The organism is Vibrio rarus (genome assembly GCF_024347075.1).
Classification (GTDB): Bacteria; Pseudomonadota; Gammaproteobacteria; order Enterobacterales; family Vibrionaceae; genus Vibrio; species Vibrio rarus.
On sequence record NZ_AP024900.1, the window covers coordinates 1,095,515 to 1,210,857 of the forward strand.

Annotated in this window: 108 protein-coding genes, 8 tRNA genes and 2 pseudogenes (2 of these 118 running past the window's edge); 71 read left to right on the forward strand and 47 right to left on the reverse strand. The window is 43.1% G+C overall.

Annotated features, from left to right (window positions below):
* Positions 1 to 780 carry the beginning of an ABC transporter substrate-binding protein gene (locus OCU56_RS05175; protein ID WP_261874775.1) on the reverse strand. Its footprint begins 858 nt before the window's first position, so the window shows 780 of its 1,638 coding nt (coding positions 1-780); its start codon is at positions 778 to 780; the stop codon falls past the left edge of the window.
* A 71-nt stretch (positions 781 to 851) separates the two neighbouring features.
* Positions 852 to 1,841 carry a phage shock protein operon transcriptional activator gene (gene pspF, locus OCU56_RS05180; protein WP_261874466.1) on the reverse strand — a complete coding sequence of 330 codons (990 nt, stop codon included), beginning with the start codon at positions 1,839 to 1,841 and terminating at the stop codon, positions 852 to 854.
* 327 nt (positions 1,842 to 2,168) lie between these two features.
* Here pspF and pspA point away from each other — a divergent pair, with 327 nt between their 5' ends.
* The 3 genes from pspA to pspC are packed head-to-tail and all read left to right on the forward strand — an operon-like array spanning position 2,169 to position 3,454.
* Positions 2,169 to 2,831, forward strand: a complete 663-nt coding sequence (gene pspA / locus OCU56_RS05185; RefSeq protein ID WP_261874467.1) for a phage shock protein PspA — start codon at positions 2,169 to 2,171, stop codon at positions 2,829 to 2,831.
* 12 nt (positions 2,832 to 2,843) lie between these two features.
* On the forward strand, positions 2,844 to 3,071 hold the full coding sequence (gene pspB, locus OCU56_RS05190) for an envelope stress response membrane protein PspB (RefSeq protein WP_261874468.1): 228 nt from the start codon (positions 2,844 to 2,846) through the stop codon (positions 3,069 to 3,071).
* Positions 3,071 to 3,454: an envelope stress response membrane protein PspC gene (gene pspC, locus OCU56_RS05195; protein ID WP_261874469.1), complete on the forward strand. Its 384-nt coding sequence runs from the start codon at positions 3,071 to 3,073 to the stop codon at positions 3,452 to 3,454. Before pspB ends, pspC begins: the two co-directional genes overlap by 1 nt.
* Before the next feature lie 100 nt (positions 3,455 to 3,554).
* Here pspC and OCU56_RS05200 read toward each other — a convergent pair whose 3' ends face one another.
* Complete coding sequence (locus OCU56_RS05200) at positions 3,555 to 4,223, reverse strand: hypothetical protein (protein WP_261874470.1); 669 nt, start codon at positions 4,221 to 4,223, stop codon at positions 3,555 to 3,557.
* Between the two features lie 300 nt (positions 4,224 to 4,523).
* On the opposite strand from OCU56_RS05200, the gene OCU56_RS05205 reads away from it, so the two are divergent.
* From OCU56_RS05205 to OCU56_RS05225, 5 genes are all read left to right on the forward strand, one after another.
* Positions 4,524 to 5,225, forward strand: coding sequence for a VC0807 family protein (locus OCU56_RS05205; RefSeq protein ID WP_261874471.1), 702 nt, complete (start codon positions 4,524 to 4,526; stop codon positions 5,223 to 5,225).
* A gap of 225 nt (positions 5,226 to 5,450) precedes the next feature.
* Positions 5,451 to 6,479 (forward strand): efflux RND transporter periplasmic adaptor subunit, encoded by a 1,029-nt coding sequence (locus OCU56_RS05210; RefSeq protein ID WP_261874472.1) that lies wholly within the window; start codon positions 5,451 to 5,453, stop codon positions 6,477 to 6,479.
* Entirely contained in the window at positions 6,476 to 7,570 is a 1,095-nt protein-coding gene (locus OCU56_RS05215) for an efflux RND transporter periplasmic adaptor subunit (protein ID WP_261874473.1), read from the forward strand. The genes OCU56_RS05210 and OCU56_RS05215 overlap by 4 nt, the downstream gene beginning before the upstream one ends.
* On the forward strand, positions 7,567 to 10,665 hold the full coding sequence (locus OCU56_RS05220) for an efflux RND transporter permease subunit (RefSeq protein ID WP_261874474.1): 3,099 nt from the start codon (positions 7,567 to 7,569) through the stop codon (positions 10,663 to 10,665). Before OCU56_RS05215 ends, OCU56_RS05220 begins: the two co-directional genes overlap by 4 nt.
* A 109-nt stretch (positions 10,666 to 10,774) precedes the next feature.
* Positions 10,775 to 11,335, forward strand: a complete 561-nt coding sequence (locus tag OCU56_RS05225) for a DNA-3-methyladenine glycosylase I (RefSeq protein WP_261874475.1) — start codon at positions 10,775 to 10,777, stop codon at positions 11,333 to 11,335.
* Between the two features lie 55 nt (positions 11,336 to 11,390).
* On the opposite strand, the gene norR is transcribed toward OCU56_RS05225, so the two are convergent.
* Complete coding sequence (gene norR, locus OCU56_RS05230; protein WP_261874476.1) at positions 11,391 to 12,938, reverse strand: nitric oxide reductase transcriptional regulator NorR; 1,548 nt, start codon at positions 12,936 to 12,938, stop codon at positions 11,391 to 11,393.
* Positions 12,939 to 13,141: 203 nt separating this feature from the next.
* Between norR and OCU56_RS05235 the strand changes: the two genes are divergently transcribed.
* From OCU56_RS05235 to OCU56_RS05250, 4 genes are all read left to right on the forward strand, one after another.
* Complete coding sequence (locus tag OCU56_RS05235; RefSeq protein ID WP_261874477.1) at positions 13,142 to 13,927, forward strand: ferredoxin--NADP reductase; 786 nt, start codon at positions 13,142 to 13,144, stop codon at positions 13,925 to 13,927.
* 315 nt (positions 13,928 to 14,242) lie between these two features.
* Positions 14,243 to 15,772 (forward strand): anaerobic nitric oxide reductase flavorubredoxin, encoded by a 1,530-nt coding sequence (norV, locus tag OCU56_RS05240; protein ID WP_261874478.1) that lies wholly within the window; start codon positions 14,243 to 14,245, stop codon positions 15,770 to 15,772.
* Positions 15,772 to 16,914: an NADH:flavorubredoxin reductase NorW gene (gene norW, locus OCU56_RS05245; protein WP_261874479.1), complete on the forward strand. Its 1,143-nt coding sequence runs from the start codon at positions 15,772 to 15,774 to the stop codon at positions 16,912 to 16,914. The genes norV and norW overlap by 1 nt, the downstream gene beginning before the upstream one ends.
* 338 nt (positions 16,915 to 17,252) lie before the next feature.
* Positions 17,253 to 17,858, forward strand: a complete 606-nt coding sequence (locus OCU56_RS05250; RefSeq protein WP_261874480.1) for a hypothetical protein — start codon at positions 17,253 to 17,255, stop codon at positions 17,856 to 17,858.
* Between the two features lie 66 nt (positions 17,859 to 17,924).
* Here OCU56_RS05250 and OCU56_RS05255 read toward each other — a convergent pair whose 3' ends face one another.
* On the reverse strand, positions 17,925 to 18,164 hold the full coding sequence (locus OCU56_RS05255; RefSeq protein WP_261874481.1) for an RNA recognition motif domain-containing protein: 240 nt from the start codon (positions 18,162 to 18,164) through the stop codon (positions 17,925 to 17,927).
* 271 nt (positions 18,165 to 18,435) lie between these two features.
* Here OCU56_RS05255 and OCU56_RS05260 point away from each other — a divergent pair, with 271 nt between their 5' ends.
* Together OCU56_RS05260 and OCU56_RS05265 are read left to right on the forward strand one after the other, a co-directional pair.
* On the forward strand, positions 18,436 to 18,651 hold the full coding sequence (locus tag OCU56_RS05260; RefSeq protein WP_261874482.1) for a VF530 family protein: 216 nt from the start codon (positions 18,436 to 18,438) through the stop codon (positions 18,649 to 18,651).
* Positions 18,652 to 18,666: 15 nt separating this feature from the next.
* Positions 18,667 to 19,077: a ribosome recycling factor family protein gene (locus OCU56_RS05265; protein WP_261874483.1), complete on the forward strand. Its 411-nt coding sequence runs from the start codon at positions 18,667 to 18,669 to the stop codon at positions 19,075 to 19,077.
* A 116-nt stretch (positions 19,078 to 19,193) separates the two neighbouring features.
* Here the strand turns inward: OCU56_RS05265 and OCU56_RS05270 are convergent, their stop codons facing one another.
* The 5 genes from OCU56_RS05270 to cls all read right to left on the reverse strand — a co-directional run bounded on the left by OCU56_RS05270 (position 19,194) and on the right by cls (position 24,399).
* Positions 19,194 to 19,484 carry a putative quinol monooxygenase gene (locus tag OCU56_RS05270; protein WP_261874484.1) on the reverse strand — a complete coding sequence of 97 codons (291 nt, stop codon included), beginning with the start codon at positions 19,482 to 19,484 and terminating at the stop codon, positions 19,194 to 19,196.
* A gap of 264 nt (positions 19,485 to 19,748) precedes the next feature.
* Positions 19,749 to 20,891: a ribosomal protein uL16 3-hydroxylase gene (locus OCU56_RS05275; RefSeq protein ID WP_261874485.1), complete on the reverse strand. Its 1,143-nt coding sequence runs from the start codon at positions 20,889 to 20,891 to the stop codon at positions 19,749 to 19,751.
* A gap of 81 nt (positions 20,892 to 20,972) precedes the next feature.
* Positions 20,973 to 21,497: an RNA methyltransferase gene (locus OCU56_RS05280; RefSeq protein WP_261874486.1), complete on the reverse strand. Its 525-nt coding sequence runs from the start codon at positions 21,495 to 21,497 to the stop codon at positions 20,973 to 20,975.
* Positions 21,498 to 21,653: 156 nt separating this feature from the next.
* Positions 21,654 to 22,862, reverse strand: coding sequence for a cystathionine beta-lyase (locus OCU56_RS05285; protein ID WP_261874487.1), 1,209 nt, complete (start codon positions 22,860 to 22,862; stop codon positions 21,654 to 21,656).
* Between the two features lie 82 nt (positions 22,863 to 22,944).
* On the reverse strand, positions 22,945 to 24,399 hold the full coding sequence (gene cls, locus OCU56_RS05290) for a cardiolipin synthase (protein WP_261874488.1): 1,455 nt from the start codon (positions 24,397 to 24,399) through the stop codon (positions 22,945 to 22,947).
* A 245-nt stretch (positions 24,400 to 24,644) separates the two neighbouring features.
* Between cls and OCU56_RS05295 the strand changes: the two genes are divergently transcribed.
* On the forward strand, positions 24,645 to 25,334 hold the full coding sequence (locus tag OCU56_RS05295; protein WP_261874489.1) for a TIGR01621 family pseudouridine synthase: 690 nt from the start codon (positions 24,645 to 24,647) through the stop codon (positions 25,332 to 25,334).
* Positions 25,335 to 25,351: 17 nt separating this feature from the next.
* A complete protein-coding gene (locus tag OCU56_RS05300) occupies positions 25,352 to 26,281 on the forward strand; it encodes a class I SAM-dependent methyltransferase (protein ID WP_261874776.1) in 930 nt (309 codons plus the stop codon).
* Between the two features lie 96 nt (positions 26,282 to 26,377).
* Here OCU56_RS05300 and OCU56_RS05305 read toward each other — a convergent pair whose 3' ends face one another.
* From OCU56_RS05305 to OCU56_RS05320, 4 genes are read right to left on the reverse strand one after another with little or no spacing between them, the layout of a single operon-like run.
* The gene (locus OCU56_RS05305; protein ID WP_261874490.1) at positions 26,378 to 26,791 is read right to left on the reverse strand and encodes a GspS/AspS pilotin family protein; all 414 of its coding nucleotides are present in this window, start codon (positions 26,789 to 26,791) and stop codon (positions 26,378 to 26,380) included.
* 2 nt (positions 26,792 to 26,793) lie between these two features.
* The gene (locus OCU56_RS05310; protein WP_261874491.1) at positions 26,794 to 27,090 is read right to left on the reverse strand and encodes a YciI family protein; all 297 of its coding nucleotides are present in this window, start codon (positions 27,088 to 27,090) and stop codon (positions 26,794 to 26,796) included.
* 10 nt (positions 27,091 to 27,100) lie between these two features.
* The gene (gene yciA, locus OCU56_RS05315) at positions 27,101 to 27,511 is read right to left on the reverse strand and encodes an acyl-CoA thioester hydrolase YciA (protein WP_390904856.1); all 411 of its coding nucleotides are present in this window, start codon (positions 27,509 to 27,511) and stop codon (positions 27,101 to 27,103) included.
* Complete coding sequence (locus tag OCU56_RS05320) at positions 27,508 to 28,050, reverse strand: septation protein A (RefSeq protein WP_261874492.1); 543 nt, start codon at positions 28,048 to 28,050, stop codon at positions 27,508 to 27,510. The genes yciA and OCU56_RS05320 overlap by 4 nt, the downstream gene beginning before the upstream one ends.
* 286 nt (positions 28,051 to 28,336) lie before the next feature.
* Here OCU56_RS05320 and OCU56_RS05325 point away from each other — a divergent pair, with 286 nt between their 5' ends.
* On the forward strand, positions 28,337 to 28,963 hold the full coding sequence (locus tag OCU56_RS05325) for a DsbA family protein (RefSeq protein ID WP_261874493.1): 627 nt from the start codon (positions 28,337 to 28,339) through the stop codon (positions 28,961 to 28,963).
* A gap of 186 nt (positions 28,964 to 29,149) precedes the next feature.
* Entirely contained in the window at positions 29,150 to 29,386 is a 237-nt protein-coding gene (locus OCU56_RS05330; protein WP_261874494.1) for a YdcH family protein, read from the forward strand.
* A 162-nt stretch (positions 29,387 to 29,548) separates the two neighbouring features.
* On the opposite strand, the gene OCU56_RS05335 is transcribed toward OCU56_RS05330, so the two are convergent.
* On the reverse strand, positions 29,549 to 30,793 hold the full coding sequence (locus OCU56_RS05335) for a dicarboxylate/amino acid:cation symporter (protein WP_261874495.1): 1,245 nt from the start codon (positions 30,791 to 30,793) through the stop codon (positions 29,549 to 29,551).
* A 693-nt stretch (positions 30,794 to 31,486) separates the two neighbouring features.
* Here OCU56_RS05335 and OCU56_RS05340 point away from each other — a divergent pair.
* The gene (locus OCU56_RS05340) at positions 31,487 to 31,696 is read left to right on the forward strand and encodes a hypothetical protein (protein ID WP_261874496.1); all 210 of its coding nucleotides are present in this window, start codon (positions 31,487 to 31,489) and stop codon (positions 31,694 to 31,696) included.
* Between the two features lie 256 nt (positions 31,697 to 31,952).
* On the opposite strand, the gene OCU56_RS05345 is transcribed toward OCU56_RS05340, so the two are convergent.
* Complete coding sequence (locus OCU56_RS05345) at positions 31,953 to 32,405, reverse strand: exoribonuclease R (protein WP_261874497.1); 453 nt, start codon at positions 32,403 to 32,405, stop codon at positions 31,953 to 31,955.
* 140 nt (positions 32,406 to 32,545) lie between these two features.
* Between OCU56_RS05345 and OCU56_RS05350 the strand changes: the two genes are divergently transcribed.
* On the forward strand, positions 32,546 to 32,902 hold the full coding sequence (locus OCU56_RS05350; RefSeq protein WP_261874498.1) for a MerR family transcriptional regulator: 357 nt from the start codon (positions 32,546 to 32,548) through the stop codon (positions 32,900 to 32,902).
* Between the two features lie 58 nt (positions 32,903 to 32,960).
* A complete protein-coding gene (locus OCU56_RS05355; protein WP_261874499.1) occupies positions 32,961 to 33,338 on the forward strand; it encodes a carboxymuconolactone decarboxylase family protein in 378 nt (125 codons plus the stop codon).
* Between the two features lie 369 nt (positions 33,339 to 33,707).
* Here the strand turns inward: OCU56_RS05355 and trpA are convergent, their stop codons facing one another.
* The 6 genes from trpA to OCU56_RS05385 are packed head-to-tail and all read right to left on the reverse strand — an operon-like array spanning position 33,708 to position 40,368.
* Complete coding sequence (gene trpA / locus OCU56_RS05360; protein ID WP_261874500.1) at positions 33,708 to 34,514, reverse strand: tryptophan synthase subunit alpha; 807 nt, start codon at positions 34,512 to 34,514, stop codon at positions 33,708 to 33,710.
* Positions 34,514 to 35,704 (reverse strand): tryptophan synthase subunit beta, encoded by a 1,191-nt coding sequence (trpB, locus tag OCU56_RS05365; protein WP_261874501.1) that lies wholly within the window; start codon positions 35,702 to 35,704, stop codon positions 34,514 to 34,516. The genes trpA and trpB overlap by 1 nt, the downstream gene beginning before the upstream one ends.
* A gap of 53 nt (positions 35,705 to 35,757) precedes the next feature.
* The gene (gene trpCF / locus OCU56_RS05370; protein WP_261874502.1) at positions 35,758 to 37,149 is read right to left on the reverse strand and encodes a bifunctional indole-3-glycerol-phosphate synthase TrpC/phosphoribosylanthranilate isomerase TrpF; all 1,392 of its coding nucleotides are present in this window, start codon (positions 37,147 to 37,149) and stop codon (positions 35,758 to 35,760) included.
* A 2-nt stretch (positions 37,150 to 37,151) separates the two neighbouring features.
* Positions 37,152 to 38,150 (reverse strand): anthranilate phosphoribosyltransferase, encoded by a 999-nt coding sequence (trpD, locus tag OCU56_RS05375; RefSeq protein ID WP_261874503.1) that lies wholly within the window; start codon positions 38,148 to 38,150, stop codon positions 37,152 to 37,154.
* Between the two features lie 12 nt (positions 38,151 to 38,162).
* Positions 38,163 to 38,765 carry an aminodeoxychorismate/anthranilate synthase component II gene (locus OCU56_RS05380; protein ID WP_261874504.1) on the reverse strand — a complete coding sequence of 201 codons (603 nt, stop codon included), beginning with the start codon at positions 38,763 to 38,765 and terminating at the stop codon, positions 38,163 to 38,165.
* Positions 38,758 to 40,368 (reverse strand): anthranilate synthase component 1, encoded by a 1,611-nt coding sequence (locus OCU56_RS05385; protein WP_261874505.1) that lies wholly within the window; start codon positions 40,366 to 40,368, stop codon positions 38,758 to 38,760. The genes OCU56_RS05380 and OCU56_RS05385 overlap by 8 nt, the downstream gene beginning before the upstream one ends.
* 352 nt (positions 40,369 to 40,720) lie before the next feature.
* Between OCU56_RS05385 and rnm the strand changes: the two genes are divergently transcribed.
* The 17 genes from rnm to OCU56_RS05470 all read left to right on the forward strand — a co-directional run bounded on the left by rnm (position 40,721) and on the right by OCU56_RS05470 (position 56,763).
* Positions 40,721 to 41,581 (forward strand): RNase RNM, encoded by an 861-nt coding sequence (gene rnm / locus OCU56_RS05390; protein WP_261874506.1) that lies wholly within the window; start codon positions 40,721 to 40,723, stop codon positions 41,579 to 41,581.
* Positions 41,582 to 41,605: 24 nt separating this feature from the next.
* On the forward strand, positions 41,606 to 42,226 hold the full coding sequence (locus OCU56_RS05395; protein ID WP_261874778.1) for an L-threonylcarbamoyladenylate synthase: 621 nt from the start codon (positions 41,606 to 41,608) through the stop codon (positions 42,224 to 42,226).
* A gap of 156 nt (positions 42,227 to 42,382) precedes the next feature.
* Positions 42,383 to 43,273, forward strand: a complete 891-nt coding sequence (gene rluB / locus OCU56_RS05400; protein WP_261874507.1) for a 23S rRNA pseudouridine(2605) synthase RluB — start codon at positions 42,383 to 42,385, stop codon at positions 43,271 to 43,273.
* 267 nt (positions 43,274 to 43,540) lie between these two features.
* Positions 43,541 to 43,885 carry a thioredoxin family protein gene (locus OCU56_RS05405; protein WP_261874508.1) on the forward strand — a complete coding sequence of 115 codons (345 nt, stop codon included), beginning with the start codon at positions 43,541 to 43,543 and terminating at the stop codon, positions 43,883 to 43,885.
* An 11-nt stretch (positions 43,886 to 43,896) separates the two neighbouring features.
* On the forward strand, positions 43,897 to 45,060 hold the full coding sequence (locus tag OCU56_RS05410) for a glycerate kinase (RefSeq protein ID WP_261874509.1): 1,164 nt from the start codon (positions 43,897 to 43,899) through the stop codon (positions 45,058 to 45,060).
* 443 nt (positions 45,061 to 45,503) lie between these two features.
* Entirely contained in the window at positions 45,504 to 46,154 is a 651-nt protein-coding gene (locus OCU56_RS05415) for a CoA transferase subunit A (protein WP_261874510.1), read from the forward strand.
* 5 nt (positions 46,155 to 46,159) lie between these two features.
* Entirely contained in the window at positions 46,160 to 46,822 is a 663-nt protein-coding gene (locus tag OCU56_RS05420; protein ID WP_261874511.1) for a 3-oxoacid CoA-transferase subunit B, read from the forward strand.
* Positions 46,823 to 46,824: 2 nt separating this feature from the next.
* Positions 46,825 to 47,178, forward strand: a complete 354-nt coding sequence (locus tag OCU56_RS05425) for a cupin domain-containing protein (RefSeq protein ID WP_261874512.1) — start codon at positions 46,825 to 46,827, stop codon at positions 47,176 to 47,178.
* A gap of 56 nt (positions 47,179 to 47,234) precedes the next feature.
* Positions 47,235 to 48,050, forward strand: a complete 816-nt coding sequence (locus OCU56_RS05430; protein ID WP_261874513.1) for an SDR family NAD(P)-dependent oxidoreductase — start codon at positions 47,235 to 47,237, stop codon at positions 48,048 to 48,050.
* A gap of 9 nt (positions 48,051 to 48,059) precedes the next feature.
* On the forward strand, positions 48,060 to 49,019 hold the full coding sequence (locus OCU56_RS05435) for a 3-hydroxyacyl-CoA dehydrogenase family protein (RefSeq protein WP_261874514.1): 960 nt from the start codon (positions 48,060 to 48,062) through the stop codon (positions 49,017 to 49,019).
* Positions 49,020 to 49,114: 95 nt separating this feature from the next.
* Positions 49,115 to 50,077 carry a cyclase family protein gene (locus OCU56_RS05440; protein WP_261874515.1) on the forward strand — a complete coding sequence of 321 codons (963 nt, stop codon included), beginning with the start codon at positions 49,115 to 49,117 and terminating at the stop codon, positions 50,075 to 50,077.
* 195 nt (positions 50,078 to 50,272) lie between these two features.
* Complete coding sequence (locus OCU56_RS05445; protein WP_261874516.1) at positions 50,273 to 51,457, forward strand: acetyl-CoA C-acetyltransferase; 1,185 nt, start codon at positions 50,273 to 50,275, stop codon at positions 51,455 to 51,457.
* Between the two features lie 127 nt (positions 51,458 to 51,584).
* Complete coding sequence (locus OCU56_RS05450; protein WP_261874517.1) at positions 51,585 to 52,505, forward strand: BKACE family enzyme; 921 nt, start codon at positions 51,585 to 51,587, stop codon at positions 52,503 to 52,505.
* Positions 52,506 to 52,894: 389 nt separating this feature from the next.
* The gene (locus OCU56_RS05455; protein WP_261874518.1) at positions 52,895 to 53,860 is read left to right on the forward strand and encodes a LysR family transcriptional regulator; all 966 of its coding nucleotides are present in this window, start codon (positions 52,895 to 52,897) and stop codon (positions 53,858 to 53,860) included.
* A 195-nt stretch (positions 53,861 to 54,055) separates the two neighbouring features.
* Positions 54,056 to 55,540, forward strand: coding sequence for a sodium:solute symporter family protein (locus OCU56_RS05460; RefSeq protein ID WP_261874519.1), 1,485 nt, complete (start codon positions 54,056 to 54,058; stop codon positions 55,538 to 55,540).
* A gap of 109 nt (positions 55,541 to 55,649) precedes the next feature.
* Positions 55,650 to 55,778, forward strand: coding sequence for a hypothetical protein (locus tag OCU56_RS05465; protein ID WP_261874520.1), 129 nt, complete (start codon positions 55,650 to 55,652; stop codon positions 55,776 to 55,778).
* A 235-nt stretch (positions 55,779 to 56,013) separates the two neighbouring features.
* Positions 56,014 to 56,763: a sulfite exporter TauE/SafE family protein gene (locus tag OCU56_RS05470; protein WP_261874521.1), complete on the forward strand. Its 750-nt coding sequence runs from the start codon at positions 56,014 to 56,016 to the stop codon at positions 56,761 to 56,763.
* A 525-nt stretch (positions 56,764 to 57,288) separates the two neighbouring features.
* On the opposite strand, the gene OCU56_RS05475 is transcribed toward OCU56_RS05470, so the two are convergent.
* Entirely contained in the window at positions 57,289 to 58,131 is an 843-nt protein-coding gene (locus tag OCU56_RS05475) for a 4Fe-4S dicluster domain-containing protein (protein WP_261874522.1), read from the reverse strand.
* Between the two features lies 1 nt (position 58,132).
* Positions 58,133 to 61,102 carry a molybdopterin-dependent oxidoreductase gene (locus OCU56_RS05480; protein WP_261874523.1) on the reverse strand — a complete coding sequence of 990 codons (2,970 nt, stop codon included), beginning with the start codon at positions 61,100 to 61,102 and terminating at the stop codon, positions 58,133 to 58,135.
* 397 nt (positions 61,103 to 61,499) lie between these two features.
* On the opposite strand from OCU56_RS05480, the gene OCU56_RS05485 reads away from it, so the two are divergent.
* Positions 61,500 to 63,071, forward strand: a complete 1,572-nt coding sequence (locus OCU56_RS05485; RefSeq protein ID WP_261874524.1) for a sigma-54 interaction domain-containing protein — start codon at positions 61,500 to 61,502, stop codon at positions 63,069 to 63,071.
* A gap of 129 nt (positions 63,072 to 63,200) precedes the next feature.
* Here OCU56_RS05485 and gltS read toward each other — a convergent pair whose 3' ends face one another.
* The 3 genes from gltS to OCU56_RS05500 form a co-directional block, all read right to left on the reverse strand.
* The gene (gltS, locus tag OCU56_RS05490) at positions 63,201 to 64,400 is read right to left on the reverse strand and encodes a sodium/glutamate symporter (protein WP_261874525.1); all 1,200 of its coding nucleotides are present in this window, start codon (positions 64,398 to 64,400) and stop codon (positions 63,201 to 63,203) included.
* Positions 64,401 to 64,610: 210 nt separating this feature from the next.
* Positions 64,611 to 64,916: a DUF1330 domain-containing protein gene (locus tag OCU56_RS05495; RefSeq protein ID WP_261874526.1), complete on the reverse strand. Its 306-nt coding sequence runs from the start codon at positions 64,914 to 64,916 to the stop codon at positions 64,611 to 64,613.
* Positions 64,917 to 64,965: 49 nt separating this feature from the next.
* Entirely contained in the window at positions 64,966 to 65,586 is a 621-nt protein-coding gene (locus OCU56_RS05500) for a putative quinol monooxygenase (RefSeq protein WP_261874527.1), read from the reverse strand.
* 206 nt (positions 65,587 to 65,792) lie between these two features.
* Here OCU56_RS05500 and OCU56_RS05505 point away from each other — a divergent pair, with 206 nt between their 5' ends.
* Entirely contained in the window at positions 65,793 to 66,731 is a 939-nt protein-coding gene (locus OCU56_RS05505) for a LysR family transcriptional regulator (protein WP_261874528.1), read from the forward strand.
* A 16-nt stretch (positions 66,732 to 66,747) separates the two neighbouring features.
* Here the strand turns inward: OCU56_RS05505 and OCU56_RS05510 are convergent, their stop codons facing one another.
* Complete coding sequence (locus OCU56_RS05510; RefSeq protein WP_261874529.1) at positions 66,748 to 67,281, reverse strand: cytochrome b; 534 nt, start codon at positions 67,279 to 67,281, stop codon at positions 66,748 to 66,750.
* A 207-nt stretch (positions 67,282 to 67,488) separates the two neighbouring features.
* On the opposite strand from OCU56_RS05510, the gene OCU56_RS05515 reads away from it, so the two are divergent.
* Entirely contained in the window at positions 67,489 to 68,460 is a 972-nt protein-coding gene (locus OCU56_RS05515) for a transposase (protein WP_261874530.1), read from the forward strand.
* A 282-nt stretch (positions 68,461 to 68,742) separates the two neighbouring features.
* Here the strand turns inward: OCU56_RS05515 and OCU56_RS05520 are convergent, their stop codons facing one another.
* Positions 68,743 to 69,912 carry a MerR family transcriptional regulator gene (locus OCU56_RS05520; RefSeq protein WP_261874531.1) on the reverse strand — a complete coding sequence of 390 codons (1,170 nt, stop codon included), beginning with the start codon at positions 69,910 to 69,912 and terminating at the stop codon, positions 68,743 to 68,745.
* A gap of 358 nt (positions 69,913 to 70,270) precedes the next feature.
* Here OCU56_RS05520 and OCU56_RS05525 point away from each other — a divergent pair, with 358 nt between their 5' ends.
* Together OCU56_RS05525 and OCU56_RS05530 are read left to right on the forward strand one after the other, a co-directional pair.
* Positions 70,271 to 73,288 carry a flavocytochrome c gene (locus tag OCU56_RS05525; protein ID WP_261874532.1) on the forward strand — a complete coding sequence of 1,006 codons (3,018 nt, stop codon included), beginning with the start codon at positions 70,271 to 70,273 and terminating at the stop codon, positions 73,286 to 73,288.
* A 54-nt stretch (positions 73,289 to 73,342) separates the two neighbouring features.
* Positions 73,343 to 74,299, forward strand: coding sequence for an FAD:protein FMN transferase (locus OCU56_RS05530; protein ID WP_261874533.1), 957 nt, complete (start codon positions 73,343 to 73,345; stop codon positions 74,297 to 74,299).
* Positions 74,300 to 74,359: 60 nt separating this feature from the next.
* On the opposite strand, the gene OCU56_RS05535 is transcribed toward OCU56_RS05530, so the two are convergent.
* From OCU56_RS05535 to OCU56_RS05545, 3 genes are all read right to left on the reverse strand, one after another.
* Positions 74,360 to 75,190, reverse strand: a complete 831-nt coding sequence (locus tag OCU56_RS05535; protein ID WP_261874534.1) for a 5'-nucleotidase, lipoprotein e(P4) family — start codon at positions 75,188 to 75,190, stop codon at positions 74,360 to 74,362.
* Between the two features lie 535 nt (positions 75,191 to 75,725).
* A complete protein-coding gene (locus OCU56_RS05540) occupies positions 75,726 to 76,115 on the reverse strand; it encodes an MAPEG family protein (protein ID WP_261874535.1) in 390 nt (129 codons plus the stop codon).
* A 44-nt stretch (positions 76,116 to 76,159) separates the two neighbouring features.
* Entirely contained in the window at positions 76,160 to 77,764 is a 1,605-nt protein-coding gene (locus OCU56_RS05545) for an ABC-F family ATPase (RefSeq protein ID WP_261874536.1), read from the reverse strand.
* A gap of 256 nt (positions 77,765 to 78,020) precedes the next feature.
* On the opposite strand from OCU56_RS05545, the gene OCU56_RS05550 reads away from it, so the two are divergent.
* Positions 78,021 to 78,605 (forward strand): DUF1294 domain-containing protein, encoded by a 585-nt coding sequence (locus OCU56_RS05550; protein WP_261874537.1) that lies wholly within the window; start codon positions 78,021 to 78,023, stop codon positions 78,603 to 78,605.
* A gap of 42 nt (positions 78,606 to 78,647) precedes the next feature.
* On the opposite strand, the gene OCU56_RS05555 is transcribed toward OCU56_RS05550, so the two are convergent.
* On the reverse strand, positions 78,648 to 79,139 hold the full coding sequence (locus OCU56_RS05555) for a MarR family winged helix-turn-helix transcriptional regulator (RefSeq protein WP_261874538.1): 492 nt from the start codon (positions 79,137 to 79,139) through the stop codon (positions 78,648 to 78,650).
* A 97-nt stretch (positions 79,140 to 79,236) separates the two neighbouring features.
* Between OCU56_RS05555 and OCU56_RS05560 the strand changes: the two genes are divergently transcribed.
* Positions 79,237 to 80,394 carry a multidrug effflux MFS transporter gene (locus tag OCU56_RS05560; RefSeq protein WP_261874539.1) on the forward strand — a complete coding sequence of 386 codons (1,158 nt, stop codon included), beginning with the start codon at positions 79,237 to 79,239 and terminating at the stop codon, positions 80,392 to 80,394.
* Positions 80,395 to 80,445: 51 nt separating this feature from the next.
* On the opposite strand, the gene OCU56_RS05565 is transcribed toward OCU56_RS05560, so the two are convergent.
* Positions 80,446 to 80,766: an HI1450 family dsDNA-mimic protein gene (locus OCU56_RS05565; protein WP_261874540.1), complete on the reverse strand. Its 321-nt coding sequence runs from the start codon at positions 80,764 to 80,766 to the stop codon at positions 80,446 to 80,448.
* Between the two features lie 59 nt (positions 80,767 to 80,825).
* Entirely contained in the window at positions 80,826 to 83,228 is a 2,403-nt protein-coding gene (locus tag OCU56_RS05570; protein WP_261874541.1) for a DNA polymerase II, read from the reverse strand.
* Positions 83,229 to 83,561: 333 nt separating this feature from the next.
* Between OCU56_RS05570 and uvrY the strand changes: the two genes are divergently transcribed.
* The 15 genes from uvrY to OCU56_RS05645 all read left to right on the forward strand — a co-directional run bounded on the left by uvrY (position 83,562) and on the right by OCU56_RS05645 (position 94,547).
* Positions 83,562 to 84,206, forward strand: coding sequence for a UvrY/SirA/GacA family response regulator transcription factor (uvrY, locus tag OCU56_RS05575; protein ID WP_261874542.1), 645 nt, complete (start codon positions 83,562 to 83,564; stop codon positions 84,204 to 84,206).
* Entirely contained in the window at positions 84,206 to 86,038 is a 1,833-nt protein-coding gene (gene uvrC / locus OCU56_RS05580) for an excinuclease ABC subunit UvrC (RefSeq protein ID WP_261874543.1), read from the forward strand. Before uvrY ends, uvrC begins: the two co-directional genes overlap by 1 nt.
* A gap of 76 nt (positions 86,039 to 86,114) precedes the next feature.
* On the forward strand, positions 86,115 to 86,666 hold the full coding sequence (gene pgsA, locus OCU56_RS05585; RefSeq protein WP_261874544.1) for a CDP-diacylglycerol--glycerol-3-phosphate 3-phosphatidyltransferase: 552 nt from the start codon (positions 86,115 to 86,117) through the stop codon (positions 86,664 to 86,666).
* 308 nt (positions 86,667 to 86,974) lie between these two features.
* Positions 86,975 to 87,048: transfer RNA gene (locus OCU56_RS05590), tRNA-Cys, on the forward strand.
* An 18-nt stretch (positions 87,049 to 87,066) separates the two neighbouring features.
* A tRNA-Gly gene (locus tag OCU56_RS05595) sits at positions 87,067 to 87,142 on the forward strand.
* A 277-nt stretch (positions 87,143 to 87,419) separates the two neighbouring features.
* Positions 87,420 to 87,506 (forward strand) — tRNA-Leu (locus OCU56_RS05600).
* Between the two features lie 29 nt (positions 87,507 to 87,535).
* Positions 87,536 to 87,611: transfer RNA gene (locus OCU56_RS05605), tRNA-Gly, on the forward strand.
* Positions 87,612 to 87,787: 176 nt separating this feature from the next.
* Positions 87,788 to 87,874: transfer RNA gene (locus tag OCU56_RS05610), tRNA-Leu, on the forward strand.
* Positions 87,875 to 87,905: 31 nt separating this feature from the next.
* A tRNA-Gly gene (locus OCU56_RS05615) sits at positions 87,906 to 87,981 on the forward strand.
* 22 nt (positions 87,982 to 88,003) lie between these two features.
* A tRNA-Cys gene (locus OCU56_RS05620) sits at positions 88,004 to 88,077 on the forward strand.
* Positions 88,078 to 88,093: 16 nt separating this feature from the next.
* A tRNA-Gly gene (locus tag OCU56_RS05625) sits at positions 88,094 to 88,169 on the forward strand.
* A gap of 499 nt (positions 88,170 to 88,668) precedes the next feature.
* A complete protein-coding gene (locus OCU56_RS05630; protein ID WP_261874545.1) occupies positions 88,669 to 91,560 on the forward strand; it encodes a pyridoxal phosphate-dependent class III aminotransferase in 2,892 nt (963 codons plus the stop codon).
* A gap of 12 nt (positions 91,561 to 91,572) precedes the next feature.
* A complete protein-coding gene (locus OCU56_RS05635) occupies positions 91,573 to 92,820 on the forward strand; it encodes a carboxynorspermidine synthase (RefSeq protein ID WP_261874546.1) in 1,248 nt (415 codons plus the stop codon).
* A gap of 72 nt (positions 92,821 to 92,892) precedes the next feature.
* On the forward strand, positions 92,893 to 94,023 hold the full coding sequence (nspC, locus tag OCU56_RS05640) for a carboxynorspermidine decarboxylase (protein WP_261874547.1): 1,131 nt from the start codon (positions 92,893 to 92,895) through the stop codon (positions 94,021 to 94,023).
* Positions 94,024 to 94,247: 224 nt separating this feature from the next.
* A complete protein-coding gene (locus OCU56_RS05645) occupies positions 94,248 to 94,547 on the forward strand; it encodes a hypothetical protein (RefSeq protein ID WP_261874548.1) in 300 nt (99 codons plus the stop codon).
* Positions 94,548 to 94,749: 202 nt separating this feature from the next.
* Here OCU56_RS05645 and OCU56_RS05650 read toward each other — a convergent pair whose 3' ends face one another.
* The 3 genes and pseudogenes from OCU56_RS05650 to OCU56_RS05655 form a co-directional block, all read right to left on the reverse strand.
* On the reverse strand, positions 94,750 to 95,118 hold the full coding sequence (locus OCU56_RS05650) for a hypothetical protein (protein ID WP_261874549.1): 369 nt from the start codon (positions 95,116 to 95,118) through the stop codon (positions 94,750 to 94,752).
* Positions 95,119 to 95,124: 6 nt separating this feature from the next.
* Positions 95,125 to 95,481: pseudogene (locus OCU56_RS17505) on the reverse strand (DUF3307 domain-containing protein); the annotation flags it as partial.
* Complete coding sequence (locus tag OCU56_RS05655; protein WP_261874550.1) at positions 95,478 to 96,134, reverse strand: helix-turn-helix domain-containing protein; 657 nt, start codon at positions 96,132 to 96,134, stop codon at positions 95,478 to 95,480. The gene OCU56_RS05655 and the pseudogene OCU56_RS17505, both read right to left, overlap by 4 nt.
* Before the next feature lie 557 nt (positions 96,135 to 96,691).
* On the opposite strand from OCU56_RS05655, the pseudogene OCU56_RS05660 reads away from it, so the two are divergent.
* The 7 genes and pseudogenes from OCU56_RS05660 to OCU56_RS05690 form a co-directional block, all read left to right on the forward strand.
* A pseudogene (locus OCU56_RS05660) lies at positions 96,692 to 96,949 on the forward strand (GNAT family N-acetyltransferase); the annotation flags it as partial.
* A 213-nt stretch (positions 96,950 to 97,162) separates the two neighbouring features.
* Positions 97,163 to 97,438 (forward strand): hypothetical protein, encoded by a 276-nt coding sequence (locus OCU56_RS05665; RefSeq protein ID WP_261874551.1) that lies wholly within the window; start codon positions 97,163 to 97,165, stop codon positions 97,436 to 97,438.
* Between the two features lie 229 nt (positions 97,439 to 97,667).
* Positions 97,668 to 97,931: a hypothetical protein gene (locus tag OCU56_RS05670; protein WP_261874552.1), complete on the forward strand. Its 264-nt coding sequence runs from the start codon at positions 97,668 to 97,670 to the stop codon at positions 97,929 to 97,931.
* A 151-nt stretch (positions 97,932 to 98,082) separates the two neighbouring features.
* Positions 98,083 to 98,493 (forward strand): LexA family protein, encoded by a 411-nt coding sequence (locus tag OCU56_RS05675; protein WP_261874553.1) that lies wholly within the window; start codon positions 98,083 to 98,085, stop codon positions 98,491 to 98,493.
* Positions 98,493 to 99,746 (forward strand): Y-family DNA polymerase, encoded by a 1,254-nt coding sequence (locus OCU56_RS05680; RefSeq protein ID WP_261874554.1) that lies wholly within the window; start codon positions 98,493 to 98,495, stop codon positions 99,744 to 99,746. Before OCU56_RS05675 ends, OCU56_RS05680 begins: the two co-directional genes overlap by 1 nt.
* Positions 99,747 to 100,013: 267 nt before the next feature.
* Positions 100,014 to 101,969 (forward strand): alkyl/aryl-sulfatase, encoded by a 1,956-nt coding sequence (locus tag OCU56_RS05685; RefSeq protein WP_261874555.1) that lies wholly within the window; start codon positions 100,014 to 100,016, stop codon positions 101,967 to 101,969.
* Between the two features lie 9 nt (positions 101,970 to 101,978).
* Positions 101,979 to 102,443, forward strand: coding sequence for a hypothetical protein (locus OCU56_RS05690; protein ID WP_261874556.1), 465 nt, complete (start codon positions 101,979 to 101,981; stop codon positions 102,441 to 102,443).
* 209 nt (positions 102,444 to 102,652) lie between these two features.
* Here OCU56_RS05690 and OCU56_RS05695 read toward each other — a convergent pair whose 3' ends face one another.
* Positions 102,653 to 103,471 carry a hypothetical protein gene (locus OCU56_RS05695; RefSeq protein ID WP_261874557.1) on the reverse strand — a complete coding sequence of 273 codons (819 nt, stop codon included), beginning with the start codon at positions 103,469 to 103,471 and terminating at the stop codon, positions 102,653 to 102,655.
* 269 nt (positions 103,472 to 103,740) lie between these two features.
* On the opposite strand from OCU56_RS05695, the gene OCU56_RS05700 reads away from it, so the two are divergent.
* The 4 genes from OCU56_RS05700 (at position 103,741) to OCU56_RS05715 (ending at position 108,492) form a co-directional block, all read left to right on the forward strand.
* Positions 103,741 to 104,400 carry a winged helix-turn-helix domain-containing protein gene (locus OCU56_RS05700; protein ID WP_261874558.1) on the forward strand — a complete coding sequence of 220 codons (660 nt, stop codon included), beginning with the start codon at positions 103,741 to 103,743 and terminating at the stop codon, positions 104,398 to 104,400.
* Entirely contained in the window at positions 104,385 to 104,873 is a 489-nt protein-coding gene (locus tag OCU56_RS05705) for a hypothetical protein (protein WP_261874559.1), read from the forward strand. The genes OCU56_RS05700 and OCU56_RS05705 overlap by 16 nt, the downstream gene beginning before the upstream one ends.
* A gap of 228 nt (positions 104,874 to 105,101) precedes the next feature.
* Positions 105,102 to 106,724: an MFS transporter gene (locus OCU56_RS05710; RefSeq protein ID WP_261874560.1), complete on the forward strand. Its 1,623-nt coding sequence runs from the start codon at positions 105,102 to 105,104 to the stop codon at positions 106,722 to 106,724.
* A 148-nt stretch (positions 106,725 to 106,872) separates the two neighbouring features.
* The gene (locus tag OCU56_RS05715) at positions 106,873 to 108,492 is read left to right on the forward strand and encodes an MFS transporter (protein ID WP_261874561.1); all 1,620 of its coding nucleotides are present in this window, start codon (positions 106,873 to 106,875) and stop codon (positions 108,490 to 108,492) included.
* Positions 108,493 to 108,634: 142 nt separating this feature from the next.
* Here the strand turns inward: OCU56_RS05715 and OCU56_RS05720 are convergent, their stop codons facing one another.
* From OCU56_RS05720 to OCU56_RS05755, 8 genes are all read right to left on the reverse strand, one after another.
* Positions 108,635 to 109,081 (reverse strand): hypothetical protein, encoded by a 447-nt coding sequence (locus OCU56_RS05720; protein WP_261874562.1) that lies wholly within the window; start codon positions 109,079 to 109,081, stop codon positions 108,635 to 108,637.
* A 71-nt stretch (positions 109,082 to 109,152) separates the two neighbouring features.
* On the reverse strand, positions 109,153 to 110,895 hold the full coding sequence (locus OCU56_RS05725) for an amidohydrolase (RefSeq protein ID WP_261874563.1): 1,743 nt from the start codon (positions 110,893 to 110,895) through the stop codon (positions 109,153 to 109,155).
* A gap of 191 nt (positions 110,896 to 111,086) precedes the next feature.
* Positions 111,087 to 111,263 (reverse strand): hypothetical protein, encoded by a 177-nt coding sequence (locus OCU56_RS05730; RefSeq protein ID WP_261874564.1) that lies wholly within the window; start codon positions 111,261 to 111,263, stop codon positions 111,087 to 111,089.
* Between the two features lie 173 nt (positions 111,264 to 111,436).
* The gene (locus OCU56_RS05735) at positions 111,437 to 112,234 is read right to left on the reverse strand and encodes an ABC transporter substrate-binding protein (protein ID WP_261874565.1); all 798 of its coding nucleotides are present in this window, start codon (positions 112,232 to 112,234) and stop codon (positions 111,437 to 111,439) included.
* A complete protein-coding gene (locus OCU56_RS05740; protein ID WP_261874566.1) occupies positions 112,185 to 112,922 on the reverse strand; it encodes an ABC transporter ATP-binding protein in 738 nt (245 codons plus the stop codon). The genes OCU56_RS05735 and OCU56_RS05740 overlap by 50 nt, the downstream gene beginning before the upstream one ends.
* A complete protein-coding gene (locus tag OCU56_RS05745; protein WP_261874567.1) occupies positions 112,915 to 113,865 on the reverse strand; it encodes a FecCD family ABC transporter permease in 951 nt (316 codons plus the stop codon). The genes OCU56_RS05740 and OCU56_RS05745 overlap by 8 nt, the downstream gene beginning before the upstream one ends.
* A complete protein-coding gene (locus OCU56_RS05750; RefSeq protein ID WP_261874568.1) occupies positions 113,862 to 114,599 on the reverse strand; it encodes an ABC transporter permease in 738 nt (245 codons plus the stop codon). Before OCU56_RS05750 ends, OCU56_RS05745 begins: the two co-directional genes overlap by 4 nt.
* Positions 114,592 to 115,343, reverse strand: partial view of an ABC transporter ATP-binding protein gene (locus OCU56_RS05755; RefSeq protein WP_261874569.1) — the 3' portion only. The gene runs 136 nt beyond the window's last position; 752 of the gene's 888 nt are visible here — the last part of the coding sequence; its start codon lies beyond the right edge, outside the window; it ends in the stop codon at positions 114,592 to 114,594. The genes OCU56_RS05750 and OCU56_RS05755 overlap by 8 nt, the downstream gene beginning before the upstream one ends.

Genomic DNA, 115,343 nt, shown 5'->3' on the forward strand with positions numbered 1-115,343 from the left:
AGTACCACGGGAAGAGATATCTAACACCATTTGCTTCATTTTAGCCGGTGTGCCCCAGTAGTGTTCGTTCCTGCGTAGGCGAATAAAATCATTGATACTGAATTTATCCAGATAAAAGGGGCCGGTACCCACAGGGTATTGATCAATACGCTGCTTTTGGTCGATGGCTTGCAGTTGCGCCGCGTATTCTGCTGAATGGATACTAGAATAAGTGGTTGAAAGGTTTGATAAAAAAGTATTGTCAGGCTGATAGAGTTCAAACAGCACCGTATGCTCATCCAATGCTTTGACATCTTTTAGTGTATGCGAGAAACCAATGGCATCAAACCAAGGGTAGTTGCCTCCTCCCACATAATGGAAGGGGTGTGTGCTATCAATAATACGCTTAAAGGTAAACACCACGTCTTGTGCATTTAAAGGACGTGTTGGAGTAAACCAGTGAGTGGTTTGAAAAGAAACATTTTGGCGTAAGGTTAATTGATAACGAGTTCCCGTTTTGTCCACACTCCAGTGGGTGGCGAGCATAGGCTCTAACTCCAGACTTTGGCTGGATAGGTGAACAAGCGTGTTGAATATTTGCGGACTTACTGCATCGGTGGCCAGATCATTGTCCACCAATTGTGGGTTAAAAGAACTGGGAGCCCCTTGACCACAAAAAATGAATCCGTCTTGTTTGATTTGATTGGATACCGCCACTTCGCCACAACCAGAGACAATTAAGGCGCAAAGACCTAATAATCCAAATTGTAACGTTTGCCAAATATTCGCCTTCCTATACATCAGGCACCATTGATTGCTCTTGAGAATGATCTGCATAATCTAACACTTATCTCGTATAAGCTCCATTAGGACTAAACCATTTTATATTTTCTAAGCATGCCTCTGAACTGGTGATAACTTAAACCCAGTAGCCCTGCGGCTTTCTTCTGGTTGTGCTGGGCGTGGTTTAATGCTTGATTCAGAAGAATAATGTCTTGTTCGTGCACCCATTTTTTATAATCCAGAGGTACAGATAACCTTTGTTTTTCAATATCTTTGTTCTTATTTTCGTTACTCTGTGACCCATGTTCAAGGAAGGAGGGTTGAAACGGGTTAAAAATAAGCGCTTTAATGGGGGCGTTGGGATCGGGATTGAGATAAATAGCGCGTTCTACCACATTCTTTAATTCTCTGACATTGCCTGGCCAAGGGTAGTTAAGGAGTAACTCCTGGCACTGTGCACTAAAGCCGGCAAACAAGGGTAAACCTAACTCTTGACACATTTTAAGGGCGAAATGCTCGGCCAGAAGAGGGATATCTTCTACGCGTTGTTGCAAATTGGGTAACAAGATCACATCAAAGGCTAAGCGGTCGAGGAGATCGGAACGAAATGTGCCTTGTGCCGCCAATTGGGGGAGATCGGCATTAGTAGCGCAGATGAGCCTGACATCAGAGCGAAGAATGCGTTGCCCACCTACGCGCTCATATTCACCATACTCAATGACGCGTAATAGTTTTTCTTGAACCGACAGTGGCGTGGTTGCCAATTCATCTAAAAAAAGTGTACCACTTTCAGCGCGCTCAAAACGACCTTGATGCTTTTTTGTTGCTCCAGAAAACGAGCCAATTTCATGACCAAACAACTCCGAATCCACCACCCCTTCACTTAATGCCGCACAATTGAGACTAATGAGCGGTTTATCCCATCGTTTTGATAAATAGTGCAGGCGCTGAGCAATTAACTCTTTACCTGTTCCTCGATCACCCACGATAAGTACCGGGCGATTGATAGGGGCAAGCTTGGATACTTTATCCAAAACAGCCACAAAACCACTAGATTGTCCGATCAGAGTTTGGCGCATAGTACCCCTGTTGGTATTTTTAACCTATTAGTGGTTAATTAATTACTATTCTGTGGGCTTGTCAAACTCGGCAAGGGAAAAACGGGGGGCTTATGGCGCAAGCTAGCTCAAAAAGTGCAGGTACATCAGGTTATAACTATTTGTTTTTATTGTAGTTATTATTTTTTGTTAGTAAAGTTGCCCTAAGGTTAAAATTAATGAGTTTCTTGGCATGTAAATTGGATTGATATTTGAAGATATCGCATTTGATGACATCACCGCGTAGGGGAGATCCGCGGTGGTTTGATCTCAAACAGCCCCGTTGTCATACCGTTAAGGAGCCAATTTATGGGAATATTTTCTCGTTTTGCCGACATAGTCAATTCAAACATCAATTCATTACTGGATAAAGCCGAAGATCCGGAAAAAATGATTCGTTTGATCATTCAAGAAATGGAAGACACCTTAGTAGAGGTGCGAACCAACTTTGCCAAAGCCTTAGCCCAACGAAAAGAGTTGCAGCGCAGCGTCTTAGAAGTAGAACAGCTGGTCACTGAGTGGCAGCAAAAAGTGTCGTTGGCATTACGTCGTGACAAAGAAGACCTTGCTCGCGCCGCCCTTATTGAAAAACAACGAGTACAAAAAATATTAAGCTCATTACATACCGAGCAAAATTTAGTGGAACAAAGCATTGGCAAACTTGCTGACGAAGTGAGTAAGTTAGAGGGGAAAATTAATGAAACTCGAGCGCGTCAATCCGCATTGGTGATGCGAAAAACCACCGCCAAAAGTCGTAAAGATATTCAGCAACAACTGCATACCGGACGCACTCAAGAGACTCTGGCTAAATTTGAACAGTATCAACAAAAAATTGATCGATTAGAGGCTGAAGCCGATAGCTATAAGGTTAACAGTGAGGCCGAATTAGAACAGCAGTTTGCTGAGCTCCAATCTGACGATGAAATAGAGAAAGAGCTGCAAACGATGAAACAATCTATAAATAAAGAATAATTAGGAGGCTGAATGTCCACAGCACTTATCGCAATACCTCTCAGTGTGTTTCTTATTTTTGTTGCGCCACTGTGGTTAATTTTGCACTACAAAAGTAAGCGTAAATTGGAACAGGGGCTGTCTGGTAGCGAGAAAGAGAAGCTGCAACAATTGTCAGCTAAGGCATTGCAAATGAAGCAGCGCATTGAAACCTTAGAAAAGATTTTAGATGCAGAATCGGCTAATTGGAGGTCTCGTTAGTGAAGGGGTTATATCGCGACACTCATAAAGGTAAATTGTCGGGCGTATGTGCCGGCATTGCTGCACGATTTGGCATAGAAATTTGGGTTGTGCGTATTTTATTTGTTTCGGCAACCTTATTAGGTGGGGGAGCCATGATAGTGTTGGCGTATTTTGCCGCCAGTTTAATGCTTGAGAAACAAACCCCGCAAATATTTCAAACACGTCAACAACAAAGGGATCATCATATGAAGCAAAAGCCTTGGCAGTCGGGGCGCTCCGCAAAAGAGCTATTGACAGTGATGGACCAAGAGTTTGCTGAGATGGAGACAAATTTAAATGCAATGGAGGCTTACGTCACCTCTACAACTCGAAATACCCATAGTGCTTTTCGGGATTTATAATCGTGTGCAGATGTATGGCTTGGCTGAAATGAAAAATGCCAACCTTGTTAAGCAAGGTTGGCATTGTCTATTAGGCATTAATTACACAGCGATGAGGTAATTATTTTTTAGCTAGTGAGAACTGGTCAACACGTACTTCTGTTTGTTTACCGATATTAGCGTCCATGTTAAGAGCTGATTTATCAGTTACTTTCAGTTTAGCGAAGATAGTCGCTGTGGTGTTGCTACCAGAGTTAAACTCTACAGATACTTTGTGGAATGATTTTCTTTCAGCGTGAGGTGCGTCAGCTAAATCACTTACGTGGAATGTTTTTGCTGTGAGTTCTGAACCGCTTGCATCGTTAACACCTGCGATAAGAGCTGTTGGTGAAGCGTCACCTTTCTTATCTTCAAAGTATACAGAGTAAACGTAATCTGTATTTGGTGTTAAACCGTTTACTTGTTGGCTTAGGCCAGGAGTGGCTGAGAAATCGTCATCGGCACTGATAAAGCGAAGACGAGCTGAACCTTCGTCACTTTTGAAAGCAGAAACTTTAGAACTACCTACATCACCTAGACCGTTTTTCTTGTCTGCATCTTTATGCCAAACGTCACTACGGCCACTGTTTGCTCTGAAATCACTGATTTGAGCATCAGCAATTAGGTTATCACCAGATACGGCAGTTGTATTTGCAGCAGGGGCAACGGCTGCAGTTGAAGCGTTGTCACTTGGAGTTGCACAACCGGCAAGTAGGCCAGCGATAGCTAGAGCTAGATACATCTTTTTCATAGTTTCAATCTCTCTTTTTTTAATAGGAGCCTTATTAAGACTGAAGAAAGATTACAATAGTATTGTATTACTTTATGTGACTGAGCAGACAGTTTTGTAAGTAGAAGTGAATGAAAACTGGGGATTTTTATGAAACGTGAGGTAGTAATTATGCACTTTGTGATATAAGTCATTAAAGCAAATAGAAAGGTAAATATGAATCTAACTGCTTAATCTTTTCTGTGGGACTTTACATTTTGCGCCTAGCAAGGAACAATCCTCCTAATTTAAAAAAAACACTGTGCATAGAACAGGAACCCTATGAGTACCACCACAAAAAAGAAATCTAATCCGTTATTTGAAATACTATTTAATGTCATTATTCCCTCGCTTATTTTAATGAAGTTGAGTGGCGATGAACATCTTGGCTCTGTGATGTCTTTGATCGTTGCATTAGCATTTCCTGTTGTTTATGGAGGCTATGAGCTGATTAATAATAAAAAATTCAATTTTATTGCCGCTTTAGGCTTTATCAGTGTGTTGTTGACAGGTGGAATCGGTTTATTGCAGTTAGATACTCGTTGGTTAGCCATGAAAGAAGCGCTGATCCCTGGGTTGATTGGTATTGCGGTATTAGTGTCCACGTATACGCGTCACCCATTGATGCAAAAATTGATTTTTAATAAATCCATTTTAAATTTGTCATTAATTGAGCAACGTCTACAGGAAAGAGGCAATGAGCAAGCCTTTGCCCGTTGTTTAATGAACTCGAACTACTTTTTCGCCAGTACTTTCGCTTTTTCATCAGTGATGAATTATGTGTTGGCTACTTGTATCGTTACCAGTCCCGCGGGCACTCCTGCTTTCAATGAGCAACTAGGCCAATTGACCTTATACAGTTATCCGGTCATTGCCATACCGAGCATGTTGATGATGTTTGGTATTTTTTACTATGTATGGCGTCAAATCCGTAATATGACATCACTTAAAACAGAACAAATTTTCGTCACTTCAGAGTCATAACTCAATCTTATTATCCTCTAAGTGCAAGGATGCACTTAGAGTGAACTCAATGAATCTCTTCCTTATTCCAAGATAAAACACCGCATTATCTCTGCAAAGGCCACCCTAAGGCATCCTTTAAATAATTCGCAACAAAATCAACACTTAAAAATACAGCCATTAACCTAGATATAACATCCTGAAACACTTATGATTAGTTTAAGTGCTGGGGAATAAGGATAGAGTATGCGTGCTAAAGGAGTTGTAGCGCTTTTTATGGTGTTGTGGTTAAGCGGATGTGATAACACGCCCGTTGCTGTGACCGAACCTGAATCGCGTCCCGCAAAACTCATGGTGGTCTCCGTTGGGGAAAAAAGCTATGAGCGAATATTTCCGGCAAGTTCACTGGCAGGGGATAGAGCGGTGTTAGCTTTTCGTGTGCCAGGTGAACTTATTGAGCTCTCTGTCACTGCCGGTAAGGTGGTGAAAAAAGGCGAAGTACTGGCCACGTTAGATGATCAAGAATATAAGTTGCTACGTTCTCAAGCGAAAGCCAACTATGATCTCGCAGCCGTGCAATACAATCGCAGCAAAAAGTTAATTGCAGATAAAGTGGTATCAGAACAGGACTTTGATCAAGCGAGAGCCAAGCTTAAGTCGGCGCGAGCAAATTACGACCAAGCCCTTGCTAACTATAGTTACACAAAGTTAGTGGCCCCCTTTGATGGCACTATCTCTCTTATTAATATAGATAACTTTGAATATGTCGCTGCCAAACAAGGGGTGATGAATATTCAATCAAATGAGCTACTCAAGATCATTTTCCCACTGCCTGACTCTATGCTTAATCGTTATCGTGACGGCATTGAATCCTACATGGTGTTTGATTCCTTCCCCGAACACAAATTCCCCCTGACTTTTCAAGAAATTGATACAGAATCCAATAGTTCCACCGGCAGCTATAAAGTGACCATGATAATGGAGCGCCCGGCAGATTTAGGGATACTTCCGGGCATGTCAGGCAACATTCACGCCACTATGCCTAAATCAAGTCCCACTCAATTGCCAAGTACCGCTCTGTTTACTTGTGGTACGCAAACGTGTGTCTGGCGAGTAACAAAGGACTCTACTGTAGAACAAGTGCCTGTCACCTTAAGTGAACAAGGCGAGGTGTTAACAGGGCTGAGTGATGGACAGAAAATTGTTGCCTCAGGAGTGACAGAACTGGCGCAAGGGATGCAAGTACGAGAGTGGATCAAGGAGAGAGGCTTATGATCTTTAATATCAGACGTCTAGGCCAAGTGTCGTTACTTTTTGCTTGTGGCGCTTTGCTTATCGGTTGTGACAAAGCCAAAGTGGAACCCATTGAGCATGTGGCGAAAGTGGCCGTTCTTCGGCTGGGCAAACCTGAGGCTATTGACCGTATTTATTTTCCTGCGGTTGCTCAAGCGGCACTGCGATCTCATTTAAGTTTTAGAGTCTCAGGGGAGATCACCCAATTGGTGGTAAAGGAAGGGGATCGGGTTAAAAAAGGTGATTTGATCGCTCAACTAGATACTCGCGACTTTCGCATTACGTTGGATAATAGACGAGCCAGTTATGCAGCCATTAATAGCCAATACAAGCGCTCACAACCGTTAGTGAAAAAGGGCTTACTGGCTCAATCGCAATTTGATGAGCTGGCGGCACAAAGAAATATCGCCTTGGTAGATTTGAGATTAGCGGAGCTGTATTTAAAGTTTACCACGCTCAGAGCGCCAACGGATGGCATCATCTCACGGGTTAATGTGGATCGTTTTGAAAATGTGCAAGTAGGGCAACAGGTGGTCAACATTCATAGCACCAATGAAGTGGAAGTGTTGATACAAGTGGCCGACCGTGTATTTGTACATCAGCCCACACAACGGGATCTGAGAAAGGTAACTGCAAAAGTGAAAGTGGCCAGTGGCAATGTCTATGACGCCAAAATTAAAGAGTTCACTACAGAGCCAGATCCTGCCACAGGAACCTATAACCTGACACTCATCATGCCTATGCCAGAAGACGACATTATTTTGGATGGAATGGCACTTGAGGTGACCGCAAAAAGTAGCGAGGCCGGTTTAAATGTCAGCTTTGGTTCGGATATCCCGTTAAATGCCGTTGTGAATATGGATGGCGATAAACTGGATCGTAGGCAGACCTTTGTCTGGGTGCTAGAAGGGGATACCGTTCGCAAACAAAAAGTGGAATTGGGCAAGATGAAAAATACCACAGTGCAAGTGGTATCGGGCCTTAAGGGAACGGAACAAATAGTGGTTAAAGGCATATCGCAACTGCGAGAGGGAGCTAAAGTGGCAGTGATTAAGCAGGAGATGGTGCTATGAGTCAAGATAATCTCCAACAAAAACCCGAGGCTGAACCAACAGGCATTGCGGCTTACTTTATAAAAAATAGAGTAATTAGCTGGATGATTTCGTTAATCTTTTTTATCGGTGGCACTTTTTCATTTTTCGAATTAGGGCGACTGGAAGATCCCGCCTTTACGATTAAAGATGCCATGGTGGTGACCAGTTATCCCGGTGCGACGCCGCAACAGGTGGAAGAAGAAGTGACCTATCCACTGGAAAAAGCCATTCAACAATTAACCTATGTGGATGAGGTCAACTCCATTTCCAGTCGTGGCTTATCGCAAATCACTGTGACCATGAAAAACAACTATGGTCCCGATGATCTGCCACAAATTTGGGATGAGTTACGTCGTAAAGTGACCGATTTAAATGGCTCTTTGCCGCCAGGGGTCAATACGCCCGCTGTGATTGATGATTTTGGCGATGTGTATGGCGTGTTATTGGCCATTACTGGAGAAGGGTACTCCTATAAAGAGTTATTGGATTATGTGGATTATTTGCGCCGGGAGTTAGAACTCATCGATGGCGTCAGTAAAGTGGCGGTGTCTGGTGAGCAGCAAGAGCAAGTATTTATCGAAATGTCCATGAAGCGTTTAAATACTTTAGGCATCGCCCCTTCTACCGTCGCCAACCTATTAAACACACAAAATACCATTTCTCCTGCAGGGGCGATTCGAATTGGTGATGAGTACATTCGCATTCATCCTACCGGTGAGTTTCAAGATGTGGAGCAACTCGGTGACTTAATCATTACCGACTCGAGTAAACAAAACTCAGGTTTGATTTATTTACGAGATGTGGCGCAAGTGAAGCGCGGTTATATTGATGTTCCCACTAACTTAATTAATTTCAATGGTAACTTTGCCCTAAATATGGGGATCTCGTTTAATGCGGGAGTGAATGTTGTTGATATTGGTCATAAATTGGATCAGCGCTTAGCGGAGCTTAAGTTTCAGCAACCTATCGGCATTGATATATCAGAAATTTATAGCCAGCCGAAGGAAGTAGATAAGTCCGTCAGCGGTTTTGTGGTCAGTTTAGGGCAGGCCGTGGCCATTGTTATCATCGTGCTGCTGTTTTTTATGGGGTTACGTTCAGGGTTACTGATTGGCTTGATTTTGTTGGTCACAGTGCTCGGTACCTTTGTCTTTATGAAGTATTTTGCCATTGATCTGCAGCGTATCTCATTAGGAGCCTTGGTCATCGCCTTAGGGATGCTGGTGGATAACGCCATTGTGGTGGTTGAAGGCATATTGGTTGGCACACAAAAAGGACGGACTAGGATTCAAGCCGCCACTGATATTGTCACGCAAACCAAATGGCCTTTATTGGGGGCGACGGTTATCGCTGTTACCGCCTTTGCACCAATAGGTTTGTCTGAAGACTCCACTGGGGAATATTGCCGCACGTTATTTAGTGTGTTGTTAATTTCGCTGATGTTGTCTTGGTTTACGGCTATTTCATTAACGCCTTTCTTTGCTGACTTATTTTTTAAAGGACAGAAGTTTAAAGGGGAAGCGGGGGATGATCCCTACAATGGCGTGTTATTTGTGGTGTATAAAAAATTCTTGCAGTTTTGTATGCGCAACTCATGGGTGACCGTCGGGACGCTAGTGCTGGCCCTTGGGGTGAGTATTTTTGGTTTTGGCTTTATTAAACAAGCCTTCTTTCCGTCCTCCACCACCCCCATGTTTCTATCGGATGTTTGGCTACCGGAAGGAAGCGATATTCGGGTGACCAATACCAAGCTTAAAGCCATTGAAACATGGCTGTTGCAACAAGAAGGGGTGGAAGCGGTGACGACCACAGCAGGCAAAGGCTTGTCCCGATTTATGTTGACCTATACCCCAGAAAAAAGTTATGCCGCATACGGTGAAGTGATCACTCGAGTGGAGAGCTATGAAGTGCTGCATGAGATCATGGGTAAATATAGAACCTATGTCACTGACCATTTCCCCGAAATAGACTATAAGCTCAAACAAATTGAATTAGGGCCCAGTGGCGGCGCGAAAATTGAGGCGAGGATTATCGGCTCCGATCCCACGGTATTACGTGGTATAGCCGCCCAAGTTGTCGATATTTTAAATGCCGATCCGGGGGCAACGGGAGTGCGACACGATTGGCGTGAGCGAAGCAAAATAATCGAGCCACAATTTAATGAAAGTCAGGCGCGACGTTATGGCATCAGTAAAAGTGATATGGATGATTTTTTACAGATGTCCTTCTCTGGTTTAAACGTTGGTGTCTATCGAGACGGCACCACGCTGATGCCTATTGTGACTCGATTAACGGAAAAAGAGCGCATCGACTTTAGAAATATTGAAGGGATGAATATTTGGAGTCCAGTCCTTGGTGACTACATTCCTTTACAACAAATTACCTTAGGCAATGAGATTCGTTGGGAAGATCCGCTGATTGTGCGTAAGAACCGAAAACGCATGTTAACTGTCTTTGCAGACCCTAATATTTTAGGGGACGAAACAGCCGCTACCTTGCAAGGACGGATTCAAAAACAGATTGAAGCGATAGAAATGCCCGCCGGATATAGCCTTGAGTGGGGAGGAGAATATGAATCCTCTAATGATGCGAAAGCGTCATTGTTCTCAAGCATGCCTATGGGGTATCTGTTTATGTTTTTGATTACGGTATTTTTGTTTAACTCGGTAAAAGAGTCTTTGATTGTTTGGCTGACGGTACCGCTGGCGTTAATTGGTGTGACCAGTGGTTTATTAATTCTTAACACCCCATTTGGCTTTATGGCCCTGCTAGGCTTTTTAAGTTTATCGGGCATGCTATTGAAAAATGGCATTGTATTGATAGACCAGATAGAGGTAGAAATGCAGTCAGGTAAAGAACCTTATCATGCGGTAGTGGAAGCGGCGTTGAGTCGTGTTAGACCGGTATGTATGGCCGCAATTACCACCATACTTGGCATGATCCCATTGTTACCGGATATCTTTTTTAAGCCGATGGCAGTAACCATTATGTTTGGTCTGGGCTTTGCAACGGTATTAACCTTAATTGTGGTTCCTGTGCTGTATCGTATGTTCCATAAAATCGAGGTCTGTTAGTGATTAACGGTTCGCGATGAGTGATGAGCAATAAGCCACAGGTCCATTGCGTGAAGTGGATGAGGCTTTTACACTAAAGGCTACGCATACATTTTTTAAGGACATAACAATGAGTCGTTGCCACTGGTTAGATACCACCAAAGCGGATTATGTTGAGTATCATGATAAAGAGTGGGGCGTTGCGGTTTTTGATGATCGGGTATTTTTTGAATTTCTGGTTTTGGAGTCAGCACAAGCGGGGTTAAGTTGGTACACCATCTTAAAAAGAAGAGCGGGGTATCGACAGGCCTTCGCGAAGTTTGATCCGGTGAAAGTGGCGCAATTTGATCAGCAGAAAGTGGAAGAGTTAGTACAAAATAGCGCCATTATTCGCAATCGTGCCAAAATTGAAGCTGCGATTAACAATGCCCAGAAGTTTTTACAGATACAGTCTGAGTATGGCAGTTTTAGCAATTTTATTTGGGCTTATGTTGATAACCAACCGCTAGATAATAGGCAGCAGCAGAGCTCTCCGGTTGCCACGACGCCGTTATCTGATCAAGTGGCAAAAGATCTTAAAAAAAGAGGCTTTAAGTTTCTTGGTAGCACCACATTATATGCATTTTTGCAGGCGACAGGCGTGGTGAACGACCATGATCTGGACTGCATCTGTCGTAGCAAGATGTCTTAGTTGTCTTTTTACGCGACTAGTGCCGAACTCAGCTTGCCATTAATGCGCAAGTTGCTCACTTCAACCCCAAACGCTTCATTAAACGATGTAAGTTACCGGGGTTGAGCCCCAATTGCTTGGCGGTAGCACTGAGTTTTTTATTATTTTTGATAAAAGTAGTTTGGATGAGTTGTGTTTGAAACTGCTCTGTTGCCTCTTTAAGTGGCAGGTGTTGCCATTGCTCATTCGTCGCCAGTGTATTTTCTATTGCGGTGGGGGCGGGAGCCTCAGCATTGTCCGGGTTATGGGTAAATTGAAAATGGTGCGGTGTTAAGATTAAATGCGCTGCATTACTTTCCGCTTTGGCAATCACACTGGCTCGATTAATCGCATGTTCTAACTCCCTCACATTTCCTTGCCATGGGTTGTTTTGCAGTAAGTTCAGTACATTGGCATCTAAGGTAATGCTGGCAAGATTCAATTTATGCTGGCATTGCTCTGCAAAAAAGCCAGCCAATAAGATGACATCTTTATCTCGCTGTCGCAATGGCGGAACAAACAGAGGAAAAACACTTAAGCGGTGATAGAGATCAGAGCGAAAGTTGCCGTTTTTCACCTCTTCATGCATGGTGCGATTGGTGGCGGCGATGATGCGTACATCCACTTTAATATTACGGTCCTCACCGACTCTTTGAATATCTCCGTATTGCAATGCTCTTAATAATTTTGCTTGTAGAGCAAGAGACAATTCACCGATTTCATCTAAAAAAAGCGTGCCTTTATTAGCTAACTCAAATTTCCCTTTGCGATCGCTAATTGCGCCAGTGAACGCCCCTTTAATATGGCCAAACAGTTCACTTTCCGCTACAGATTCAGGCAGTGCAGCGCAGTTAAGATAGACGAAAGCGGCATCTTTCCGTTGGGATTGCGCGTAAATAGCATGGGCAACCAGTTCTTTACCCACCCCCGTTTCTCCCATAATGAGTACCGAAAGATCGGTATTGGCGACCGCATTGATATGAGATTTTAGTTCAATAATGCTTTTTGATTGGCCAATAAAATCAACTTGGTCGTACTTAGCCCGTTGTCGGTTGCTGACATTGGTGACTGCCATGCTTTCTTCAAGCTTAGCCACCAACAAGGCGCTATGTAGGCTATTGGCCGCTAAGGCGCTAATTAGGCGGAAATGGTCATCGGGAAAATCATCAAATTGAGTAGGGTCAAAGGCATCTATGGTCACCGCGCCAATCAAACGGTCTTCTTGGAAAAGAGGCAAGCCAATGCAAGAGTGAACTTCTAGCTTTTGTGCATGGTTTGGGATCAGTGCATCATAAGGGTCCGCAAGATCACTGTCTGATGGAAAACGCACAATATCCCCAGCGCGAGCAATGGCCTCCATTCTCGGGTGCTGTTCAATATTAAAACGTCGCCCTAACACATCCTCACTAAGGCCATTGATAGCCAGAGGAATAAAGTGTTGCTGTTTAAAGAGCAATAATGCGGCGGCGTCGCACTGTAACATATTGCGGATGGTGGCAAGAAGGCGTTCAAAGCGCTCTTGTTCAGAGATCCCCGATGTAATGTCTCTAGCGACTTGTATCCATTGGCTTTGGTATGTGGTCATTGCATTGATTACCTTATTGGCTCTTTTGTCAGTATAACAAGGCATTGTCATTTAGATAGGTAAACTAACTTTGTCATATTGACACAGTTTAAGTGCTGGGGAGATGTAATGAGTTGATTTATAATTAAAAACAATTATTGGCACATCCTTTGCCTATTATTGAACTAAATTAACAGTAGTCACAAAAGTAGAGGTGAAGTGCTATGACTCCACATGTTGGGTTTATTGAAGGCGAGGTCGTATCTCGAGTGGATTGGACTGAGCGATTGTTTTCACTACGAATACGAGTTGATGGTCTGTCATTTATTGCCGGTCAATTTACGAAACTTGGGTTATATTCGATCTCAGAAAATAGCGGTGATGAGGTCTTTTTGCGTAAAGCGTACTCTATCGTCAACGCGCCGCAAGATTATCAACAAACGGGAGAGTTAGAGTTTTTAATCATCGCTGATCCCGATGGAGCCCTGTCACCCAATTTACATACCCTCTATCCTGGTGATCAAGTGATGGTAGGGGATCAATGTGCCGGATTTATGACCCTTGATGAAGTGCCCGATACCGCCAGTCAGTTATGGTTGATTGGCACAGGCACAGGTATCGGCCCTTATTTATCTATGTTACAAACCGACACATTAAGCGAGCAGTACAGCGACATCGTTTTAGTGCATGCGGTACGTTATGAACAAGATCTTGTCTATTCGGCATTAATCGAGCAGTTGCAACAAAAATTTGCTGACCAATTTCATTATGTGCCGATTGTCTCAAGAGAAGAAAAACCAGGGCGCTTATCGGGACGAGTTCCCAGTTTTCTTGAGAAGCGCACCTTAGAATTGCATCTTGATATGAAATTGGACATGGAAAAATCGTTTGTATTTTTGTGTGGTAACCCTGCAATGGTTCGCGAGAGTGGCTTAGTACTGACTCAGCGCGGTTACCATAAACATTTAAGACGTCGACCCGGACATTATTGCTCTGAGAATTATTGGTAAGCTTTTTTGAGCAACACCCGCCACAAATACACGCAGTACCTTATTAAGGTGCTGCGTTTTTTTATGCGTCTAATATCAGTCGTAGTAATTAACTGATCATTCTAGCTTGTTAAAACACTTAATATCTGTGATTGAACAGTAGAGTGTCAAAAACACAATATTATCAAATAAACAATGAATTCTGCTTGTCTATTTAACAATATTAAAATTTTAAATAATTAAAGTCCTTTAAATTCAGGCAATTAAAAACTTGGCACACTTGATGCTATGTAAGGGGAACGAAACATAAATACCAAAACAGATTAAGGCGACAAAATGACTATTCATGTAAAAAATAACGTCCATTGGGTGGGTCAACGTGATTGGGAAGTACAAGACTTCCACGGTACAGAATTTAAAATGACGAAAGGTACCAGTTATAATAGTTACCTTATTCGAGAGGAAAAAACCGTTCTTATTGATACTGTTGACCATAGGTTCAGTCATCAGTTTTTACAAAACTTAGAGATGGAAATAGATCTTAACAGCATTGACTATATTGTTATTAACCATGCTGAAGAAGATCACTCAGGGGCATTATCGGCATTATTAGAGCGCATTCCCAATACACCAATTTATTGCACTGAAGCTGCCATTGATTCGATTGTGGGTCACCACCACCATCCGGAGTGGAATTTTAAAACAGTAAAAACAGGTGACAGTCTCGATATTGGTAATGGCAAGCAATTGGTGTTTGTAGAAGCGCCAATGTTGCACTGGCCAGATAGCATGATGACTTACCTTACTGGTGATGCCATATTATTTAGTAATGATGCTTTTGGGCAGCATTATTGTGACGAACACTTATTTAATGACGAAGTGGATCAAACGGAATTAATGGATCAGTGCCTGCGTTATTACTCGAATATACTGACACCGTTTAGCGCTTTAGTCACCGCTAAAATTAAAGAAGTATTGAGCTTTAATTTACCCGTAGACATGATTGCGACCTCTCACGGCATAGTTTGGCGTGATAACCCAGCGCAAATTATTGAGAAATACTTGCAATGGGCAGGAGACTATCAAGAAGACCGTATTACTATTTTCTACGACTCTATGTCGAATAATACTCGCATGATGGCTGACGCTATTGCACAGGGAATACATGATGTTGATCCTGCTGTGGCAGTCAAAGTGTTTAATGTGGCGCGACAAGATAAAAATGAAATATTAGCCAACGTCTTTCGTTCAAAAGGCATCTTAGTAGGTTCGTCCACGATGAATAATGTCATGATGCCGAAAGTGGCAGGCATGCTAGAAGAAATCACCGGCTTGCGCTTCAAACAGAAAAAAGCGGGTGCCTTTGGCAGTTATGGTTGGAATGGTGGCGCAGTGGATCGAATTCATTCTCGTCTCACCGATGCGGGATTTGAAACCGTAGCAGGGCTAAAAAGTAAGTGGCGTCCTGATGGCAAAGCGATGCGAGCATGCCGAGCCCATGGTCAACACATTGCCAAACAGTGGGCATTACATGACCTTAATATACAACCAATGCAATTGCCAAATGAACAGCCAGCCGTGCTGGAACAAGCTGTGCCGACACAACAGCCAAAAGCCGTGGCGCTGCAGGCTAAGTCTGTCAATGTAGAGCCTGTCAATGTAGGAGAAGAGCAACAACATGGCAGTGATTGTGACTGTATGATTTGTACCGTGTGTAATTGGGTTTATGATCCAAAACTTGGGGAGCCCAATCAAGGTGTTGAGCCGGGTACACTTTGGCCAGATGTGCCGGATTACTTTTTATGTCCGGAGTGTCATTTAGGTAAAGATGTGTTTGCCGTGCATGTGCGTAGTGAGGTGGCCTAATGAATCCAATTACCATTATCGGTAGTGGCTTTGCTGCCTATCAACTGGTGAAATCATTGCGTCGCAGTAATGCCGAAGTACCCATTCGAATTATTACTTCAGATAAAGGGCATGACTATAATAAACCAGATTTAAGTCATGTGATGTCAAAAAAACAGATAGCATCGGATCTGATTAGCATTGAGGCCAATGAATTTGCCACAACCTATAACGTTGAGTTGTGTTCCGGTATGACAGTGAGTGATATTCAGCCTCAGCAAAAACAGCTGTTGGCTAATGGTCAGTTATTTCAGTATTCGAGCTTAGTGATAGCCACGGGCGCTAACCCTTTTATTCCACCTATTACCGGTTTAAAAGAGATGAACCCTATAACGCTTAACAGTCTGCAAGAATTTGCAAACTATAAAAATCGATTAACGAATGCGCAATCTATCATGGTGATAGGTGGTGGGCTAATTGGTGTGGAACTGGGTATGGATCTAGCGCTTACCCATAAAACGGTGACGTTAGTGGAAAGCGGATCGCGTCTAATGGGGCGTCAATTACCGGAACTGGTGAGTATAAAACTGTCTCAATCTTTGATGGAATTAGGGGTAGATGTAAGATCTGGGCAAACCGTTGCACAGATCTTAAAAACAGACTCTGGTTATCAAGTATTGATGGAAAATGGCGATAGCTTAGAAGTGGATGACGTACTAGTGTGCAGCGGACTCGCCCCTAATGTGGCATTAGCCAGCAGTGCGGGCATCACTACACAAGCGGGTATCTGTGTGGATGAGGCCATGCAAAGTTCAGTGGCAGGTGTTTATGCGTTAGGGGATTGTGCAGAGCACAGTGGCCAAGTAAGAGCGTTTTTACAACCCACAGTGATAAGTGCTGCCGCCCTTTCGAAAACATTGCTCGGTGAGCGCACCCCTGTGATCTTCCCAAGCATGATGGTCAAAGTGAAAACCCCTTGTTTTCCGATTCAAATGGGAGGCGTTACTCATCAAACTGACGTGTCTCGTTGGAACTTGGATGTACAAGATGATGGGATTGTAGCGAAAGCCTTTGATAGCGATAACGTTATGATAGGCTTTGTTACAACGCAAAGTGGAACAGCACAAAGCTTCCCTCTATTTAGAATGATCGGCAGCCAATAAGCGGAATTTTTACTCTATTCAGGCAGTTATTGACTAATAATACTGCCTGATTAATGGGTAGTAATAGCGTATTAGGCCGATATTGCCTTTCCGAACTGCAATATATAAGTCGCTGTTATTAATAGTGTAAATAGATAAGATTGCGTTTATTTGTGTGTGTGATTGCTTATAGAGAGAGCAATGTGACCCCACTCTAAAGTTAATAAAAAGTTACCATTAACATGATGGTAACTATTGCATTTGAAACTAATAAGTGGTTATTAAAATACAGATATAGATCACGTATATTTTTATTGTCTAACAGTACAATGTCCTCGCCGTAAAAAAAGGACTTTCTCATGACTAATTCTACTTTACATCATCAGTATTCTGAGACTAAAAATCCCCAAGAGCTCGATTTGACTTCAGATGCTCCTGTGCAAATTACAATAGGTTTAGCCGCATCTGTTTTAGGCTTTTTTGCCATGGCATACCCATTAATGCCTCATGAATATTTTGCCCAGTTGCTCTCTATTGGTGTGGCGAGTTTTACAGTGATATTAATTGCGGTCTGTTTTATCAATGGCGGTTCAATACAGAATGTGATTAATGCGCATGGATTTAAGCGCTATTTCTCATTGAGTGTATTTTCATTATTGGCTTCATACCTAATTACGCCTTATTCAGAACAGGTATTATATATTGCTGCCGCAGTGATTATTCTGGCGTTTCTTGTGAGTGAATCCCTCACCGTAATCTCATTGTTACGTGAAGGAAATATGCAAGATTGGTTATTGCCAGTGATTGATATTATGGTGACTTTAGTATGCATGGGAATGTTATTTACGGGGTTATCTATTGACGGTGCATTTGTAGTGAGTGCGGTATTAGGTTTAAAAGTAGTGCTGTTTGGTAGCACGGTATTATTGTCACGTTTTGAACCTGGATTGAATGCCTTTTATTAAGGCTATTTCGTAAATAAATCAATTAATTAAAAAAGCCAGCGATATAACGCTGGCTTTTTTACAGGTCTAATTTTTAGCGAGCTTAACGCGGATTTTACTTTTTTGAATGCTCGAATGATCCAGTGCAGTCATGGCCGCTTTTGCTTCTTCGCTATTAGGCATTTCAACGAAAGCAAACCCTTTAGACAATCCTGTTTCTTGATCTAAAACTAGATTGCATACAGTCACATCACCGTGCTCAGTAAATAGGACACGAATTTCGTGTTCAGTCATTTGACGTGACAGGTTACGAACTAAAAGTTTCATTTTTGACCTTAATAAATAGATTTGATGGGGATTGTCTCAGGTTACTCAATGAATACCAAGGGAAATCCTTCGCCACAAGCCTTGCGCAGTTCTAAGTTAACGGTTTTTTTGTAGTAGACAGGAGATAAGGTGACCGTTCTCGTTCTTTGTTACGAGTAAATGCGGGTGACCTTTAACAAAACACAAAATAATCAGCAAATGTGATTGCATCATGGCGAGTTTGCCGTCACATTTAGCATCCTTTACTCAATTCATCAGTAGGTAGACTTTTATGCAGCAACAACCTAATAACCCTTTGCACGGACTCTCGTTAGAAAAAATATTAACTCGTCTTGTAGAGCATTATGGATGGAGTGGTTTGTATGCAGAGATACGAGTGAATTGCTTTAACAATGATCCTTCTATTAAATCGTCTTTAAAATTTTTAAGGAAAACCCAGTGGGCAAGAGATAAAGTGGAAGCTTTATACATTAGTAGTTTCAGCTAATGGATAGTGCTGAACATGGCGTATTCTAAGGTTAGTGTGCTTGATGCCAATATAACCGTTGCTCTGCCTTCTCTGTTACATCGAATGCCAAAAACAAGGGTTGCTATCGCTAAGGAACTGGCTCAACAGCATACTTGTCAGTTAAAGCGTGTGCGTCGTAGTCGCCATTGGCAGTTGACGGGGCAAGCTTTAGATATTCAAAATGTGTACCATCAGCTTATTTTAGCTCCTGAGGGGCTGGAGTTTCTGATTAAAAAAATACAAGCTTGTTTACTGCTACATCAGGACAAGCTGCACACCCCGCAACAACGCCTGAAACAAATGTTACTGGCCGAGCCGAATATGACCTTGAGCCAGCTAATGGAAATGACGCAATGCTCATTAGTGGAAGCGAGAAGGGCACGCTTTGATGCAGATGAACTATAGCCGTTGGTTCTGCGAGGCTCCCCTACATTTTCTGCGCATTTGATGATGGAATAATACATAAAAAAATCCCAGTGCCTGAATAGACACTGGGATTAGAATCATAACTTTATGGCGGATTACGCAATAATTGTCATTTCATTAAGAAGGAATTGATCCACTGCACCTTCAGTTGCTGCTACGTAGTCAGCAAGAGGTTTCGCTTGCATGTGGATTTGCCAAAGTTCGCGAGATGTCCAGTTTTCGTAAAACATAAAGTGAGCTGGATTTTCATTGTCTTGATGAAGGTCATAATTGATGCAACCTTCTTCTGCACGAGTAACGTCAATAAGCTTTAAAAGCTCAGCTTTTACCAATTCGATTTTATCTTCTTTAGCAATGATGTTTGCAACGATAGTTAGCTTTGTCATGAGGTTTACCTTACTGTTAGATTGCGTTGACAGGGAGAATATTAGTCTTAATTTTCTATATGATAAATAGGGTTATAATTGAATTATTCTCAATCTTAGTTTGAAAATAATATTGCTATGCAATAAGTAACGTCTCTTTAACAGTAGCTAGTATAGAGGGAAAATCAGCAACAATTGAAAGTGTGAGCACACTTTCTTTTGGGTTTGTTATCCCAAAGAGGCCATGTGCTACAGGTCTTATTGAAGGGGAAGATGGGCGGTGAGTTAGGCGTCGATAAACCAATACCCTTTATTCACTAGTTCACATAGGAGTGAAATGACTGCGATAGGAGTGTCATCTAAGAAGTCATCGCCACTGATATGCTCTTGACCACACAGGCGCTCAATAACAAAGGCGTGTTCGGCAGAAACTTTAATGACCTCACCATTAATGTAGGCCATAGTAGGGTCTTGCTGGTGATACAGCGCGCGTAATCCTGAAACTTTCTCTAATGTACCGCCTCCATTGAGGTGATGAGCCACCTCTTCATTGCTCCACAAGGGGTCAGGGGTGATGATATTGAGTTGATGGCGAGACTGGCTCAGCATACAACCCATAAAGTCATTTATGCGCTGCGGATCATTGAGTGAATTTTTCAGCATAGTTGTTAAAGAGTGCAAATCACTGCTACTGATTTGACCAAAGTTAGGCTGCGTGGTGAGCTCAGGCTTAAGCATATGAGTGTCACCAATATCATTGGCAAGAACATAATCGGCAAAATTACTGATTAACTCTTGTTCTTTAGGGGAACGAAAACCAATAGAGTAACTCATAGAAGGCTCAATAGCGTAGCCATCGTGTGGGAACCCTGCTGGAATGTAGAGTATGTCCCCAGCTTCCAGTACTTCATCTATGATGGCGTCAAAAGATTCAATTTGGCGCAGTGCACTGTGGCGGCAAGTTTCAACGTATTGGCCCTTATCCAGATCGCCTACTCGCCAATGACGCTGACCACTCCCTTGAATGATGAAAACATCATATTGGTCAATGTGTGGACCCACACCGCCATCTTTAACAGAATAGCTGATCATCAGATCATCAAATAGCCATTGCGGCATCTTCTTAAAAGGCTCGACTAACTGGGCCGCTTGTGGATGCCAGTGATTGGCCGCTTGCACAATAATAGACCAATTAGTCTGTGTGAGGCTGGCGTACTTTTGTTCATTAAAAGGGCCGTGCTCGGCAATCCACTGCCCATCTAGATTAGAGACATAACGAGAGTCGACTTCTTCTTCCATCGTTAATCCCGCGAGTTCCTCAGGGGAGATTGGATCTTGGAAGTGAGCAAACCCTCCTTTAATAACCGTGGGCTGTTTTTGCCAATATTGGCTAAGGAATTGCTCTAATGAAACGGAAAGTTGATACATTTGTCGCCTTATTGTATTTAATACCAATCACACTAAGTAAGTGATCAGCCTAACGGGCTTTAACACCTTGTGAACAGGTATTTATTGTGATTTATCACAGCTGACCTTGAGGCGATTGTTCACATCACGGCTTTGTACCACGCGCGTTGCATGGTCTATTTCTTGATTAGACTTGGCCAGTTTGTCATACAGCAACACATTGACGGTGGCCGCAAGGTTCATGCAACCAATGGTGGGTATATAAACTACTTCATCCGCTTGATCGACAATCGGTTGCGGGATGGAACTGTCTTCGGGACCAAAGATATAAATGGCTTTTTCTGGGTGCTGAAATTGTGGCAGTGGAGTGGCTCCTTCAGCCAGTTCCACACAGACAATTTTGACATCAGAATCGAGATTATCTGTAAGAGAGACCATTTGATTTAGGGCAATTTTACGGGTCATATCTTTAGTATCGGTATGATATTTGGCCGCTTTAGCAAAACGTTCACCGTTAAAGCGAACTTCATCAGCTTGATAACAACCTGCAGCGCGCATGACAGCGCCTACATTTGTTGGACTCTTAGGGTTGCATAAACCGATAATAGTGAGAGTATTTTTAGACATATTGATACCTGCATATTTTATGTTGGCAGTATATAGGTCTAGAGAAAAAAGAGAAGAGGGGGCGTTAATTTGAGGTTTTAAAAAGGCTGATTGAAGGTTCAAAAAGCCTTTATATACCGTTTATATACCGTGGTAGCGAAAGAGTCGCTCGCTTAATTACTGCCCATTAACGATGGCATTATAACGGGCAAAGCCCTGTTCGAGATCTTGAATCAGATCATCGACATTCTCAAGACCAATATGCACTCGGAACAAAGTACCAGTAAAGTTAGGGTTCGCTACGGTACGCAGGCTGTTAAAGCTGCGAGGCTCATTGGCGAGAATAAGACTTTCGTACCCGCCCCATGAATAGCCCATACCAAACAGTGTCATACCATCAAGGAAAGCGGTGGTTGCCTTACTGTCTTGGGATTTCATCACAAAAGAGAATAGGCCATTGCCACCGGTAAAGTCCCGTTTGAAGTATTCATGCCCAGGACACGTGTCCAACTCTGGATGACGAACGTGATCAACTTCAGGGCGATTAGCCAACCATTGAGCCACTTTCAGACTGCTTTGTTGATGCTGCTTAAGACGTAAATCCAAGGTGCGGATACCACGCAGGCCAAGATACGCATCATCCGGTGATACGCATTGTCCCATTAGATAACTGTTTTCACGCAGTTGATCCCAGTATTTTTCATTTGCAATGGCAGTGCCAAGCATCACATCAGAGTGACCCACAATGTATTTGGTTGCCGCTTGAATAGAGATATCTACGCCAAAGTCAAATGGAGAAAAATGCAAACCCGCAGACCAAGTATTATCTAACATCACAATCATGTCATTGCGGTGGGCAATTTCCGCTAATAAAGGCACGTTTTGTACCTCCATTGTGACTGAGCCTGGAGATTCTAAAAATAACAGTTTGGTATTTGGTTTGATAAGATCTTGCAGTTCGTCACCAATCGTTGGGGTGTAATAGGTGGTTTCTACCCCTAGACGTTTTAGCATGACGTTACAAAAATCACGAGTCGGCTCGTAACAAGTATCCACCATTAGAATATGGTCGCCCGCTTCCACAAACGATAAAATAGCGTTCGAAATTGCCGCCGTGCCACATGGGTAGAGTGCGCAACCCGCTCCCCCTTCAAGTTCCAGCATAGCATCTTGAAATGCAAAGTGGGTTTGAGTACCGCGACGTCCATAAAAGAGCGCTTTGTTAGCACGATTAATGGTGGCTTGGGTTTTCTCAGCTACTGTATCAAATAACACAGTAGAGGCGCGCTGAACTGGAGGATTGACTACGCCATGAGTGTATTTTTTATCTCTACCTGCACTAATAAGTTGTGTGGGTTTAGATACGGGTAATTTGCTTTTGGACATCTGCCTTCCCTGATGTGGTTTCTATATAGTATTTAAACCATGAGCAGGGCAGGCAGTGCAAGGAAAAAATCTGAAAGTTAGATTACAGAATAGGGCTAAACAGATAGAAGACGCGTTCTAAAAAACGATGTAACAAGCTACGTTGTTGCCATTGCTGTTCATTGACGGTTAAAGATTGCTCAATATAGGTGTTTTGCAGCCAATATAATTGTTGAGTAAATTCCGCGTCATCCACCACTAATGTCACTTCAAAATTAAGCCATAAGCTACGAACATCTAAGTTTACGGTACCGATTAAACAATACTTTTGGTCAATCACAACTGACTTGGTATGTAACAGACCACCGGCAAATTCATGAATAATGACCCCCGCTGAGAGCAGTTCCGCATAGAAGGCTTTTGAGGCCCATCCCACCATGATTGAATCATTGTTTTTAGGCAAAATTAACTCAACTTTTACGCCTCTTTGCGCAGTCGTGCGCAACGTTTGCAATAACTCCTCACTAGGCACGAAATAGGGGGTGGTGATAGTGACCGAGTGGGATGCACGGCTAATGGAAATATTGAGTACTTGTTGGATTAAATTTTCAGGCATGCCGGGGCCGGACGGCACCACCTGTATTGGGTGCAGTAGATTGTCTTGCTCAATGTGGCATTCTGGTGCTTGTGGGAAGGAACGCTCACCGGTTTCTACTTCCCAATCCCAGCAATGTATTGCCGACAGCACATTGACCGTAGGCCCTGTAATACGAACCATCACATCTATCCACATGCCCACCCCCGCATTTTGTTTGAAAAATTCGGGGTCAACTAAATTCATTGAGCCGGTATAGGCAATGGCATCATCAATCACAATGATTTTTCGGTGTTGCCTTAAATCGAGGCGACGCAGAAACATACGTGCAGGATTTACTTTTAACGCCTGTACTATTTTAATGCCCGCATCTTGCATCATTTTGCACCAAGACGAGGAGAAAAAGACGCGACTGCCTGCGGAGTCGAGTAATACTTGGCACCGTACTCCACGTTGTGAGGCGCGAATTAAGGCAGAAGCCACGCCATTGGCTTGTCCACCTTCATTCCAAATATAAAACTCCATACGAATAAAATCACGAGCCTGCTCAATATCTTGAATGATGGAACTGAGGATTTTTTGTGGTGTATCCTGTAAAGATAAAGTGTTACCACAAAGGGCCGGTATGCCCATGCGATTGGTACAGAGTTCATCAATATGGGTAATGTGAGTGGGTGTTTTTTCAGGTAAGTGAGCATTACAGTCGAGCAGTTTTAAAAACCAAGCTTCATAGGGGTCAAACATAGCTTTAGCGCGTTCGGCTCTCTTTTTACCAAGATTGAGTTCACCAAATAAGAAATAAAAGATGACCCCAAAAATCGGCAGAATATAGATGATCATGAGCCACGCTAAAGAGACGCTTACTGAGCGTCGCTTAATAACGACACGGATAGTGACACCCGCGACTAAAATCCAATAGAGCATGAACCCTATAAGAGTTAGGGCTTGATAAAATTCTTGCATGTGACTCAGTTAATAATCAATCATTTATTGTTGTAGTGTATACGGAAAGCAAGGGCTTGTGCGCTTTTTACTCATTACACTCTAAAAAACCATACATAATAAGGGGTGAATCGCCAATAAAGGTGAGGAAAAAGTAAAAATTATCTTTGTATAGAGTAAATTAATCGCAAAATCTGGGTTTCCGCTTCGGCTCATTATATACTGCTGACCTTTTTACTGTTACTCACATGCCTCAAAGGTGGCCTATGTTTGATATCGTCGATGATCAACCACAGTTTGTACTGATCAATAAACATCCCGGTGTGAGTGTGCACAGAGATGAGCAAGATACGGGACTGGTACAAGAGGTGCAGCAGGCTTTAGGTTGTGGAGCATTATATTTGATTCATCGATTGGATAAAATGACCTCAGGCTTACTGTTGTTGGCAAAGACTCAACAAGCCGCCAGTGAATTGTCACAACAGTTTGCACAAAGAAAGGTGCAAAAGTTTTATCTGGCTATCGCCGATAAAAAGCCGAAGAAAAAACAGGGATTGATAAAAGGGGATATGGCGAAAAGTCGTCGTTCTACCTGGAAGTTAATGCCCAGTAATAACAACCCAGCAATAACGCAGTTTTTTTCTGCCGCAGTCAGTGAGGGGCGACTATTTTTATGCAAGCCCCGTACTGGGAAAACCCATCAAATTCGTGTGGCGTTGAAGTCCATAGGCAGTCCTATAATTGGTGATCCGATTTACTCGCCGTCGAGTAAAAGTGACCGGGGTTATTTGCATGCCTTCTCTCTTAGTTTTGATTTTGATGGAAAGAGTTACCACTATCAACTAAACCCTAGTCATGATATTACTTTGGGTCAGTTATGGCAGAGTGAATCCATCCAACAACAAATTGTTGCTTGGCAACAACCACAATTATTAAATTGGCCAAAAATAAAATGAACGATATTCCCCAACCTATGAATGAAGGCGCTTTACCTCTATTTTTTTCAACCGTGCGCCAAGGTTTAGCGTTAGCGCCCACAGAGGTAAGACGGTTATTTCATGGTAGAGGTCGCACCTTTACAGGGCTTGAGCAAATCACTTGTGACTGGATTGGACAGCATTTAGTTGTGCAACTTTTCAGACCGGTTTCAGAGCCGTTTATGGCCGCGTTAAGCCAGGGGCTACAGCAAGTGGCTAACGAGCAGCAATACTCAATTCGTTCTATTTCTATTCAGCATCGCTATGAGATGGGGGCACCGACGCAATTTTTGTTAGGGGAGCAACCCGATAAAGTTGCAGTGGTAGAGGGAGGGTTAAAATATTGGATGAATATTACCTCTAATCAAAATTCAGGTCTGTTTTTGGATATGCGCTTGGGTCGCGAGTGGGTTCGAGCTAATGCCGAAGGGAAAAATGTCTTAAATTTATTTGCTTATACCTGCGGTTTTTCCGTAGCGGCTATAGATGGCGGGGCGAAGCAAGTGGTCAATATTGATATGGCCCGATCTTCTTTAAGTCGCGGACGAGACAATCATAACTTGAATCAACAGGATGTCAGTAAAGTGAAGTTCCTTGCCCATGATATTTTTAAATCTTGGGGCAAAATTAAACGTATGGGCCCTTATGATCTGATTATCTCCGATCCACCGTCATTTCAAAAAGGTAGCTTTGCCTTGACGAAAGATTATCAAAAAATATTGCGTCGTTTACCGGATTTGTTAGCTGAGGGAGGGCAGGTATTGGCTTGTGCCAATTCCCCTTCTGTTACATCAAGCTTTGTCATTGATGGCATGGCAGAGCATGCGCCGAATTTACACTATGTACAGCGATTAGATAATCCGCAAGAGTTTGCTGATGTGGATGCAGAAGCGAGTTTGAAAGTGCAATTGTTCGGTATGAAGTAAAAGGAGATACGCCCTGAGCTGGGCGTGTACCCCATAGACTTACGGCCTGCTTCACAGTGATTACATGTGAAGTAAGGCCATAATCAAACTTAAATGTTACTTAGTCGCCTTTTTCTCTCCAGCTGCACAAGATGCGGCGTTAATGCCTTGCTGAATGACCATTTGACCGCGGTTGTTGCGAACTTTAATAAAGTAATTGATCCCTTTATCCATCGACGCTCTTATTTCTTCAGAGCTACAGTAGTAATCGCTGGCACTTTGCACCAATTTGTCAGCCGGTTTACTGCCGGATTGGTTATACAGCATTTCAATGATAACCGTCGTGTCTTTAGCGGTGGCTCTAGTGATGGTGAGCGGTCCGTATTCAATAGGTAAGCTTGACGCTAAAATCCCTGCTCTGCGGTCGGCCATCAGTTTTAGTTCTCGTTGATCATCACTGCTAGATGCACAGCCTGCAAGAATGAGAGTTGCTAGTATTGCTACCAATAGGGTTTTATATTTTGAGTACATAATTAGAATACTTTTTTGTAAGGTTTAACAATAACGTCTTGGTAGACGCCAGCTTCGATGTATGGGTCAGCATCTGCCCATGCTTGAGCATCTTGTAGAGATTCAAATTGAGCGATAACTGTTGAACCTGTAAATCCAGCTTCAGCAGGGTTGTCACTGTCAATCGCGGGCATTGGTCCTGCGGTTAATAAGCGACCTTGATTTTGCAAGGCTTGCAGGCGTTCGAGGTGTTGCTCACGCACACTCATACGTTTTTGCAGAGAGTCTTGTACATCTTGAGAGTAGATAACATACCACATAATAGGTCCTTTATTTTTCTATTTTACGAGGTCGACCGTTACTATCAATAGCAACATAGTGAAAAGTTGCTTCACACACCAATTCACGTTCTCCAGCGCGCTCACCGAGCACTTTTTTGTTCCAAACTTCCAATTCAATAGACATTGAAGAGTTACCAATACGACTGCACTCGCCGTGACAGCACACAATATCGCCAACAGAAACAGGGCGTTTAAAGGTAATGCTGGAAACAGATACAGTGGCAATACGCCCTTTGGAGATTTCTTTAGCAAGAATACCGCCAGCAAGGTCGAGTTGAGACATAATCCAGCCACCAAATATATCACCGTTGGCATTTGTGTCAGCAGGCATAGCCAGTGTTCTAAGTAGCATTTCTCCGCGAGGGGGAGCATGCTGAGCTTGTGCTATTGGGCTCGTCATTCTATTTTTTTACTCTCTTTTTGTGTACATATGTAGATATAAAGACCGGTGAGTAGGGTGAACACTAAGGTGGCGGCTAATAAGCCGAACACTTTGAAGTCTACCCATACATCAAGAGGAAGGCGGAAAGCCACATAGATGTTAAGCAAAGCGCAGCATGTGAAAAAAAGAGTCCAGGCCCAGTTGATAATCTTCCACTGGGAGTCTGGTAGAGAAATTTCCTTATGCAACATTCCCTTGATAAATGGCTTACCGGTTAACTGTGTCATGGTTAAGCCTAACGCAAACAAACTGTAGATAATGGTTACTTTCCATTTGATGAAGTTTTCATCATGCAAAAGTAGTGTTAGTCCACCAAAAATCGTCACCACAATAAACGTGATGACTTGTACCTTTTCCACCTTCTTCAGTATTAAGAAAGTAAGAATAAGTTGAATCGACGTGGCCACGACCAGAGCCCCAGTCGCCATGTAAATATCATACATTTTGTACAATATAAAAAAGATGATAAGAGGGACAAAGTCAAATAATGGTTTCATGATTCATAGTGATGTTTGCGTTTACGCTAGTCTACCTAATTGACACCATGAAATATAGCGTTGGCACTAGAGATCCACTCATTGTTCATCACTAAATGGGCTTACGAATCTATGTTTCCGGATCTGGTGTGAAAATATGAAAAAATGAGAGCCCTGGAATGCTGGTTTTGGCAAAAAGGCTATGGCGCTTTATCTATGTGTTGTATCTTGGCAATAACATATTAAACAGATTGATATAAAATCTGTGGTAGCAACATAATGAAAAATAAAATGGAGATAACTAACAATGAGCAAGGTAAGTGCCCGCCTTTATTATGTGTATGACCCTATGTGTGCATGGTGCTGGGGTTATAAGCCTGCTTGGCAGACGATTGAGAGCAAATTGCAAGATACGCTGTCGGTGACTTATGTTGTTGGAGGCCTAGCACCCGATTCAGATGTACCTATGCCCATGGAAATGCGCCAACAAATTGCCTCTTATTGGCAGAAAATTGAGGCGTTGCTAGGGACGCAGTTTAACCATGAGTTTTGGCAAACCAATACTCCGAGACGTTCTACTTATCCATCGTGCCGTGCGATGTTGGCCGCCCGTCTACAAGGCAAAGAGAAATCGTTACTCACCGCAGTTCAACATGCCTATTACCTGCAAGCACGAAACCCAAGCAATGTAAGCACATTGGAGGCGTTAGCTGAAGAGACGGGGTTAGATGTGGCCGCGTTTCGACAAGCCATGTCCTCAGATGAAATAGAGCAACAACTGCAGTCTGAACTGGCTTTTGCTCGCTCTATTGGTGGCAATAGCTTCCCATCATTGTTTGTAGAAAAAGACAGTACAGTGATAGAAGTTCCCGTGGATTATAGAGATCCTATGCTCACCATAAAACAGATAGAAAAAGTGCTAGAGTCGCTGTAAAGCAAGGCTAAGTTTGTGCTCCTTGTGGGGGGACAGGTTTCAGCATACGTTATGGAATAATTTTTGCGATGCAATTTGCGTAACCGTTCATACTAGGCTCGATATAATCGAACTCAAAAGCTCAAAATACATGCTACCTTTAATAAGGGTTTCGTGTGATTGTACAATAGAATGAAAGGGATGATTATGTTAGGTGAAAAGCACTCTTTAAATAACGACTTTCCTGAGTTGGAACAAGAAATTAATCAAATGATGAGCAATGATTCAAATTTTGCTAGGGACAACAAGGCTTATATTGCCCTAGATAAAGAGATACGAGTGTTGGAGCTAAACGGTGATCCGATAACCGATAAAGAGATGAATCGGCTAAAGCACGATAGGGCAGTGTTAAAAGACTCCCTCTATCAACGTTTACTTAAGTAATGCCAAACGAACTCAATAACGGGTCATTCTAGCTTGTTAAAATACTCGCTATTTCTGAACATTTACTTAGTGTGATTGGTGTCATTAAGGTGAATCAAGTTGTAAAAAAGGCCTTATCGCTAAGCGATAAGGCCTTAATATTTTTATGTAACAGTAAAAGGATTAACCTTGTTGCTCGACGGCAGAAACGTCATCTTCTAGTAAAGAATCTACAATCACAGCACATGCGGCATCACCTGTGATGTTTAACGCAGTACGAATCATATCGAAGATACGGTCAAGGGCAAATAGCAATGGTAGACCTTCAATTGGGATACCCGCAGCAAGCAATACCGCTACGACTAAGAATGATGGTCCTGGAACGCCCGCTTGACCAACAGCACCTAGAGTAGAGGTGGCGATGATTGCAATATAAGCGCCTAAGCTTAGGTCAATGTGGAACATTTGAGCAAAGAAGATAGCCACTAAGCCGTAGTAAATAGCATTACCAGACATGTTGATTGTTGCACCTAAAGGTAAAACAAATGAAGCGGTTGATGTTCTTACACCGAGTTCATTTTCAACGGTATCCATGTTCACAGGCAGCGTTGCCATGGAAGAGGCCGTCGATAGAGCAACAGCTTGTGGCTTTTTCATAGCCACTAAGAACTTTTTAGCGGATGTTTTGGTTAAGACATGCACCATCGCAGGGTATACGATGAAGCCGAAAATCAAAATAGCCACCACATAAACAATAAAGAGCTTAATAACAACGGTGAGTGCACTAAAGCCAAATGAACCTACCGCATCAGCCATTAGACCGAATACACCTAGAGGTGCTAGTAGCATTACTTTATTGATCATCCAAACCATTGCATCAACGATAGCATTCACACCGTTGACCAGAGGATCACGACGTTGTTTTTCTAAACTTGAAACAGCGATACCGAAGAAAAGACAGAATACTAAGATTTGCAGTATGTTCGCATCATTCAAAGATTGGAAAACGTTCGTTGGGATCATGCCAGTGACGGTATCCCAAAAACCTGGGATAGTACCTTGAGAGGCGTATTCACTTGAGAACATGCTCTCAACAGATGCCATATCAATACCAGTGCCTGGTTCAAATATGTGGCCCATTACCAATGCTAGCGCTACAGCTAACGCTGAAGTAACAGCAAAAAAGGCAAGAGTAGTAATACCAACTTTACCTGCAGATGAGCTATCACCAAGACCAGCTGAACCAGAAATTAAGGCAACAGCAACCAGTGGCACAACAAGCATTTTAATCAAATTAATGAAGATAGTGCCAAGAGGTGCAAAAACGGTCGCGCCTTCGCCCATAACGGCACCAACAAGTGTCCCGAGGACCATAGCAATGACAACTTGCACGCCTATGTTGCCAAGTAATTTTTTATTTTTTAACACTTCCTTTACCTTTTGTGCTGAGAGTAAATAGTACTGCTTAAATAAGCATTGTGGTGGGGGAATTTCCCCCAAATTTGGGTATGCCTCTTTTTACTGCCATATCAGGGAATGTGTCAGAAGAGAAAAGCACGCATGTGACCTATGTCACGCAAATATTATGCGAGATAAAAATAGATGTCTACAAATACCACGATGTTTACCCTTATGAAGGGAAAAGCATGGATGCAATCGGTTACGTAGCTCGATTCTATGAAATCAGATGACTATGTGTTGCGTGTGTATTTGTAAGTGCTTTGTTACAAATTCAACAAAGGCTAACATGAGGTGACAAAGTGAAAAAATGGGAGTGAGCTTCTTCGATAAATATTCAAATAAAGAACCGCAGGAGTCAGTGATAAATTGTGCGTGACCGATGGCATTGGTGACGACTAACTGGCAGGTTCTGACTGCATATGTGAATAAATATTTAACATGGCTGGCAATAATAATTAACTTGGGTGTCCAGATTAATTTCTGAGGTGAACATCCAATATTCGGGGCTGATTAAGTTGAGCAAGTGTATTGAGGATAGTGTGCTCATTGCCTGTTACATTCAGATAATGGCATCATCAGTTTAGTTGTGCCATCTAGCAGTGGTTATCACTGCCTCCTTAGCGTAACATCAACCGTATGGGCTAAACGGATAATAGATAAATGCATTATATGAATTTGCAACTCGATAGTGACGCGCAAGCGATGGTAGGTGAGTTGCTTGATGAGTTAGAAAATGATGAAGGTTGCTTTAGAATGACCACGCGCTTAGCCGCTGTGATTGATAGCAAGCTCAATGAAAGTGACTATATTGGTAGCGTTACTTGGTTTAGTGAAGAAGACTATATAGAGCATGAAATTCAATACACTTAAGTGATACCAATCGTACTCAATAACTGATCATTCTAGCTTGTTAAAATACTCGATAACTGCGTTAGAATTTTTGATTGTAGAATAACTACTTATCAAAAAATTCTGCCTTGTTTTCGAGAATTTTTCCTGCGCTATTTCTGATCACTTACTTAGTGTGATTGGTATGACAGGTTTAATTTTATGCTTGGTATTGTGTTAATGAGTGCGAGGGACGGGGTATACTCGCACTTTGTATTTAAATGTGTGTATTAGGGACTTAGCCGTTTTGTTCAGCATTAATACGAGCGTAGGTGTGCAGTAATTCGGTAAGGGTAGTCACCCAACCTAATGCGTCTTGAGGGGTATTGCGTAATATTTTTTCAACTTGTTCGCAGTGTATTTCAAGAGAAATCGCTTCTTCTAAGTTAAATGAGATAGCGTAGAAATGCCATAGAACCAAACGGGTCATTCTCACACTGTTTTGCTTGGCGTGTTCTGAATCATCAAAGGCTTGTTGTATTTCACTTAGAGCAATGCCTGTCATACGTAATTTGGCATCAAGTTGCGCAGACACCATACGTTGTTCGCTGTCCACCTCTTCGTGTTCAAAAGTGAACAATTCACTCATTACATCTTCCGGTACCATTTTGCTGATCATTCTTGCGCCGAACTCTTCCAGTTCATGGCGGGGCATAGTTACAAGACAATCAAAGGTGTAATCACGAAGCATAAGGTCACTCAAGTTAGCTATAGACGTTAGCGTCGCATTTTAATCCCTATGCTAGAATTTGCCAGTGTTTTTCCTACGCGATTGATGCTCATTTACTGCTGTAATTGCTATAAGAATAGAATTTACTATTAGAGGTCAACATGAATATAAAAGAATTTTCGGTCTTGGTTGAGTTGTCATCTCATACTCTTCGATATTATGAAAAAATAGGCTTGCTGAAAAATGTGCAGCGAAATAGCAGTGGTCACCGAGTGTATAGTTCTCAAGATCTAAGGTGGGTAGGTTTTATAAAACGCCTTAAGGAAACGGCAATGCCTCTTGATGAGATTCTACAATACGCAAAATTAAGAGACAGAGGTGAAGATTCAGTTGTTGAGCGTCAAGCATTGTTAGAGCGACATAGAGAAAACTTAAAACAACACATTGCTCAACAAACCCTGCATCTCAGTGCATTAGAAGACAAAATCACATTATATAAAAGTGGAAAAGTGAGTTGACTTAGAGCTAACTCTAACTTGTAAGCTACTCCTGTATTAATTAAACAGGAATAGACAAATGAATGATTCACGTTTTGAGATGGGCCTACAGTTACTGTCAACAATTGACGGTGAAGCAGGGCAGCATGTTATTGATAGCCTACAAGATATTTGCCCCGATTTAGCCAAATATACCATTGAATTTCCGTTTGGAGATATCTATGCCCGCTCAGGGTTGGACTTGAAGTCTCGAGAAATTGCTACCGTTGCCGCACTCACGGCTTTAGGTAATTGTACCCCTCAACTTAAGGTACATTTAAATGCTGCGCTCAATGTAGGTTGCAGTGAGGAAGAGCTGAAGGAAATCATATTGCAAATGACGGTATATGCAGGCTTTCCTGCCGCTTTAAATGCTATGTTTGCATTTAAAGAAATACTTGAGCAAAGAGATAACTAAATAATGAGTAACAAGTAAGAGTACTCTATTAGGGCGAGCGCATGAGTGAACGCTTTTTGACCAATCATGTGCGTCATCTCCACAAGACGCCGTGAAATCATCCTTGATTGCTTCATTGTGACACCCATGCCACAAAGACTTGTTACGATTGAATGCAATTATTAATGGGAGGATTACCGTCCAAATAATCTTCGTGATCTAACGGGTTATCAAGTGTTTTATCTGCGCTATTTCTGATCACTTAATTACTGTGATGGGTATTAAAAAGTAGGCAAGTATTCGGCTTAATTAAAATAAAAAAACACACTTAAAGGCAATCACCTTTTAGTGTGTTTTTTCTATTAAGTAAAGAATCTCAAAAGGAGATGTCTACTTATTAGTTGCCGCTTTCATGTTAGTGACAAAGCTTGAAAGTTGCTCAAGCATTTTGTCATCATCACCAAGATTGCTCTCGATAATTTTCACTACAGCAGAACCTGAAATAGCCCCCGCAGCCCCTGCATTAATTGCTGAAGCCACTTGTTCTGGTTGAGAAATACCAAAACCAAGTAATGCTGGTGGCGCGTCAAATTTAGCGAGGCGCTCAAGCATGTGATCAACAGGCATGTTTGCTTTTGTTTCCGCGCCAGTGACACCTGCGCGAGACAGTAGGTAGGTGTAACCACCACCTAATTCAGACACTTCTTTTAGTGTTTCATCTGTTGCCGTTGGCGGCGCGATGAAAATAGCGTGAACACCCGCTTTTTTCGCTGCAGTGTTAAACTCTTTACTTTCGCCTGTAGGGACGTCAGCAATCAACACTGAGTCCACCCCAGCGTTAGCACAAGCTTGATAAAAGTTATCAATGCCATTGGCAAACACAAGGTTTGCGTACACTAATAAACCGATTGGCAGATCAGGGTATTGCGCACGGATTTTAGCAATTAATTCAAAGCAAATGCTCGGCGTGGTTTTGCTATCTAAGGCGCGAATGTTGGCACCTTGAATCGTTGGACCATCGGCAAGAGGGTCAGAGAATGGGATACCTAGCTCAAGTGCATCGGCACCAGCATCCGCTAAGGTTTGCATAATGCGAAGAGATTGTTGTGGGTTAGGATCGCCTATGGTCACAAATGGAACAAATGCACCTTGGCTTTTCGCTTCTAAACGTTCAAATAACGCAGCGTAACGGTCCATTATATCTCTCCTCTTTCTTTCAAAATGTCGTACACAGTAAAAATATCTTTATCGCCACGACCTGAAAGGTTAACCACTAATAGTTGTTCTTTTTCTGGTTCATCGTGTGCCAGTTTTAAGGCATAAGCGAGGGCGTGAGCCGACTCAAGGGCAGGGATAATGCCTTCTTTCCTAGCCAGTATTTGGAAAGCTTCTAGGGCTTCATCATCGGTAGCAGCGCCGTATTCAGCACGGCCAATGGCATTGAGGTGCGCATGTTGCGGGCCTACTGATGGGAAATCCAGACCAGCAGAAATAGAATAGGACTCTTCAATTTGACCATCAGAGTCTTGCATTAGCGGTGATTTCATACCAAAGAAAATGCCCAGTTTACCGTGTTTCAGCGGTGCGCCGTGCATTGTGGTATCTAAGCCTTTACCTGCAGGTTCAACACCAATAAGGCGAACATCAGATTCTTCAATGAAGTCAGCAAACATGCCGATAGCATTAGAGCCGCCGCCCACACATGCGATAACGGCATCAGGCAGTCTGCCTTCGCGAGCTAAAATTTGATGTTTGGTTTCCTCACCAATCATACGCTGGAATTCACGCACTATAGTTGGGAATGGGTGAGGGCCGGCAGCTGTACCTAGTAGGTAGTGAGCTGTTTCATAGCTAGCAGACCAGTCACGCAGTGCTTCATTACACGCATCTTTTAGTGTTGCAGAGCCAGAGTGAACAGGGATAACCGTCGCGCCCATTAAGCGCATACGGAACACGTTCGGGCTTTGACGTTCAACGTCTTTTGCGCCCATGTAGATACGACACTTAAGACCGAGCAGAGCACAAGCTAATGCTGAAGCAACGCCGTGTTGACCCGCGCCTGTTTCGGCAATGATTTCAGTTTTACCCATGCGTTTAGCCAGCAGTGCTTGGCCTAATACTTGGTTTGTCTTGTGAGCACCGCCATGCAGCAAGTCTTCACGTTTAAGGTACAGTTTGGTTTTAGTACCTTTGGTTAAATTTTGTGTAAGAGTAAGCGCAGTAGGGCGACCTGCGTACTCTTGTAATAGGTGCATGAACTCAGCACGAAAGTCAGCGTCATCTTGCGCATCAATGAAAGCTTGTTCCAGTTGATCAAGTGCAGGTACGAGGATTTGCGGAACGTATTGTCCGCCAAACTCTCCAAAGTAGGCATCAAGTTTTGCCATGATTTTTTCCTTAAAATTTTTGTCACGCCGGCTCTATAAAGCAGGCGATGGAATCAATAGTGTCTGATCGCAGCAAAAGCTTGCTCGAGCTTTTCACGAGATTTCTTGCCTGGCGCCGTTTCCACGCCAGAATTGAGGTCAAGCCCCAAGCAACCCAATTGTGATGCTTGGGCAATGTTGTCGGCATTGAGTCCACCGGCAAGCATGACATTCAGATCGTTTATTTTAGACCAATCAAATGCTTGTCCAGTACCACCACTTTGCGCGCCCACTTTCGAATCTAAAAGATGACGGTCAACATTGCTGATAAAGGATGGCATGTCATCCATTACCCCATAGGCTTTCCAAATTTCTGTACTGCTATCGAGTTGCTGGCGAAGATCATTAACGAACGCCTCATCTTCATCGCCATGCAGTTGTACTGCGGTAAGCGCTAATGATTGTGCCGTTTTACTAATAAACTCACAGCTTTGATTTTGGAAGACGCCCACATAACGCAGTGGGGCACCACTCATGGTTAAACGAGCAGTTTCTTCATCTACTTTTCGCTTTGACTGCTCAGCAAAGATCAGTCCGCCATAAATAGCGCCTGCATTATATGCCTTTGTAGCATCATCAGCATGGGTAAGACCGCAAACCTTGTTTTCACCAAGCAATACCTTACGTACAGCAAGTTCAAGATTCTCTTCAGACATCAATGAGCTACCGATTAAAAAACCGTTAGCGTAGTTGGCTAAATCGCGCACTTGCTGGTGGTTATATATACCCGACTCTGAAATTACCGTAGTGCCTTGTGGCAGTTTCGGTGCTAAAGCTTTAGTACGGTCTAAATTGATGGTGAGATCGCGTAAATTGCGATTATTAATACCAACAACTTGCGCTTTAAGATCAATGGCACGTTGTAATTCATCTTCGTTACTGACTTCGGTGAGTATGCCCATATTTAATGAGTGAGCAATGGTCGCCAGCGTTTGATATTGTTCGTCGTTAAGCACCGACAGCATCAATAAAATCGCATCCGCTTGATAGTGGCGCGCTAGATACACCTGATAAGGGGTGATCATAAAGTCTTTGCATAAAATAGGCTGCTTGGTTTGTTTCTTGATACGCGGAAGAAAATCAAAACTGCCTTGGAAGTATTTCTCATCGGTTAATACCGAGATCGCACTGGCATGGTTATTATATACAGAGGCGATGTAATCAAGATCAAAGTCATCACGGATGAGACCTTTCGACGGTGAGGCTTTTTTACATTCAAGAATAAAAGCCGTTTCTTCACCTGATAGGGCGTTGTAAAAGCTGCGATCAGAATCGGTTAGCGAGGCTTTAAAGCTCTCCAGAGGTTGAACTTTTTCTCTCTCTGCAACCCAAATGGCTTTGTCAGCAACGATTTTAGCCAGTACTTGCGCCATGTCTTTGTTATGTTGTGAAATGTGCTCTGACATAATTAACCTCTTGCTGCCAGTTGTTCGACAAGTTGGAACGCCTTACCACTGCGCATGGCTTCGATAGCTTGCTTAGCGTTAGCTTTTAGATCTTCGTGACCAAATAGCTTCATGAGTAATGCCACATTGGCCGCCACAGCAGACTCTTGTGCTGGAGTTCCTTTACCGGATAACAGGTTTGTCACTAGAGTGCGGTTCTCTTCAGGTGTGCCACCTTTTAACGCTTCGAGCGGATAGGTTTGCAAACCAAAATCTTCAGCGGTCAATGTGTAATATTCAATATTGCCTTCTTTGATTTCTGCCACTGTGGTTGTACCGTGAATGGCCACTTCATCAAGGCCACTGCCATGTACTACAGCAGCACGCTTCATGTCCATTTGCTGCATAGTTTGTGCAATGGGTGCCACTAAGCTTTCGTCATACACGCCCATCAGTTCAATGTTGGGTCTTGCTGGGTTAATCAAAGGGCCAAGAATATTGAAAATAGTGCGCGTTTTTAACGCTTGACGCACAGGCATGGCGTGACGCACACCTTGGTGGTATTGAGGAGCAAACAAAAATGCCACGCCAAGATCGTCCACCGCTTGGCGAGTATCTTGCGCGCTCATGGCCAAATTAATGCCAAAGGAATCTAATAAATCTGAAGAGCCTGATTTGCTAGAAACACCGCGGTTACCATGTTTAGCGACTTTCAGTCCAACAGCGGCGGCAACAAAAGCGGCCGTGGTTGAAATGTTAAAGGTGTTTGAACCATCTCCACCAGTGCCCACAATGTCAGCAAAATCATAGTCAGGGCGAGGGAAGGGTTTAGCATTTGCCAGTAGCGCTTTTGCCGCACCAGCAATTTCTGCTGGGGTTTCCCCTTTTATTTTTAAAGCAGTAAGAACAGAGCTCAATACAATAGGTTCCACTTCACCTTTGATTATCTGATCAAACAGTGTTTGGCTCTGCTGTTGGCTTAGCGCTTGCTGACGATAAAGTTGTTCTAGAATGTCTTGCATTATTCTTCCTTGTTACTGCTGTTGGCTAAGGTCATCAGACGCAAGAGCCCACTCAATAGAGTTAGCTAAAAGTGTCGCACCATAGGTGGTCATTATCGATTCTGGGTGGAATTGAAATCCACAGATTTTGTCTTGTTCGTGCACTACAGACATCACTAGTCCATCCACCTGGGCTGTAATCGTTAAATCATCGGTGACATTGGTGGCTACTAATGAATGATAACGAGCAATGGCAAAAGGAGAGGGCAAACCCATATAAGTGGCGTGGTTATTATGTTCCATCATCGACACTTTGCCATGAATGATTTCCCCAGCACCTGCCACAGTGCCACCATAAGCTTCCACAATAGCTTGATGACCAAGACAAATACCGATCATAGGTACTTTGCCTTTAAATTGTTGAATGATTTTAGGCATATTGCCCGCTTCACTGGGTGCCCCAGGGCCCGGAGAAAGTACGATAACCGGGTTATCTAACGTCTGTAAGGTATCTTCCAACACAGTAAGATCCGTGTGGTTACGATACACAGTCACTTGATGACCAAGGGTACGAAATTGATCAACTAGGTTATAAGTAAACGAATCGAAATTATCAATAAATAGAATATTAGCCATGCTTCACCTCTGTGTGAGCCGCTTGAATTGCGCTGATGACAGCTTGTGCTTTAGTGCGAGTTTCATCCGCTTCCGATTGTGGATCTGAATCAAACACGACACCTGCCCCCGCTTGTACTTTGGCAATGCCGTTTTCTACATAAGCAGAGCGAATCACAATACAGGTATCTAAGTCGCCTCGGCCTGTCATATAGCCGACCGCACCACCATAAGTGCCACGACGTTGCTGTTCCACATCACGGATAAGTTGCATAGCGCGTATTTTTGGCGCGCCGGTTAAGGTGCCCATGTTCATGGAAGCTTGATAGGCGTGCAGCGAGTCAAGATCTTGGCGAAGTTGACCTACCACGCGAGACACTAAATGCATCACATGGCTGTAACGATCTACTTTGAGCAAGTCGGCCACATGACGAGTACCCGCTTGAGAAATACGCGCTACGTCGTTACGCGCCAAATCCACCAGCATCATGTGTTCGGCATTTTCTTTGCGATCTGAACGTAGCTCTAATTCGATTCGGCTATCGAGGTCAAAGTTAATGCTACCGTCTGAATTTTTACCGCGATGGCGAGTACCCGCAATAGGGTAAATTTCGATTTGGTTACTCTCTTTTTCATATTTCAGCGCACTTTCTGGAGAGGCGCCAAACAGAGTAAACAACTCATCTTGCATGTAGAACATGTAAGGGCTTGGGTTGCTTTTTTTCAGGTGCTTATACGCCACTAGTGGCGATGGGCACTCAAGAGAGAAATATCGAGAAGGGACAACTTGGAAAATATCCCCTTTAATCACAAACTGTTTGAGATCTTGTACCGTGCGGCAAAATTCTTCATCACTGACACTAACAGTCACATCACACTGCGGCAATTTTACTGATTCAGGTGTTGGTTGAATGACCTGCATTTCAGTTTCAATAGAACGAAGCTTTTTCTCTAACGAGGCGCGAGTGCTGTCATTGGCATCAAATAGGGTACCAATGAGGTGCGCTTGCTGCTGTTGGTGGTCAATAACAATGAGGCTTTCCGCCACATAGAACACATAATCAGGACACTGGCTGTTTTGCGCCGCGTCACCTAATGGTTCAAAATTTGCCACCAAGTCATAAGCAAATAAGCCACCTATGTATAAGGCTAGTGGATCATGCTCATCGCAATTGAAGCTCTGTTTTACAATGCGCAACATATCAAATGAGGATGGCTGACGAAGGCGACTGTCTTCATCTAAATTATCATTAGGGGCTTCAAAGTGAACAGTAAGTTTGCTTGGCGTGGTGCTGACAATGAAATGCGGGTTGAGATTAGACACCACACGCGCCAGCAAAGCTTGGCCGTTGTCAGAGTTAGCGGTGAGTACCACTTGGTGGCCACGACATTCAATGCGCATAGCAGCATCAACGAGTAACAAACTTTTTAAGTCTTCTTTTGATTCCACTTCGGCAGATTCAAGAAGAAGAGTGTCATCTTTATTGTCACATAAATGATGAAAGAGTTCCGTTGGATCTTGTGTATAGAGGACGTCACGTTGCACAACATCTAGTTGCCCTTGCGTGGTCAGATTTATGGTCTTATTCACAAGACCTCCTTGTAAGCTTCTGGTTCTTTGCATCACATACTCTCATATTCTGTTGTTCCACCCAAAAATGATTATGCAAAAGTCGTTTGAAATTTAAGCAATCAATTTAATGCTAAACGTATTCATTATGTAAAGTGGCATAAAAAAAGCCCGCATATTAATGCGAGCTTTTGAGTTTTTATTAGGCACACTCAAGATTTAGCTCGCTTTACTATCGAACCACCAACGCCACTGCCCTGAAAACGCACGCACACAAACTGCGCTGAATGTGCGACAGTTTAGGCTAGGCTGAGGTATCATGTGTGTATTCATAGCGAATTGCTAAACCTTTAAATAATTTATGCGTACTAGTTAACTAGTACAGCAATGGAAAGTCAAGCCTTTTATGATATTTGATCTGCATTCTCACACCACAGCGTCTGATGGTCGCTTCAGTCCACAAGCGCTTATAGATAGGGCCATTGAACATCGTGTGGCGGTTCTTGCTATCACGGATCATGATACTGTGGATGGTATTCAACCGGCATTGGAGTATATTCAAACCACCAAGGCCGATATTCAGTTAATTACCGGTATCGAAATCTCTACGGTATGGTCAAATAAAGATATCCATATAGTAGGGCTCAACATTGATGTGCATAACCCTTCTCTGCAACAGTTGATTGCCGCTCAGCAAGCACGGCGAATTGAGCGCTCGGAGCTCATCGCTTACCGTTTGTCCAAGCATCTAAAAGTGGACCCCTTGCCAGAGGTGAAAGCGTTGGCTGATGGTGCGCCAGTTACCAGAGCGCATTTTGCTAAGTGGTTGGTCGATAAGGGGTATGCAAAAAATATGCAGCAAGTATTTAAGCGTTTCTTAACCCGAGACAAACCCGGATATGTGCCACCTATTTGGTGCTCAATGACAGAAGCCGTTACGGCGATCCATCTTGCTGGGGGCACTGCCGTTCTTGCCCATCCAGGACGATATGACTTAACCGCCAAATGGCAAAAGCGATTATTGAGTGCCTTCGTCGAAGCAAAAGGGGACGCCATGGAGGTTTCGCAACCGCAACAAAGTCAACAAGAGCGAAGAAACTTGGCTGATTATGCTATACAATACAATCTATTAGCATCTCAAGGTTCCGACTTCCATTACCCTTCACCGTGGATGGAGCTGGGTCGAAATTTATGGCTACCTGCTGGCGTCACTGCGGTTTGGAGTCGTTGGCCACAATTTGCTGATTCGAAAGCATCAGAGAGTTAAGATGCGTACTCATGAGGAGATATGATGAGTCAATATTTTTATGTACATCCCGATAACCCACAAGCTCGACTTATCACACAAGCGGCCAGCATCATTCATAATGGTGGCGTGGTTATCTATCCCACCGATTCTGGATATGCCTTAGGTTGCCAGTTAGAAAATAAATCGGCGATGGAACGAGTATGTCGCATTCGTAAAATCTGCGATAAGCATAACTTTACCTTATTATGTCGCGATCTATCGGAACTTTCCCTGTATGCGCGAGTGGATAACAGTGCCTTTCGTTTATTGAAAAATAATACGCCGGGTGCCTATACCTTTATTTTTAAAGGCACTAAAGAAGTCCCTCGTCGTTTAATGAATGCCAAAAGAAAAACCATTGGTATTCGTGTCCCGGATAATAAAATTGCCCTTGATCTGCTTGAAGCGTTAGGGGAGCCAATGATGTCCACGACATTGATTCTTCCTGGAAGCGATGTGACAGAGTCTGATCCTGAAGAGATCCGAGATAAATTGGAGCATGCCGTAGATTTGATTATTAACGGTGGTTATTTAGGGGAGCAACCCACTACAGTGATCGATTTTAGTGAGGGCGAACCTGTAATATCTCGTCGCGGTGCCGGCGATCCTGCCCCATTTGAATAAAATGGGTGATTGAAGTGTGACATCGATGAACCATGAGTTTGAACATAATATAAATAGTGAGTGATTTCCGAGTGATAGTTTGAGATACTACGCGCCCGAAAATTCGGCGAACCACTACTTCATCGACGTCTGAGAAGACGACACAAAGGTAAATAAATGAGCGAAAAATTACAGAAAATCTTAGCACGTGCAGGTCATGGATCTCGCCGCGAACTTGAAAGTTTAATTAAATCAGGTCGCGTAAGCGTTAACGGTCAGGTAGCAACGCTAGGAGAACGCTTAGAAGATGATCTCGCCGTTGTGCGTATTGATGGTCATCAAGTTTCCATTAAAGCATCAGAAGAAGTAGTGTGTCGTGTTCTTGCTTATTACAAGCCTGAAGGCGAGTTGTGTACCCGTCATGATCCAGAAGGACGTCGCACAGTTTTCGATCGTTTACCAAAAATTAGTGGTGCACGTTGGATCTCTGTAGGTCGTTTGGATGCGAACACATCAGGTTTATTACTGTTTACAACCGATGGTGAGCTAGCCAATAGACTGATGCACCCGAGTCGCCAAGTAGAGCGTGAGTATTTAGTGCGCGTGTTTGGTGAAGTTAACGAGCAGAAAGTTCGTAACTTAACCCGTGGTGTCCAACTTGAAGATGGCATGGCCCGTTTTGAAGACATCGTTTACGCTGGCGGTGAAGGCATGAATCATACTTTCTACGTGGTGATTAACGAAGGCCGTAACCGTGAAGTGCGTCGCTTATGGGAGTCTCAAGATACGACCGTGAGCCGTTTGAAACGTGTCCGTTACGGCGATATTTTCCTTGAGAAAAAATTACCCCGTGGCGGTTGGATGGAAATGGATCTTAAACAAGTGAACTACTTACGTGAACTTGTTGAATTAGCGCCAGAAAAATCAACAGTGATAGATGTACGCAATACATCTCGTAACCGCGAACGTTCTCGTTCACAAAAAATTCGTCGTGCTGTTCGTCGTCACGAAGAACGCATCACCACCACAGGTCCAAGCAAGCGTAAGCCTAAAAAATTACGTAAATAAGCCTGTGTTACACATAGAATTTATTGAAAAGCGACTCGAAAGAGTCGCTTTTTTTATGGCGTTTTTATACTGTAGTGGTATCAATCACACTAAGTAAGTGATCAGACATAGCACTGGAAAAACGCTCGAAAACAAGGGAGAATTTTTCGATAAGTCGTTATTCTACAATCAAAAATTCTAACGCAGTTATCGAGTATTTTAACAAGCTAGAATGACCCGTTATTTAGTACGATTGGTAGGAATACCCACTGTAGTTAGGAATCCGTTATGAATGAATATCCATTGGCATACAACAGCGAATACTCAGAACTCTCACCAACGATAGAAGACATTGCAGGGATTGCATCTTTTGCCATTGTTGAGTTTGGCGCGCCTTGGTGCCCCCATTGCCAGGCCGGTGAACTTGTTTTAAAGGAAGGTTTAAAAGGGTATACCACTCTTCCGCATATTAAGTTATTTGATGGCAAGGGGAAAAAGCCAGGTCGGCACTATAAGGTGAAGTTATGGCCAACGATAGTGCTATTAAAAGATGGGGTTGAAGTGGCTAGGGTGGTGCGTCCGACCACTCTCTCTGATCTCGCCCCGTTATTAAATAAATTAAACGAGCAATAGGTGCGTAGCATATGAAAATTGTCATTGCGCCGGATTCTTTTAAAGGATCACTTAATGCTGGTGCGGTTGCCCATTGTATTGAACAAGGGTTTCGGCAAGTTTATCCGCAGGCCGAGTACGTGACACTGCCATTAGCCGATGGCGGTGAGGGCACCGTAGATGTGTTACTCAGTGCGTTAAATGGCTTTAAAAATGAGATAGAGACAACCGACGCATTAGGACATTCTTGTCAGGCCTATTGGGGGCAATTTAGCCAGCATAAAAAAGGAGTGACAAGAGAGTGTGCCTTAATCGAACTGGCGCAAGCCTCAGGGTTGGCTCGACTCAGCGCCGCACAAAGGGCGCCGTTGTTAACCTCCTCTTTTGGCACGGGCTTATTAATAAAAGCGGCGTTAGATGCCGGTGTTGAGAAGATAGTTCTGGGTTTAGGTGGCAGTGCGACCAATGATGCTGGCGCTGGGATACTGCAGGCTCTAGGAGGTAAACTATTCAATGTAGAGGGGGACGAAATATCGGCAGGTGGCGCGCAGTTAATGACCCTAAGCCATATGGACTTAACCCAGCTTCATCCTAGATGTAAAGAGGTGGAGTTTATCGTCGCCTGTGATGTCAGTAATCCTTTATGTGGCCCACAAGGGGCTGCTGCCATATTTGGTCCTCAAAAAGGGGCAACAGCGCAACAGATCCACATACTTGATGCCGCTCTGGGTCACTTTGCGGATATTGCCGCTCAACATAGTGGTATGAATCATAGACACTCCACAAGCTATGGCGCTGCAGGGGGGGCACCGTTAGGGTTAAGTTTGGCCTTTGATATGCAGTTAAAAGTGGGCATTGATATGGTATTAGATACACTTAATGCCGACCAAATATTAAAAGATGCCCATTTACTCATCACAGGTGAGGGGCAAATGGATAATCAAACCTTGCAAGGCAAAGCACCTTTTGGCATCGCTAAGCGTGCGCAGCAATTGGCAGTGCCATGTATCGCTATCGCGGGCAGTTTAGGAGAAGATGTGGATCTGTTATATAGCGTCATGCACAGTGTGTTTGGCAGCGTGCGTTCCCCTCAAGAGTTAGAGCAAGTACTGAGTGAGGCGGAACGTAATTTGGTCAATACGGCACGTAACGTCGCCGCGACACTGCGCCTTGGCCAGTGTCTATTGAAAGAGTAACGCCCCTTATTTTGCCAGCTCATGGCCATATGCCCGATTTAAGTCTATGAGTGTGGGGGTTCTTTGGCGTCAAATCAGTGTGATTATCGTCACTATTGTCGAGTGTAAATGCTGCAAAATTCGTTGAATGGCATTTTTCATCATCAAAAACCATCATTTAGTCCATTACAGTCATTGCAAATGCATTGATCTACTTCACAGCTTCTACGGCCGAATTTCAAATATCTCTCACCTGTGCAATGTGCCATCCTATATCTGCAAAATTAGTGCTGTAAACTGTGATTTGATCCTCGAATCTGTCGAGTTTTTGACCTTGGTCAGTTTTTCTTTCCCTTGGTTGTAACGGTCCTTCCCATTCATGCGGTTCTCGCGAAATAACGACAAGCGTAATATCTCTAGCAACGAAAGACACAGCGTCCATAGAGACGAAAGCGAGAGGTATCATGCTAATAAAAACAGTTTTATTCCCAGAAGATGCTGCAGCCAAAGTAAAAGATGGTATGACGGTAATGGTTGGTGGTTTTATGACAGTAGGGTCACCAGAGAAAATTATTGATGCCATTGTTGCAAGCCCAGTCACTGATTTAACGATAATCTGTAACGATGCAGGCCTGCCAGGTCGTGGCGTCGGTAAGCTTATTGAGGCAGGTAAAGTCAGCAAACTGATAGCGTCTCACATTGGTTTAAATCGCAGTGCAGGCGACAAAATGAATGCAGGGGAGATGGATGTTGAATTGGTACCTCAAGGCACTTTAGTTGAGCAAATTCGCGCTGCAGGTTCCGGTCTTGGTGGCGTACTGACACAAACAGGTGTCGGCACACTGGTTCAAGAAGGTAAGCGCATTATTGAAATTAACGACCAAGAATTCTTACTGGAATTACCTCGTCACGCAGATGTGTCATTACTTAAAGCCTCTACGTGTGATGTTTACGGCAATACGCTCTACAACAAAACCACGCAAAATTTTAATCCCGTAATGGCAACCGCCGCAGATTTGGTATTGGTCGAACCAGACGAAATAGTCGAAGCGGGAGTCTACCTCGAAGAGTCCTTCACCACCCCATCCGTATTAATTGACTACATAGTGGAGTAATCGACATGGATAAAAAGCAAATGAGAAACCTTGTCGCGCAACGTGTGGCTCAAGAATTACATACAGGTGATTTGGTCAACCTTGGTATCGGTATGCCCACTCTAGTTGCAGGGTTTGTTGACCCGGATAAACATGTCATTTTCCAGTCAGAAAATGGAATGGTAGGCATTGCAGGTTCGCCAAATGAAGGTGAAGAAGATTGGCAGTTAACGGATGCGGGAGGCTCTCCAAAAACAGCCATTGAAGGAGCGTCGTACTTTGACTCTAGCCTCTCTTTTACACTGATTCGTGGTGGCCATGTGGACGCAACTGTACTTGGCGCCATGGAAGTAGATAGACATGGAAACCTAGCTAACTACATGATCCCTAATAAATTAGTAGCTGGAATGGGTGGCGCAATGGATCTAGTTAGTGGTGCGAAGCGCGTCATTATCATGATGGATCATTGCAATAAACATGGTGAAAGCAAGTTATTAAATGAATGTACCTTACCTCTGACTGCAAAGGGACAGGTGAACCTCATCATTACTGATTTGGCAGTGATAGAAGTGGTGAAAGAGGGCTTGCTACTTAAAGAAGTTGCCCCTCACAGCAGTATTGAAGAAGTCATTAGTAAAACAGCAACAGAATTAATTATTTCAGAAAACGTTGTAACGTTCGGAGCATAACAATGAAGCAAATTAGTCTGACTGATGTCAATCCATACAACCCACCGGCACACCACGGCATGGTCGCGTTAAAGCTGCAAGGTGCAGAAAGTGGTATCACTAAATTTTGGCAGGGATTGTCACATTTCCTACCTAATGGTGGCGCCGAAATGCAGTACGAAGCGGGCACATTTGGCGCTCAATTTGAAAAAACCTACTTTGTAGTAAGCGGTGAAATCACCGTTATTGATGCCAACGATCAAGAGTTCACTTTAGGTGAAGGGGACTCCATTGCCATTTTGCCTAATGAAGGTCGCAAGGTGCTTAACAAGACCAACGTTACCTCAACAGTACTAGTGACGGTTTCAACCTCGTAACGGTTGATGGCAAACGAAATATCAAATTTAACTAAAAGATATAAAGGAAAGCGCACATGGCGATGACCAAAACCTGGAGCAATGAATTTGCTCAAAATATTTTCGATTTAAAAGGCAAAGTAGCCGTCATTACCGGTGGTAATGGCACCCTTGGCGCAGCGTACGCACAAGCCTTTGCACTGCACGGTGCAAAAGTAGTGGTAACGGCTCGTAATATGCAAACCCTTGAAGAAACCGTGGCTTCTGTACGTGAAGTGGGTGGTGAATGTGTGGCAATCACTTCCGATGTTACCGACCCGCAACGTGTTCAAGAGTTGGTAGATGAAGTGGATTTCCGCTTTGGACGTATTGATATTTTAGTTAACAACGCAGGCATGGCTTTCCGTGCTCCAGCAGAAGAAATGCCAACGGACAAGTTCAATCAAGTCATGAACGTGAACGTAACTGGCACGCTCGTTCCTTGCCAAATTTTTGGTCAGTACTTCATGAAGCAAGGACACGGCAAAATTGTCAACACTTCTTCAGTACGTGGATTCTGTGGTCACCCTGATGGTTACAGTGCATACGCAGCATCAAAAGCGGCCGTGGATAGCCTAACCAAGCAGTTGTCTACTGAGTGGTCATTAAAAGGGGCGAAAAATAATTTCACCATTAACGTGAATGCGATTGCACCGACATTGGTTAAATCGCCATTGACCCAAGAAATCTGTGAAGACCCTGCGCGTATTGCGCCTTTCTTAGCGCGTCTTCCTATGGGGCGCGTGGCAGAAACAAGTGACATGATTGGTTTGGTTCTTTTCTTGTCAGCACCCGCTTCAAATTTCATTAATGGCCAAATCATCTATGTGGATGGCGGCTGCACTGCAGGGTAGGAAATGACTATGAATCATCAAGATATTAAGAATATTACCATTGTTGGTGGCTCAGGAATGATGGGCGTGGGTATTGCGCAAATCTTTGCTGCGGGTGGCCGTAATGTGACGATTAAAACGCGCAACGTGGCCAAATGTACCGCTGTTGAAGATATGAGCGGTCAATTAGACATGTTCATTAAAGAAGGCCTGTTACAAGAGAGCCAAAAACCACAAATTTTAGACAGAATCAACATCACAGCTGACGCTATAGAGGCCTATGAAAATGCCGATCTCATTTTTGAGTCTGTGCCTGAAGTGATGGAAGTAAAACACGCCACTTTCATAGAAATGGAGAAATACGCACGTCCAGATTGTATTTTTGCCTCGGGCACATCAGTCAAGTCTATTACTGAAATTGCCCAAGTTGTGGAGAAAAAAGAGCGTGTAGTGGGTATGCACTTTTGGAATCCAGCGGTCCTTATCCCTCTTGTGGAAGTGATTCGTACAGAAGATACGGACGAGTCGATATTCCAAGCTTGTTTCGACATGCTAGAAGACTGTGGTAAGGCCCCGGCTAAGTGTATGAAAGATGTTCCTGGCTTCTTAGCCAACCGTCTACAACATGCATTATGGCGTGAAGCGTTCTACATGCTTGACGAAGGCATTGCGGACCCGAAAACCATTGATGACTGCATTAAAAACTCATTTGGTTTCCGAGTACCACAACTGGCACCGTTTGAAAATGCTGACATGGTGTCCACTGAGTTGAGTTTGAACATTCATAAATACATGTTTGAACATCTTTACTCAGGTACAGAGCCAAGCAAAAAGCTGACTGAGTTAGTGGAGTCTGGGAAAAGTGGCTTTGCAACAGGGCAGGGCTTCCAGGCTTGGACTCCTGAGCAAGCCGCGCAGTCGAAGACCAACTTATTTAAGTACCTTATCGACCAAACTAAATACCGCCGCGAGAAAGAGCTAGAAGCTTAATCCTTGGCATACACAACACCAACGGCTTGCCAAAATCATATTTGGTTGATTTGTAAGAGCAAGCCGACTCTGACGACAATTTGAAGGTAACTATCATGACATCTATTTTTGAAGGCAAAGTACTTATCGATCTATCTCACCCAATCGGCTCTCAGTCTCCACAGTGGCCGTATTTCCCTCAACCTGAGATCACTCGTGCTCATGGTCTAGCTAAATCTGGCGTATTGACTCAATTCTTTAAGATGCCAATGCACTGTGGTACTCATGCGGATTCTCCTCGTCACGTAATTGAAACTGAATTTGACGGCCGCCGTGCTCGTTACACTCATGAAATGGAACTGGAATCTTACTGTGGTAAAGCGGTTTGTCTTGATCTGTCTCATCTTCCTCAGTGGTCGTTAATTAAGGCCGAAGACATGGATGCAGCGGTAGAAGCTGTTGAAGGTCTTGAGTTTGCAGATCTAAAAGACATGATCGTCATTATTTACACTGGTATGTGCAAATTGTGGGATGACAGCAAGCAATATTACCACTACGCCACTGGTGTCGGCGCTTCTGTTGGTCACTGGTGTATGAAGCATGACATCAAAGCACTCGGTGTTGATCAACAAGCACTAGACCACCCTCTGCATACTTCAATTGGTGAAAAATCAGCGGGAAGACTGTCTATGAACCTTGAAGGTTACTCAGGTTACCCACTGAAAAAAGAGTACATCGAAAAATTTGGTGAGGCTGAATATGCACACTTTGACCGTGATATGTACAAGGAGATCCACGGTGAAGCGGCATACCGCGACCTTTACGGCATGGTTGAAGAGAAAGGTTTGTCCAACGGTACTTGGGAACCTTGCCATAAGCTGCTGTTAGGTAACGGTAAAGTGGGTTGGGAAAACGTTGGCGGTCAAGTTGAGAAAGTTAAAGGACGCCGTTTTGATATCGTTGGTGCGCCATTAAACCTTTACTGTGGTGATGGCTCAATGACGCGCTTAATGGCTGTGATTGATGCTGACCAAGTGGTTGAGTGTGAAGATCGTATCTACCCATACGGTGATCACTAATCCTCTGATTTAAATAAAAAATAGGCTGGCGGATCCCACCGCTAGCCTACACAAAGTAAATAGGATTCATAGATATTTATATCCATAAATAGAATCAATATCTATGACGCTTTAAAAAACGTCGGCAGTTAAAAAAATAATAATACGTACTGTGAATACAGCAGCAATAAACAAAATTGAAGCAAAGGTAATCATATGAAAGATGTAGTAATTGTAAGTGCAAAACGCACAGCCATTGGCTCTTACTTGGGAGCGTTCACAAACGTTTCTCCTATCGATCTTGGTGTGACGGCAGTAAAAGCGGCTCTGCAGTCGGCGAAGGTAAAACCACAACAAGTGGATAACGTTATTTTTGGTAACGTGTTATCGGCAGGACTGGGACAAAACCCTGCTCGTCAAGTGGCCAAAAATGCGGGTATCCCTGATGAAGCCACAGCCAATGTTGTGTCAATGGTCTGTGGTTCGGGCCTGAAAGCTGTCATGGATGCCGTGCTGCAAATTCAAACAGGTGAAGCAGAAGTCGTAGTGGCGGGGGGTACTGAGTCAATGTCTAACACAGTGCATATCCTTGATTCACACCGCACGGGGACCAAAATGGGTCACTCTCAGCTTACCGATATCATGCTTAATGATGGCCTAGTGGATGCGTTTGGTGATTTCCATATGGGCATTACTGCCGAAAACTTAGCCAGCAAGTACCATATTTCTCGTGAAGAGCAAGATGCTTATGCCGTTCAATCGCAAAATCGTGCAGAGGCGGCCATCACCGCTGGCCGATTTAAAGATGAAATTGCGCCGCACACGATCACTTCTCGCCGTGGCGACACTGTGGTTGATACCGATGAGTTTCCACGTTTTGGCGCCACTATTGAAACGATCAGCAAGCCTCGTCCAGCCTTTAAAAAAGGTGGCACAGTAACGGCGGCGAATGCGTCTGGTCTTAATGATGGCGCGGCAGCCGTCGTGCTAATGAGCAAAGAAAAAGCCACCCAATTGGGTTTAACGCCAATGGTGACCATTCGCTCTCAAGGAGCCGCAGGGGTTGATCCTGAAGTGATGGGCTATGCACCTGTACCTGCTTCTGAAAAAGCATTGCGTAAAGCCGGCATCGAAGTCAGAGACCTTAACCTGGTTGAAGCCAATGAGGCTTTTGCTTCTCAAGCGTTATCTGTTGTAAAAGGCTTGGATCTTGACCCTGCCATTACCAACGTCAATGGCGGCGCAATTGCTATCGGTCATCCTATCGGTGCAAGTGGCGCGCGTATTCTAGTTACGCTAGTGCATGAACTCACCAAACGTAATGAGCGTTTTGGTCTGGCAACACTGTGTATTGGTGGTGGTCAAGGTGTGGCATTAGTAGTGGAAAACGAAAACGCCTAATCGGTTTTTGACCACATACGACGCGAATAAATAACCAAATATTCAAATGCCCTGTCCATAGTGGCAGGGCTATTAAAGCAAATTACGGGAAGTATCCCTACCTAAACAATAATAAAGAGGTTTCATTATGTCTCTAGCAAATAAACGTATCCTAACTGTCGCTTGTACTGGTGCTTTTCCTAAAAAAGAGCAATCTGAATATGTACCGCTAACACCACGTGAGCAAGCAGATGAAATCATCGCCTGTCATGCCGCTGGTGCATCAATTGCCCACATCCATGTTCGTGATGATGAAACAAACTCTTCAATGGATATCGCTAAGTTCCGTGAAGTTGTTGGTCTGGTCCGTGAAGCAAAATGTGACATCGTTTTGAACCTAACCACTTCAGGTGATCTTACCGCAACAGATGAAGTTCGTATGCTGCCATTCCAAGAGTTGCGCCCTGAAATCGCCACTTGTGATGCGGGTACTATGAACTGGATGCATTCGGTTATCTTTGAAAATAGCCCACGCTTCCTAAGTAAACTATTGGTGGAAATGCCAAAACATAACGTGACTCCAGAAATAGAAATTTTTGATATCGGTATGATCCACAACGTAAAATTCTACCGTGACCAAATTAACAAAGCTAACGCTAAGCGCGAAGAAGGCACTGAAGAAATTGCTAACCCATTCACCGCTCCTCACTTCCAGTTTGTACTAGGTGCAGCTGGTGGGTCACCTGCAGAAGTGCATATTTTACTGCAAATGCTAGATGAAGTTCGTCGCTTCTGGGGTACGAGCTTTACATGGGGCGCACTTGGTATTGGTCGTAATCACCTACCAATGATTAATGCGGTTATTGCCCTTGGCGGTCATCTACGTGTTGGTATGGAAGACAATGTACTCTTCCGTCGTGGTCAATTAGCTAAATCAAACGTTGAGTTTGTTGAGCGCACTAAAGAGATGCTAAGACTGAATGACTTAGAAATAGCAACGCCAGATGAAACTCGTCAAATTTTAAATCTGAATAAAGCGAACTTCCCTTCTTGGAAAGAGTATAAATAATAGGTGTAAATGAATTTAAATAAAATAAAAATATAGTTCCATCATATTTGAGGCTCATTATTGAGCCTCTTTTTTTGTTATTAATATCAACGTAGATAGTCTTAATTTAGTTAACTAATGCTTACATTAAAAAGCTAAATTTTTAATATACAAATTAGGTATATGAATCGAGTTAATGACAGCATGCGTCACACTTTTTTAGGTAGTAAAACATAGGTAGCAGTTAGTGAAATGAGTGGTTAAGCCAATGATTAAAGTCAACTTGTTAAGTTCGTCTTATATTACATGTTCAATATGAAAGTATCATCACAGAATTCTGTAATATTGTTGTAATGTGAATGTTTTAAGTCTAAATTCGAAGGCATAAATTTTCGATATGTAAGCATAAAATGACTGAAGCAACCAATATCTTACCGGCCTCTTACGAACCAGTTGAACCACAATTGGTTGCGCAAATGATGTTTTTTACTGTGTTAGTCGAAGCGTGCTCGATGACTAAAGCATCTGAAGTCATGAACATTTCAACCTCCACAGGTTCTCGATGGCTCTCCGATCTAGAGTCTGAACTCAATGTATCCTTATATCGACGTAATGATAAAGTGAACCGTATAACGGAAGCCGGTGAGCATTTATACAATACATTTAAGCACATTAGTTCTGATATGCAGATATTGAAAAATGAATTGACGCAGTTCACACAAGAGAAGCGCGGTACCGTTCGAATCTGTAGTAGTCCGGTGTACGCTGAAAATGTAATTTTACCATTAATCTCTGAATTTGTTAGAGAAAATCCAATGGTAAATATTCAAATGACTATCTCTCCAAGGGGTTTAGAGCAGCATAAAGATAATGACTTTATTATTTCAGCCATTGCTGGTTCGGCCATTGCTAAAGAAGAAGCACTAAACCTGGTGCGTCGAAACTTGTTGTCGGAGCGATTTGTCGTAGTGGCTTCACCTGAGTTTATCCGCTACAACAGTGAACCTTTGGTCCCAGAAGATTTGACGGAGCTGCGTTGTTTATACTCCAAGTCACTCAGTGGTAAGAATCACTGGGTGTTCAAAAAAGGCAATGAAGCTCAAATAATCACGGTCAATAAAACTATTGAACTGTCCGATGCCAAAATGATCACCACTGGAGTGTTAAATGGGGCAGGGGTCGCATATTTACCTGAGTTCCTAGTGAAGAAATACATTCGTAGTGGTCAATTAATTGAGTTATTAACTGAATATGAGACGGACGATTGGTTCTTAAATTTGTACTATCCACCGCAACGTTTTATGACGAGTACGGTAAGTGCATTTAAAGAACATTTATTGTCAAATCATAGAGAAAAACTGAAAGTATTTGAGTAATTTGTGTAACTAAATTACGTTCTTCATCTGTGGGAAAGCTGTTCCTTTTTATGCAATTTAATAATAAATTTGTAGTGAGCGACTTCAATTTTTTAATTTAATATCCAACGTATTATTTACTCAAATAACAATAAATCTAAACTATTGATAATGATTTTTTAGACTATATATCCCTACAAATTATTAGAGGTAAATATGAGTAATATACTGCTTGTTGTACTGTTATATAATGCAATCGTAATCGGTGGCATTGGCATTTATTTGAAGTGGAAAGAGAAACAAACGAACCAAGTCACTGATATGGCTCTTGGTGGACGCGATACTGGTATAGCCATGTTTTCAGTTACCCTTGCAATTACCTATTTAGGTTCAGCTCACGTATATGGCCTAATGGAAATGTCATTTGTACTTGGGGCTGTAGCACTGTGGTTCTGTTTTGCTCATACCATTTTAATTTGTGTCATTTGTGTGGGGACGGGTCGTTGGATTCGCCGAATTGGCTGTGCAACCATACCAGAACTTATAGGCAAACTTTATAACAAGCAATTACGAACTTATACCGCCTGTGTGGGTGCTATGGTTGTGTTTGGTCTAGTCACCTTAGAGACTCAAGCGCTAGGTATAGGTATCTCTGCAATGTCAGGATGGTCTCTAGGTTGGTCGGCTGTTTTAGGTGCTGCACTTGGTACCGCTTATGTAACAATGGGCGGCATTAAGCAAACCATGTGGGTTAACTTAGTGAATGCGGTTGTGATGTACGGCTCTATTATTATAGCGGGCATCTATCTTGCGTTCGTACTGCCTGGTGGTTGGGAAGGTGTTAGTCAGCATTATGTTGATAGTGGAGAAGAGTTCAAACTTTCAATTTTAGCAACACCCGATCTTTTAGTTGGCTTCGCTCTAGTGGCTATCTTCTCTGTGGTTTTCTCTCAATCGGTGAACCAACAGGGTATGCAGTCTGCAATGTCGGCGAAGAATGAAAAAATCATTAAACGTTCATTATGGATTGCGGCACCGATTAACGGTTTGTTCGGTGTATTCCCAGTATTGGTTGGCTTAGCTGCTGCAACGATTCCTGAGTTTGCAGAACTTGGACCTAAATTGGCTGGTGCAACATTAATTGTAGAATTATTACCAACTTGGCTTGTGATATTACTGCAAGCAGGTTTCTTAGGCGCAATCCTATCAACCTTTGCTATGTCAGCATTGGCGCCAGCAACGATATTTGCCAAAGATATCATCGGTGCAAATGTGAAAGGTGGTTTAACTGCAAAACAAGAACAAAATCTGATTCGTAAAGTTATTATCATCATCGGTTTGATTGCAGCGAGCATGACATTGTTCCTACAACCAAATGTGATTCTAGGTATCACTTGGTTATTCGCTTGGTTAGTACCTTTCTTCTTCATTATTGTTGCCGGTCTATTCTGGAAGCGCAATTTAATGGTCGCAAACATGGTAGTGATGTCCTCTTGGGCTGTGAACTTGGCATGGTCTTTCACCGACATCAAACACTCACTTGGTTTATCGGTATTAGAAAATGCTCACATTGTTGCAATTGTTGCACTACTGACAACCGTCATAGGTAATTTGCTAGTGAAACACTCTAGACCTGCTTTCTTTAAAGAGCAGAAACAAAAAGAATCTATCAATCTTAAACCTCAACAGGGGAATGTATAATGAATCTAGCTTTAGAGTTATTCCTGACCGCATTTGGAACCATCATGGGGATTGTAGTTTTATTTACCCTAATCTCTAAAATTATCGCTAAAAAAGAAGAGGCTAAATAATGGACTTAGATGCTTTTACCAAAATATGGATGGCCGGCGTTATTGGATTTGGTGTTGTGTTCTATATGTTTGCAATGCGTTATGCTAAACATTGTGAAGTGGACAACGAAGAAAATAAAAACGACTAACAATAATGCTATTGATTCCCTATTCTCACGATATATATGATGAATAGGGAAACCATTTAAATGATGTGTGATTTATTTACCAAGTAAAGATGGAGTGTGTTAACACTTCATCTTTATTCATTAAGTAACTCAAAAATTAAGATTTAAACCCCTTCAAAATATCCGCAAAAGAATGCATCATTCTTGACTTTTAGTAAAATCAACAAGTAAATAAATATTGTATAGGTGTGTCATCATGGAGAATATAGTGGGTGTTTATATGATAACTGATGTGTATTTTTATATGGTGGCCATTCCTGCAGTATTAATTTATGGTATTGCCAAGGGAGGCTTTGGTGGCGCTTTAGGGGTAATTTCAGTGCCAATTATGTGTTTTGTTGTATCACCTCAAACAGCCGCTTCTATATTACTTCCTATTTTGTGTGTTATGGATTTATTCGCCGTGAGTGAGCATAGACGAAATGTTTTGATGAGCGAAATTAAATTTATGTTGCCACCTGCCGTGCTAGGTATTGTTCTCGCATCGTTATTTATGGGGATGCTTGATGAATCCTTTATTGCGATTTTCATTGGTCTGTTATCATTGGCTTTTTCAATAAATTACTTTTTAACTCATAAGGTTAAGTGTCTTTCAAATACGATGGCGAGAGTCATGTGCGTTTTATCAGGGGTCGCGAGCACAGCTATACATTCTGGTGGTGCACCAATCAGTATCTACATCTATCCAAAAGGTTTTCCGAAAAGACAACTAATGGGGACATTGGCGCTGTTTTTCTGCTTAATGAACTTAATTAAGTTGGTTCCTTACTCTTTATTAGGGGGCTTTAATACGCAAAATCTGCTGACCTCTTTAGTTCTTATGCCTTTAGCGCCTATTGGTGTGAAGATGGGGGTGTACCTATTAGATAAGATTGATCAAAAAGTCATGTATAACTTATGTTATGGCATACTATTTTTATCTGGAATTAAGCTAATTTTAACCTAAATAAGCCTTGTTTCAGCATTAACTCCCCCTTAGTTAGCCACCTCTATTTAATGTTTTCCTGACCTATTGCCGCTATCTCTATGTGCCATTTTTTATGACTGACGAGATGGCTGGTAGGATCGTTTAAGCCAAAGCCAAAAGACCTTATTTTCCTCATCAAACGGTCTGTTGCTATTAAGGCTGTGGGTTAAATGGTCACTGCTTTGCGTTCGTGGTGGTCCTTATTCTTGCGATCCTCGCCCTGTCTATGATGAAAGATGAACAGCAAGGGTAAGGGGAGCATTATAGCGCTGTTAGCGTCATACCTTTCTTGCGCTATTTCTGATCACTTACTTAGTGTGATTAGTATAATAATGAAAAAATTCCAGTATGAGCTTAAGTAGAGCGTCTTATTTTTACAAAGAGAGGGTAATAAAGGCGTGAGAGGCAAGGCCATCATTGGGATGGGAAAGTCAGGGTAGATAATAGACGGTGCAATAAAAAAGACCACAGTAGTCGCATACTGTGGTCTTTAGAAGAGGGAGGTTAGGCGTTGACCAGTAACGCCCCTAAGTTGATGCTCTGCGTTAATTCAAGGGTATGCTTGTAAGCATGCTCATTGAATGTAATTTCTAGCTGGTAACTGCCGGAGTTGGCGGCCAGTTCATCAAACTTAAAATCACCAAAGAAGTCAGTCGTTTGCTCTGCCACTTTAGTACCATCACAATATAACGTCACCGTGGCCCCTTCTGCACAATCCACAATGCCATTGGTATTGACGACCACTGATCCTGCAATATGTTCGCTATTAAAGCGGTAAAGGTTCTTATACCAAATACGTGGTTTAGTATTATGTTCAGGCTCTAACACTTCTAAGTTTTCTTGTTTCGCTTTATCTGCCATTTTGTCATCATCAATTTTGATTGAAGTTAATGCACCTGTAGCGCAAGATTGTACGCAACGTGGTTCTTTCCAGCCACTATCAAGTAGGTGGGCATCAAAGAACCATTTTTGCGGCAGTTCTAACTCTTCATTCCACCAAATATGTCCATAAGGACATGATTTAACAAGTCGTTTCGCTCCTTTTGCTTTAATTGGGTCGATAATAACGATACCGTCTTCACGTTGGTAAATTTCTCCATTTTGCGCCATCTTCACACAAGTGGGATCTTGGCATTGATTACACATAGTCGGCATGTAGGCCACATCAATAAGAGAGCCACTACCGCGTTCACGGCGCTTAATATCAATCCAGCGATGACCGTGACGAGGTTGCTCTGCTGTATAACCTGGGAAGTCGTTACCACAGTATTCATCTTTATCGGCTAGAAAACAGTTATTGCAATTTTCACAACGCTCTACATCGACAATTAGATTCCATTTAGACATATTATTCGCCCTCCCAAACACGGATATTTACAAGGCATGAGTTACATGCCGTAGAGTGAGATTTTTTAATGATTGGTCGACTTGGTGTCAGCACATTGACTGAGCCACCTCTATCGGGTGATTTTCCTGGTTCACCAATCGGCTCGTACAAGGCCGATGACTCATAAGAGTGGACGGTACCTTTAGGTACTCGCTGAGTTAAATGGGCGGCGCAAAGAACCGAACCACGGTCATTAAAGACTTCGACTATTTGATTGTGACTAATACCACGAGACTGAGCATCTTGCTCATTGATGCGGATGATCCAGTAGTAATACCCATCAATTTCTACACGGTGATCGAGGATGTCGTTAATATGTGAATCTTTACCATCCATCATGGTATGGAAGCTATAACGGCTGTGTGGAGAGATCATTTGTAGTGGGTATTTTTCATACAGCTCACCAGAATGAGGACCTTCCCAAGAAGGGATATACTTAGTCATTATTGGACGCTCAGGATCATTGGCGTCAAAACGTTTCAGGCTATTACACACAAACTCAATTTTACCACTTTGTGTTTGCAGCCCTTTTTTGAAGTCCTCTTTATAGCCAGAAGGCAATGGGTTCATCTCAGGCACATCTTTTTTACGCCCTTCGTAATACCAATTCCATGACACAGGATCGCGGTCTTCTTCTTTTGGTGGTGGAACGATGTAATAGCCTTTTTTGAGGAAGTTTTTCCACGACACTTTTTTCGGAAGATCCGTGCCATAGAACAGGCGCTTAGCCCACTCAAGCTCAGATGAGGCTTCAGAGTAGTACGCGCCGAGCCCGATTTTAGTGGCAATTATTTTGAATATTTCATAATCAGACTTAGATTCACCTAAAGGTTCAATACACTTGTGCTGAATGGTAATCACGCGGTGATTAGTTTGGGTGTAGCAATGGTGAATATAACCGCCACAGTTGGCAAATTCACCAATATCCCAACGTTCAAAGTTAGTACAAGCGGGCAGAATAATATCGGCAAAATGTGCTTCACCTTCCATCCAAATTGATTGGTTTACAACGACATCGAGATTTTCACTGCGATACATATGCGCATAACGGTTACTGTCACTCATAGTACCAAAGTGGGAACCACCATATTTGTAGTACATCTTGATAGGAGCATAACCGGGAGCGGGGTACTTAAACTCAGAAAATTGCCCTTCAATGGACTTTGTATCGGTGAAATAGCCAGACGTTTTTCCGTCAATAATGGCCTCAGGGATACGTAGACGTGGCACCTTTTGCGCTACTGTATTCATGGTGAGCACTTGTGGCATACGTTGATACATGTTGACACCAAGCCCTGTTCCTTCATAGTCTCCCGATAAACCGCCTTCAGAATAACCGGGGAAGAAGAAGCGAGTATCTACCGGTGTGCCTTGTTGCAAGCAACCCATATTCACACCCGGTTTACCTATGCCTTGCATAGCCATTAAGCACACCATAGAACGAGCCCACTCAGCACCCGTTGCGCTTCGACAAGCTGAGCCAAACCCTTGGATACCACCTGCTGCAAGATAGGTGCGTTTGCTACCCCAACGCCGCGCAAGGGCGCGTACATCATGAGCCGGTACTCCCGTTTCGCTTTCTTGCCATTCTGGAGTTTTAGGGACGCCATCTTCATTACCTAAAACGTACTCTTTCCATTGTGCAAACCCTTCGGTTTTGTCTTCGACAAAATCTTTGTCGTATAAGCCTTCTTCCATCCACACATAAGCGATGGCTAACGCCATGGCGTTACTGGTGCCAGGATTACTGCCTATCCATTTACCACCTAATAAAGCGGCGGTATGGTTAAAAAATGGGTCAACGTGAACAAATTCAATACCCAATTGTTTCGCCCAAAGACGGCGCTGAGTGCCTTCCATCGCGCCGTATACGCCACTGGTAGACTCAGGGTCACTAGACCAAAAAACGATCATTTCACAGTTTTTCAGGGCATCTTCTACCGTGGAATAGGTATCAGGAGCACCTAGACGAATTGAGTTCCCCCAATGGTGCATCGCCCCCCAGTAAAATCCTTCCCAGCTGTCAGGGTTATGCACAACATAAGAGGTGCCAATGGCATTAAAAAAGCGAGGTCTTGCCGATAGCCAGTAACCTAAATTGCCCCAAGTATGGTGTGAACCCGAGCCATTCATAATTGCCCCTGGACCATACTCGGTTTTCACTCGTGAAATTTCATTGGCTACGATATCCGTGGCTTCTTCCCAACTGATGCGTTCATAACCAGAAATACCACGATTTTGCGGGTTTCTTTCTCCATAAGGGTCGAAGTCCACACGCTTCATTGGGTAAAGAATGCGATCTTTGGAATAGATGGTGGACTTAATACCTTGGGTGTGAGGGCTAACGGTGACTTTTCTACCTGGGGTAAATTCTTGTCCACGAGCGCGAATCGTCCAAGGATCAGGATCTTCATCAGCCAGTTCAATAGGGGTGATGCGAATGATTTTGTCATCTTTCACATACACAAAAACAGGGCCACCATTAGTGTTATTCACATAACGCATGGTGCCGTCGGGCATTTTCGTGCCATATTTCACTTGGTTATCGACGATGCTGCCAAGAATTTTGGTTAAATGAACCACTAACTCTTCGTCACCTGTTGCATCCATCTTAAACAGTTTCATGATATCGACGACTTCTTGGTAATCTCGCCAAGGGACCATGACTTTCATCGCGTCGTCAGTGGTATCAAAAACCATAACCACATCAGCGGAAAGATCCTTTTTGCCAACAGAACTCACTTTGCCGTTATGTAAAGTGAAAGTTCGGCCGATATCTTCGGTTCTGATACAGATAGAAGCGGAAAAATTCTTTTCTTCTAGTAGTGACTTAAATTTTCGGTCTTTTAGGGCGAGTAACTTAAGAGTCTGCGCTAGACCAAACAACATAATTTTAAATTGTTTATCGGTAGCGATACTTGTTATTTTCATTATTGGCGTACTCCACGTATATATTACTTATATATGAGCAACTTCCATGCCAACATTTAAGCATAATATATGCGATATGAGTCGCTGTGATAAATAACACAAACTTGATTAAAATCAATTCAGATATAGGCACTCAATATCACACTGTGATATATCCAACTTGGTGGATATTTAGTGCTGATATATCCTATACCACAGTTATACTTTAGGGATTAAGGCGGAGAAATAAGCGTATTCAAACGTTTCAATCTTAGGTTTGTATTTGCAACTTTCATTGTCTGAAATATTGAGACTTACATCATATTTAAGTAGAGATATTGCCTGATTAAATAAAGAACACCCGTTTGGTGCTTATATTCGGGAATAATTACAATAAACATAAGAAAAACCGAACCCTATGGATAAAAATTATTTTTACAGACATGCAATAGAAGCCCTCACAGGCTCCCTTAATATAGAAGAAGGGTTAGCACAATGCGCTTCTTTTTTAAAAACTGTCATGCCATGCGATGTGATCTCTGTTCATTTATGGGATGAATCTCTATGCTCGTTGAGAATTTACGCCACTGCCGATGCCAATAGCGGGCAATTTTGCAATATATTAATCCCTATACCAGAAGATGAGCGCTACATTACCCGTTGGGAACACGCGCAAAGTACCAAGATAATCAATGACGCTGAAAGCGACCCTGTTAGTGCATTAGTAGAGCAGCATTTACAACCTATATATGGTGCACAGACATACTCACATATGATCACTCGAGTAACAGTGAGTGAGCAGCGCATCTGTGATATTGCTTTATTGTCCCGAGGTCGTGGTCGCTTTATCGCAAAGAATGCACAATGGTTTGCTGCGTTAAATTCGCCATTTGGTATTGCGGTGTCCAATAGCATCAAACATAAAACCCTACTTTTGATGCACGATAAACTGCTTAACGAAAACCGTCAGCTTAAGCATCAAGTCATAGATAACCACGCTATTAAGGTGATTGGTGAGCACGGCGGACTGAAGTTCGTGATGTCTCGCGTTGAAGAGGTGTCTGAAACCTCCGCCCCAGTATTAATTTTAGGAGAAACAGGGGTAGGTAAAGATGTGATAGCCAGCCTAATTCAACAGCGCTCGCAACGTAGTGATCAGCCTTTTATTAAAGTGAATTGCGGTGCCATCCCTGAGGAGTTGCTAGATAGCGAACTGTTCGGCCATGAAAAAGGGTCGTTTACTGGGGCGATAAAGCAAAGTGCTGGACGTTTTGAGCGAGCTCATAATGGCACCATCTTTTTAGATGAAGTAGGGGAATTATCAAAAGGGGCACAAGTTCGGTTATTAAGAGTGTTACAAAATGGCGAATTGGAACGAGTAGGGGGGAGTGAAACTATCCAGGTTAACGTGAGGGTGATTGCGGCCACCAATGAATCGTTAGAAGAAATGGTGGAAGATGGCCGTTTTAGACGGGACTTGTATTATCGATTGTGTGTATTCCCCATCCTTATTCCACCATTACGTGACCGCCTTGATGACATTCCTCTGTTTGTGGATTTTTTTGTGTATCAAAACTGCCGTAAATTAAATTTGCCACCCATGACATTAGCGGTGGGTGAGATAGAGCGCTTACAACAACATCGCTGGGCAGGAAATATTCGTGAACTCTCTAATGTGGTAGAGCGGTCGGTGATCCGTTGTCGAGGTAGTGAGCTTCGATTCCACTTACCGGAGAAGACGCGAAAAGAGCAACAAGCATTGACCCCTATTTCGAGGCAGGTGTTACCAGTGGAGACCACTTTAGCGACTTTAGAGGAAGTGAACCGCCAGCATATTATCAAAGTACTGGAGCTGTGCAATGGCAGGATACAAGGCGCTAATGGTGCAGCAGAGGCGCTTGATATTAATCCGCATACACTAAGAAGCCGAATGAAAAAGCTAGGGATTGTGATTTCAAGTAGTACCAATATTACGGTGAACTCAGGGTAACTCAGCACAAAAAAGCAGGAGTATCATAATTGCCTCTTGCAACAAGAGAGGGTCCCTATATGGTATTAAATCTTCCCTTTGCATAATAGAGGGCCAGAGTTCAAGGTAGAACTGTGGCCCTTTCCGTGTTTATAGAGAGATAAAAAAGTTGATAGCAATGGCGTTTAAAATATCCACAAAAAAGCCGCACACTAGTGGCACAACGATAAAGGCTTGGTGAGCAGCACCATGCTGTTTGGTGACCGCTGACATATTGGCAATTGCGGTAGCTGTTGAGCCTAAAGTGATGCCACCAAAGCCGGAACATATTACGGCAGACTCATAATTTTTACCCATTAATCGATACACAATAAATACCGCAAACAGCACAGAAACGACAATTTGTAAGCTCATCACAACCGATAAGTAGCCCATTAAGCCACTTAGCTCCCAGATTTTTAAATCCATAAGCGCCATCACAATAAACAAGCCAAGGCATATATCCGAAATGATAGATAAACCGCGATCGCTTCCTTCTACTTTTTGTTTAGGAACAATGGTATAGAGTCGGTTACCTAATAGGATACCCGCCATCAAGCAAGAGACGAAAAGCGGTAACTCAATGCCAACATGCTCTAAGCCTAAGTTAATGCCGTATCCTAACATCAATGCCCAGTTTAAACGTAACCATGCAAATAACAGGCTATAACTGTCGACCATTTCCGAGGGTTGAGAGTAGCTCTGTCCAATATCTAATGTTTGTTCGTTGTTACCAGAAAGGGAATGTTTTTTCATTAAATGTTGGGCGATAGGGCCACCCACCACACAGGCGAAGATCAAGCCTATGGTGTTGCTAGCAATACCTAACTCCATAGCATTGTTTATACCAAGGGTATCAACAAACGTAGGCGCCCAAGCTAATGTGGTGCCAATGCCACCAATCAACGACACTGAACCTGACATTAATCCTGCTTTGGGATCCATACCAAAGGCGGCCGCCACCGACATACCAATGCTGTTTTGCAGCATGATATAAAAAGCGGCAAGACACACCAAAATGAGCAAAGGCTTACCGCCATTTAACAGTGATTTTATATCGGCGTTTAATCCCATAGCGGCAAAGAAATACAGCAATAAAATGTCTCTGACTTTGACATCAAAGGTGATTTTTATGTCAAAAACAAAATAGAGAGTCGCAACGGTCATAGCGCACAGAAAACCACCGATAACGGGCTCAGGAATACTGTACTGTCTTAATACGTTCACCCTTGCTAAAGCGCCCTTACCGGCAAAAAGAAGCAGTATGGCTAATGTAAACGAGAAAAAAGCACCCGCTGTTATATCGTTCATTGTCATAACCTTTTGAAAATAGGTAAAAATCCAATGGTTATCTTATATGCAATGGTATCAATATGGCAATTGATAAGCCGTGACAATATGCAAATGAAGTGGGTGATATGTAACGAATGTGTCAGGTGCGTCTATGGCAGGTGTCATTTTGGCTCATCACGGTCCCATTAAAAGAGACATATGTATGAGCCAAAGTATGTGGCGACAATATTATTTTAGCTCATCAATGGCCTTTACCAGACTATGATGGCTAATAGAACCTTGGGTTCGAGATTGAAGGTAAGGTTGATAAGCGGGATCCGCCATAAAGTTCAGAGCCGCTTGTTTTGAGGGCCACTGCATAATAATGCGCAATAGTGGTGATTCTAAATCCCCCTCAAGGGTTTGATGTTGCTGGGTACGTGCAAGGTATATTCCACCATGCTTAGCCACTAAATCATTAGCAACAGCCATATAGGCCGCAATCCAATCTTGTGTTGTGGGGGTCACTTGTAAAATAGAATAGTATTTAGACATTGCGTTTTCCTCATAATGAATGTGCTATTTGAGCGGTTATTTATGACCCTTAAGCAATTTGAGTGACAAAATTCATGTATTGATTCATATCGCCTATGACATATTTCTCCATCAATTGCCCCGTGGTTACGGCATAAGGTTGGTGAAAATGAATGTCCCATACATCCGATTCTTTGCGCCAGTGTTCATACACAACTAAAGTTTGTTCGTCCCCTTGCACTGTATATAAGTCAAATAACAGACACCCATCTTCATCTCTGGTGTGTTTAATATGTTGTGCAAACTGTGCCAGCAACTCATCTTTAGATCCTGGCTGGATTTTGAAAATGAAGAAAATATCAAATGTAGGGTCCGATTCTGCAGCGTCTAAAGGTTGCATTGGCGCAGGCGTCGTATCATTTAGTGTGTATGTTTGGCTGGATATAGCATTAGGCATTAATGCTTGTAGGGCACTGACCTGTGATGATGGAAGACTTTGATTGTAGGCGGCTTTATCTAGCCAACGCTCATATCGGAAAAAGAGATTCGGTTGTTTTTTATCCACATAGTAACGCGATGCGATATGCGTTTTATTTTGTTCAAACGCAGATTTGTCAGCCAATAGCGCAGCATTAAACGCTTCGCTATGTTCAGATTGCACAGTAAATTTTACGATTTGTGTATATGCCATAACAGTACCCTATATTGCAAAAGTGATGATATTTTAGACTTAGCCAATAGCTTGCTAAGTGGATGAGAGCACTATAAAGGGCTTTTTACCTGCTATCATCTGACAAAATAAGGAAATATAATCCTTGTAGGCGGGATAATAGAGTCCGTGATAGTGGCAAAAGTGCGGGTGAGTGTTGAGCGTCAACATGAAAAGGAGTAGGCATAATGAGCTTTGATATAAAGAATTTGATGTTATTTGTACGTATTGCTGAGTCTGGACGCATTGGCAAGGCAGGGGAGTCGCTTGGGCTTTCAACAACCAATGCCAGCCAACGAATTCAACAGTTGGAATCCTCGCTCAATGTTAAGTTATTGCACCGTTCAACGCGAGTCGTCAGTTTAACCCACGAAGGGGAAGTGTTTTTAGAGCATGCGAGGCGTATATTAAATGATATAGAGCAAGCGAAAAATGCATTTCGTCACGATAATGAGCAAGTTCAGGGGAAAATAAAACTAACGGTTTCAGCCTCTTATGGGCGCATTTATATTGTCCCATTTTTACCTGAATTTTTGCAACGTCACCCTAACTTACAAGTGGAAATCGACTTTACAGACAGAAATGTTGATATTGTTGAAAAAGGCTATGACTTGGCTTTTCGGATGGGAAGTTTGCCGTCAAACAGCTTATTAGCGAGAAGAATTGCCGACAACCCTAGTGTCATTGTTGCCTCACCTCAATATTTAAATACCCATGGCATACCTAAAACCCCGGAAGATCTTATTGACCATGCTTGTATCCCATTTGCAGACCAAGATCATTGGCAGTTTCGCCATACTTCTGGTAATCGCTACTCTATACCGGTTAAAGGCGCGCTGACATTAAACTGGGGGGATGCCATTAGCGATATGGTTGAGGCGAATATGGGCATAGGTTTAGCGTCTCTTTGGCACGTTGCTCCTAGCATCAAGATGGGCAAAGCCGTGCCTATTTTACAAGAATATGAAGTGTACCCTCGCACCAATATCTGGGCGGTTCGTCCCGGTGGACGAGTGACACCGGGCAGAGTAAAAGTCTTTCTTGATTACATTGAGCAGGTCATCACTAAAACCAATGTAGAGCGATACTCTGACATGATACCGTCCGACCACAGTAGGCCGGACTGATTGGAGGGGGGAATGATTAACGGCCCAACATACGGGTAATGGTGCGGTCTTTATCGATAACGTGATGTTTAATCGCACCGATAATATGCAACACTAAAACTGCAATAAGAATGTTCACTGCGCTGTGATGAACCGTACTGCCTAGCTCTTGCAACCATTCAATTTTGTCACCTTTACTAATGATCTCCCAGCCGAAAATATCTACAGCTCGGCCACCACCCGCACTCATGGCGATTCCTGAAATAGGCATAGCTAAGGTTGCTAGCATTAAAATACCGTGCACCGCGTGTGCCATTTTTTCTTGCCAAGGAGCACTAGTACCTAGGCTAGGCAATGTGCCTTCTTTTAATCGCCAGATAATACGTAACAGAGCAATGGCAAGGATAATAGCGCCAATAGATTTGTGGTAACCCATCAGAAAAGACTTATCTGGACCGCGTTCCATCTCTGCCATGATCAACCCAACAATAAACACCCCCATAAAGGACAGTCCAGTGAGCCAATGCATTACAATGGTAGTACGAGAGAGTTTGTTCGGGTCAGCCTGCATGCTAAGTGATCCTTTATTTAAAATTGTGTTAAAAAATAAGTGGTTAGGAAGTAGTTATTATCCATAAACGCCCCCCACTTGAACATGATTGTTATTGTAAAGTAACGTAAAGGTTCACACTTATGAAAAACCATGCCACCCATTGTTAGTGGCACACAAATACACCTTCTACTAGGCTTTGTTTGAGCCTTAAACAAGGAGGTTACCATGCCACGCCCTCGTAGAACGCAAATTAGTCTTGAAGACACTCCCTATTACCATTGTTGTAGTCGCGTGGTTCGTCGCGCTTTCTTGTGTGGTGATGATCAATACACAGGTAACAATTATGACCACAGACGGGGTTGGGTTGAATCACTGATTCTTCAACTGACGGATGCGTTTGCCATTGATGTGGCCGCTTATGCGGTGATGTCTAATCATCTGCATGTGGTGTTACACATTGATATTGAGACCGTAAACTGCTGGAGTGATCTTGATGTGGTTATACAATGGCATAAGTTGTTTAAAGGTGATGGATTAACTCATAAGTTTGCCAAAGGTCAGTTGATTGAACCTCATGAAGTTGCAAGGTTAAAGCACACCATCGCAATCTACAGAAGTCGGCTATGTGATATCTCCTGGTTTATGCGTTGTTTAAATGAGCCTATTGCTAGACGAGCTAATCAAGAAGATAACTGCTCAGGCCGTTTCTGGGAGGGGAGGTTTAAATCTCAGGCATTACTCGATGAAGCCGCAGTACTCGCCTGTATGGCGTATGTGGATCTGAACCCCGTACGCGCCAGTATGGCAGCCACGCCAGAGCAATCAGACTACACCAGTATTCAGCAACGGATAAAAGCCGCCATCAAAGGTGAGCAGCCTAAAGCTCTACTGCCATTTATTGGTAATGAACGCGCTAACCAACCCAAAGGCATCGCATTTTCACTAAAAGAGTATCTTGAGCTAGTTGACGATACAGGGCGGATTATTCGTGATGATAAACGCGGTGCTGTCAGAGCTGGTAGCATGAAAATACTGAACAGATTAAACATCAATCAAGCTAACTGGCTAGAACTGACGACGGAATTTGGTCAGTTATTCCATGGTCCAGTAGGATCATTACAAGAACTGACACAATATTGTGAGCATTTACAAAAGCGACGACGGCATTTCGCTACAAGTTGCCAATATTTCCAGTAAGCTAGCATGTCAAAAAGCTGCAACTGAATCGATACCAACAAATTAAACACTAAATAGCCATCACTCTAGCATGGTTGCCAAAATACGGTTGAAAAATGGGCAATTAAGCCGGAAACACTCCAAAACCACCATAATTCACCTTGTAAACTCATCAGCAAACGCTACAGAAAGCTTAATCATACCTACTCGTATGTATAGAGCTTAAAAGGCTGTTAGGTTATTGATTTATAATGGCTGGCAGGTTTAGGAACTTAAGAGCTCACCTATTATTTCTTTTTTCAACTAACTCTTTCGCACAATAAACATTTGGTAGCCAAATTCCCCTAAGTATTGCTCATAAATAGCGATCTCTTTAGTGAGATCTTGTAGAGCATTGGAGTGAGGCATGCTGGGTAATAATTCAGCTGTGCGTTGCTTCACCGGTTGATAGTAGTTTTCCCATGCTTGGCCACTTAATGAAAAGTGCTCAATAACCTCATATCCGTACTGCTTAAACTGTTGCAATCGACTATCAATATTTTGCATATCGGGATATTCACCTTTAAAAAACGTCTGCGCCTCTTTCGTCGGTGTTGCGGTGAGCCATACCATGTCACTGAGCATTAAAATACCGTCCAGTTCAAGTAAAGGTCGCCACTGTTTCAGTGCATGGGTTACGCCCATAATATATGCACTTCCTTCCGCCCAAATTAGGTCAAAACTGTGTTCTTTAAAGGGCAATGCCGTCATGCTCGCGCAAACAGGCGTCAATCGGTGGGCTAAGCCATCATCGTTAAATCGTTGGCTAAGGCGAGTGAGCGCCGATTGCTCATTATCCACAACGGTTATGTGCGCGTCGGTATTATTGGCCAGTACAGTGGTCGCCAACCCTTTACCTGAGCCAATCTCCAGTAAGTTTTTACTGTTATGTGTCACATAGCTGAGAGCTTTTTTAGTTTCAGATGCACATCCTGGCCCCCAACGGTCAAGCGTGTCGAAGACTTTCATAAAGTCGGCCATATAATCTTGATGTTGATTCATATCTTTTGATAACCATTTTAATCTAAGTGCTTCTTTTTCGTTGAAGCCTTGTTTAATAAGCCAGTCTAAGTGCGCATCAGGTGCCAATTGACTGACATTCTCGTGCCAAGCTTTATGATCGCCTTCCCCAAGTAGCGCCGTTAACAGCGTTCTTGAGTGTTGCTTTTGTGCAATTTCTTGATCAAGTGCCTGTAATCGGTTGAGCAATAAAGCGCGTTCAATCTTAGCTTCCAAACAAGCTTTGCACTCTTTAAGGGTTAAGCCACCCGCTTGCAAAGTTTGAATTAATAACACTCGCTGCACATCTCGCTCTTTATAAACGCGATAGCCATTATCGAGTCGAACTCCCCTAATTAATCCCAATTTTTCGTAATAAAGTAGGGCGGTGCGCGACAAGCCAACCTTGTTGGCAAGTTCAGATATTCGATACATGCAGTCTGTCCTTGTTTGGAGAACTTGAAGCTAAACTATAAAGCAATAGACAGGTCAATGGTTAAGAAGAGAATAATTGCATGATGGTGCGCACTATCATGAATCTCAACATGGGTAATCTCCATAACTCATTGTATGCATGAATAAAAATAAATTCATGTGCCTAGTGCATATAAGTGATGCAAACATGTCATTTATCCACGCAAAACATCCGTAGTATTTTTAAAGCCGATCACTGTTTGGCTCACCATTTTAATCTTGTTGTTATATGAAAAATCCATTGATGGCGCTGCATCAGATGCACAGGCTAAAGGATGAAAGTTTCATATAAGAATTAAACAATATAGGAATTGAACTCATGACAAAGCTTGCGAAAGCGATAGCACTAGGCTCAACGCACACCAAACTGAAAAGTCGAATTGTAATGGCACCTATGACCATTCAATCGGCTTTTTTTGATGGTGGCGTCACCCAAGAGATGATTGATTATTATGCGGCTCGCTCCGGTGAGGCGGGAGCGGTGATCGTTGAAAGTGCGTTCGTTGAAAATTACGGTCGCGCTTTTCCCGGAGCCTTAGGTATCAATAGCGACAAGCATATTGCCGGATTAACCAAACTGGCTACGGCGATTAAAGAGAAAGGGTCGAAAGCCATTTTGCAGATCTACCATGCAGGTCGCATGGCCAATGGCGAATTTAATGGTGGTCATCAACCTATTTCAGCCAGCGCCGTTGCAGCACTTCGTGATAACGCCGAAACGCCATTAGCGATGAGTGAAGAGCAAATTGAAGCCATGATCGATAACTTTGCACAGGCGGTGAATCGCGCCATTGTTGCGGGGTTTGACGGTGTGGAAATTCATGGAGCGAATACCTACCTAATCCAACAATTTTTCTCTCCTCATTCCAATCGCCGTACGGATAAATGGGGGGGAGATAGAGAAAAACGCAGCGCGTTTCCCCTTGCTGTATTAGAGCAAGCCAAAGCAGTGGTTGCTTCACATCAGTTATCGGACTTTATTATTGGTTATCGCTTTTCACCAGAGGAAATTGAACAGCCGGGCATTCGTTTCGAAGACAGCATGTTCCTGCTGGATAAACTGGCCAAATGTGGGCTGGATTATTTTCACTTTTCTATGGGTAATTACATGCGTAATTCCATTGTAAACCCTGAAGATACAACGCCACTGATCCACCAGTACCATGCTTTAAAATCGGAAAACGTAGCGAAAATTCCTGTTATTGGTGTGGGAGGTATAGCTCAACATAGCGATGCTCTCGATGCGCTGACACAAGGCTATGATATGGTCAGTGTCGGTAAAGGCTTTTTAGTTGACCCGCAATGGGCGCAAAAAGCCTTAGCAGCAGAGACGTGTGCGGAAGTGGCCGATCTTGGCCAGCAGCAACAGTTGGTGATCCCGGCACCTTTGTGGGACATCATGGATTATATGATTGTGGACGGTGCCGCTGAAGCCTTAAAACAGCAACGAATTAAAGAGCTACAAAATTTCGAAATAACCTTCGAACCCGGTGAATACACGGCCTATGGTTATGGACACAATGGCCAACTGCCTGTCACAGTGACTTTCTCCAACGATGAAATTTTACAAGTGCAAGTGGACTCATCAAAAGAGTCGGATGGAATAGCCAACCCAGCATTTGAGCGTATTCCTCAACAAATACTAGAAAATCAAACTCTTAATATTGATGTCATTTCTGGTGCCACAGTAAGTAGCCAAGCGGTGATTGATGGTGTGTCTAACGCGGTTGATTTAGCGGGCGGTAATTCGGAAGCATTGCGCAATAAAGCACGCAAAGAAGTGCAACGCTCAACGCAAACCATTCAAGAAAACGTCGATGTGGTAGTGGTTGGCGGTGGCGGTGCGGGTTTAAGTGCCGCTCTTACTGCTTTAGATAACGGTAAATCTGTGGTGATTTTAGAAAAATTCCCTGCAATTGGTGGTAATACGGTACGCACAGGTGGTTGGGTTAATGCCGCTGAAGCGAATTGGCAAAAAGCGTTTCCTGCCATTGCTGGAGAGGTGGACTACTTGAAAGCCATTGCCGCAACGCCTGAGTCAGACATAGCCCCAGAATACCTGTCAGATTTTCGTGTTCTAAAAGATCAATTAGAAAATTATTTTCTGGATGTGGACAGTGGTAAAAACTATTTGTTTGATTCAACAGAGCTACACTTGATCCAAACCTATCTTGGCGGTAAACGCACTAACCGAGATGGCACGCCTATTTTTGGTCAATATGACTTGGTAAACACCTTAACGAGTCGTGCAATGGAATCTATTGATTGGTTGACGCAAAAAGGCATCGACTTTAATCGTAATATGGTGGACATTGCGGTAGGCGCACTATGGCGTCGAGCACACAAACCTAATCGCCCTAAAGGTGTGGAGTTTGTAGAGAAACTGCAAAAACAGATTATTGCTCAAGGCGGTCGCATTATCACCGATACTCGCGCAGAAGAACTCATCGTAGAGAAGGGGAAAGTGACGGGGGTTAAGGCCACTCACGCCAATGGTACAAAATACCAACTGACCACCAATAACGGTGTGGTTCTTGCTTCAGGCGGTTTTGGGGCCAATACCAAGATGCTACAAAAATACAATAATTACTGGACTGAGATTGCTGACGATATCAAAACCACCAACTCACCGGCATTGATCGGTGATGGCATTGACATTGGTGAGAAAGCCGGTGCCAACTTAGTGGGTATGGAATACATCCAATTGATGCCAATAGGCGATCCAAAATCTGGCGCACTACTTACCGGTTTAATTGTGCCACCCGAGAACTTTGTGTTTGTTAACCAGCAAGGTAAACGTTTTGTTGATGAATGTCAGAGCCGAGACGTACTGTCGAACGCCTTTTTCGACAATGGCGGTGTAGTGTATATGATTGCGGATGAAGCCATTCGTAACACGGCAGCGAATACCACCCCAGAAACCATCGAGCGCGAAATTGCAGAAGGCATTATCATTAAAGCCGATACTATTGCGCAGTTAGCGAAGAAGATTAATGTCCCAGTTGCGGAATTAAGCCAAACAATTGAACGTTATAATTCTTATGTAGATGAAGGTCGCGACCCTGAATTTCATAAAGGGGCATTAGGCTTGAAAGTGGAACAAGGGCCTTTTTATGCCACTCCACGCAAACCGTCGGTTCACCATACAATGGGTGGCTTGCAAATCAATACCAAAGCATGCGTATTGAATAAGGATGGCGTACAAATTCCGGGTCTGTATGCGGCAGGAGAGGTAACCGGTGGCATTCACGCAGGTAACCGTTTAGGTGGTAACGCGTTAATCGACATATTTACCTATGGCCGAATCGCAGGTGATAGCGTTTCTACTAACGCTTAATTAAACTAAAGGGAAGCCGAGCTTCCCTTTTTTATTAAAATAATGAGTTGCCCTATGCCAAGTTATCGTGCTCGCTTTACCATGATGGGAACGGTTATTGATTTAGTGGTTCATCATCATGACGGACAACGCTTAATAAAAGATTGCTATTTGCAACTGCAGGATTTTGAGCAACGTTTTACGGTAAATCAAACAAACTCGGAGTTGATGCGAGTTAATCATAATGCAGGCATTCGCCCTGTTCGAGTGAAATCCGATTTATATGAGTTGATTAAAAAAGCCAAAACGGTAAGCCAAGACCGCGTAAACCCGTTTAATGTGGCCATAGGTCCGTTAGTTAAGAGTTGGCGAATTGGATTTAAGGACGCTAAGTTCCCTTCATCTACACAAATTTCAGCCCAACTTAAACGAGTCGACCCGCGCAATATGATACTCGATGATCTTTATCAGACCGTATATCTAGCACAAATAGGGATGGAGATTGACCTTGGCGCAATTGCCAAAGGGTATTTTGCCGATCGCCTAAAAGAATACTTACTTAGCCAAGGGGTTGAACAAGGCATCATTAATTTAGGTGGCAATGTGCTTACTATAGGAAGCTCAAACCTAAATAGAGCCTGGAATGTGGGTATTCAAAACCCGCTATCAACAAGAGGGGAGGTGAGTCGAGTGGTGGCTCTTAGCGATGCATCAATGGTGACCTCTGGCGTGAATGAACGCTACTTTGAACTCAATGGTAAACGCTACCACCATCTACTCGATGGACAATCGGGCTATCCCATTACGACAGATATTGCCAGTGTGACGATTATTTCTAAACATTCGGTGGAGGGAGAAATTTGGAGTACGGCCGGATTTTTAGCGTCAATGGATAACGCCTTAGGGTATTTGAATCAACAGCAGGGCATTGAAGCGGTGTTGATCTCACAACACGGTGAGGTGTATGTGACAGAGGGGCTTAGTGATGATGGCCGGAATATTACGCAATTAAAGCCATTCGGTGGGGGTTAGTTGAGGGTGTTCGGTATACTCGCAAACTATAACGAATAGTTTGCGAGTATAATCTAACGATTATTTACCGTTCCAAGCGCTTTTGCTGGCGGCTTGTTTTAGAATTAAACGGTTTGCATCGTTCGCTGCAGGCTCAGATTGACCAAAGATAGCGGCTAACCATTGGCCATCGGTTGGGTTAGGGAATAATACATATTTCATACCGTACATATCACGATCTTCTTTCATTTTATCCATACGCGCATCAACATCGCCTTTAATATAATATTTACGACGGAAATCATTTAGGCTATCCCCTAAGAATACCGCAACATCATATTTTTCCATGATTTGGTCTTGGCGTGTTTCTTTGTTTGAGGTATCGCGCAGTATAGTGAGGTGAGACTTGTCTTTTAGTGGGAAGCCTAAGGTATGGATATTATTAAGTGCATATTCAAACGTACCTTCACCTTGCTCACGGCTAGAAATATAGAAAATTTCCACACCATTTTTAGCACAATATTCTAGGAAATCTTTAGCACCTGGAGAAGGCACCATTTTATTCATTGGGATCCACTTATCCCAAATAGCATCATCAAAAAACTCTTTATTATTTTTGACTAAATTACCCCAATAACCGGCGTGTTGTACTAGCGTATCATCAAAATCAGAAACGATAGCAAGAGGTTTATCCCCTTTTTTATGATTGGCTAGGGCTTGTTGTACGTGCATTTTTGCAATGTTAAACCCTTGATAGTAAAGCGCTTGATATTCTGCAGCTGTTTGTTTCCAAGCCACAGAGTATAGTAAAGCATTATCGCTATCTACAGAGTTACTAGCCATTGCGAAAGAGGTGCTAAATACACTGCATATCGCTAAAGTTTTAAACGCACGTTTAAATAAAGTATTCATAATATTATTCCATCAATTGATTATTTTACAATTTACCGATATGAGATAAGTTGCCTGTATTTAATAAGAGAACGGTCATTTTTATAGACATGAATTACACGATAAAAAATGAAGTATCCTCGTAATGAAGATGATAATACAGATATTACAAAGCCAAGCAATATGCAGAATTTCATGAGGCGTTAGTGCATACATATGTAATAAAGATGAATACCTATTAATTGTTATCAGTGTGAGATCATTGCCTTTTATTGTGAATGTAACGGATGAACAATGATATTCAAATGGTTTCTATTTTGTGTGTAAGTGTTAAATATTAAGTGGGGAAGGTCTATTTTGCTTAATTTGTTAGCTGTTTTTGCAATGTGACTTTTCAATGCTTGTGAAGAAATTAAGAGCATTTAATTTCTTCACACTAAGTAAGTGTTCAGAAATAACCCGTTATTTAGTACGATAGGTATAATTAAGCAGAAATGTTGTTATAGTCAAAATGACCGTCGTCATTGATAATAATAAACAGCAACAGGTGATAACTCTAGTTTGGTATACATTGCCATATAATGGCAAATGAACAGGCGATGGCAATCGCCCATGCAACAGAGCGTAGAATGTGGGCGTTCAATAAATAAAGAAGGTGGTAGGCGATTCTGAAACCAATATGAGCTATCGCTAACCATTGCACGGTGTCCGTTGTGGTGTTTGTCGCCACGGCCAATAATATGGATAGAGAAAAAATAATCAGAGATTCAAAAGCATTGTGATGCGCCGCCAAAGCACGAGCGCCAAATCCTTGCAGTTGCGCCTGCTGCTCCCTAGGGTGATGATTATCGTAACCGCCCGCATTATGCATCGCTATGGCCAGTGGTATTTTGGCTAACAATGGCAGTAATGCGGCGATAATGAGGCATCCAATTAATAGGTTCAATATCTCTTCCTAGTGAGCAGTCTGTATTACGCTAGTCCCTTAAATTACGCAACTTCGGCTATTTTTTGTAGGTGCGATAAATACTCATCATAAGTACCTTGGAAATTAACCAGTTGTTTATCTTTCACATCAATTATAGACGTGGCTAAAGAAGAGACAAACTCACGGTCATGGCTAACGAAAATCAGCGTACCTTGATAATCTTTTAGAGCGTTATTAAGGGCTTCGATGGCTTCCATATCCATGTGGTTAGTGGGTTCATCCATGACCAGCACGTTGATGTCTTGCATCATTAACTTGCCAAATAAGAGACGGTTTTTCTCGCCACCTGAGCAGTTTTTGGCTTTTTTATTGGCATCGTCTGCGGTAAACAGTAAGCGCCCTAAAATACCGCGTACCATAAGATCATCATGTTTTACTGTACGCCATTGGGAGATCCAGTCAAAAATGGTTAAGTCATTATCAAAATCGGCAGTGCTGTCTTGAGGGCAGTAGCCAATAGAAGCATTTTCTGACCATTTAACCACTCCCTGCTTTTGCTCCAATTCATTGACAAGGCAACGTAATAGGGTGGTTTTACCTACGCCATTTTCACCGATGACCGCAAGGCGAGTGCCAGCTTCGAGTAATAGATTTCCATTTTCAAATAGCAGTTCGTCGTCAAAGGCATGGCCAAGATCTTGTAACTCTAGCGCTTGGCGGTGCAGTTTTTTGCCTTCGCCAAAATCGATAGACGGGCTAATGCGACTGGATGATTTTACTTCGTCCAGTTTGATTTTATCCATTTTCTTCGCTCGAGAACTGGCTTGTTTTGCTTTAGATGCGTTAGCACCAAAGCGGTTCACAAAGTCTTGTAGTTCGCTAATTTCTGCGGATTTTTTGGCATTGCTGGCTAACAGTTGTTCGCGAATAAGGCCAGATGCTTCAAGGAAGTACTCATAGTTACCCGGATAAATGCGTAACTCGCCGTAATCGATATCCGCCATGTGGGTACATACTGAGTTAAGGAAGTGACGGTCATGGGAGATGATGATCATGGTGCACTTACGCTGATTTAATTCTTCCCCTAACCAATTGATGGTATGGATGTCCAAGTTGTTGGTGGGTTCATCAAGTAACAAGATATCAGGATTTGAAAATAGTGCTTGTGCCAATAGTACACGCAGTTTCCAGCCCGGTGCTACTTGCTGCATCAAACCAAAATGGAACTCTTCTTCAATACCCGCTTGTAATAAAATGTCACCCGCGCGACTTTCGGCGGTGTAACCGTTCATTTCAGCAAACTCGCTTTCTAGTTCGGCCACTTTCATGCCATCATCTTCACTCATTTCTGGAAGAGAATAAATGCGATCCCGTTCTTGTTTGATTTCCCACAATTTACGATCGCCCATGATCACAACATCAATAACATTGTGCTCTTCAAAGGCAAACTGGTCTTGGCTCAATACGCCCAGTTTTAGCCCTGGAGTAATAGAAACATTGCCAGAGCTTGGGGTTAACGCACCACTTAGGATCTTCATAAAGGTTGATTTGCCACATCCATTTGCGCCAATAAGGCCATAACGGTTGCCGTTACCAAACTTGGCTGAAATGTTTTCAAATAAAGGCTCAGCGCCAAATTGCATGGTGATGTTCGCAGTAGATATCAAAGAACTATTCCTAAGTGTTAAGGGGGGCTCCGCCTATATTAAGCGGTTCAAACAATACGTTTGCAGGCGCGGGATTATACAGAGTTATTCAACAAAAGACAGTTGTGTGAGCTTGATCACTGAGTATTTTGATTGCTTTAGCTTTCACTGTTACGGCACAATACTTTGAATAATACCAATGACTACGATTGGAATAACATTGCTCATGCTTGAGTTCGGTCAGTTAATAAAGGCGTGCCACCGTTTAGGAAAGGGAATGAAAGGACAGATCAAAGAATGGAATGACGCGAAAGGCTATGGCTTTATCTCGGCTTTAAATGGCGAGATAAAAGTGTTTATGCATGTGTCATCAATTACGGGGAGCAAGGGGCGACCAAAATTGAATGACAGCGTTGTTTTTCAGGTAGAAGAAGACAGTAAAGGGCGTTTAAATGCGAAAAAAGTGCGTATTCAAGGGGCCAGTGGCGTTTCTCTAACAGTTTGTTTTGCCTTGGGTTTCTTGCAGGTGGTCGCAGTGGGTGGCCTTGTGGTTGATGGGTTACCTCTTTTTGTTGCCAGTTATTGTGTACTTAGCCTAGTGAGCTATGCGTTTTTTTGGCGAGATAAGCGTGCCGCACAAAAAGGCCGTTGGCGAACCCCTGAAAGTACCTTACTACTATTGTCCATAGTAGGCGGTTGGCCAGGGGCATTACTGGCCCAATGTCAGTTTCGGCATAAATCTAAGAAACAACCATTTAAAACCCTGCTTTGGCTGTGTATTTTGTTGAATATATCTGGGTTAATTTGGCTTTTCACCGATAGCGGTCAAAGAATTTTGCAAAATATATCGCACTATCTTTAGACCATTAAGCCTGCCACGAGTCATGTCATACGAGGGGGGGTATTATTCCCATTCTTGCAACAGTTTGCTGAGTAACCGATCCAATTGTTGTTTCTCTGTGGCAGATAACCTTGCCATATTTTTATGCTCCAGTTGATGCAGCTCCTCTGTAACCACTTCGATAATGCGCAGTCCTTGTTCATTAAGCAATACCAATTTACTGCGCTTATCTAGAGGATTATCCTCACGACGTATTAATCCAGCACCCGTTAATCTATTGAGTACTTTTGTTAATCCTCCTGAACTGAATAGCATGGATTGGTACAGTTCGGTAGGAGAGAGGCAGTAAGGTGCAGGCTCTCGGCGCAGGGTTTCTAATACGCCAAAATCGGCCGCTTGCAGATCGTAATGCTTCACTAACTGTTCAACATTGTTGTGAAAATAGTCGTGTAAGCGGTGAATGCGCAGAATGGAAGGAGACAAAGTAGTATACGCTTCAGGCCAATGAATTTTGAATTTTTCTAGCCTATCTGCGACAGGGAAGTGATTATGCATTGTAAAATTTCCTTGTATGATTATATGAATTATACCTTGCTAGAAAGATACATTCCAAGTACTATCTTGCCGGAAAGATAACTGGACCCCTTTTTTTATGCCTCTCTCTAAAACATTTATTATTTTACTGGTGTCAATTGCCGCCATTTCTCCGTTTGCCACCGATAGCTACTTAGCCGCGATACCTATTATTGCAAATGATCTCAGCGCGGAAACGTCTTATGTCGCGATCACAGTGAGCCTATACGTTTTTGGCTTGGCAATTGGTCAACTATTAGGCGGACCGCTTTCGGACAAATATGGACGAAAAGCCATTATAGTACTTGGGTTATTAATTTTCTCTGCTGCCAGTATAGCGATTGGCTTTATTGATAGTTTGCATCAAATGTGGTGTTTTAGGATTATTCAAGCTGTAGGGGGTGGGGTTGCGGTGGTTGGCGTGCCAGCCATTATTCGTGATCGTACTTCGGGTAAAGAAACAGCACGACTGTTTTCGTTAGTTATGTTTATCGGTGCAATAGCCCCTTCTATTGCCCCTTCAGTGGGAACCTTGATCTTAAAGCTATTAGGTTGGCATTGGATCTTTATCGCTATGGGTTTGTTTGCACTCGTAATTAGCCTCAGCGTGACAGTAGCGATGCCAAAACAAGCTAGCGCAACCCGAGCGCGAAAATCACAAGGGTATAGAGCGGTATTTGCTGAGCGCAGAGCGTTGGGTTATATCGTATCGCAAGGCTTTGGTTTTGCCGTATTAATGTGTTTTCTAACCAATGTTGCCTTCGCTTATATTGAGCACTTTGCTATATCAGAAGAGCTATTTTCTCTATTATTAGTGCTTAATGTGGCCGGTGTTGCCTGTGTGAATCGATTAAATTCATTTTTATTGAATCGTTATGAACCGTCTTTATTGCTCAAGTTTTTCTTGAAGTTGCAGGTGCTGAGTGCCTTATTTTTAGTGTTGGTGACGTTTGTTTTCCCTCACACATTTATCTTGACTGTTATTGGTTTTGTGGTAACTACCGCGATGATCGGCGGGATCATGCCCAACTCAGCGGCGTCATTTATGCATTACTTTCCTGATAATGCAGGTACAGCATCGGCCACCCTTGGGGCGAGTCAGTATGTGATTGCCGCTATAGTGAGTGGCACAGCGGCGTTACTGTGTGTTGATTCCTTGTGGCCGCTGGTCTTAGTCATGCTGAGCTCTAGTGTCATTGCTCTATTGGGAGCGAGTAAAGCGTCTAAATGGCGTTAAACGCTGTTACTGCTGTGTTTACAAACGCAATTAACACTCAGTGGGCAATACTTAGTCGCGTTTCCATAAAATATGGCAGAACTTATGCTCTGGATCGCGCGACACTAACAGGCGAGCGAACACATCATCTAAAATATCATCGGCTTCATTGACGAGGCCAATTTTAATTTCTGCATAAATTTCTTTATCCACTTCAAAGCCAACGTGCGTGGCCCAGTCATCTCCCGTTTCAACTAATTCTGCAGCACCTCTGTCTTCAAATTGCAGAGTAAATAGTGCGACATCGGCCGCTTCAAGGTTGTCAGGGGCCATTTCGAGAAAAATGTCGTAAGCGGTATCAATAGTGTCGTCGTAAGACAAAAGTTCTGTCATTAGATTACCTTGGTAATGTATAGAATAATTGGCGTGATTGTACGCGGAAAACTTACGAATTAGAACAAACCAATTTGTGGTGCATTAATATCATCAAACCTCAAACCGACAAAGGGTAAGATGGCATCGGCAATGGGTTTAATTTGCTTTTCGATATAGTGATCATAATCAATAGGATTGCGCAGGTATTCAATAGGCTCAGGCCCTCCTGTCGTTATAACATAAGCAATGCGAGCGCGGTTTTGGTATTGCAAAGGCCGTCCTAATTGTTGGTTGATCTGATCAGCTAACCGCGCGGCGCGCACCTGCGGTGGAATGTTTTTTTGATAATCGTTCAGTCGGCGGCGCAGGCGCTTTCGATACACTAATTTGTCATCTAATGCGCCATTATTTACTTGCTCTACGGTATCGAGAATAAACGAAGTGGCGTCGAGACCATCAAAAATCAGTTGGTATAAGCGAGCTTGAAAATCTTGTGCTAACTCCGTCCAATCGCTGCGCGCACTTTCTAAGCCTTTAAAGACAATTCGCGAACCTTGCGCTGTTGTAACTCGCCCAGCGTAACGTTTTTTAGAGCCCGTTTCAGAGCCTCTTATGGTGGGCATAAAGAAGCGAGTAAAGTGCGTTTCGTATTCCAGTTCAAGCAATGAGGTGAGGTTATATTCCTCGGCGAGATGTTGTTTCCACCACTGGTTGATGTATTGAGTTAGAGCATGGCCAACGTCATCCGCTTGCTGTTGGCTACATTGGTTTTTTAACGATACAAAGGTGGAATCAGTATCGCCATAGATCACTTCATATCCTTGGCCTTCAATCAGCTTGCGGGTGGTCTTCATTATTTCGTGACCGCGTAACGTTATGGAAGACGCTAACCGAGTATCGAAGAAACGACAACCTGCAGAGCCAAGCACCCCATAAAAAGAGTTCATAATAATTTTAATCGCTTGAGAGAAGGCCGCTTCATTGTCTTTTTTAGCTTGATCTCTGGCATGCCATAATTCTTCAATCAAGTTCGGTAAGAAATGCTTTTCTCGGTGAAATTGCGCTTTTCTAAAACCGGGTACAGCTTGCTGATCTTGCTTGCCAATGGGCAATTGTAAGCCTTCTATTAGCCCCATGGGATCAATAAGAAAGCTGCGAATAATGGCGGGATAAAGGCTCTTAAAATCTAAAACTAGAACCGAATCGTATAAACCTGGCTTAGAATCCATAACAAAGCCACCGGGACTGGCTATCCAATCATTGGGGATAAGGTTAGGCGCAACATAACCACCTCTATGCAAGCGTGGTAAATAGAGATTGGAAAACGCCGCTACACTTCCCCCGAGACGATCCAGTGATAAGCCCGTTAATTTACTGCGCTGAATTAAGTAATCCAATAGGTGGGTTTTATTGAAAATTTTGTTCACTAGCACACAGTCTTGCAAGTTGTACTTGGCTAAAGCCTGCTTATCATGATGAAACATGTGATTGATTTCATCCATACGGTCTTGCACTTGGTGTATGGCTTTGCCTTCCCCTAATAACTGCTGTGATACCGATTCTAATGACCAAGAATCGAAGGAATAGGTGGCCGATTTAAGACCATCGATGCCATCAATAACCAAGCGACCAGCAATGGTAATAAAGCCTTGTTGACTCTGATTTGATTGGCGGTAGTAACAACTTTGTTTTCCTCGCCCTAAATTTAAACGAACTTTATTGTACTCGGCTCTTTGTACTAACAAGCGCATATCAAAGCCGATGACATTCCAGCCAATCACAATGTCAGGATCGAAGCGATTAAACCAATCAATCAGTGCGTACAGTAGCGCTTTTTCGTTTTCCACCCATTGAATGGGGGTTTCTGCGCACGCTTGTGGCTCGCCAATCATGATAACCCGGCTATCGAGAGGGGAGTCTAAACCTACAGAATAGAGAACCCCGTGCGCTGAACATTCTATATCTAAAGAGACCACAGAGAGTTTAGGTTGGTAATCTTTTGCTGCGCGACATTGCGCATTGCTGACTTTAATATAGCCATTTAACTGCTGTTCAGGGCCACTAAATTCCACTTGTCCCTGAATGTAGCGTTCCATGAGGTAACGGTCCACTAATCGAATGTCCGACTCATAGGTGGTAATGGTGTGTTCTGACAATATTGTGGCCAAGTTATTGGCCAGTTTTCTGGTGGGAAAATAGCAGGCGCACACAGAGTTCAGTTGAAATGTTTTTAAAGGTAAAGGGTTAATTTCACAAGGGATGTTGTGTTGCTGGGCTAAGGATTGCACTTGCTGTGCAAAATGGTGCTCAACAAAGTAAACCGATTTTTGCTGTTGAATTTGCAATAACGTTGGGCCTAAATCCGTAGCCACCCACAATTCAACTAGGCTTGAAGTGCCTATATCTTTACTTTGGCGTGTTATGATAAATCCAGAACGCAACGTATAAACCTTTTGGCTACTTTCATCTACACTGATCATATCAAACCGTTACCAAAGTGGTTATATGAAAATCAAATCTACAGAAAATCGTGTCAATAGCTTCATTTTATTGAGTGAAATTTAGCCACCTATCAACATTGACTGAAAAGGGCGGTAGCGTATTTATGGCTGATTTGTATAAAAATCGACCGTAGTAGCATATTATATCAGTACCAGTTCATACTAATTAAACTTAATTATTGTAAAACTAATTAAGAATGAGCATATTTCAATGTTGTGAACCTACGTCAATCGCGTAGAATAGTGCTCGCGTGTTATGAGTGACTCATAGCAATCTATGCAGCTAAAAATAAAAAGTGTGGAGATACAAGTTTGATTAATGTTTTCCTTGTAGATGATCACGAGCTTGTACGCACAGGGATAAGACGTATCATTGAAGACGTCCGTGGAATGAACGTAGCAGGGGAAGCTGACAGCGGTGAAGAATCTGTAAAATGGTGCCGGAGTAATCATGTTGATGTCATTTTGATGGACATGAATATGCCTGGTATTGGTGGCCTAGAGGCGACGAAAAAAATCTTACGTTTTAACCCTGATGTGAAGATAATCGTGCTAACGGTTCATACAGAGAACCCATTCCCAACTAAGGTAATGCAAGCGGGCGCTTGTGGTTATCTGACGAAAGGGGCGGGACCTGATGAAATGGTAAATGCTATACGCATGGTAAATAGCGGACAACGTTATATCTCACCAGAAATAGCACAGCAAATGGCGCTTAGCCAAGTCTCTCATACTTCCGATAACCCCTTTAAAGATCTCTCTGAACGAGAATTACAGATCATGTTAATGATCACTAAGGGCCAGAAAGTGACAGACATTTCGGAACAGTTAAGTCTTAGTCCAAAAACAGTCAATAGCTATCGTTATCGTCTGTTTAATAAACTGGATATTAACGGTGATGTTGAATTGACTCACCTTGCTATTCGTCACGGAATGTTAGATACAGAGACATTGTAGTGACAGCAGAGTTCGACTCAGTTTCGTTTCTTAAAACTGTTACTCATCAGCCCGGCGTCTATCGAATGTATAACGCCGAGGCTGTTGTGATTTATGTTGGTAAAGCCAAAGATCTGCAAAAACGCCTTGCCAGCTATTTTAGAAAAAACCTCGATAACGAAAAAACACGGGCCCTGGTCAGTCATATTGATCAAATAGACGTAACAGTGACACATACTGAAACGGAAGCCCTGATCCTTGAGCATAACTACATTAAGCAATACTTGCCTAAGTACAATGTGTTGCTCAGAGACGACAAATCCTACCCTTATATCTTCATTAGCCAGCATAAGCACCCTCGTTTATCCCTGCATAGAGGCAGTAAAAGGCGCAAAGGAGAATACTTTGGTCCTTATCCTGATTCTGGTGCCGTAAGACAAACGCTGCATTTATTACAAAAGATCTTGCCGGTTAGGCAATGCGAAGACAGCATTTACGCCAACCGTACTCGGCCGTGTCTTATGTATCAAATTGGCCGCTGTGCCGCCCCTTGTGTCAGTAGTATCATTTCTGATGAAGAATATGCCGATCTTATCCAATGGGTTCGGCTCTTTTTGCAAGGTAAAGACCAACAAGTTATTGGCAAGTTAATTGAAAAAATGGATGAGACTAGCCGTAATTTGCAGTTTGAACAAGCTGCAAAATATCGCGATCAAATTCAGGCTATTCGACGTATTCAAGAACAGCAATTTGTATCAGAAGACAGTTTTGATGATATTGATGTATTGGGTTATGCCCAAGAATCGGGTGTGGCGTGTGTGCATATTTTAATGATACGACAAGGCAAAATCTTGGGCAGTCGCAGCTTTTTCCCGAAATTGCCTCATAATAGCCAGCAAGATGAGATCTTTTACAGTTTTATTAGTCAGTATTATTTAAATCAATCTGAGGGCAGGGCATTGCCTAGTCGCTTAGTGTTTGCCAATGGTCTTTTATTCGATGAGACGCCATTCCAAGAGGCGTTGACTCAGCTGGCGGGAAGACGAGTCACTTTTCATGTCAACCCAAGCGGCCATCGTGGCCGTTATCTCAAACTGGCAAATACTAATGCCTTATCGGCAATTACCAGCAAGATTAACCATAAGATGACCATTGCTCAGCGCTTTAAAGAGTTGCAACAAGTGCTGAATATGGACTCAATTGGTCGTATGGAGTGTTTTGATATCAGTCATACTATGGGCGAAAGTACCATCGCCTCTTGTGTGGTGTTTAATCACGAAGGCCCAGTAAAACCCGAATATCGCCGTTATAACATTACCGGGATCACGGGAGGGGATGACTATGCCGCTATGGGGCAAGTGCTTGAACGTCGCTACTCTAAGCAGTTAGATGTGGATAAAATTCCAGACATCATCTTTATTGATGGTGGTAAAGGGCAACTCAACCGCGCCATAGAGATTATTTCCAAGTATTGGGAACAATGGCCAAAACGTCCTAGACTTATAGGAATAGCCAAAGGCGTTACGCGCAAGCCGGGATTAGAAACCATGATCACGGCAGAAGGGGATGAGTTCAATTTAGCCAGTGACGCCCCCGCTTTACATTTAATGCAACACATTCGTGATGAGAGCCATAACCACGCTATTGCCGGGCACAGAGCAAAACGAGGAAAAACTCGTCGCACTAGTGCGCTGGAGGGCATTGAAGGTGTTGGCCCTAAACGAAGACAAGCATTGCTAAAATATATGGGCGGTCTGCAAGAGTTGAAGAGAGCCAACGCTGAAGAAATAGCCAAAGTACCCGGTATCAGCAATTCTTTAGCAGAAAAGATTGTTCAAGCGTTGCAACACTAACTAAAATCCCGCAACATTAGGGGTAATCCTAAAGCCAAAAAGCATGTTGTTTAAATATGCCTTCAGAGTAAATAAAATGCGATTTACTATCCCAAATATACTTACCTTGCTCCGCTTGTTTTTGATACCAGTGTTTGTCATTGCATTCTACCTACCTTTTACCTGGGCACCTTTCACCGCAGCGATGGTGTTTTGGGTAGCCGGTTTTACCGATTGGCTTGATGGAGTACTTGCACGTAAGTTAGGGCAGACATCGCGTTTTGGTGCGTTCCTTGACCCTGTTGCCGATAAAGTCATGGTAGCCACCGCGTTGCTATTAATTGCAGAGCATTACAATACCATTTGGATCACTATCCCCGCCATCATCATGATTTCAAGAGAGATCATTATTTCAGCACTACGGGAATGGATGGCAGAAATAGGCAAACGTTCAAATGTTGCCGTGTCATGGATAGGCAAAGTAAAAACCTTCTCGCAAATGTTTGCTCTTTGGGTCTTGATCTGGCGCTATGATGACTGGATGATTTGGATTGGCTATTTAGCACTATTTGTCGCAACAGTACTCACCTTATGGTCAATGATACAGTATTTGCATGCAGCTAAAGATGATTTGCTCGAAGCGGATTAAGCCAAATAGAAAAAAGAAGTCAGCGTAAGCTGGCTTTTTTTTTGTTTTTTACTCGCTTCAAGGGGTATTTTACCTTATTGATTATTTCTTGCCTGCTCAAACAAACAGTTACCCGAAAATAGGCTGAAGAAAAATAGAACAATTGTGCTGTATTTTAACCAATTTTTGATACTTATCTAACCATCTTGCATTGGTTTGTTTGTAAAGCGAGCAAACGAATCATATTTCGAAAAATTTTATTGACTCACACAGTCGAATCCGTAAAATGCCACCCCGTACCCAAGAGGAATTACCTCACTAAGTACTACGGCGCCTTGGCAGAGTGGCTATGCAGCGGATTGCAAATCCGTGGACCTCGGTTCGATTCCGGGAGGCGCCTCCATTCTCTTTTAGAGAAATTGCGACACTAGCTCAGTTGGTAGAGCGCAACCTTGCCAAGGTTGAGGTCACGAGTTCGAACCTCGTGTGTCGCTCCAAATTTACAACATCATATCAACATCAGTTGGTAGAGCGTAACCTTGCCAAGGTTGAGGTCACGCTTATGTTCAAGGGAAAGCGAACCTCGTGTGTCGCTCCAAATTTACAACATCATATCAACATCAGTTGATAGAGCGTAACCTCGCCAAGGTTGAGGTCACGCTTATGTTCAAGGGAAAGCGAACCTCGTGTGTCGCTCCAAATTACAAATTATAAGATAGTGAACGTAAGTTCGTTATTGAAGATGGTGTCTTACCCATCGCAACAAGTTTGCGTGCCCTGGTGGTGGAATTGGTAGACACAAGGGATTTAAAATCCCTCGGCGTTCGCGCTGTGCCGGTTCAAGTCCGGCCCGGGGCACCATCTATTTTTGTTCTTCTAAAGAACATACTGCGACACTAGCTCAGTTGGTAGAGCGCAACCTTGCCAAGGTTGAGGTCACGAGTTCGAACCTCGTGTGTCGCTCCAAATTTAGAACACCATATCAACATCAGTTGATAGAGCGTAACCTCGCCAAGGTTGAGGTCACGCTTATGTTCAAGGGAAAGCGAACCTCGTGTGTCGCTCCAAATTACAAATTATAAGATAGTGAACATAAGTTCGTTATTGAAGATGGTGTCTTACCCATCGCAACAAGTTTGCGTGCCCTGGTGGTGGAATTGGTAGACACAAGGGATTTAAAATCCCTCGGCGTTCGCGCTGTGCCGGTTCAAGTCCGGCCCGGGGCACCATCTATTTTTATGTTCTTCTAAAGAACATACTGCGACACTAGCTCAGTTGGTAGAGCGCAACCTTGCCAAGGTTGAGGTCACGAGTTCGAACCTCGTGTGTCGCTCCAAATTTATTGATACAAAGAATATGGCGCCTTGGCAGAGTGGCTATGCAGCGGATTGCAAATCCGTGGACCTCGGTTCGACTCCGGGAGGCGCCTCCATAATTCTAAAAGTTATGCGACACTAGCTCAGTTGGTAGAGCGCAACCTTGCCAAGGTTGAGGTCACGAGTTCGAACCTCGTGTGTCGCTCCAAATTAAAAGCCTTAGCAGAAATGCTGAGGCTTTTTTAATGCCTGAAATGTGCCATTTTATCTATGCAACATTTTGAAATAAAAAAGTGCGCATAATATTGGGCGATTCTATTGCTATCTCATTGTTTTATTGATAAATTCCCGCGCAATCTCAGGGGACCCTGAGGGACACGCGTAATAAGCATTCTAAGCTGATTGTGATATTACGTAGGGTAGGTATCAAACGGCCATCGTTTGATAGATGGGAAAGAGCATGTCAGAGATGACATCGAAACAGGCACCCAACATGAATCAATCTAATCTGACAATCAGCTTTGTACTTCCGGCTTACAGTATTATTACTGAGCCTTGATCTGTCACCTCTGACGATCACCCCAAAGTGACTAACTTCTTTACCTTCTCTCTTTGAGGCAGGTTTACGTACCATCTTTTTTGTAATGCCATCAAGTCCATTTCTATGAATGGGCTTAGGCAGATACTACTCCAATTTAGGTAAATCTATGAGTTCTGCATTTGAATTTGAAATTTCGGCAAGTAATGCTGAGTTTTCAAGTGATGTTCCTGTTGTTGAGGGCCTTTACGACCTCACTCCAGATCAAATGTTAATTGATCAAGCTGAGCACGAATCTGAGGTTCGTTCATACCCTCGTCGTCTTCCTCTTGCCATTAAACGTGCTTATGGCGCGTTGGTTGAAGATACGCGCGGTCAAATGTTTTTAGACTGTTTGGCAGGTGCGGGTACTTTGGTGCTTGGCTATAACCATCCAGAAATTAATCATGCTTTGAAAAAAGAGCTAGAAAGTGGTTTGCCGTATCAAACCCTTGATATGACCACCCAAGCAAAAGATACCTTTATCAAGCGGGTTAAAGCTTTTTTACCCGAAGAGTTTGCTAAAAACTCAGCCATTCAGTTTTGTGGTCCATCCGGTGCGGACGCCGTAGAAGCGGCCATCAAACTGGCGAAGCAAACCACAGGTCGTAATACCGTATTTGCCTTTCGTGGTGCCTATCATGGCATGACCAACGGCACTATGGGCATGATGGGCAATTTAAGTACTAAAGCGCGCCGTACTGGTTTGATGTCAGATGTGCACTTTATGCCATTTCCATATAACCTGCGTTGCCCGTTTGGTTTAGGCGGCGATGCCGGTGCTAAAGCGAGCATCCGTTATATGGAACGCCTGCTAAATGATGATGAGTCGGGCATTATGAAGCCTGCCGCCATTTTTGTAGAGCCAGTGCAAGGGGAGGGAGGCGTGATCCCAGCCCCAGCATTTTGGCTACGCGAACTGCGCCGCATTTGTGATGAGCACAATATCTTACTGGTGCTTGACGAAATTCAATGTGGCGTAGGTAAAACCGGTTATAACTTTGCTTTTGAAGAAGCAGGTATTAGCCCTGACATCTTGTGTCTTTCTAAGGCCATTGGCGGCGGCTTACCAATGTCATTGCTGGTGTTTAAAAAAGAAAATGATACTTGGAACGCTGGAGAGCATACCGGAACGTTCCGTGGTAATCAGTTAGCCATGGTGACCGGTGCTAAAGCCCTTGAGATCATTGAGCGTGATAACCTTGTTGAACATGCTGCAAAAGCAGGTCAGTACTTACGTGAAGGCTTAGAAGCCATTCAACGTCGCGTTAACTGCATTGCAGAAGTGCGTGGTAAAGGTTTGATGCTTGGCGTCGAGATTGTAAAACCAAGCGGTGAATGCAACAAATTTGCTGAGCGTATTGCCGATGGCGACCTAACGCTTGCTATACAGCGCGCCGCACTTGAGCGTGGTTTGATGGTTGAAAAAGGCGGTCGTGATGGCAGTGTCATTCGTTTCCTTCCTCCTATTATCATCTCTTACGCGCAAATCGACTTTGCGTTAAAAACCCTGCAAGAGGCGATTTTAGCCGCAGGCGGTTCACTTAAAGATCCCGAGCCGACCGATAAGCAGTGGCAACAACACTTTGTGCACACTGGCGTAGAAGGCGCAGACGAGTTCGCGAAAGTCATGCACCACACAGTGGATGCGATGAAGTCGGTTTTTGCCGCAGTCGATAAACCGTATTCTGGGGTGGACCCGCAACAACTTGAAGCGAAAATCAATGAAGTTGATCTTAATTCTGGTAATCAAGAACTTACGCAAGTTGTCGACACTACTGCCGAATTAGTCGCTAAAAACTCAATTATGGTACAGCACCCTAATTGTATTGCGCATTTACATACGCCTCCTATGATGCCGGCGATTGCGGCAGAAGCGATGATTGCAACACTCAATCAATCAATGGATTCATGGGATCAAGCCTCTGCTGCAACTTATGTTGAGCAAAAAGTGGTGGATTGGCTGTGCGAGCAATACCAAATGGGCGAAGCTTCTGATGGCGTATTTACCAGTGGTGGTACGCAAAGCAACCAAATGGGTCTGCTTCTAGCGCGTGACTGGTTTGCAGATGTCACCAGCCAACATTCTATTCAAAAGCTTGGCAACCCAAACTATGCAGACAAACTGCGTATCTTTTGCTCTGACAAATCTCATTTCACCGTGCAAAAATCAGCAGCGTGGATGGGACTGGGCGAAAAATCAGTGGTGTGCATTCAAACCTTTGAAGATGGCAGCATAGATACTCAGGCTCTTGCCGATGCCGTCATTAAAGCGAAAAGTGAAGGTCTAATGCCGTTTGCGATGGTGGCCACAGCGGGCACGACCGATCACGGCGCCATTGATGACATTAACGCCATGGTCGATATCGCCAAACGCGAAAATCTGTGGCTGCATGTGGATGGCGCGTACGGCGGAGCATTAATCCTCAGCAGTCATAAACATCGTCTGCAAGGCATAGAAAAAGCCGATTCTGTATCGGTGGATTTCCATAAGCTGTTTTATCAAACAATCAGCTGTGGCTCGCTACTAGTTAAAGACAAAGCCAACTTTAACTATCTATTGCATCACGCTGACTACTTAAATCGTGAGCATGATGAGTTGCCAAACTTGGTTGATAAAACCATGGCGACCACTAAGCGTTTTGACGCGCTAAAAGTGTACATGACCATGCAAAACGTGGGCCCTAAAACACTAGGCGCAATGTACGACCATTTGCTTGAGCAAACACAGCAAGTTGCCAGCATGGTGAAAAAGCACGCGATGTTTGACCTGTTGGCAACGCCTTCACTTTCAACCGTATTGTTCCGTTGCAAGCACCTTGATGCTGGTCGCTTAGACAAGCTAAATCAGCAAGTGCGTATTGAAGCATTAGTTCGCGGCGTTGCAGTATTAGGCGAAACCATTGTGAATGGTCATTCTGCGCTTAAATTTACAATTTTAAATCCGTGTCTGACCTTGTCGGATTTCGAAACATTATTAAATGACATTGATAAGCTAGCGGTAGAGCTAGCGGCACAATAAAGGAAATACAAAATGGCAGTTTTGCAAATTGGCGCAGGTGGCGTTGGTTGGGTAGTGGCGCATAAAGCCGCACAAAATAATGATGTGTTGGGGGATATTACGATTGCCTCACGCACTATCGCAAAATGTGACAAGATCATTGATTCGATCAAAGGTAAAAACAACCTTAAAGATCCTGCAAAAACCTTACAATCACGCGCAATTGATGCAGACGATGTGGCCGCTCTGGTTGCGCTAATCAAAGAAGTGAAACCTGATTTGGTGATTAATGCGGGTCCTCCTTGGGTTAACATCACCATCATGGAAGCGTGTCTGCAAGCGAAGGTGTCTTACTTAGATACTTCTGTGGCGGTAGATTTATGCTCTGAAGGACAACAAGTACCACAAGCTTATGATTGGCAGTGGGGCTTCCGTGATAAGTTTAAAGAAGCGGGTATTACCGGTATTCTTGGCGCAGGTTTTGATCCAGGTGTCGTTAGCGTATTTGCCGCTCACGCTGTTAAGCATTTGTTTGATGAGATTGACACCATCGATGTAATGGACGTGAACGCAGGCGATCACGGCAAGAAGTTTGCCACTAACTTTGATCCTGAAACCAATATGCTAGAAATCCAAGGCGATTCTTTCTATTGGGAAAATGGCGAGTGGAAACAAGTCGGCTGTCACGAGCGTATGTTTGAGTTCGATTTCCCGTTAGTAGGCAAGCATAAAGTTTACTCAATGGCGCACGATGAAGTACGTTCTATGCAAGAGTTTATCCCAGCAAAACGCATTGAGTTTTGGATGGGCTTTGGCGATGCATACTTAAACTACTTTAACTGTATGCGCGATATTGGTCTGCTTAGCCCAGATCCGCTGACTTTGCATGACGGCACGGTTGTACAACCTTTGCATGTGCTGAAAGCTATGCTGCCTGATCCAACGTCTCTAGCACCGGGTTACAAAGGTAAGACTTGTATCGGTACTTGGGTTCGCGGCACTAAAGACGGTAAAGCGCGCGGCGTATTTATCTACAACAACGCCGATCATGAAGTGGCGTATGAAGATGTTGAGCATCAAGCCATTTCTTATACCACTGGCGTTCCTGCAATTACGGCAGCGCTGCAATATTTCCGTGGTAAGTGGGCAGAAGCAGGCGTGTTCAATATGGAACAGCTTGACCCTGATCCGTTCTTAGCAACGATGCCAGAGATTGGTCTTGATTGGCACGTACAAGAGCTTGATCCACAGCAAGCGCCAGATATTCAAACTCTGAAATAGACTTAACGATTATCTTCTAAATTAAAGCCGGTATTTATGCCGGCTTTGTTCGGTTAAAGAGCTAGACAACTTATGAACCATTCCCAATTGCAAACACCGTACTTCATGATTGATGAAGGCAAACTCATTCAAAACCTTGAAATCGCTAAAAAGCTCAAAGAGCTTTCTGGCGTCAAACTGGTCTTGGCACTGAAATGCTTCTCTACTTGGGGCGTATTTGACATCATCAAGCCTTACCTTGATGGCACCACCAGCAGTGGTCCTTATGAGGTGAAATTGGGTCACGAAACCTTTGGCGGCGAAACTCACGCTTACAGTGTGGGCTACACCGAGCAAGACGTCATCGAAGTGGCGAGTGTTTGCGATAAAATGATCTTCAACTCTCAAAGCCAGTTGGCGCACTACCGTCACCTTGTCGAAGGCAAAGCTTCAATTGGTTTGCGTTTAAATCCAGGTGTGAGCGTAGCAGGGCAAGATCTTGCCAACCCTGCGCGTCAATACTCGCGCCTTGGCGTGCAAGCGGATCAAATTAAGCCTGACGTCTTTGCCAGCATTGATGGCGTCATGTTCCACATGAACTGTGAGAACAAAAGTGCTGACTCGTTTATTGGCTTATTGGATTCGATTTCTGCGCAGTTTGGTGATTACCTAGACCAAATGAAATGGGTCAGCTTGGGTGGCGGCGTCTTTTTCACATGGCCGGGATATGAGCTTGAAAAACTCGCCTCCGCTCTGAAAAGCTTTTCGCAAAAGCATGGCGTTCAGCTTTATCTAGAACCCGGCGAAGCCATCATCACCAAAACCGCCGATCTTGTGGTCACCGTGGTCGATATTGTAGAAAACGACAAAAAAACCGCCATTGTAGACTCGGCAACCGAAGCGCACCGTTTAGATACGCTTATCTATGACGAGCCTGCATCCATTTTAGAGGCGCAAGAGGGTGCAGAGCATCACTACGTGATTGGTTCATGCTCTTGCCTAGCAGGCGATCAGTTCTGCGAAACCCAATTTGCCAAGCCACTAATAATAGGCCAACGCCTACACATCATGGATAGCGCCGGATACACCATGGTAAAACTGAACTGGTTCAACGGCATTAAAATGCCATCCATCTACTGCCAACGCACCAGCGGCGAAATAGTAAAACTCAACGAATTTGGATATTCCGATTTTAAACGCTCACTGTCGCAGTGGTCTGTTTAATAGTGATGTAAAGCTCGTTTAAAATTGTGATGGTATAAAGAAAGCCCTAATTGACTTGCGATGATGCGAGTTGTTAGGGCTTTTTTGTATTTATATTTCCCAATTTTCCGCAACAGCGATAGTAAATCAGCAATCCGCAACTAAACGGTTATAGCAATAAAGAGTGTTAGCTTTTTATAGTCGCTCGGAGTTAACGGTAACCTTCAACATTAGAGGATTTAAAAATGTATAAATTTACGGCTTTACTGAATACGGCAAACAAAACTGCTTACTTATCAGGGAACAATAATTGTTCTTCCGAACTGTCTTTAGATGAGATGTATGAAATAGTGACTAATATTACCGGGTTATCGCCGACATCGCCTTATGCTCTGTGGGCTAGTTCTCTCACTTCAGTCAAGTACTTTAAGTTTGTTGTTTTTTTGGGAGAAAAAGAAGAAATTAAGATTCAAGCGAAAGCTTATGCGCAAGAAGGTGGATCTACTAAGATCTTTCAAGGTCGGCCAACTATTGCAAGAGATTGAGTGCATAATAAATAAGAAAAAGTGTCGCTCAGTCGACACTTCATCTGGGGGTTGAGCAAGCCCAATCACGTAGTTGCCTTTTATTAGTAAGTTGCTCTTTGGTGGCTTTGCTATCAGATTCTGGAACGTAAATAGGTGGCACTCACTTTAACCTACGTAACTGGAGGTTAGCACTGGCGTGGCGGCATTATGTCGTGACTTTTTAAATAAAGTTCTTTACGGCTAATCCAATAATCGATGTAATCGCTACTGAAAGTAATGAACCTAATAGAACGTATTCTGTTAGTTTATGATTTTTTGAATTGTTTAATTCGCCAAACCTGAATATCGACTTAGCCGCTAATATGAACCCTATGACGGAAAATTGGCCTGTTATAGTAAAAGTGAGTATTAATGTTCGTTCTAAATACCCGATAACGACGCCACCTGAAATCAAGCCTTCGTTTTCTTCATTAACCTCTGGTGTATATTTAGATAAAACAGAACCAATGAAAATTGAAGTAGGCTGGTAAATGACAATATAAGCAAGTGCGATAGCGAGGTTACTTTTAGTAATAATGATATCCGTCATTGTTGATATGGACAGATCTAATGGGGATACATGCAACGCAACTGCAACTAAGACTGTTATGTGTAGTATTTGGTCAAGAAGGAAGTACCGCAATCTTTTGCCTAAGTATGTCTTAATGAGATCGATTAGGCAGTGAGAAACGCCAATAATGATCAGTATACAGATAATGGTATGCCAATTTGTAGTGATAAATAAAATTGGGATGGACGAAACTAAGCCGTGTATTGCTGAATGTATATACAGCTTGATAGACCTTTCTTTCTTGTCATGTTTGTCTTGAATCCATGATTTTGGCTGCAAATAGAAGTCGCTCACTACATGCAAAATGGTAAGAAATAGAAGTAAAATGAGAAATGTATTCAAAGAAAAAACGCCCTTACTTTTTGCGAAAATAATTGTGTATATTCAGTGAGTAAGTTTAATTTTGCCGAATTTATGGAGCGGTTTACTGATACTCTATGTACACCCAATAACTCCGCTATTTCTTTCTGTGTCAGAGTGTGCTTATTTTTAAGTACGATATATGTGATTGCGCATTGGCGCTCTGTCATTTCTGATATTTGCTGATCTAAGTATTTAGTGAGTAGATCAAAGTGTTCATTGAATGGCTGTACTAGCGACGAGACTTTCAATGTGTCTGTCGTCATATTGTCTAACGCTCTTCCTGATAAAGTGAAAGCATCACCTGTTGAACTGCCAATAGTATGTCGAATAGACACATCATGTCCTATAGCAAGGCTTATTCTACAATCATAGGTACTATTTCTAGTTTTTAGGCCAGTTTTCAGTAATAGTGCGTACGTGGCTGCATTTTCTACGTCTTGAACTAAGACTTGAAATGAATCGCCTCTAGTCACTTCGAATTTATTGTTTGGATTTAGAGAGCGAATCAGTGCGAGCTGATTATGCAAGGTATATAGTAGGTCCTCATACATACTGTGTTCTAGTTCGGTAGAACGTATAATATCGCCACTTAATACGGCTATAGGCCTGACTCGTTGTTCTTGTTCTTCCATATCTAAGCTCCTATATACATAAATAGTGCTGTATTGCTACCTTACTTTAATAGTAACGTGTTTAGGTTACTTCTTCTAGTAGTAACCTATTTACGTTACTTTCTTTGATAGTAACGTTTTGACGTTACTTATTTTGAGTGTATTTGACTCACATCCCTAAGTAACTCCTTCTGGCAGGGTATAACTGTTAGAATTAAGCATTCTTGAAGTACCTCCTCGGGGACATTATGTCTATATTCACCAAGCTTAAAAATCAAATCCGCATTGGGTCCGTATAAGTTGCGCTTTGGTTGTTTGAATTTCATACTCAATTTAATTGCGGAATCACTCTGTATGATTGGAGGTTTTATGACTACGGCAAGGCTTGATATTCACCTGGATGAGAAATTAAAGCTAAGGCTGAGAAAGCATCATTTTGCAGTGGTGAAGAAAAGTTAAACGATTTTTCAAAATTAAGCTGCTAAAAGATGCAAGTAGGTATTAGCCGTACTATGGTTTTTTCTGCTTCTATGCCATTACTTTAGCATGGGACTGTAAAATTAGAGGATATTGATAATATGGATATCGTATATGAAATTGATGTGACTGAAGATCAGCACAAGTCGATTGGAATTTTGAGAAGTCACTCATTTCCAGAGCATCAAGTTGAACGCTCCTATTACAAACAACTCCCTCATATGCGTGCTTTACAATATAAAGGTGACACACTCGTTGGCTATCTAGGGCTAGATCATCGTGTAATAAATGTTGGAGGCGAGGTGTATCGTGTCTTAGGCGTCATTGATTTTTGTATTGCTGAACAGTTTCAAGGAAAATGAACAAATGTTTATGTAGACACCCATACTCAAGTGCTCATTTCAGTACGCTCTCAGCACTCCTTCATTGCTCTCCTCATTCCTCATCTGCTAACAGGCCACAGACTCCTGAGTGTTAAAAAAGACTGATTTTTAATCGAAATTCAATATCCATGTTTTGTTTGACTATCTTTAAGGTATTGATAAGCAAGTAACTAAACTTTCAAGGAGTGAATGATGAAAATAATGGAACTACCTAAGTCATGTGGGCTAATTCAATGGATAGCAACTGTAGCAGCGATTATTGGGTGTCTGGTGGGGGTTTTTATGATATTCGTTAGCATAGCTTCTTTTAAATGGGGAATTATCCCGGGGATTATGGCCATATCTAGTGGCGTTATGATTATTGCTGCTTCAATTGTTGGCTTAGGATTGATATTTTGCTTTTTAAGTATTGTCGAAGCTCAAATTGATACGAGAAATATGACCTTAAAGATGCTAAACAAGTAAGGCCCCGTATTGTGCAGTAGATACTGTATCGAGCATTGAACAAAACATAAGACTCACTTTTGCTTTACCATTATTAAGATGCAAAATAAGAGTGGATCTCGTGACTCTTCATTTTACAATACATCAACCCCAACTTATTCCCCTCAACCCCCATTATTAGAGCAATATCTTAGAACGTGTTGGCTCATTGTTTGATAATATCGCTGTATTTCGAATAAAAGGTGTAGATATGGAATCGACAAAAGTTAAGTTACTGACTTTGCTAAAGCAAGAGTATGGCGAGTATTGTGCAATCCCTGTGAGTGAAGTGCAGAAAAAAAGCGATAAGAAGTCATTTATTAATGGTCTTATGACGGCTTCTCGAGTGGTGGGCGTGAGCTTTGAAGAACTCAATGAGATTGTGGGCGCTAATACCGGTGCCTCTTTTGTTAATGTGGATGATACGCTCGCGATTCCCACTTATATACGAAACAAAGTTGAAATAGGGCAATAGCGAGTTCAGTCAGAACTCATTAGAATAGGTGTCGTCCAGTGGCGCTTATTCTTGGCATTGCGCACCTTGGTAGTCGCAGGTTGGTAAAAATTGACGAATCAGCAATAATTACTGTATATTTATACAGTAATTAAGTTTGGAGTTGTCAAACATGAACATTCTACCTCTGTCACCTTCTAGTGTTTCTTGCTCTCTTACTTCGTGGGAATCACCCGCAGCCGAATATGTTGAGTTAGGGGTGTCACTGGATTCTATTTTAGTCAATAACCCTAATGCCACCTATCTTGCTTATGCTAATGGCGATTCGATGGAAAGCATTGGCATATTCAATGGGGACTTATTGGTTATTGACAGAAAGCCTCAAGCACAGCATTTAGATGCGGTTATCGTTAGCCTCAATGGGGCCTTTATGTGCAAAATCATTGATGTGCACCATCGGCAACTGTTATCGGCTAACCCAAATCACTGTCCAATTGATATTCATCCTGAAGATGCTTTTACCATTGAAGGGGTCGTAATACGCTCCATTCGGTTACATAAACCGCTTCCAGAATTTATGTAATGTTTGCTTTAGTGGATTGCAACGCTATGTACGTTGCTTGTGAGCAGGTATTTCGGGCAGATTTACGCCAACAACCTTGTATTGTGTTATCAAATAATGATGGTGCGGTTGTCGCAGCCAATCGGTTGGCGAAAGAGGTGGGGGTGAAAAAATTTGCTCCTTACTTTAAGCAAAAAACATTAATAGAGCAGCAAGGTGTCCACGTTTTTTCATCCAATTATGCGTTATATGCTGATCTTTCTGCAAAAATGATGGCGACGATTACTGCATTTTCAGCCAAAAGCCACATTTATAGTATCGACGAATGTTTTTTGGATATGAGCCACTTGTCTCATCTTGAATCTGACTTAATTCACTTTGGTCACAGAGTGCGGCAAGCGGTATGGAAAGAGTGTCGTTTGCCGGTTTGTTTTGGGGCAGGAGAGACCTTAACATTAGCGAAAATGGCCAATAGATCCGCTAAGGTTCACCGACAGTTAAATGGGGTATGTATTATTGATTCTGAAAGAAAGCGTCAGCAATACTTAGCCGCTCAACCTATTTCTGAAGTATGGGGGATCGGTCGCCGTTTAACGTTGCGTATGAAGATGATGGGGATACACACAGCATTTGATTTGGCCAATCTTAACCCAGAACAAGCAAGGTACGCCTTTAATGTCGATGTTGAACGTACCGTCCGTGAGCTCAATGGACAGGCGTGCAAAGCATGGGATGAGTGCAGGGCGGATAAGCAACAGATTTTCAGTACTCGCAGCGTCGGTCAACGAATTACATCACTGGAGTTGCTAAAACAAGCGCTCGCATTTCACGCGGCTACCGTAGCCAGAAAAGCGCGCAGTCAAAACAGTTCGTGCTCTGTGCTGATGGCCTTTGCTAATAGCTCACCATTTGATGATGTTCCGCAAAGCTTTAAATCCACCCATCAATTTGAATTTCCAACCAATGATACATTGCGATTGACTAATGCGGTGGCATCCATAGCACCACGTTTATTTAGGCCCGGGGTTGAATACTATAAAATGGGTGTTGGTATTATGGATTTAGTGTCGGATAAACAGCGTCAAGGAGATTTGTTTGATGAACCGGGCAACCCCACTTTAATGCTGGCTTTGGATAAAATTAATCACCAATTTGGCCGTGGTTCGGTGTTTTTAGCTGCGCAGGGAACAAAGCAAGAGTGGCAAATGAAGCAAGAATTTTTATCTCCCCAATACACCACTCGATTAAAAGATCTGCCACAGATCTTGTGCTAATGCTTGCGCGCTCAATGAGCACAAACATGGCTTTTTTAGTTCGTTTTTTGTGGCGTAGATTACGACGCTCAAGGCACGATTAAACGCATAGGCAAAAGATGTTACAGATGGTTTCTGTCTTAGGTTTTTAAAGACGTGTTCAGTCATTCGTCATTGAATTGTGAGTCATCACTAAAAAATACGTCCCAAGGTACAATTTCCTGAAATAATAAAAAGTTATCTCCTAGTCTTTATGTGCATACGATGCCGATAAAGAGGGAACGAACTATGAAACGACTCGCCATTTCGCTGGTAGCGATGGTTATATCAACAGGGAGTTTTGCAGCAGAATCTAAGCCCGCAACGCAAGCGACGATTGAGGCTAATCAAGCTTTGTATAAAACGCTTCCATTTAAAGACACTAAAGATTTTGACCGAGCGCAAAAGGGCTTTATCGCCAAGCAAGATGTGGTCACCATTACTAACGATAATGGCGATGTGGTATGGGATCTCGAAGAGTACAAAAAATTCATCACCCTTGATGCAAAAGCGCCAGATAGCGTGAATCCGAGTTTGTGGCGGAATGCACAACTCAATGTAATCAATGGCTTATTTAAAGTGACTGACGGTATCTATCAAGTGAGGGGGTATGATTTAACCAATATTACCTTCATTGAAGGTAAAACGGGGTGGATTGTGTTTGATCCGCTCATTTCTCAAGAAACGGCCAAGGCCGCCCTTAAATTTATTAACGCCCAACTTGGTGAGCGCCCAGTGAGTGCTGTCATCTACAGCCACAGTCATATCGACCATTTTGGTGGTGTGCGTGGCATTGTTGATGAAGCGGATGTGAATTCGGGAAAAGTACAAATCATCGCCTCCCATGGTTTTACAGAGCATGCCGTATCGGAGAATGTTATTGCGGGTAACGCCATGGGACGACGCGCTATATACATGTACGGTGCACTGTTGCCGCGAAACGCTCAAGGTGGCGTGAATGGGGGGTTAGGTCAAACGACATCGACAGGTCTTGCTACCTTAATTCGTCCAACATTGATCATTGAAAAAACCGGAGAAGAGCACACGGTCGATGGTGTAAAAATGGTCTTCCAATATACTCCGGGCTCAGAAGCACCCACGGAAATCAATACTTGGTTGCCTGAGAAAAAAGCGCTGTGGATGGCGGAAAACAGTACCAATACTATGCACAATATCTTGACTCTGCGCGGAGCTCAGGTGCGTGACGCGTTAAAATGGTCCTCTTATTTAAATGAAACGATTGAAATGTGGGGAGATGAAGTAGACGTGAAATTCCAAAGTCACCACTGGCCAATGTGGGGACAGGAAGAGATCGTTGACTATTTTAAACTGCAACGTGACATGTATAAATACACGCATGATCAAACGGTTCGATTGATGAACCAAGGTTATATTGGTTCGGAAATATCTGAAATGATTCAATTTCCTGATGAGATTGAAAATAATTGGAGCACGCGTGGTTACTACGGCACCCTTCGTCATAACAGTCGAGCGGTTTACCAACGTTACATGGGCTGGTATAGCGGCAACCCTTCTGATCTAAACAACCTGCCACCGGAGGATGTGGCCGTTAAATATGTTGAGTATATGGGGGGTGAGAAAGCGGTAATAGACAAGTCGAAAAAAGATTTTGCCAACGGCCAATACCGTTGGGTCGCCGAAGTACTCAAACATGTGGTGTTTGCCAACCCGCAAAGCAATATAGGTAAAGCATTACTGGCCGACACCTATGAACAGCTAGGTTATCAAGCAGAATCTGGCCCTTGGCGCTCGGTCTATTTACAAGGCGCTTACGAGCTTAGAAATGGCACACCGTCGGCTGGGGGAACGAACACTGCTTCACCTGATATCATCAAAAATATGCCACCAGAAATGTTGTTTGACTATCTCGCGGTGCGATTGTTGCCTGAAAAAGCCGCTGGCAAAGAGTACATCATTAATATTAACTTCACCGATCTTAATGAGCAGTACACTTTATATATAGAAAACTCAGTACTTAACCATACAACAAAGCTCAATGATAAACCGGATGTGTCACTTTCATTAACCAAGGCGGCGCTTGATGATGTGCAGCTAGGGGTTACCACTCTTGAAAAATCCATTTCTGATGGTGATATCAAACTGAAAGGCGATACAAAAGTGTTTAAAGACTTTGTTGGCATGCTAGATACCTTCAACTTTTGGTTTAACATTGTGACTCCATAGGACGTAACTATGACACTCAAACTGACATGGATGTTATTGAGTTTAGTGACGGTGATAGGAGCAAGCTTGCCCGCGCAAGCTTGTTCTTATGATGGTCAGTTCAATAATCCTTTTACGGAGAGCTTTCCCGGCTCTCTTGATATTGCTATCGCCACTCAACATGCCATTGACAATAATCATTTAACTAAGATAGATAAACTAGAAGGAAAACAGGGACTAAGAAGAACGAGTTGGTGGCTTCAGTTAATGGCAGAACAACACGCGGATGCGCTTGAGTCTGTTGCTTATATCTATCTGGTGGACATTCACCTTTGGTCCAAGGTGAATCCTGGCAAGCCCATGGAAATTCACGCAACACCGCAAGTTGAAAACACCACGTCAGTTTTGTTGCTCAGCGAAGCGGCGCTGTATGCTTTAGTGTATAATAGCGTCGATTTTGACCGTGCGACTCAGCTAGGCATCATTCATCATTAATATGGGACGCCTTGTCGCAATCCATAGCTTTGCGGGACGCTTGTTGTTTGACAGAAATGGATAGCTCGTTGAATAGAGAAAGGCGAGGGCAAGGTTGTAGAAAAAAAGAGCTACCGTTAGGTAGCCCAAAGGAGAGATGGATCAAATCTCAAAACAGTAACACGGTGAGGTGTTATTAAATTTCAGATAATCATCTGAGAAAGAGCAAACTAGAAGAAATAGCTATAGGTGAATTTGATTTCTGTGCCTTGTCGGTTGTGACCAAAGCTCTGGTCAACATCATCAAAGAACTCAACGTAAGTAAATTTACCCCAATGTTTACGGTTGTCGGAGAGGGGCATTTGCAGTGCAGTTTCTAACTGCAACTGATTTACTGTGCCTAAATGTCCCCCAAAGTCGATAGAACTGAACTGAGGGTTTATCTGGATATGCGTGCCGTTGGAATTAAGGTAAATGGAATTCAAATAGTTAAATTGAATGCCGTAAGACCAATCATCAACATAGCCTGTTCTTGATACACTTTTGTTATTTTGCCCCACCGCGGCGGCCAAAATGGGGAATGACAGCCAGTTACTAAATGGCATTTCTAGCTTGACCACGCCACCAAGAGCAAACAAACGGTCAGAGAGCGCATCGGTAAAACTGGTTTCGATATAGTCTAGAGAGACACCCATCATAGGGGCGATTTCCGATTGGGTTTTTGTGACCTCAAAGTAGCGCGCCCGCACTTGAGATAAGTTGAAATTATCGCTACCTACTTTTCCGTTGTCTTGACCTTGCAGGGTTAATTGCCCAAGGAATAAGTTGCCATTCTCTTTGCCACCAGAGACCTGCCCCAGAATCTGCATCATGTCATTGTCGTCTTCACGGTAGCTTTGCTTGCCGTAGGTAATACTGACCACAGAAGACACTTTAGTGTGATCCCCAGGATCGGGTGCGTTTTCGTTATCGATATGATTGTCCGCAAAAGAAGGCAAGGCGATTAAAATTAGAGCACTGCTTAAGGCGTATTGTTTTAAGGCTGTCATAGGAAACCCAATCTGTATGAAGTGAAATTGATAGCCACTTTAGATGCACTAGATAAAATTGGGTAACCAAATAAAAAGATATAAAGTGAAAAAAAATATTCAGCTAAACAGGCTATTTTTAAGTATTGAAAAATCTAAAAATAGTGTGCTCTGTGTCATCATTTTTTGTGGTAAAAGCCTGTTTTGTTAGAGAATTGTATAAAATACGGCTATCCACACCGTCTATACTAGGTATTAATGATCATCCCATTGATAGTAAAGGAACATGAATGTCCCCACTTTCTTTAGAGCCCCCCATCTATACATTAGGAGAGTTGCGATTTTCTCCGTTATCTGGGGTATTGGAAGTGTCCGGTGAGAAAGTGGTGTTGCGAGCAAGGGAAGCGAGCCTACTTAATGCTTTGATAGAGAGCTTCCCTGAAGTACTCACTCGCACCGAGATTGAAGCGCAGCTGTGGGCCAATTCTTATGCGACCAATGCCACCATCAATCAAACGATCAAATCGTTGCGCTTTTCTCTTAAAGATGAAGAACGCACTATTATCCGAACTATCCCTAAACAAGGCTATTTGCTGTCGAAAAAACCGCTAATAGAAGAGAGCATGACCACGCCATCGAGCGCAGCCGCTCCGTTAGTGACGGTTCCAGAGAAAATAGAACCTAATCAGCACCGTGTGTATCTCTATGTGGCAACGGCAGCGTCTATTATTGCATTTACGCTTGGGGGGATAGGTATTGGTCAGCCAGCAACGCCTCGCATCAGTCAAAAAATAGACAGCGCCTGGTATTTAATGGCGGAGATCCCGAATGCCGTTCAATCACAAATTAGTGCGGAGTATAACAACAGGGAAGTGGTAGTGATGCATTCCGGAACGGATTATACAGTCTGCCAACTTGATACTGAGGTGATGCAATGCAAAAAACTGTAGCGTTAAAGTGGCTGGCCTCGGCAATTTTTATTGTGTTAGCGTATTTTTCTGGTCGTTATGTCCATCAGCAATACATTGTACATAAAGAATATATTTATAAAGGAATATGGGAAGGGACGGGGACAACGCTTCTTTCTAAGCAGAGGTCCATCAACAGTAGTGTGGTGTTGATCGTTGAACCGGGTAATTCTAGGATTTCCGTGAGTAACGCCTTCAATGGACATAACTATTCGCTGGATGCATCCATCACATTGAAGCATACGATAGATCAACATGTTTATAGTGTGCTCAATGATCGCTCAGTCACCGGACTGGAAGCGTTTATGGATGATACAGGCATAATCGTACCTAGAGTCCCATCCTTGCTGGCTATCGAAGTGTGGCGTTTAGATGCGGAAAGTCTATTTATCAATCTGATCGGTTCTGGCGAGGTGATGGCCTCTTATCAACTGCATAAAAAGCACTCTATTTAAACAAGAAACGGTGGCCAGTTGATAAAACGGCTACTGTAATTTGATAAAAAAGCTAATTAAAACATGGTTTTGACATGTTTAATTAGTTTTTTTTATATCTATTATTTTTTTTATTTCAAAACTACTTTTTTTGGTTGGAGATAAAAAGCGAAACATAATTAAATGCCGACAGCATTTCATAGAACTTAAATAAATGAGCCTAGAGCTCAAACAATAAAGGTAACAAATATGTCGGTATCAACACCCTCTATACCTATTCAACAAGAACAAAATGGGTTGGCTAAGTGGTTTCCACTTATTGTCCTTCTTGCAGCTCAGTTTTCTACAATGGCAGATAACTCGGGACTTGCGATTTCAACAGATGCGCTCATTGCACTGCATGGTGCGACAATGCCACAAATCCAAATGGCGAATGCCATGTACCCACTCATTGCGGGTGCAGGTATGATTGCTGGTGGCTTAATTGGTCTTATTATTGGCTGGAAACGCCAAATGATAATTGGCGCTGGCATGTTGGCTGTGGCTTCATTTGCAGCCGCATTTGCACCGAATATGGAAGTCCTTAACTACGGTGCTCGAGTCGGTTCAGGCTTAGGTGCATGTTTGCTAATACCTGCAGTACTGGCTAATGTGGCTGGTATTTACAAAGGTAAAGATCAGGCGATAGCGTTTTCTGCCATTGCCGCTCTAGTGGGCTTAGCCAGTGCTATCACGCCATTATTATTTGGTTTCATTTTAGATTTTGCTAGCTTCAAAGTTGCCTTTATGGGACTTGGCTTTTACTGCTTATTGGTGATGTTTGGTAGCATGAAGTTACCGCAACTTGAAGTGGCACCATTTAAAGGCAAATTAGATGTTGTCGGTATTGCTTTAGCTGGTGTTGGTTTATTACTGTTTGTCACTGGCCTATTAAAAATCTCTGAGTGGGGTTTAATTGCGCCACTAACCGATTCTTCTATTTTAGGTCTGTCTCCTGCTATCCCAACGGTATTGCTGGGTGCTGCGGTACTAAAAGCGCTTATGATTTGGGAGCGCCGCTTTGAAGCAAACGGTGGCACACCACTTCTACCTCAATCTTATGTTAAAAACCCGCAAGTAGTGGTGGGGCTTGTGTTGTGTGCCACTATTTTCTTGTTGTTTGGTGCAACGGGCTTTATAAACGTCTCTTACATGCAGCTTGTGGCAGGTATGAGCGCCCTTGCTTCAGGGATGGCATTGTGTGCCTTTGCTATGGGTATGATGATTGGCTCTTTAGGCGCTCCTGCAAAACTGTCTAACTGGTCTTGTCAGCGTGTTTGCCAGCTTGGCTTTGTGATTGCCGCTGCAGGTACAGGATTGATGTTTCTTGGTTTTACCACTGAAGGGATCACCTTCTGGCAATACATCTCTCTGACCATCTTTGGTATTGGTGCAGGCTTATTGGCTTCTCAGGCTTCTATTGTAGTGACTTCGGCGTTAAGTGAGCGAGAAGCTCAGCAATCGGGAGGCATTCAAGCAACTTCGCGTAATGTTGGCCAAGCATTTGGTGTCGCCATCTTAGGTTCAGTGATGCTGTTCTCACTCACTGGTGAGATCAAATCCAACATTGCACAGCATGAGTCGTTAACTGCGCAAACTAAGCAAATCATTGCTGAGCAACCGTCGCTTCCATTTGTATCTAACGATATGGCGATGGTGATGATGGAAGAGTTAATTGCCGATACAGAAGAGCAACGTATCGTGATCCATGTGATGGCTGAGTCTCGTTTACAGTCAGTACAATATGCCTTGATGACATTAATCGCCTTGATGATGGGTGGTTTAGCGTTATGTACGAAGCTACCGCAAAGGTCGCTAATGAAAAACGAATAACTGAAATAAGATTAAGCCTCGGTTTTAACCGAGGTTTTTTTTCGTTTTAGTGCTGTCGGTGAATCTCGATGTTGGTGCAAATCACGATTGGTAAAAATTTGATTCATTAAAAAGCATTAAAAATGTCACCCATTAACAAGAGTTGCTGATGATAAAATCCTTAACGAATAAACAGGGATTCGTTTTATATGTTCTTTGTATGGCGCAATTTACCTTAGCGGCGGATATTGCCAATCTTTCCATTTCAACTTCCACTTTAGTGGCGGTTTTTCAAACCAATATTGCCTCAATTCAAGCATTAGGAAGCGTGCAACCCTTAGTGGGGGCGGCCTTAATGTTATCGGCCAGTATGTTGGGGTTAAAAATCGGCTGGAGAAAGCTATTGATCGTCGGCTGCGCTTTAGGGCTTTTATCGACGTTAGGTTTTTTACTGTTTGACTCCATTACTCTCATAACCTTAGTGGTTAGGCCCCTTGCTGGTATTAGTTCCGCTTTAATTTTGCCATCGGTATTGGCGTTAGTGGTCGCCCATTGTCAGGGCAAAAGAAGAGCGTTAGGTTTTGGTCTTACCGCTGCCTCAACCGGTCTAGCGGCCGCTGTTATGCCACTGTTAAGTGGTTGGCTGTATGATAATGCCGGTTGGCAGTGGCCTTTTATTATCATCGCCTTTTGCTATGGGCTTACTTTGTTAGGGGCGATATTTCAAGTTAAGCCCCTTGACACGCAAGTGAAGGTGAAGTTTGACTACTTTGGTGCGCTACTGGTCGCCATAAGTATGGTATTAATGTTTATTGGTATATTTAAAATGCCAACATGGGGGGGACTGTTCACCCATGATCAAGATCTGTATCCCCCTCTATTGCAATTATTTTTTCCTTTAAGCCCAGCGTTATTGTGTGTGGGTTTAGGGGTTGGTTTATTTACGGTTTTTGTGTATCAGCAACGTCGATTTGAGCAGGTGCATGGCCGTTCTATTTTGCCAATTAACTGGTTTAAAAACAGTTTATGTCGCTATGGTTTTATGATACTTGCGCTGATGTATTTGGCTTTAGGCGGTAGCAGTTTTGTCATTGTCACTTACTTACAAGTAGCACTGTCCTTGTCTGGATCTCACTCTGGTAGCATTATTTTGGTGTTTTCACTGTTTATGATCATGCTATCAATATTAACGCCCATCGCGTTTAAAACATGGCAAGCGAGACAAGTGTGTCAGTTAGCGTTTGTTGCCATAGCCAGTTGTGCCTGCTTACTTATGTGGTCAAGTGATGCCCAGCAGATCAATGTTATCTTTTATATAGGCATGGCTATGCTAGGTTCTGCTATGGGCATGTTAGCGTCGCAGTGCCCGGTGATCATCACAGAAGCGTTAGGGGAGCGTGAAGCGGAGCAGTCTGGAGGGTTACAGGCCACGTTGCGAAACATAGGTATGGTGCTAGGTTTAACCTTGTTTGGTGGTATTAATCAATACCTTATGCAGCAAGAGGTACGTGAAAATATCCCTAGCAGTATCCCCATACAGTTACGAGCAGACATAGAGCAAAGCGCGACCATTCCTTATCTTTCCAATCAACAGATAAGAGCTATAGCTCAGCACTACGCATTGCCTACTGCAGCGTATCATCAGCTAAAGCAAGTTAAAGCTAAGGCCAGAGAGAAGGGGTTTAACGGCGTAATGTTGATGTTATTTATTGTCGCTGTATTAGGCTTTGAGTTGAGTCGGCGGCTAGGGCATAGCTTTAATGCCGTGGCACGGGATACAATAAAATAGTAACAATAAGGCCTGATGATGACATCAGGCCTTATTGTTATAGGAAATAAAGAACGGAAAGCAGATTAGTGATAGCAATCGTAGAGACTGTCCTAAATTCTGCCTTGTTTTCGGGTATTTTTCCTGCGCTATTTCTGATCACTTACTTAGTGTGACTGGTGTTTAATGGGGTATTACGTTGTTTAGACCGCGGGGCTTGCAACAGCACCCATTCAAAGGTAGCAATGGATAAAACGGTAAGGAAAAAGGCCACTATGCCAACCAATGGACCATGAAATTGCACGTATTCACCAAAGAGAAACAAGATAGCGCCCATTGCGACAATTTTTGAACCAAACCAAATAAACCATGCTGAAAAGAAACGTTTCATCGATGGTAGGCTCTGTTGAGCAAGACATAACTGATTTGACAGTTGAGTAAACCCTGCGGAGGTTTTCAATATAAACGCAATAATGAGCGCAGAAAAAAAGGTCAGTATTATTCCGCTAACACCGTGCACAACGACCACCCAATCCCAATAGCGACCATAGGCTAGTATAGTCACAGTACCAATTAGGCTACACCCCACGATATCTTTCACTAATTTCATTTTAATTCATTATCATATTGGTTAAAAAAGCCTCTAAAGCGTAACGCGTTAGAGGCTTAAATAGTGACGGATTACACCGTTAGTGTCGCGGTTGTTTCGTCATGTTGTGTGCCATGCTCTGAGCGATGAACGGTGACATCTCCCCCTAACATAGTGGCATGCACTTTAATGTCTTTAACGACTTGTTTTGCTACTTGCAGCGGATCATGTTCAAGAATCGCTAAATCCGCGAGCTTACCCACTTCAATAGAGCCAATCATATGCTCTTGCTCCATAAGATAGGCTGCGCCCAAGGTGACGGCGTGTAGTGCTTGTTCAGCGGTTAAACACTCGTCTTCGCCATATACCGTTCCAGAGAAGACACATTGACGATTCATTGCCCCCCACATCATGAACAGCGGGTTTACTTGGGTTACCACATCGTCACAGTGAATAGCGAAAGGGATGCCCTTGCGAATTGAGCTTTGGAATGGATTGAGTGTTTTGACGCGCTCAGGACCAACGGTTTGTGTTGCGTGAACATCGCCCCAGTATGGAATGTGCGTACCAAATAAATTATGTACCACACCCAATTTTTTCATGCGATCCATTTGCTGCGGATTCACCATTTGATTGTGCTCAAGACAGTGGCGAACGTTAGGTTGTGGACATTCATTTTGCATGCGCTCAATAAGATCGAGTAAGGCTTCAGTGCAGCCTTCACCATTACAGTGGAATGAAATGCTATAACCTAGTTTGTGCGCGTAAAACACGTTGTCATAGGTGGTTTCTGCACTGTATTGGAAGTGACCGCTTTCACGACCGTTATAGTATTTATCCCCTTGCTTAAGCACCGCGGTAAACCCTTGGATAGAACCATCAGTGGCGATGTGTTTTACTTTTGTGGCAAATAAACGATCATTGCTTTGCTCTTTGTAGTGGGCTAACTCTTGTTCTTGGAAATTTGGAAGTAACGGGTAAGCGGCAATGCGCGCTTTGAAAGCCGGCATTTGAGACAGAGCTTGATACAAAGGATAAGGGTTTTGCGGTACGCCCATTCCACAATCTGACATTGTGGTGACGCCTAAACGGAATGTGCTGTCGGCATAACCTAACATGGCCGCTACCGCATCTTCAGGGGTTCCCATATCAAAGCCACCTAATTTTACCGCACGCATAATGTCGGGTAATTCAGCAACTTCACCGGTTAAGCGGTTGTCTTTACGGAAAACAAAAGCAGGGTTGTCTTCTAGACTAAAGCCCACTTTTTCAATGGCCATGGAATTAAATACGGCAACATGACAAGACGAGTGCATGTAAAAAATTGGACTATCAGCGCAGATAGCGTCCAAGAAATCACGGTCAACCGCTGTTTCATCAGTCAGTAGTAGTGGGTCAAGACCCCAAAGGTTTAGCCACTCCCCTTGTTTACCAGCCTCATTATGGGCTTGAACAAATGCATTGAGTTTGGCTTGTAAAGCCTCTTTGGTCAGGCTTGCAGGCAAGATAACGCCCCCTTTACCTGTGCGCTCAATTTGGCCGGCATAGGCAAAGCGTGCAGTAAACAGAGCCGCGCCAAGGGGATGCATATGCGCTTCAATAAAGCCTGGCACGATAGTTTTTGAGGCAAATTGCTCATCTAGGTGGTAGTCGATTCCTTCATTGCTCAAATAAGTTTCGGCTTGTTCTTTTGTGCCGACGAAGCTAATTTTTCCGTTAGCGACTACCACTGCGGTTGCGCGAGGTTGATCTTCATTGACGGTAACAAAGTGACCAGTGTACAGCACGGTTTCTGCTCTGTATTGCAGGCCGGGTTTAAGAGTATGTTTGTTCATTGTTATGACTCCAAAAAATGAGTAGGGAATGAAATTAGGCAAACCTAATGCCACTAATGTGTGCCAAAGCTGTTGCGATTGCTAACAACAAAAAGTAGTTAAAAATGTGCGAAAAAAATCAGAAGTGAAAAAGCTAAAATCTTCTAAATAGCCTCATAAAATTACCTTTTATGAGGCATGACAACAGGGTACTAGCCAGTGTGAATGTCAAATAGGGTGGCCACTTCGTGTGGATTGGTGTCGGCCTCTTCAATGAGAGAAGCGCGTTTATCTCTTAGTTGCACCAGTTTGAAACTGATAAGTAGCAATAAAAGAACAATCAATAGACAAAGTAAGAGGGGTTTATTTTTTTGTAGGTAGTGTCGCATCGTCGTGGCCTAAGTAGGGTGTCATGGAGCTTTTATACCCAAAAAGTGCACACGATTCTGAAAGGGGGGCGAGGTTAAGACACAATATTACTTTTTATCATTTATGATCATTTTGCGTGACGATAGGGAGAGCAAGGTGTTAATTCCGTGACCTACCTATCCCTTGCATGGCTTTAGCGCTGTTTAACTTGGTTTGCTTTTACAAATTGCTCATTTAATTTTTTTGCCAGAGAGAACGAATGTGTATTGGCGCGTGAGAACTCTAATTGATCCACCTGCATAAAGGTGCTGCTTAGGATGTTGTAGTTTGTTCTTTGCGATGGTTTAGAGGGGTGTTTGTTCATCGGCCCCACTTGATAGAGGTAAAACTCGGGGTTTTCTAATAAAATGCTTTCAATGTTGAACTTAGTGATCTTTTTATTTGCAGGAGCAATAAGGCGACCACCAGCGGTATTGATAATGCTGTTGACGATACTTTTTTGCCCAGCCACCATGAAAGGGCTTTCTGTCACTTCAAAAACCACTGTAGGTTTTTTTGTCAGTGGCTGAATGTGCTGACGGATGGCGCGTAATTGGGCGAGCAGATTCTTTGCCGCTTGTGGTTTATCGACTAATTTTCCCAACTGAGTAATTTGGCTAAGAATTTGATCGAGTGTGACCGGATCGTACTTCACCACATCGGCATTTAATTGTTTGGACATATAGTCAGAGAAAAAACGGTTAGAACTGATGATGACAAGATCAGGGTTTAATCCTTTGATCAACTCTATATTAGGTTTGATGTGAGAGCCAATTTTCAGCGCATTTGCAAAGTCATGGTTACTGCGGGTAACGCCGACGACTTTATCTTGCACGCCAAGTTTTATTAAAATGTCTCCAGCAGCAGGGGCGAGTAATACGATTCGGTCATAGGCATTCGCTTCAGGAACCGAAACTAAAGCTAGCAGTATCAGCAGACACTTTAACATCATAGACCTCGGAAAGTAGCTGCGGGGTGACTTGGTGTCGAAGGACATCATAGATAAGTTTTCCTTGTTTAAAAAATAGGAACCGCTCAAAGTAACGATGTGCCAAATTGATATCATGCACAGAAGTAATCACGGTATGCGGTAGTTGCTGTAGGTGGTCAAAAATCTCCAGAGTATGGCGTATATCTAAGCTCGAGTTAGGTTCATCTAAATAGACAATAGGCGCGTCTTGGTTTAGCACACGCGCCAGCATTACACGTCGCTGTTCACCACCAGAAAGATCCCCATAACGGCGCGTCTGGTACTGGTCAAGATCGAGCAGTTTTAGGCGTTCAAGGGTTTTTTGTTTATCGAGCGCTTGATAGTTATTGCCACTGAGGTGGATATAGCGGCCTAGCATCGCCACCTCTAAAACAGAGAAGGGGAAGGAGATATCAGAAAACTGCGTCAGCACCGAAAATCGTCGCGCTCTGGCCTCATGAGACAGGCTTTCTAGAGGCTGTTGCTGATAGGTAATAGCACCCGCAGGCGCTTCAATTAACCCTGTTAGTAAATGGATTAGAGTGCTTTTTCCGCAGCCATTTTCACCCATCAGCGCTACTTTTTCTCCTGCCTTGATGGTCAGTGAGGGAACGCTAAGAGAAAACGCTTTTCGGCGAAACTCCAAGTTGTGGATTGTTACATCAACCATTCCAGAAATGCTCCCTTCTGTGTTTTAACAGGTAGAAGAAAAACGCCCCACCGAATACGGCAGTCATAATGCCAACAGGAAGTTCAGCGCCCCCCGGAATGATGACGCGAGCAATGGTGTCCGAAGCCATTAATAACCATGCCCCAAGTAAGCTAGAATAGAAAATATTGTGCTTCATATCACTGCCAAACAGGCTGCGGGAAATATGCGGAACAATCAGACCGACAAAGCCGATAATACCGGAAAAACTGACCGCGACAGAAACCAGTAACGTGGCAGCAATAAACACAGTGGAGCGCAACCGGTGGACGTTGATACCTAGGCTCTGTGCCGAGTGCTCATCTAAGGATAAAATATTGAGTTTCATTGAGTTTCTGTGCAGAAAATACAAAACTCCGACCAATAACACGACGCAGATAGCGAGCCTTTCAAGGGTGACCATAAAAATGCCCCCCATTAACCAATAAACAATAGAGTTGAGCGAATCTTCAAAATAGTACTTAGCAAAACTGATGATGGCAGATGCGACAATGTTCATTACCACACCGGCTAAAATCATAGTGATGGGGTTAATTCGTCCCTGGGTTAGGGACATGCGATAGACCATAGTTAACCCCGCCAACCCTGTGATAAAGGCCAATAGTGACACACAGTGAACGGGCATACCCAGCGCAATGGCGAGCACAGCGCCTAAGGCGGAAGAAGAGGCCGCGCCAGTGGTAAAACTATCGGCTAATGGATTTTTTAGCGTGAGTTGATAAATGCTGCCGCTTAATCCTAGCATGGCACCAATGACACAGGAGAAAAGGACTCTTGGGAGCCTCAGTTCTGTGAGAATGTTGTATTCCATTTGTGACATATCAAAGGGATTGATCCAATGAGGCCCAATGAGCGTTGCCAGTAACGCGCAGCCAATAAACAGCGTTACTAACGCCCACTTCATGCTTCGACCTTATACACGATGCGAGTGGCAATCACGAGTAACGCTAGGTTTAAACAACCTAGTATCGCCAGTGATTGGAGATTAAACGGAGCATCCAACAGAGCCGAACGAATGAGGTCTGCACTGTATGTGAGTGGTGATAATTTGGCTAAAATTTGAATGAAAGAGGGCATTTGATCCACAGGAAAAAACGTGCCTGATAGAAACATCATCGGAGTGATAACAAAGGAGTTCATAGTGGCTTGATCGCGATGATTTTTCATTTTCAGTGACACGATAAAACCAATCAGGGCAAATGAAATCAAATGCATTAACAGCGCTAGGGCAAACGGAATGGAAAAGTGCAAATGGATACCGCACATCACGCTATAAGCGATCACGACGGCAACTGGGATCAAACCTTTGGTGATGCCATACGCCACTTCGCCCACTACGATTTGCCAGCGCTGATTAGGGGAGAGGAGGTACTCTTCAAAGATCTTTAAATAAAAGCGGCTAATATTAATTTCGCTGGCGATATTGTAGCTATGGTTCATGCTCGACATGGCTAATAGGCCGGGGAGCAAAAAGGTCAGATAATCCATCCCTTGCACCATAGTTCCTTTCCCAACGCCATAGCCAAATGCCATTAAATATAAAAAGGGTGGGACAGCCGCAGCGAGTGCGACACGTACGATTTTTTTCTTTAATACCGTGCATTCTCGGTAGTAAATGCCAACAACACCATCAAGCATTTTTTATTAACCTCTTGCCAGTAAAATGAAGAAACACATCTTCTAATGTGGTATCCCGTATGCGGCCACTGATAGAGTCGTGACTGATGTGAGTTAACCGTTGCAAAGCGTGCTCTTTGTTACTGAAAAACTCGTGTTGGACCTCTTCACTTTCAATTTCAAGAACGAATGGCCCTAGATGCTGTTTCAAGCTAGCGGCGGTGCCTTGGGTGATGATTTTGCCACTATCGATGAAGATAACACGATCCGATAATCGCTCCGCTTCTTCAATGTAATGGGTGGTTAGGAAAATGGTACAGTCACGTTCTTTGTTGATTTTTTGTAGAAATGCCCACATTTTTCGTCGGCTAAGGGGGTCTAAGCCCACCGTTGGTTCATCCAAAAATAAGATTTTGGGCTGGTGCATTAATGCGCGAGCAATCACCAGTTTGCGTTTCATACCACCAGATAGCTTGGATGCAGGCTTATGTTTGTGTTCAGTTAGGCCTGCAAATTCAAGGCTTTCATCTATGGCCCTTTGCAAAGCCTTGCCACGCATTTTATAGAGCAAGCCGTGAACTTTGAGGTTTTCAACGGCATTGAGCTCTTTGTCCACATTATTATGTTGTGGCACCACACCAATCAAACGTCTTAAATCATGTCGATTAGAGCGGTTCTCTATGTTGTCATAAAGCACCGTTCCGGAATCAGGTTCGAGCAGCCCAGTCATCATTTTAATGGTGGTGGTTTTACCCGCGCCATTGG

What these genes read in the sequence shown, in the direction of transcription:
- pspF (WP_261874466.1), bottom strand. Translation starts at nt 1,841, where the DNA reads ATGCGCCAAACTCTGATCGGACAATCTAGTGGTTTTGTGGCTGTTTTG.
- pspA (WP_261874467.1), top strand. Translation starts at nt 2,169, where the DNA reads ATGGGAATATTTTCTCGTTTTGCCGACATAGTCAATTCAAACATCAAT.
- pspB (WP_261874468.1), top strand. Translation starts at nt 2,844, where the DNA reads ATGTCCACAGCACTTATCGCAATACCTCTCAGTGTGTTTCTTATTTTT.
- OCU56_RS05200 (WP_261874470.1), bottom strand. Translation starts at nt 4,223, where the DNA reads ATGAAAAAGATGTATCTAGCTCTAGCTATCGCTGGCCTACTTGCCGGT.
- OCU56_RS05205 (WP_261874471.1), top strand. Translation starts at nt 4,524, where the DNA reads ATGAGTACCACCACAAAAAAGAAATCTAATCCGTTATTTGAAATACTA.
- OCU56_RS05210 (WP_261874472.1), top strand. Translation starts at nt 5,451, where the DNA reads ATGCGTGCTAAAGGAGTTGTAGCGCTTTTTATGGTGTTGTGGTTAAGC.
- OCU56_RS05215 (WP_261874473.1), top strand. Translation starts at nt 6,476, where the DNA reads ATGATCTTTAATATCAGACGTCTAGGCCAAGTGTCGTTACTTTTTGCT.
- OCU56_RS05220 (WP_261874474.1), top strand. Translation starts at nt 7,567, where the DNA reads ATGAGTCAAGATAATCTCCAACAAAAACCCGAGGCTGAACCAACAGGC.
- OCU56_RS05225 (WP_261874475.1), top strand. Translation starts at nt 10,775, where the DNA reads ATGAGTCGTTGCCACTGGTTAGATACCACCAAAGCGGATTATGTTGAG.
- norR (WP_261874476.1), bottom strand. Translation starts at nt 12,938, where the DNA reads ATGACCACATACCAAAGCCAATGGATACAAGTCGCTAGAGACATTACA.
- OCU56_RS05235 (WP_261874477.1), top strand. Translation starts at nt 13,142, where the DNA reads ATGACTCCACATGTTGGGTTTATTGAAGGCGAGGTCGTATCTCGAGTG.
- norV (WP_261874478.1), top strand. Translation starts at nt 14,243, where the DNA reads ATGACTATTCATGTAAAAAATAACGTCCATTGGGTGGGTCAACGTGAT.
- norW (WP_261874479.1), top strand. Translation starts at nt 15,772, where the DNA reads ATGAATCCAATTACCATTATCGGTAGTGGCTTTGCTGCCTATCAACTG.
- OCU56_RS05250 (WP_261874480.1), top strand. Translation starts at nt 17,253, where the DNA reads ATGACTAATTCTACTTTACATCATCAGTATTCTGAGACTAAAAATCCC.
- OCU56_RS05255 (WP_261874481.1), bottom strand. Translation starts at nt 18,164, where the DNA reads ATGAAACTTTTAGTTCGTAACCTGTCACGTCAAATGACTGAACACGAA.
- OCU56_RS05260 (WP_261874482.1), top strand. Translation starts at nt 18,436, where the DNA reads ATGCAGCAACAACCTAATAACCCTTTGCACGGACTCTCGTTAGAAAAA.
- OCU56_RS05265 (WP_261874483.1), top strand. Translation starts at nt 18,667, where the DNA reads ATGGCGTATTCTAAGGTTAGTGTGCTTGATGCCAATATAACCGTTGCT.
- OCU56_RS05270 (WP_261874484.1), bottom strand. Translation starts at nt 19,484, where the DNA reads ATGACAAAGCTAACTATCGTTGCAAACATCATTGCTAAAGAAGATAAA.
- OCU56_RS05275 (WP_261874485.1), bottom strand. Translation starts at nt 20,891, where the DNA reads ATGTATCAACTTTCCGTTTCATTAGAGCAATTCCTTAGCCAATATTGG.
- OCU56_RS05280 (WP_261874486.1), bottom strand. Translation starts at nt 21,497, where the DNA reads ATGTCTAAAAATACTCTCACTATTATCGGTTTATGCAACCCTAAGAGT.
- OCU56_RS05285 (WP_261874487.1), bottom strand. Translation starts at nt 22,862, where the DNA reads ATGTCCAAAAGCAAATTACCCGTATCTAAACCCACACAACTTATTAGT.
- cls (WP_261874488.1), bottom strand. Translation starts at nt 24,399, where the DNA reads ATGCAAGAATTTTATCAAGCCCTAACTCTTATAGGGTTCATGCTCTAT.
- OCU56_RS05295 (WP_261874489.1), top strand. Translation starts at nt 24,645, where the DNA reads ATGTTTGATATCGTCGATGATCAACCACAGTTTGTACTGATCAATAAA.
- OCU56_RS05300 (WP_261874776.1), top strand. Translation starts at nt 25,352, where the DNA reads ATGAATGAAGGCGCTTTACCTCTATTTTTTTCAACCGTGCGCCAAGGT.
- OCU56_RS05305 (WP_261874490.1), bottom strand. Translation starts at nt 26,791, where the DNA reads ATGTACTCAAAATATAAAACCCTATTGGTAGCAATACTAGCAACTCTC.
- OCU56_RS05310 (WP_261874491.1), bottom strand. Translation starts at nt 27,090, where the DNA reads ATGTGGTATGTTATCTACTCTCAAGATGTACAAGACTCTCTGCAAAAA.
- yciA (WP_390904856.1), bottom strand. Translation starts at nt 27,511, where the DNA reads ATGACGAGCCCAATAGCACAAGCTCAGCATGCTCCCCCTCGCGGAGAA.
- OCU56_RS05320 (WP_261874492.1), bottom strand. Translation starts at nt 28,050, where the DNA reads ATGAAACCATTATTTGACTTTGTCCCTCTTATCATCTTTTTTATATTG.
- OCU56_RS05325 (WP_261874493.1), top strand. Translation starts at nt 28,337, where the DNA reads ATGAGCAAGGTAAGTGCCCGCCTTTATTATGTGTATGACCCTATGTGT.
- OCU56_RS05330 (WP_261874494.1), top strand. Translation starts at nt 29,150, where the DNA reads ATGTTAGGTGAAAAGCACTCTTTAAATAACGACTTTCCTGAGTTGGAA.
- OCU56_RS05340 (WP_261874496.1), top strand. Translation starts at nt 31,487, where the DNA reads ATGCATTATATGAATTTGCAACTCGATAGTGACGCGCAAGCGATGGTA.
- OCU56_RS05345 (WP_261874497.1), bottom strand. Translation starts at nt 32,405, where the DNA reads ATGCTTCGTGATTACACCTTTGATTGTCTTGTAACTATGCCCCGCCAT.
- OCU56_RS05350 (WP_261874498.1), top strand. Translation starts at nt 32,546, where the DNA reads ATGAATATAAAAGAATTTTCGGTCTTGGTTGAGTTGTCATCTCATACT.
- OCU56_RS05355 (WP_261874499.1), top strand. Translation starts at nt 32,961, where the DNA reads ATGAATGATTCACGTTTTGAGATGGGCCTACAGTTACTGTCAACAATT.
- trpA (WP_261874500.1), bottom strand. Translation starts at nt 34,514, where the DNA reads ATGGACCGTTACGCTGCGTTATTTGAACGTTTAGAAGCGAAAAGCCAA.
- trpB (WP_261874501.1), bottom strand. Translation starts at nt 35,704, where the DNA reads ATGGCAAAACTTGATGCCTACTTTGGAGAGTTTGGCGGACAATACGTT.
- trpCF (WP_261874502.1), bottom strand. Translation starts at nt 37,149, where the DNA reads ATGTCAGAGCACATTTCACAACATAACAAAGACATGGCGCAAGTACTG.
- trpD (WP_261874503.1), bottom strand. Translation starts at nt 38,150, where the DNA reads ATGCAAGACATTCTAGAACAACTTTATCGTCAGCAAGCGCTAAGCCAA.
- OCU56_RS05380 (WP_261874504.1), bottom strand. Translation starts at nt 38,765, where the DNA reads ATGGCTAATATTCTATTTATTGATAATTTCGATTCGTTTACTTATAAC.
- OCU56_RS05385 (WP_261874505.1), bottom strand. Translation starts at nt 40,368, where the DNA reads ATGCAAAGAACCAGAAGCTTACAAGGAGGTCTTGTGAATAAGACCATA.
- rnm (WP_261874506.1), top strand. Translation starts at nt 40,721, where the DNA reads ATGATATTTGATCTGCATTCTCACACCACAGCGTCTGATGGTCGCTTC.
- OCU56_RS05395 (WP_261874778.1), top strand. Translation starts at nt 41,606, where the DNA reads ATGAGTCAATATTTTTATGTACATCCCGATAACCCACAAGCTCGACTT.
- rluB (WP_261874507.1), top strand. Translation starts at nt 42,383, where the DNA reads ATGAGCGAAAAATTACAGAAAATCTTAGCACGTGCAGGTCATGGATCT.
- OCU56_RS05405 (WP_261874508.1), top strand. Translation starts at nt 43,541, where the DNA reads ATGAATGAATATCCATTGGCATACAACAGCGAATACTCAGAACTCTCA.
- OCU56_RS05410 (WP_261874509.1), top strand. Translation starts at nt 43,897, where the DNA reads ATGAAAATTGTCATTGCGCCGGATTCTTTTAAAGGATCACTTAATGCT.
- OCU56_RS05415 (WP_261874510.1), top strand. Translation starts at nt 45,504, where the DNA reads ATGCTAATAAAAACAGTTTTATTCCCAGAAGATGCTGCAGCCAAAGTA.
- OCU56_RS05420 (WP_261874511.1), top strand. Translation starts at nt 46,160, where the DNA reads ATGGATAAAAAGCAAATGAGAAACCTTGTCGCGCAACGTGTGGCTCAA.
- OCU56_RS05425 (WP_261874512.1), top strand. Translation starts at nt 46,825, where the DNA reads ATGAAGCAAATTAGTCTGACTGATGTCAATCCATACAACCCACCGGCA.
- OCU56_RS05430 (WP_261874513.1), top strand. Translation starts at nt 47,235, where the DNA reads ATGGCGATGACCAAAACCTGGAGCAATGAATTTGCTCAAAATATTTTC.
- OCU56_RS05435 (WP_261874514.1), top strand. Translation starts at nt 48,060, where the DNA reads ATGAATCATCAAGATATTAAGAATATTACCATTGTTGGTGGCTCAGGA.
- OCU56_RS05440 (WP_261874515.1), top strand. Translation starts at nt 49,115, where the DNA reads ATGACATCTATTTTTGAAGGCAAAGTACTTATCGATCTATCTCACCCA.
- OCU56_RS05445 (WP_261874516.1), top strand. Translation starts at nt 50,273, where the DNA reads ATGAAAGATGTAGTAATTGTAAGTGCAAAACGCACAGCCATTGGCTCT.
- OCU56_RS05450 (WP_261874517.1), top strand. Translation starts at nt 51,585, where the DNA reads ATGTCTCTAGCAAATAAACGTATCCTAACTGTCGCTTGTACTGGTGCT.
- OCU56_RS05455 (WP_261874518.1), top strand. Translation starts at nt 52,895, where the DNA reads ATGACTGAAGCAACCAATATCTTACCGGCCTCTTACGAACCAGTTGAA.
- OCU56_RS05460 (WP_261874519.1), top strand. Translation starts at nt 54,056, where the DNA reads ATGAGTAATATACTGCTTGTTGTACTGTTATATAATGCAATCGTAATC.
- OCU56_RS05465 (WP_261874520.1), top strand. Translation starts at nt 55,650, where the DNA reads ATGGACTTAGATGCTTTTACCAAAATATGGATGGCCGGCGTTATTGGA.
- OCU56_RS05470 (WP_261874521.1), top strand. Translation starts at nt 56,014, where the DNA reads ATGGAGAATATAGTGGGTGTTTATATGATAACTGATGTGTATTTTTAT.
- OCU56_RS05475 (WP_261874522.1), bottom strand. Translation starts at nt 58,131, where the DNA reads ATGTCTAAATGGAATCTAATTGTCGATGTAGAGCGTTGTGAAAATTGC.
- OCU56_RS05480 (WP_261874523.1), bottom strand. Translation starts at nt 61,102, where the DNA reads ATGAAAATAACAAGTATCGCTACCGATAAACAATTTAAAATTATGTTG.
- OCU56_RS05485 (WP_261874524.1), top strand. Translation starts at nt 61,500, where the DNA reads ATGGATAAAAATTATTTTTACAGACATGCAATAGAAGCCCTCACAGGC.
- gltS (WP_261874525.1), bottom strand. Translation starts at nt 64,400, where the DNA reads ATGAACGATATAACAGCGGGTGCTTTTTTCTCGTTTACATTAGCCATA.
- OCU56_RS05495 (WP_261874526.1), bottom strand. Translation starts at nt 64,916, where the DNA reads ATGTCTAAATACTATTCTATTTTACAAGTGACCCCCACAACACAAGAT.
- OCU56_RS05500 (WP_261874527.1), bottom strand. Translation starts at nt 65,586, where the DNA reads ATGGCATATACACAAATCGTAAAATTTACTGTGCAATCTGAACATAGC.
- OCU56_RS05505 (WP_261874528.1), top strand. Translation starts at nt 65,793, where the DNA reads ATGAGCTTTGATATAAAGAATTTGATGTTATTTGTACGTATTGCTGAG.
- OCU56_RS05510 (WP_261874529.1), bottom strand. Translation starts at nt 67,281, where the DNA reads ATGCAGGCTGACCCGAACAAACTCTCTCGTACTACCATTGTAATGCAT.
- OCU56_RS05515 (WP_261874530.1), top strand. Translation starts at nt 67,489, where the DNA reads ATGCCACGCCCTCGTAGAACGCAAATTAGTCTTGAAGACACTCCCTAT.
- OCU56_RS05520 (WP_261874531.1), bottom strand. Translation starts at nt 69,912, where the DNA reads ATGTATCGAATATCTGAACTTGCCAACAAGGTTGGCTTGTCGCGCACC.
- OCU56_RS05525 (WP_261874532.1), top strand. Translation starts at nt 70,271, where the DNA reads ATGACAAAGCTTGCGAAAGCGATAGCACTAGGCTCAACGCACACCAAA.
- OCU56_RS05530 (WP_261874533.1), top strand. Translation starts at nt 73,343, where the DNA reads ATGCCAAGTTATCGTGCTCGCTTTACCATGATGGGAACGGTTATTGAT.
- OCU56_RS05535 (WP_261874534.1), bottom strand. Translation starts at nt 75,190, where the DNA reads ATGAATACTTTATTTAAACGTGCGTTTAAAACTTTAGCGATATGCAGT.
- OCU56_RS05550 (WP_261874537.1), top strand. Translation starts at nt 78,021, where the DNA reads ATGAAAGGACAGATCAAAGAATGGAATGACGCGAAAGGCTATGGCTTT.
- OCU56_RS05555 (WP_261874538.1), bottom strand. Translation starts at nt 79,139, where the DNA reads ATGCATAATCACTTCCCTGTCGCAGATAGGCTAGAAAAATTCAAAATT.
- OCU56_RS05560 (WP_261874539.1), top strand. Translation starts at nt 79,237, where the DNA reads ATGCCTCTCTCTAAAACATTTATTATTTTACTGGTGTCAATTGCCGCC.
- OCU56_RS05565 (WP_261874540.1), bottom strand. Translation starts at nt 80,766, where the DNA reads ATGACAGAACTTTTGTCTTACGACGACACTATTGATACCGCTTACGAC.
- OCU56_RS05570 (WP_261874541.1), bottom strand. Translation starts at nt 83,228, where the DNA reads ATGATCAGTGTAGATGAAAGTAGCCAAAAGGTTTATACGTTGCGTTCT.
- pgsA (WP_261874544.1), top strand. Translation starts at nt 86,115, where the DNA reads ATGCGATTTACTATCCCAAATATACTTACCTTGCTCCGCTTGTTTTTG.
- OCU56_RS05630 (WP_261874545.1), top strand. Translation starts at nt 88,669, where the DNA reads ATGAGTTCTGCATTTGAATTTGAAATTTCGGCAAGTAATGCTGAGTTT.
- OCU56_RS05635 (WP_261874546.1), top strand. Translation starts at nt 91,573, where the DNA reads ATGGCAGTTTTGCAAATTGGCGCAGGTGGCGTTGGTTGGGTAGTGGCG.
- nspC (WP_261874547.1), top strand. Translation starts at nt 92,893, where the DNA reads ATGAACCATTCCCAATTGCAAACACCGTACTTCATGATTGATGAAGGC.
- OCU56_RS05645 (WP_261874548.1), top strand. Translation starts at nt 94,248, where the DNA reads ATGTATAAATTTACGGCTTTACTGAATACGGCAAACAAAACTGCTTAC.
- OCU56_RS05650 (WP_261874549.1), bottom strand. Translation starts at nt 95,118, where the DNA reads ATGACGGATATCATTATTACTAAAAGTAACCTCGCTATCGCACTTGCT.
- OCU56_RS05655 (WP_261874550.1), bottom strand. Translation starts at nt 96,134, where the DNA reads ATGGAAGAACAAGAACAACGAGTCAGGCCTATAGCCGTATTAAGTGGC.
- OCU56_RS05665 (WP_261874551.1), top strand. Translation starts at nt 97,163, where the DNA reads ATGATGAAAATAATGGAACTACCTAAGTCATGTGGGCTAATTCAATGG.
- OCU56_RS05670 (WP_261874552.1), top strand. Translation starts at nt 97,668, where the DNA reads ATGGAATCGACAAAAGTTAAGTTACTGACTTTGCTAAAGCAAGAGTAT.
- OCU56_RS05675 (WP_261874553.1), top strand. Translation starts at nt 98,083, where the DNA reads ATGAACATTCTACCTCTGTCACCTTCTAGTGTTTCTTGCTCTCTTACT.
- OCU56_RS05680 (WP_261874554.1), top strand. Translation starts at nt 98,493, where the DNA reads ATGTTTGCTTTAGTGGATTGCAACGCTATGTACGTTGCTTGTGAGCAG.
- OCU56_RS05685 (WP_261874555.1), top strand. Translation starts at nt 100,014, where the DNA reads ATGAAACGACTCGCCATTTCGCTGGTAGCGATGGTTATATCAACAGGG.
- OCU56_RS05690 (WP_261874556.1), top strand. Translation starts at nt 101,979, where the DNA reads ATGACACTCAAACTGACATGGATGTTATTGAGTTTAGTGACGGTGATA.
- OCU56_RS05695 (WP_261874557.1), bottom strand. Translation starts at nt 103,471, where the DNA reads ATGACAGCCTTAAAACAATACGCCTTAAGCAGTGCTCTAATTTTAATC.
- OCU56_RS05700 (WP_261874558.1), top strand. Translation starts at nt 103,741, where the DNA reads ATGTCCCCACTTTCTTTAGAGCCCCCCATCTATACATTAGGAGAGTTG.
- OCU56_RS05705 (WP_261874559.1), top strand. Translation starts at nt 104,385, where the DNA reads ATGCAAAAAACTGTAGCGTTAAAGTGGCTGGCCTCGGCAATTTTTATT.
- OCU56_RS05710 (WP_261874560.1), top strand. Translation starts at nt 105,102, where the DNA reads ATGTCGGTATCAACACCCTCTATACCTATTCAACAAGAACAAAATGGG.
- OCU56_RS05715 (WP_261874561.1), top strand. Translation starts at nt 106,873, where the DNA reads ATGATAAAATCCTTAACGAATAAACAGGGATTCGTTTTATATGTTCTT.
- OCU56_RS05720 (WP_261874562.1), bottom strand. Translation starts at nt 109,081, where the DNA reads ATGAAATTAGTGAAAGATATCGTGGGGTGTAGCCTAATTGGTACTGTG.
- OCU56_RS05725 (WP_261874563.1), bottom strand. Translation starts at nt 110,895, where the DNA reads ATGAACAAACATACTCTTAAACCCGGCCTGCAATACAGAGCAGAAACC.
- OCU56_RS05730 (WP_261874564.1), bottom strand. Translation starts at nt 111,263, where the DNA reads ATGCGACACTACCTACAAAAAAATAAACCCCTCTTACTTTGTCTATTG.
- OCU56_RS05735 (WP_261874565.1), bottom strand. Translation starts at nt 112,234, where the DNA reads ATGATGTTAAAGTGTCTGCTGATACTGCTAGCTTTAGTTTCGGTTCCT.
- OCU56_RS05740 (WP_261874566.1), bottom strand. Translation starts at nt 112,922, where the DNA reads ATGGTTGATGTAACAATCCACAACTTGGAGTTTCGCCGAAAAGCGTTT.
- OCU56_RS05745 (WP_261874567.1), bottom strand. Translation starts at nt 113,865, where the DNA reads ATGAAGTGGGCGTTAGTAACGCTGTTTATTGGCTGCGCGTTACTGGCA.
- OCU56_RS05750 (WP_261874568.1), bottom strand. Translation starts at nt 114,599, where the DNA reads ATGCTTGATGGTGTTGTTGGCATTTACTACCGAGAATGCACGGTATTA.